At 40.7% G+C, this 115343-nt stretch carries 110 protein-coding genes and 1 tRNA gene (1 of these 111 running past the window's edge); 69 read left to right on the top strand and 42 right to left on the bottom strand.

Annotated elements, in window-relative coordinates; genetic code table 11:
- The 3 genes in view from GLIP_RS21315 to GLIP_RS21310 are tightly spaced (at most 4 nt apart) and all read left to right on the top strand, a layout consistent with a single transcriptional unit that may run on beyond the window.
- Positions 1-8839 carry the 3' portion of a hybrid non-ribosomal peptide synthetase/type I polyketide synthase gene (locus tag GLIP_RS21315; protein WP_008843516.1) on the top strand. Its footprint begins 212 nt before the window's first position, so only the last 8839 of its 9051 coding nucleotides appear in the window; its start codon lies beyond the left edge, outside the window; its stop codon occupies positions 8837-8839.
- 4 nt (positions 8840-8843) lie between these two features.
- Positions 8844-9653, top strand: a complete 810-nt coding sequence (locus GLIP_RS05085) for a serine aminopeptidase domain-containing protein (RefSeq protein WP_008843515.1) — start codon at positions 8844-8846, stop codon at positions 9651-9653.
- Positions 9650-10537, top strand: coding sequence for an alpha/beta fold hydrolase (locus GLIP_RS21310; RefSeq protein WP_008843514.1), 888 nt, complete (start codon positions 9650-9652; stop codon positions 10535-10537). The genes GLIP_RS05085 and GLIP_RS21310 overlap by 4 nt, the downstream gene beginning before the upstream one ends.
- A 5-nt stretch (positions 10538-10542) precedes the next feature.
- On the opposite strand, the gene GLIP_RS05075 is transcribed toward GLIP_RS21310, so the two are convergent.
- The 8 genes from GLIP_RS05075 to GLIP_RS05040 all read right to left on the bottom strand — a co-directional run bounded on the left by GLIP_RS05075 (position 10543) and on the right by GLIP_RS05040 (position 18721).
- A complete protein-coding gene (locus GLIP_RS05075; RefSeq protein ID WP_008843513.1) occupies positions 10543-11238 on the bottom strand; it encodes a 4'-phosphopantetheinyl transferase family protein in 696 nt (231 codons plus the stop codon).
- A gap of 25 nt (positions 11239-11263) precedes the next feature.
- Positions 11264-11995 (bottom strand): thioesterase II family protein, encoded by a 732-nt coding sequence (locus tag GLIP_RS05070; protein ID WP_161602038.1) that lies wholly within the window; start codon positions 11993-11995, stop codon positions 11264-11266.
- 35 nt (positions 11996-12030) lie between these two features.
- Positions 12031-13149: a glycosyltransferase gene (locus GLIP_RS05065; protein ID WP_008843511.1), complete on the bottom strand. Its 1119-nt coding sequence runs from the start codon at positions 13147-13149 to the stop codon at positions 12031-12033.
- 78 nt (positions 13150-13227) lie between these two features.
- Complete coding sequence (locus GLIP_RS05060; protein ID WP_008843510.1) at positions 13228-15069, bottom strand: amidohydrolase family protein; 1842 nt, start codon at positions 15067-15069, stop codon at positions 13228-13230.
- A 23-nt stretch (positions 15070-15092) separates the two neighbouring features.
- Positions 15093-15836, bottom strand: coding sequence for an ABC transporter permease (locus GLIP_RS05055; RefSeq protein ID WP_161602037.1), 744 nt, complete (start codon positions 15834-15836; stop codon positions 15093-15095).
- Positions 15836-16729: an ABC transporter ATP-binding protein gene (locus GLIP_RS05050; protein ID WP_008843508.1), complete on the bottom strand. Its 894-nt coding sequence runs from the start codon at positions 16727-16729 to the stop codon at positions 15836-15838. The genes GLIP_RS05055 and GLIP_RS05050 overlap by 1 nt, the downstream gene beginning before the upstream one ends.
- Positions 16730-16832: 103 nt before the next feature.
- Positions 16833-18008, bottom strand: coding sequence for a dipeptidase (locus GLIP_RS05045; RefSeq protein ID WP_008843507.1), 1176 nt, complete (start codon positions 18006-18008; stop codon positions 16833-16835).
- A gap of 47 nt (positions 18009-18055) precedes the next feature.
- Positions 18056-18721, bottom strand: coding sequence for a glutathione S-transferase family protein (locus tag GLIP_RS05040; protein WP_008843506.1), 666 nt, complete (start codon positions 18719-18721; stop codon positions 18056-18058).
- A 190-nt stretch (positions 18722-18911) separates the two neighbouring features.
- Here GLIP_RS05040 and GLIP_RS05035 point away from each other — a divergent pair, with 190 nt between their 5' ends.
- From GLIP_RS05035 to GLIP_RS04990, 10 genes are all read left to right on the top strand, one after another.
- Entirely contained in the window at positions 18912-19583 is a 672-nt protein-coding gene (locus GLIP_RS05035) for an SOS response-associated peptidase (protein WP_008843505.1), read from the top strand.
- A gap of 116 nt (positions 19584-19699) precedes the next feature.
- Positions 19700-20050 (top strand): DUF4870 family protein, encoded by a 351-nt coding sequence (locus GLIP_RS05030; protein ID WP_008843504.1) that lies wholly within the window; start codon positions 19700-19702, stop codon positions 20048-20050.
- A gap of 140 nt (positions 20051-20190) precedes the next feature.
- Complete coding sequence (locus GLIP_RS05025; RefSeq protein ID WP_008843503.1) at positions 20191-20628, top strand: OsmC family protein; 438 nt, start codon at positions 20191-20193, stop codon at positions 20626-20628.
- A gap of 370 nt (positions 20629-20998) precedes the next feature.
- The gene (locus tag GLIP_RS05020; RefSeq protein WP_008843502.1) at positions 20999-21610 is read left to right on the top strand and encodes a hypothetical protein; all 612 of its coding nucleotides are present in this window, start codon (positions 20999-21001) and stop codon (positions 21608-21610) included.
- A gap of 34 nt (positions 21611-21644) precedes the next feature.
- Positions 21645-22118: a GrpB family protein gene (locus GLIP_RS05015; RefSeq protein ID WP_008843501.1), complete on the top strand. Its 474-nt coding sequence runs from the start codon at positions 21645-21647 to the stop codon at positions 22116-22118.
- Positions 22119-22226: 108 nt separating this feature from the next.
- Positions 22227-22841, top strand: coding sequence for a MarC family protein (locus GLIP_RS05010; protein WP_008843500.1), 615 nt, complete (start codon positions 22227-22229; stop codon positions 22839-22841).
- A gap of 114 nt (positions 22842-22955) precedes the next feature.
- Positions 22956-23396: an SRPBCC family protein gene (locus GLIP_RS05005; protein WP_008843499.1), complete on the top strand. Its 441-nt coding sequence runs from the start codon at positions 22956-22958 to the stop codon at positions 23394-23396.
- 33 nt (positions 23397-23429) lie between these two features.
- Positions 23430-24086 carry an NADPH-dependent FMN reductase gene (locus GLIP_RS05000; RefSeq protein WP_008843498.1) on the top strand — a complete coding sequence of 219 codons (657 nt, stop codon included), beginning with the start codon at positions 23430-23432 and terminating at the stop codon, positions 24084-24086.
- A gap of 63 nt (positions 24087-24149) precedes the next feature.
- Positions 24150-24500, top strand: coding sequence for a hypothetical protein (locus GLIP_RS04995; protein ID WP_008843497.1), 351 nt, complete (start codon positions 24150-24152; stop codon positions 24498-24500).
- A 122-nt stretch (positions 24501-24622) separates the two neighbouring features.
- Positions 24623-25063: a hypothetical protein gene (locus GLIP_RS04990; RefSeq protein WP_008843496.1), complete on the top strand. Its 441-nt coding sequence runs from the start codon at positions 24623-24625 to the stop codon at positions 25061-25063.
- 98 nt (positions 25064-25161) lie between these two features.
- Here the strand turns inward: GLIP_RS04990 and GLIP_RS04985 are convergent, their stop codons facing one another.
- The gene (locus tag GLIP_RS04985) at positions 25162-26055 is read right to left on the bottom strand and encodes a hypothetical protein (protein ID WP_008843495.1); all 894 of its coding nucleotides are present in this window, start codon (positions 26053-26055) and stop codon (positions 25162-25164) included.
- A gap of 193 nt (positions 26056-26248) precedes the next feature.
- Here GLIP_RS04985 and GLIP_RS04980 point away from each other — a divergent pair, with 193 nt between their 5' ends.
- On the top strand, positions 26249-26515 hold the full coding sequence (locus GLIP_RS04980; protein WP_040521971.1) for a YdeI/OmpD-associated family protein: 267 nt from the start codon (positions 26249-26251) through the stop codon (positions 26513-26515).
- Between the two features lie 339 nt (positions 26516-26854).
- Here the strand turns inward: GLIP_RS04980 and GLIP_RS04970 are convergent, their stop codons facing one another.
- The 4 genes from GLIP_RS04970 to GLIP_RS04955 are packed head-to-tail and all read right to left on the bottom strand — an operon-like array spanning position 26855 to position 29156.
- Positions 26855-27319 carry a hypothetical protein gene (locus GLIP_RS04970; RefSeq protein ID WP_008843492.1) on the bottom strand — a complete coding sequence of 155 codons (465 nt, stop codon included), beginning with the start codon at positions 27317-27319 and terminating at the stop codon, positions 26855-26857.
- A 5-nt stretch (positions 27320-27324) separates the two neighbouring features.
- A complete protein-coding gene (locus GLIP_RS04965; protein WP_008843491.1) occupies positions 27325-27939 on the bottom strand; it encodes a hypothetical protein in 615 nt (204 codons plus the stop codon).
- Entirely contained in the window at positions 27932-28492 is a 561-nt protein-coding gene (locus tag GLIP_RS04960; protein ID WP_008843490.1) for a sigma-70 family RNA polymerase sigma factor, read from the bottom strand. Before GLIP_RS04960 ends, GLIP_RS04965 begins: the two co-directional genes overlap by 8 nt.
- Before the next feature lie 28 nt (positions 28493-28520).
- Entirely contained in the window at positions 28521-29156 is a 636-nt protein-coding gene (locus GLIP_RS04955; protein WP_052154930.1) for an energy transducer TonB, read from the bottom strand.
- Positions 29157-29312: 156 nt separating this feature from the next.
- On the opposite strand from GLIP_RS04955, the gene GLIP_RS04950 reads away from it, so the two are divergent.
- The 5 genes from GLIP_RS04950 to GLIP_RS04930 all read left to right on the top strand — a co-directional run bounded on the left by GLIP_RS04950 (position 29313) and on the right by GLIP_RS04930 (position 37578).
- Complete coding sequence (locus tag GLIP_RS04950) at positions 29313-31637, top strand: carbohydrate binding family 9 domain-containing protein (RefSeq protein WP_008843488.1); 2325 nt, start codon at positions 29313-29315, stop codon at positions 31635-31637.
- A gap of 236 nt (positions 31638-31873) precedes the next feature.
- On the top strand, positions 31874-34738 hold the full coding sequence (locus GLIP_RS04945) for a tetratricopeptide repeat protein (protein ID WP_008843487.1): 2865 nt from the start codon (positions 31874-31876) through the stop codon (positions 34736-34738).
- A 38-nt stretch (positions 34739-34776) separates the two neighbouring features.
- Positions 34777-35661 carry a DMT family transporter gene (locus GLIP_RS04940; RefSeq protein WP_008843486.1) on the top strand — a complete coding sequence of 295 codons (885 nt, stop codon included), beginning with the start codon at positions 34777-34779 and terminating at the stop codon, positions 35659-35661.
- A 104-nt stretch (positions 35662-35765) separates the two neighbouring features.
- A complete protein-coding gene (locus GLIP_RS04935) occupies positions 35766-36569 on the top strand; it encodes a hypothetical protein (RefSeq protein ID WP_008843485.1) in 804 nt (267 codons plus the stop codon).
- 79 nt (positions 36570-36648) lie between these two features.
- On the top strand, positions 36649-37578 hold the full coding sequence (locus GLIP_RS04930; protein ID WP_008843484.1) for a surface lipoprotein assembly modifier: 930 nt from the start codon (positions 36649-36651) through the stop codon (positions 37576-37578).
- Between the two features lie 7 nt (positions 37579-37585).
- On the opposite strand, the gene GLIP_RS04925 is transcribed toward GLIP_RS04930, so the two are convergent.
- Positions 37586-38923 carry a S8 family serine peptidase gene (locus tag GLIP_RS04925; protein WP_008843483.1) on the bottom strand — a complete coding sequence of 446 codons (1338 nt, stop codon included), beginning with the start codon at positions 38921-38923 and terminating at the stop codon, positions 37586-37588.
- Between the two features lie 130 nt (positions 38924-39053).
- On the opposite strand from GLIP_RS04925, the gene GLIP_RS04920 reads away from it, so the two are divergent.
- The 6 genes from GLIP_RS04920 (at position 39054) to rplI (ending at position 42183) form a co-directional block, all read left to right on the top strand.
- Positions 39054-39545, top strand: a complete 492-nt coding sequence (locus GLIP_RS04920) for an RNA polymerase sigma factor (protein WP_008843482.1) — start codon at positions 39054-39056, stop codon at positions 39543-39545.
- Entirely contained in the window at positions 39542-40288 is a 747-nt protein-coding gene (locus tag GLIP_RS04915; protein ID WP_008843481.1) for an anti-sigma factor family protein, read from the top strand. The genes GLIP_RS04920 and GLIP_RS04915 overlap by 4 nt, the downstream gene beginning before the upstream one ends.
- A gap of 32 nt (positions 40289-40320) precedes the next feature.
- Positions 40321-40845 (top strand): CC0125/CC1285 family lipoprotein, encoded by a 525-nt coding sequence (locus GLIP_RS04910; RefSeq protein WP_008843480.1) that lies wholly within the window; start codon positions 40321-40323, stop codon positions 40843-40845.
- 195 nt (positions 40846-41040) lie between these two features.
- On the top strand, positions 41041-41463 hold the full coding sequence (rpsF, locus tag GLIP_RS04905; protein WP_008843479.1) for a 30S ribosomal protein S6: 423 nt from the start codon (positions 41041-41043) through the stop codon (positions 41461-41463).
- 11 nt (positions 41464-41474) lie between these two features.
- Positions 41475-41702: a 30S ribosomal protein S18 gene (gene rpsR / locus GLIP_RS04900; protein ID WP_008843478.1), complete on the top strand. Its 228-nt coding sequence runs from the start codon at positions 41475-41477 to the stop codon at positions 41700-41702.
- A gap of 28 nt (positions 41703-41730) precedes the next feature.
- Positions 41731-42183: a 50S ribosomal protein L9 gene (rplI, locus tag GLIP_RS04895; protein WP_008843477.1), complete on the top strand. Its 453-nt coding sequence runs from the start codon at positions 41731-41733 to the stop codon at positions 42181-42183.
- Between the two features lie 131 nt (positions 42184-42314).
- Here the strand turns inward: rplI and GLIP_RS04890 are convergent, their stop codons facing one another.
- Positions 42315-42845 carry a DUF5655 domain-containing protein gene (locus GLIP_RS04890; RefSeq protein WP_008843476.1) on the bottom strand — a complete coding sequence of 177 codons (531 nt, stop codon included), beginning with the start codon at positions 42843-42845 and terminating at the stop codon, positions 42315-42317.
- A gap of 30 nt (positions 42846-42875) precedes the next feature.
- The gene (locus GLIP_RS04885) at positions 42876-43781 is read right to left on the bottom strand and encodes a universal stress protein (RefSeq protein WP_008843475.1); all 906 of its coding nucleotides are present in this window, start codon (positions 43779-43781) and stop codon (positions 42876-42878) included.
- A 288-nt stretch (positions 43782-44069) separates the two neighbouring features.
- On the opposite strand from GLIP_RS04885, the gene GLIP_RS04880 reads away from it, so the two are divergent.
- The 4 genes from GLIP_RS04880 (at position 44070) to dnaB (ending at position 47840) form a co-directional block, all read left to right on the top strand.
- Positions 44070-44636: an RNA polymerase sigma factor gene (locus tag GLIP_RS04880; protein ID WP_008843474.1), complete on the top strand. Its 567-nt coding sequence runs from the start codon at positions 44070-44072 to the stop codon at positions 44634-44636.
- Positions 44629-45138 (top strand): hypothetical protein, encoded by a 510-nt coding sequence (locus GLIP_RS04875; protein ID WP_008843473.1) that lies wholly within the window; start codon positions 44629-44631, stop codon positions 45136-45138. The genes GLIP_RS04880 and GLIP_RS04875 overlap by 8 nt, the downstream gene beginning before the upstream one ends.
- A 90-nt stretch (positions 45139-45228) precedes the next feature.
- On the top strand, positions 45229-46179 hold the full coding sequence (locus GLIP_RS04870; RefSeq protein ID WP_008843472.1) for a DUF4097 family beta strand repeat-containing protein: 951 nt from the start codon (positions 45229-45231) through the stop codon (positions 46177-46179).
- 272 nt (positions 46180-46451) lie between these two features.
- On the top strand, positions 46452-47840 hold the full coding sequence (dnaB, locus tag GLIP_RS04865; RefSeq protein ID WP_008843471.1) for a replicative DNA helicase: 1389 nt from the start codon (positions 46452-46454) through the stop codon (positions 47838-47840).
- Positions 47841-47945: 105 nt separating this feature from the next.
- Here the strand turns inward: dnaB and GLIP_RS04860 are convergent, their stop codons facing one another.
- The 5 genes from GLIP_RS04860 to GLIP_RS04840 all read right to left on the bottom strand — a co-directional run bounded on the left by GLIP_RS04860 (position 47946) and on the right by GLIP_RS04840 (position 51199).
- Positions 47946-49217, bottom strand: coding sequence for an OmpA family protein (locus tag GLIP_RS04860; protein WP_008843470.1), 1272 nt, complete (start codon positions 49215-49217; stop codon positions 47946-47948).
- A gap of 86 nt (positions 49218-49303) precedes the next feature.
- The gene (locus GLIP_RS04855; protein ID WP_040521890.1) at positions 49304-49735 is read right to left on the bottom strand and encodes a secondary thiamine-phosphate synthase enzyme YjbQ; all 432 of its coding nucleotides are present in this window, start codon (positions 49733-49735) and stop codon (positions 49304-49306) included.
- Positions 49736-49742: 7 nt separating this feature from the next.
- On the bottom strand, positions 49743-50207 hold the full coding sequence (locus tag GLIP_RS04850) for a chemotaxis protein CheX (protein WP_008843468.1): 465 nt from the start codon (positions 50205-50207) through the stop codon (positions 49743-49745).
- 78 nt (positions 50208-50285) lie between these two features.
- Positions 50286-50717, bottom strand: a complete 432-nt coding sequence (locus GLIP_RS04845; protein WP_008843467.1) for a transcriptional repressor — start codon at positions 50715-50717, stop codon at positions 50286-50288.
- 20 nt (positions 50718-50737) lie between these two features.
- Positions 50738-51199 carry an Rsd/AlgQ family anti-sigma factor gene (locus GLIP_RS04840; RefSeq protein WP_008843466.1) on the bottom strand — a complete coding sequence of 154 codons (462 nt, stop codon included), beginning with the start codon at positions 51197-51199 and terminating at the stop codon, positions 50738-50740.
- Positions 51200-51419: 220 nt separating this feature from the next.
- Between GLIP_RS04840 and nudC the strand changes: the two genes are divergently transcribed.
- The 3 genes from nudC to GLIP_RS04825 all read left to right on the top strand — a co-directional run bounded on the left by nudC (position 51420) and on the right by GLIP_RS04825 (position 54226).
- A complete protein-coding gene (gene nudC, locus GLIP_RS04835; protein WP_008843465.1) occupies positions 51420-52262 on the top strand; it encodes an NAD(+) diphosphatase in 843 nt (280 codons plus the stop codon).
- Positions 52263-52541: 279 nt separating this feature from the next.
- Positions 52542-53609 carry a uroporphyrinogen decarboxylase gene (hemE, locus tag GLIP_RS04830; protein ID WP_040521887.1) on the top strand — a complete coding sequence of 356 codons (1068 nt, stop codon included), beginning with the start codon at positions 52542-52544 and terminating at the stop codon, positions 53607-53609.
- A 5-nt stretch (positions 53610-53614) separates the two neighbouring features.
- Positions 53615-54226, top strand: a complete 612-nt coding sequence (locus tag GLIP_RS04825) for a hypothetical protein (RefSeq protein WP_008843463.1) — start codon at positions 53615-53617, stop codon at positions 54224-54226.
- Between the two features lie 10 nt (positions 54227-54236).
- On the opposite strand, the gene queG is transcribed toward GLIP_RS04825, so the two are convergent.
- Positions 54237-55385: a tRNA epoxyqueuosine(34) reductase QueG gene (gene queG, locus GLIP_RS04820; protein ID WP_008843462.1), complete on the bottom strand. Its 1149-nt coding sequence runs from the start codon at positions 55383-55385 to the stop codon at positions 54237-54239.
- Here queG and GLIP_RS04815 point away from each other — a divergent pair.
- The 11 genes from GLIP_RS04815 (at position 55379) to GLIP_RS04765 (ending at position 67051) form a co-directional block, all read left to right on the top strand.
- A complete protein-coding gene (locus tag GLIP_RS04815; RefSeq protein WP_040521885.1) occupies positions 55379-56890 on the top strand; it encodes a bifunctional ADP-dependent NAD(P)H-hydrate dehydratase/NAD(P)H-hydrate epimerase in 1512 nt (503 codons plus the stop codon). The two genes, queG and GLIP_RS04815, sit on opposite strands and share 7 nt — an antisense overlap.
- A 2-nt stretch (positions 56891-56892) precedes the next feature.
- On the top strand, positions 56893-57351 hold the full coding sequence (gene tsaE / locus GLIP_RS04810) for a tRNA (adenosine(37)-N6)-threonylcarbamoyltransferase complex ATPase subunit type 1 TsaE (protein ID WP_008843460.1): 459 nt from the start codon (positions 56893-56895) through the stop codon (positions 57349-57351).
- Positions 57352-57404: 53 nt separating this feature from the next.
- A complete protein-coding gene (locus GLIP_RS04805) occupies positions 57405-58694 on the top strand; it encodes an N-acetylmuramoyl-L-alanine amidase (RefSeq protein WP_008843459.1) in 1290 nt (429 codons plus the stop codon).
- Between the two features lie 39 nt (positions 58695-58733).
- Positions 58734-60569 carry a DNA mismatch repair endonuclease MutL gene (gene mutL / locus GLIP_RS21305; RefSeq protein ID WP_008843458.1) on the top strand — a complete coding sequence of 612 codons (1836 nt, stop codon included), beginning with the start codon at positions 58734-58736 and terminating at the stop codon, positions 60567-60569.
- On the top strand, positions 60562-61506 hold the full coding sequence (miaA, locus tag GLIP_RS04795) for a tRNA (adenosine(37)-N6)-dimethylallyltransferase MiaA (protein ID WP_008843457.1): 945 nt from the start codon (positions 60562-60564) through the stop codon (positions 61504-61506). Before mutL ends, miaA begins: the two co-directional genes overlap by 8 nt.
- 86 nt (positions 61507-61592) lie before the next feature.
- Positions 61593-61841 carry an RNA chaperone Hfq gene (gene hfq / locus GLIP_RS04790; protein ID WP_008843456.1) on the top strand — a complete coding sequence of 83 codons (249 nt, stop codon included), beginning with the start codon at positions 61593-61595 and terminating at the stop codon, positions 61839-61841.
- Between the two features lie 19 nt (positions 61842-61860).
- On the top strand, positions 61861-63150 hold the full coding sequence (gene hflX, locus GLIP_RS04785) for a ribosome rescue GTPase HflX (protein WP_008843455.1): 1290 nt from the start codon (positions 61861-61863) through the stop codon (positions 63148-63150).
- Positions 63151-63226: 76 nt separating this feature from the next.
- On the top strand, positions 63227-64381 hold the full coding sequence (hflK, locus tag GLIP_RS04780) for an FtsH protease activity modulator HflK (protein WP_008843454.1): 1155 nt from the start codon (positions 63227-63229) through the stop codon (positions 64379-64381).
- 2 nt (positions 64382-64383) lie between these two features.
- Positions 64384-65268: a protease modulator HflC gene (gene hflC, locus GLIP_RS04775; RefSeq protein WP_008843453.1), complete on the top strand. Its 885-nt coding sequence runs from the start codon at positions 64384-64386 to the stop codon at positions 65266-65268.
- Positions 65269-65341: 73 nt separating this feature from the next.
- On the top strand, positions 65342-65857 hold the full coding sequence (locus GLIP_RS04770) for a GNAT family N-acetyltransferase (RefSeq protein ID WP_008843452.1): 516 nt from the start codon (positions 65342-65344) through the stop codon (positions 65855-65857).
- A gap of 24 nt (positions 65858-65881) precedes the next feature.
- Positions 65882-67051 (top strand): acyl-CoA dehydrogenase, encoded by a 1170-nt coding sequence (locus GLIP_RS04765; RefSeq protein WP_008843451.1) that lies wholly within the window; start codon positions 65882-65884, stop codon positions 67049-67051.
- A 21-nt stretch (positions 67052-67072) separates the two neighbouring features.
- Here GLIP_RS04765 and GLIP_RS04760 read toward each other — a convergent pair whose 3' ends face one another.
- The 4 genes from GLIP_RS04760 to GLIP_RS04745 are packed head-to-tail and all read right to left on the bottom strand — an operon-like array spanning position 67073 to position 72048.
- Positions 67073-69205 (bottom strand): putative bifunctional diguanylate cyclase/phosphodiesterase, encoded by a 2133-nt coding sequence (locus tag GLIP_RS04760; RefSeq protein ID WP_008843450.1) that lies wholly within the window; start codon positions 69203-69205, stop codon positions 67073-67075.
- A 5-nt stretch (positions 69206-69210) separates the two neighbouring features.
- Entirely contained in the window at positions 69211-69702 is a 492-nt protein-coding gene (locus GLIP_RS04755) for a Rab family GTPase (protein WP_008843449.1), read from the bottom strand.
- 20 nt (positions 69703-69722) lie between these two features.
- Positions 69723-71486 (bottom strand): OmpA family protein, encoded by a 1764-nt coding sequence (locus GLIP_RS04750; protein ID WP_008843448.1) that lies wholly within the window; start codon positions 71484-71486, stop codon positions 69723-69725.
- 10 nt (positions 71487-71496) lie between these two features.
- Entirely contained in the window at positions 71497-72048 is a 552-nt protein-coding gene (locus GLIP_RS04745) for a hypothetical protein (protein ID WP_008843447.1), read from the bottom strand.
- A gap of 236 nt (positions 72049-72284) precedes the next feature.
- Here GLIP_RS04745 and GLIP_RS04740 point away from each other — a divergent pair, with 236 nt between their 5' ends.
- The 5 genes from GLIP_RS04740 to GLIP_RS04720 all read left to right on the top strand — a co-directional run bounded on the left by GLIP_RS04740 (position 72285) and on the right by GLIP_RS04720 (position 78240).
- Positions 72285-74300 carry a methyl-accepting chemotaxis protein gene (locus GLIP_RS04740; protein WP_008843446.1) on the top strand — a complete coding sequence of 672 codons (2016 nt, stop codon included), beginning with the start codon at positions 72285-72287 and terminating at the stop codon, positions 74298-74300.
- Between the two features lie 133 nt (positions 74301-74433).
- Complete coding sequence (locus tag GLIP_RS04735; protein ID WP_008843445.1) at positions 74434-76035, top strand: AbgT family transporter; 1602 nt, start codon at positions 74434-74436, stop codon at positions 76033-76035.
- 104 nt (positions 76036-76139) lie between these two features.
- On the top strand, positions 76140-77219 hold the full coding sequence (gene hemH / locus GLIP_RS04730; RefSeq protein ID WP_008843444.1) for a ferrochelatase: 1080 nt from the start codon (positions 76140-76142) through the stop codon (positions 77217-77219).
- Positions 77216-77635, top strand: coding sequence for a DUF4112 domain-containing protein (locus GLIP_RS04725; RefSeq protein ID WP_008843443.1), 420 nt, complete (start codon positions 77216-77218; stop codon positions 77633-77635). The genes hemH and GLIP_RS04725 overlap by 4 nt, the downstream gene beginning before the upstream one ends.
- A complete protein-coding gene (locus GLIP_RS04720) occupies positions 77632-78240 on the top strand; it encodes a glutathione S-transferase family protein (protein WP_008843442.1) in 609 nt (202 codons plus the stop codon). Before GLIP_RS04725 ends, GLIP_RS04720 begins: the two co-directional genes overlap by 4 nt.
- Positions 78241-78260: 20 nt before the next feature.
- Here GLIP_RS04720 and GLIP_RS04715 read toward each other — a convergent pair whose 3' ends face one another.
- From GLIP_RS04715 to GLIP_RS04705, 3 genes are all read right to left on the bottom strand, one after another.
- Positions 78261-79127, bottom strand: a complete 867-nt coding sequence (locus GLIP_RS04715; RefSeq protein WP_008843441.1) for a substrate-binding periplasmic protein — start codon at positions 79125-79127, stop codon at positions 78261-78263.
- A gap of 64 nt (positions 79128-79191) precedes the next feature.
- Positions 79192-80085, bottom strand: coding sequence for a carbon-nitrogen hydrolase (locus tag GLIP_RS04710; RefSeq protein ID WP_008843440.1), 894 nt, complete (start codon positions 80083-80085; stop codon positions 79192-79194).
- Complete coding sequence (locus tag GLIP_RS04705; RefSeq protein ID WP_040521883.1) at positions 80086-81150, bottom strand: agmatine deiminase family protein; 1065 nt, start codon at positions 81148-81150, stop codon at positions 80086-80088.
- A gap of 175 nt (positions 81151-81325) precedes the next feature.
- Between GLIP_RS04705 and GLIP_RS04700 the strand changes: the two genes are divergently transcribed.
- Together GLIP_RS04700 and GLIP_RS04695 are read left to right on the top strand one after the other, a co-directional pair.
- The gene (locus tag GLIP_RS04700) at positions 81326-82075 is read left to right on the top strand and encodes a ferredoxin--NADP reductase (RefSeq protein WP_008843438.1); all 750 of its coding nucleotides are present in this window, start codon (positions 81326-81328) and stop codon (positions 82073-82075) included.
- Positions 82076-82112: 37 nt separating this feature from the next.
- Positions 82113-83300, top strand: a complete 1188-nt coding sequence (locus tag GLIP_RS04695) for a tetratricopeptide repeat protein (RefSeq protein ID WP_008843437.1) — start codon at positions 82113-82115, stop codon at positions 83298-83300.
- Positions 83301-83362: 62 nt separating this feature from the next.
- On the opposite strand, the gene GLIP_RS04690 is transcribed toward GLIP_RS04695, so the two are convergent.
- Complete coding sequence (locus GLIP_RS04690) at positions 83363-83719, bottom strand: hypothetical protein (protein ID WP_008843436.1); 357 nt, start codon at positions 83717-83719, stop codon at positions 83363-83365.
- Positions 83720-83740: 21 nt separating this feature from the next.
- Positions 83741-83932: a hypothetical protein gene (locus GLIP_RS04685; protein WP_008843435.1), complete on the bottom strand. Its 192-nt coding sequence runs from the start codon at positions 83930-83932 to the stop codon at positions 83741-83743.
- A 251-nt stretch (positions 83933-84183) separates the two neighbouring features.
- Between GLIP_RS04685 and GLIP_RS04680 the strand changes: the two genes are divergently transcribed.
- Positions 84184-84822, top strand: coding sequence for a LysE family translocator (locus GLIP_RS04680; RefSeq protein WP_040521880.1), 639 nt, complete (start codon positions 84184-84186; stop codon positions 84820-84822).
- Between the two features lie 95 nt (positions 84823-84917).
- On the opposite strand, the gene GLIP_RS04675 is transcribed toward GLIP_RS04680, so the two are convergent.
- A complete protein-coding gene (locus GLIP_RS04675; RefSeq protein WP_008843432.1) occupies positions 84918-86210 on the bottom strand; it encodes an NAD(P)/FAD-dependent oxidoreductase in 1293 nt (430 codons plus the stop codon).
- A gap of 175 nt (positions 86211-86385) precedes the next feature.
- On the bottom strand, positions 86386-86823 hold the full coding sequence (gene soxR / locus GLIP_RS04670; RefSeq protein ID WP_008843431.1) for a redox-sensitive transcriptional activator SoxR: 438 nt from the start codon (positions 86821-86823) through the stop codon (positions 86386-86388).
- Between the two features lie 246 nt (positions 86824-87069).
- Here soxR and GLIP_RS04665 point away from each other — a divergent pair, with 246 nt between their 5' ends.
- Complete coding sequence (locus GLIP_RS04665; RefSeq protein WP_008843430.1) at positions 87070-87492, top strand: VOC family protein; 423 nt, start codon at positions 87070-87072, stop codon at positions 87490-87492.
- On the opposite strand, the gene gloA2 is transcribed toward GLIP_RS04665, so the two are convergent.
- From gloA2 to GLIP_RS04650, 3 genes are read right to left on the bottom strand one after another with little or no spacing between them, the layout of a single operon-like run.
- Complete coding sequence (gene gloA2 / locus GLIP_RS04660; RefSeq protein ID WP_008843429.1) at positions 87489-87878, bottom strand: SMU1112c/YaeR family gloxylase I-like metalloprotein; 390 nt, start codon at positions 87876-87878, stop codon at positions 87489-87491. The genes GLIP_RS04665 and gloA2 overlap by 4 nt on opposite strands.
- Positions 87879-87890: 12 nt before the next feature.
- Complete coding sequence (locus GLIP_RS04655) at positions 87891-89999, bottom strand: alpha-amylase family glycosyl hydrolase (RefSeq protein WP_008843428.1); 2109 nt, start codon at positions 89997-89999, stop codon at positions 87891-87893.
- Positions 90000-90018: 19 nt separating this feature from the next.
- Complete coding sequence (locus tag GLIP_RS04650) at positions 90019-90990, bottom strand: aldo/keto reductase (RefSeq protein ID WP_040521877.1); 972 nt, start codon at positions 90988-90990, stop codon at positions 90019-90021.
- Between the two features lie 196 nt (positions 90991-91186).
- Here GLIP_RS04650 and GLIP_RS04645 point away from each other — a divergent pair, with 196 nt between their 5' ends.
- Positions 91187-92296 (top strand): serine hydrolase domain-containing protein, encoded by a 1110-nt coding sequence (locus GLIP_RS04645; protein WP_008843426.1) that lies wholly within the window; start codon positions 91187-91189, stop codon positions 92294-92296.
- A gap of 28 nt (positions 92297-92324) precedes the next feature.
- On the opposite strand, the gene cydB is transcribed toward GLIP_RS04645, so the two are convergent.
- The 3 genes from cydB to GLIP_RS04630 all read right to left on the bottom strand — a co-directional run bounded on the left by cydB (position 92325) and on the right by GLIP_RS04630 (position 95327).
- The gene (gene cydB, locus GLIP_RS04640; RefSeq protein WP_008843425.1) at positions 92325-93323 is read right to left on the bottom strand and encodes a cytochrome d ubiquinol oxidase subunit II; all 999 of its coding nucleotides are present in this window, start codon (positions 93321-93323) and stop codon (positions 92325-92327) included.
- Positions 93320-94684: a cytochrome ubiquinol oxidase subunit I gene (locus GLIP_RS04635; protein WP_008843424.1), complete on the bottom strand. Its 1365-nt coding sequence runs from the start codon at positions 94682-94684 to the stop codon at positions 93320-93322. Before GLIP_RS04635 ends, cydB begins: the two co-directional genes overlap by 4 nt.
- A gap of 97 nt (positions 94685-94781) precedes the next feature.
- A complete protein-coding gene (locus GLIP_RS04630; protein WP_008843423.1) occupies positions 94782-95327 on the bottom strand; it encodes a GbsR/MarR family transcriptional regulator in 546 nt (181 codons plus the stop codon).
- 209 nt (positions 95328-95536) lie between these two features.
- Here GLIP_RS04630 and GLIP_RS21300 point away from each other — a divergent pair, with 209 nt between their 5' ends.
- The 5 genes from GLIP_RS21300 (at position 95537) to GLIP_RS04605 (ending at position 98838) form a co-directional block, all read left to right on the top strand.
- Positions 95537-96391 carry an alpha/beta hydrolase family protein gene (locus tag GLIP_RS21300; protein WP_083880062.1) on the top strand — a complete coding sequence of 285 codons (855 nt, stop codon included), beginning with the start codon at positions 95537-95539 and terminating at the stop codon, positions 96389-96391.
- A 71-nt stretch (positions 96392-96462) separates the two neighbouring features.
- Complete coding sequence (locus GLIP_RS04620) at positions 96463-96921, top strand: GNAT family N-acetyltransferase (RefSeq protein ID WP_040521876.1); 459 nt, start codon at positions 96463-96465, stop codon at positions 96919-96921.
- A gap of 112 nt (positions 96922-97033) precedes the next feature.
- On the top strand, positions 97034-97555 hold the full coding sequence (locus GLIP_RS04615) for a lipocalin family protein (protein ID WP_008843420.1): 522 nt from the start codon (positions 97034-97036) through the stop codon (positions 97553-97555).
- Positions 97556-97659: 104 nt separating this feature from the next.
- Positions 97660-98163: a hypothetical protein gene (locus tag GLIP_RS04610; protein WP_008843419.1), complete on the top strand. Its 504-nt coding sequence runs from the start codon at positions 97660-97662 to the stop codon at positions 98161-98163.
- Between the two features lie 111 nt (positions 98164-98274).
- The gene (locus tag GLIP_RS04605; protein ID WP_008843418.1) at positions 98275-98838 is read left to right on the top strand and encodes a PhnA domain-containing protein; all 564 of its coding nucleotides are present in this window, start codon (positions 98275-98277) and stop codon (positions 98836-98838) included.
- A 78-nt stretch (positions 98839-98916) separates the two neighbouring features.
- Here the strand turns inward: GLIP_RS04605 and GLIP_RS04600 are convergent, their stop codons facing one another.
- A complete protein-coding gene (locus GLIP_RS04600; protein WP_008843417.1) occupies positions 98917-100653 on the bottom strand; it encodes a lysophospholipid acyltransferase family protein in 1737 nt (578 codons plus the stop codon).
- Between the two features lie 150 nt (positions 100654-100803).
- Between GLIP_RS04600 and pyrC the strand changes: the two genes are divergently transcribed.
- The 4 genes from pyrC to dbpA are packed head-to-tail and all read left to right on the top strand — an operon-like array spanning position 100804 to position 104757.
- Entirely contained in the window at positions 100804-101841 is a 1038-nt protein-coding gene (gene pyrC, locus GLIP_RS04595) for a dihydroorotase (RefSeq protein ID WP_008843416.1), read from the top strand.
- Positions 101842-101843: 2 nt separating this feature from the next.
- Positions 101844-102641, top strand: a complete 798-nt coding sequence (locus GLIP_RS04590) for a substrate-binding periplasmic protein (protein ID WP_008843415.1) — start codon at positions 101844-101846, stop codon at positions 102639-102641.
- Between the two features lie 13 nt (positions 102642-102654).
- Positions 102655-103344 carry a crotonase/enoyl-CoA hydratase family protein gene (locus tag GLIP_RS04585; protein WP_008843414.1) on the top strand — a complete coding sequence of 230 codons (690 nt, stop codon included), beginning with the start codon at positions 102655-102657 and terminating at the stop codon, positions 103342-103344.
- A gap of 36 nt (positions 103345-103380) precedes the next feature.
- Positions 103381-104757, top strand: a complete 1377-nt coding sequence (gene dbpA / locus GLIP_RS04580) for an ATP-dependent RNA helicase DbpA (RefSeq protein ID WP_008843413.1) — start codon at positions 103381-103383, stop codon at positions 104755-104757.
- Positions 104758-104841: 84 nt separating this feature from the next.
- On the opposite strand, the gene GLIP_RS04575 is transcribed toward dbpA, so the two are convergent.
- A complete protein-coding gene (locus tag GLIP_RS04575; RefSeq protein WP_008843412.1) occupies positions 104842-106920 on the bottom strand; it encodes a M13 family metallopeptidase in 2079 nt (692 codons plus the stop codon).
- A gap of 75 nt (positions 106921-106995) precedes the next feature.
- The gene (locus tag GLIP_RS04570) at positions 106996-107811 is read right to left on the bottom strand and encodes a class I SAM-dependent methyltransferase (protein WP_008843411.1); all 816 of its coding nucleotides are present in this window, start codon (positions 107809-107811) and stop codon (positions 106996-106998) included.
- A gap of 217 nt (positions 107812-108028) precedes the next feature.
- Here GLIP_RS04570 and GLIP_RS04565 point away from each other — a divergent pair, with 217 nt between their 5' ends.
- The 7 genes from GLIP_RS04565 to nusG all read left to right on the top strand — a co-directional run bounded on the left by GLIP_RS04565 (position 108029) and on the right by nusG (position 115265).
- Positions 108029-108445, top strand: coding sequence for an MAPEG family protein (locus GLIP_RS04565; protein WP_008843410.1), 417 nt, complete (start codon positions 108029-108031; stop codon positions 108443-108445).
- Between the two features lie 27 nt (positions 108446-108472).
- Positions 108473-109084: an RraA family protein gene (locus tag GLIP_RS04560; RefSeq protein WP_008843409.1), complete on the top strand. Its 612-nt coding sequence runs from the start codon at positions 108473-108475 to the stop codon at positions 109082-109084.
- Positions 109085-109102: 18 nt separating this feature from the next.
- On the top strand, positions 109103-110944 hold the full coding sequence (locus GLIP_RS04555; protein WP_008843408.1) for an ABC transporter ATP-binding protein: 1842 nt from the start codon (positions 109103-109105) through the stop codon (positions 110942-110944).
- A 570-nt stretch (positions 110945-111514) separates the two neighbouring features.
- Positions 111515-113932 (top strand): S8 family serine peptidase, encoded by a 2418-nt coding sequence (locus GLIP_RS22385; RefSeq protein ID WP_008843407.1) that lies wholly within the window; start codon positions 111515-111517, stop codon positions 113930-113932.
- 251 nt (positions 113933-114183) lie between these two features.
- A tRNA-Trp gene (locus GLIP_RS04545) sits at positions 114184-114260 on the top strand.
- An 87-nt stretch (positions 114261-114347) separates the two neighbouring features.
- Positions 114348-114725, top strand: coding sequence for a preprotein translocase subunit SecE (gene secE / locus GLIP_RS04540; RefSeq protein ID WP_008843406.1), 378 nt, complete (start codon positions 114348-114350; stop codon positions 114723-114725).
- Between the two features lie 3 nt (positions 114726-114728).
- Positions 114729-115265 carry a transcription termination/antitermination protein NusG gene (gene nusG / locus GLIP_RS04535; protein WP_008843405.1) on the top strand — a complete coding sequence of 179 codons (537 nt, stop codon included), beginning with the start codon at positions 114729-114731 and terminating at the stop codon, positions 115263-115265.
- Positions 115266-115343 lie beyond the last annotated feature (78 nt).

The raw sequence follows: 115343 nt of genomic DNA, 5'->3' as shown, positions 1-115343 counted from the left end.
TGTGGATTTTTATAATCAGTTTGACGCGAAGTTTTTTGGTTACACTCCTAGAGAAGCTGGGGTAATGGATCCACAGCAACGCTTGTTTTTAGAGCTTGCTTGGGAAGCTCTGGAAGATGCAGGTTATGCCCCTAATTCCATGCAAGTACCGGTAGGGATTTTTGCCGGAACCAGCACCAACACTTATCTGGAAGCCAACGTTCGCAAAAACCAGAAAGTGCTCGCAGCTATATCTGATTTTCAGGCAAATGTACTCAACCAAAACGACTTCTTATCCACTCGAGCCAGCTACAAATTGGGTTTGAGCGGTCCAAGCTTTACCTTGCAATCTGCTTGTTCAACCTCGCTTGTTGCCACTCATGTTGCTTGCCAGCAACTAATATCAGGATCGTGTGATGTAGCGCTCGCTGGTGGTGTATCTATTACACTGCCAGTGAATTGGGGGTATCAGTATCAAGAAGGTATGATTTATTCCCCTGATGGACATTGCCACGCGTTTGATGAAAACGCCAGTGGCACACTCAAAGGGGACGGTGGCGGAATTGTAGTGCTTAAACGGCTAGCCGACGCCATAGAAGATGGCGATCATATTGAGGCAGTGATTTTAGGCTCGGCAGTAAACAATGACGCTCAGGCCAAAGTAGGTTACACCGCACCTGGATTAGATGGCCAAGTTGAGGTGATTCAAACCGCGATGTTGATGGCTGATGTTGAAGCGGATTCAATTTCTAACATTGAATGCCATGGTACTGGCACTCCTATGGGCGATCCTATTGAAATAGCGGCACTAACAAAAGCCTTTGGTGAAGACGTAGGCAAGCAATATTGTGCGGTTGGCTCAGTTAAAACCAATATTGGTCATCTGGATGCCGGAGCCGGTGTGGCGGGTTTGATTAAAACCGTATTGGCGCTGAAACATAAAACGTTGCCACCTAGTTTGAATTTCAAACGGCCTAACCCAATTATTCAATTTGAGAAAACGCCATTTTATGTAAACGATAAGTGCCAACCTTGGCAAGTGGACGATTTTCCTCGCCGGGGGGCGGTAAGTTCATTTGGTATTGGTGGCACCAATGCGCATATTATCGTAGAAGAGACCCCCGACGACTTAATTCATGAACAAACCTCAAATGACCAAAAATCTTATTTGATAGGTTGGTCTGCGCAGTCAAAAAGCAGTTTAGATGCTTACACTCAGAAGTTAATTGACACTTTCCGAGCCAAAAATGGCCGGGCGTTACAAGATATTGCCTTTACTCTGAATTCTGGTCGGGAAAAATTTGAACACCGTCGCGCGTTTATTTGTAATTCTAAGCAGCACGCATTATCTATCTTAACCGAAGAAAAATCCCCAGAATTAGTTACCGGTAAATGTTCACAAGAGGAGTCGGTGATCACCTTCATGTTTCCGGGTCAGGGTTCACAATATGTGAATATGGGACGTGATTTATATCAAACAGAACCTGTATTTAAACAGCATGTTGATACTTGCGCACAATTGTTACTGCCTCATTTAGAAATTGATATCCGGAAGGTGTTATTCCCAGAACAAATAGAGCAATCTGAGCCGGCTAGAGAACAACTGGTTCAAACAAAAATAACCCAGCCAGCATTGTTTACCGTCGGTTATGCGCTAGCCAAATTGTGGCAATCTAAAGGAATTACAGCCAATACTGTGGTTGGACACAGTATAGGTGAGTTTGCTGCAGCCTGTATCGCGGGTGTATTTAGTTTAGAAGATGCATTACGTTTGGTGACTAAACGTGGTGAACTTATGCAAGCTTTACCTGCTGGAAACATGCTATCAGTGCAATTACCTGTAGTCGATGTGAAACCCTTGCTGAATCAAGAATTATCTATCGCTGCGATAAATTCACCTTCGCTATGCGTGGTATCAGGGCCCACCTCGGCATTGACAGAGTTGGCAAATCGACTGAAAGAAAAGGGCGTCAGTGCTAAAAATTTAAATACATCTCATGCTTTTCATTCTCAAATGATGGAGCCAATCTTGCCTGAGTTTGAACAAGTATTAAGAACGTGTTCGATGCAGGTGCCATCAATAGACATAGTTTCTACTGTTACGGGAGACGTGATTGACTCATCGACCATTACTTCGGTGCAATATTGGCTCGATAATATCCGTCAATCGGTTAATTTTGCTGGGGCAGCTCAAACCTTATTGTCCAATGCACAACGTGTGTATTTAGAATGCGGGCCGGGCAATACTTTGTGTTCGTTGCTACGTTCAAATGCTGAAAAGCCAGCCAATATAAATTGTATCAATAGCTTTAGGCATCCGCTGGAAAACATCAACGACACTTTGTTCTTTAATGCTGCGCATGCCAAATTGTGGACTTGTGGTGTAGATCTATCGTCAGAACTTTTGCCAAGCGTTGGGCGAAGAGTGTCACTGCCAACCTATGCTTTTTCGCGCAAGTTATGTTGGGTTGAACCAGAGGCTGAGATCCAAGTAAAACAAAGTGTCGCAACGACAAAGGGTGTTGCTACCAATAAAATGCCTTTTGAAAATTGGTTTTACAGCCCATCTTGGCAATCTCAACCTCTTTCGGCTTCAAATAGTAGTAGCGTCAAAGATGAGTCTTGGTTGTTGTTAGCTGAAGACGCGGAGCCGTTAAAAATGCTGGTGGCCTGTCTAGAGCAACAAAGTGTTAGTAACATAACTAGCCATTTAATTGCCGAGCCTACTGACGTTAACTTACTAGCCAGTCTGTTAAATGATGCGCCCACAAATAAATTTACAAACGTGGTAGTCATTGGCTCACAGCAAAACGTGTCAGATGAAAATACATCCGTACCCACAGGCAAGCCTTTTAAAAATTTACTTAGCGTACTGCAAATTCTTGTTACTAAGATAGATTTCAGTGAACTTACATTTAACTATCTTTGCCATCATGCTTGTTCTATAAATAGTCAGTACACAACAGCTCCTGAACGACTTATGCCGTTAGGATTGCTGCGTAGTTTACGAGCTGAATATGAAGGCGTGAATTGTAAATTCATTAATATCAACGAATCTCACCCTAACCTTATTCGAATTCTCGACGAATGCCGAACAAATGACGATAGTTTAGTGGTTAATTATGAAATAGGCCGTCGGTGGGTGCAGCAACTACAGGCAGCTCAATTAGCACCTGTTCAAGCTGATAAATCAAAACTCAAAATCGGTGGTACATATCTGATTACCGGTGGTTTGGGAGCGATGGGGTTAGCATTAGCAACCTATATTGCTGAACATTATCAGGCTAACTTAATCTTAGTTAGTCGCGCGGCTCTACCGGAGTCTTCGACGGACGAAAGGGTTAGTCAACAAATTGAAGCCGTTAAAAAACTGCGGGCTAGAGGATCGAAAGTGTTAGTTTTTGCTGGAGATGTGGCAAATCCAGCCGCTATGCAAAAGCTAAAACAAGAAACCCTAACCCAATTTGGTTCGCTCAATGGGATTTTTCATGCCGCAGGTATTCCCGGAGGGGGCATTATTGCCATGTTGCAAGATAGTACCGTTGACGAGGTGTTTTCGTCGAAAGTGCACGGCACTTGGCAGCTTTGCAATACGTTTGCCGATCAGCCCATGGACTTTATCGTATTGTGCTCATCACTTACCTCTTTTATAGACCGACCGGGACGTGCAGAATACGCGGCTGCCAATTATTATTTAGACGGTGTGGCAAATACTGGCGGTTATCTACATCCTGATCTGAACCCTTCTAAGACCCCTATTTTTAGTATCAACTGGGATGCGTGGACTGGCAGTGCTATGAGTCAAGACGCTAAAGCGCCTAGTGCAGATGATCGCATCGATAGCGTACAAGGAGTAGAAGCCTTTTTACGTTGTCTACAATCTGACTGGCCACAAATCGTGGTGTCAACTCGCAACCTCAATCCGTTTCAGCAATTGGTTGAAGAAAACTCTATTGCCAGTGAAATAATAGAGCCAGCACAAGACAACGAACTAGATAGCGAGAAACTTGACCCGTCACTTACTTCCTGTCAGCGCATATTAATGGGTATATGGCAGGATTTACTGGGTGTTGATGAGTTGTCATTACAAGACAATTTCTTTGAGTTGGGAGGGGATTCAATCGTTAGTTTGCAGATGACATCTCGTGCTGCTCAACAAGGTTTGAAAATTACAGCTAGGCAAGTATTTGAAAATCAAACTATAGCCGAGTTAGCGGCTTTGGTTGAAGATCAATTGGGCAATGTGGAGCAAGAGCAACGCGCGAGCACAGAACCGTCTTCACACACTGAGTCTGCGATTGAAGAGCCGCTAAGCGCGGCAGAATTAGTGGTTGGCGAAACCCCATTAACGCCGATTCAAAACTGGTTCTTCGCCAATAATTTTAGTTATCCCAATCAATGGAATCTTTATTATCAGCTGTCAGCACCAGAGCAGATTGATGCCCAGCAGCTTGAACAACTATTACAGGTAATCGTGCTACAACATGATGTACTTCGAACGCATTTTGAGCAGCAGGAAAATGGCTGGCGGCAAATTGTGGAAGGTGAAGAGCATGAGTTAGCGTTCGAGCATATAAAATTCAATGCTGATGATTTTAAACATAAAAACTGGTCGCAACTGCTTGATGAACACGTGGCCAAACAGAGTGCGTCTTTGCAATTGAATGGCGGCAATCTATACCGGTTTGTGTGGTTAAAAGGCGAAAGTGATCAGTCAGTGTTAGTACTGTTAGTACATCATCTGTTGGTAGATATTGTTTCGTTTCATATTCTGGTGGACGATATAAACAGTGCTTGGCAAAATTTACAAGCCAATAAACCGATGCTGCTGCCTCCCAAAACTGCGTCTTTCCAAGCTTATTCAACTGCACTACAGACCTTTGCAAAAAGTGATTTGTGTCAGCAACAAGCCAAGTATTGGCAGCAATATTCCGGCTTGCAACTATTAGGCTTACCGGTTGATTATGATAATGGACGTAATCTGGTGTCTTCAGCAGCAGAGTATCGGGTGACGTTAGATGCATTTACCACCGCGCGTATAACCAAAGATTTAGTCAAGCAAGGGTTACAAGCAAAAGATGTGTTATTGGCCGCTTTAGTATTAACATTAGGAGAGTTCAGCGGGCAATCAAGCATGTTGGTTGAGTTAGAAGAGCACGGTCGGGACAGTGTGGATGAACTCGATGTCAGTCGCACTTTAGGTTGGTTTACCAAAGCATATCCGGCCTTTTTCACCGTTGGTTCGAGTCAGCATCCAATTGCCACTATCCAACAGGTACGCGACACAGCACAACGTGCTAGCGATGCTGGATTAAGTTTTGGGTTAAGTACGCTGCAAACAACGCAAAGTAGATTATCACAAGAAGAGTTTGCACGGCCGCAAGTTGTGTTTTTATATCAAGGTAACGTACTGCAAGGTGAACGCAATGCGGATTTTGCGCCCATCAGTGTTTGCCAGGCAAGCCGTCACTCTGAACAAGAACGCACACATTTACTTGAATTTAATGTTTGGATTGAGCAAGGACAGGCACAAATCAGCGTAGGTTATAGTGCCCATTGTCATCAGCTTGAGTCTATCGAGCATCTATTAGCTCGCTATCAATATTTTGCCAAGCTTTTAGTCGCTCCTCCAGCCCAGCAAACGCAGCCAAAATTGCCTGTTCAAGCAGTGTCTAAACCTGTCTCATCACCAGCAAATACAGTTGCCTTATCGTATGCGCAAGAACGTGTATGGTTTTTGGAGCAAATAGAAGAAAACTCTACTTTACATAACAAGCATTCAATATTGAGTATTGAAGGCAAGTTAGAGCCGCAAAATTTGCACCGGGCAATAAACAATGTAGTGGCAATTCATCAAAGCTTAAGAACCACTTTTGCCAAATCGCATTCAGAGCCGGTACAAGTGATACATGACCAAATGTCGGTAGAAATGCCGATAGATAAGTTATCGAATCTGAATCAAAGTGACATGCGTAAGCAACTTCAGGCGATCTCTGAAAGTGAATTTAATCAACCCTTTGATTTACAAACAGGTCCATTATTGAGACTACGTTTGCTCAAAGTCAGTGACGACAAGCACTTTTTATTGATAACCATTCATCACATCATCACCGATGCATGGTCGATGCAGTTACTCTTCAAACAACTTGATAGCGCTTATCAAGATATATGCGCAGGTCGTACACCATTGGCGGGTTTAAATGTGACCCAGTACGCAGACTTTACGCAGTGGCAACGTGAATATATGCATTCCAACGCCGTTGCCGAAAGTTTGAATTTCTGGACCACCAAACTAACCGCTTTACCGACTCGGTTGGAGTTGCCAACAGATCGCATTCGCCCCGCTTTGCAGACGTTTGTCGGCGATAAGGCCGATATTCACTTGTCAGCCTCGTTAACCGCTAAACTTCGCGGTTTCTGCGCTTCCCAGAGCGTGTCAGTGTATATGACCATGTTGGCAGTATTTAAAATCCTGTTATCTAAATACAGTGGGCAAACAGACATTGTTGTCGGGACGCCAGTGGCTAACCGTCCAAAAGGTGAATTTGAAAGTATCATCGGCCTGCTGGTGAATAACTTAGTGCTACGAAGTGATTTGTCTTCTAATCCAACTTGTGCTGAATTTATCAAGGCAGTTCGCTCAGAGGTATTGGACGCCAATGAACATGCAAACGTGCCGTTTGAAAAAGTGGTGCAAGCGGTAAATCCAGAACGTGATCGTAGTCAATCGCCATTATTTCAGGTGATGATGGTATTTATGAATGCTCCACAGGCAGCGTCTAAGAGTAATCTAGGTAATCAATCTGAGTTAACTATGCATCCTCAAGAAGTGCACAATCGCATTTCAGAATTCGATTTGAGTTTATACGTTTATGAAAAAGGGAATAATGCAAAAGAAGACTCATTAAGTGCTTGGTTTGAGTTCAATACCGCATTATTTGATAGCCATAGAATTCAGGCGATGGCAGAACACTACAGTTACTTGCTCGAGCAACTCCTTGAAGATGCTAGTCAGTCAATTCAAGCTTTGCAGCTTTCGTCCCCGACGCAACAACAGGCATTAATTGAAAAGTGGCAAGGCCCGGCTATGCCGCTTTTGGATAGCCAGCAAAATCCGATTGAATTAGCGCAACTGATTTGCCAGAACTTTACTCGCGATAGTGGGAAAGCCGCATTGAAATGTGGTGATGAAGCTCTTAGTTATGCGCAATTACAACAGGCGACATCAAGTCTTGCACAGCAACTACAATCATTAGGTGTAGGACCAGAAGTACCGGTTGCAATTTATATCGAACGCAGTATTGATATGTTAATCGCTATGTTAGCAGTGCTGCGAGCAGGTGGTTGTTACGTGCCATTAGATCCTAGTTTTCCCAGCGATAGAATTGCTTACATGTTAGGGGATTCGCAAAGTAAATTAATTTTGACGACTGACTCTCTAGCATCGACGTTACCTGAAAATCAGTGTGAGATTTTAAGTCGTCCGCAGTGGAACTTAGAAAAGACATCTGAGCTCATTCCGTCGGCAGTTTCGGCTGACAATTTGGCATATATCATTTATACCTCAGGTTCCACCGGATTACCCAAAGGCGTGCGTGTGGAACGTCACAATGTGAGCAACTTTTTGCTTAGCATGGCACAGCAACCCGGACTACAAACTAGTGATACTTTTGTCGCAGTAACGACTATCAGTTTCGATATCCATGTACTGGAATTGTGGCTTCCTTTGCTAGTGGGTGCTCACTTGGTTATCGCAGACAAACAACAAACGACTGATGGAAATCGATTGTTAAATCTTCTTAAAGAGACGAGTGCCACAGCTATGCAAGCAACACCAGCAACCTGGAGTTTGTTGTTACAGTGTGGTTGGAATGCACCATTGAAGTTGAAAGTACTGTGTGGAGGGGAGCCGTTAACCAATGCGTTGTGTCAAAAACTACTGCCTCTTGTGGATTCACTCTGGAATATGTATGGACCCACCGAAACCTGTGTATGGTCGTCAGTACAACAAATAAATAATGCGGATGCGCAAATTACAATTGGAAAACCGATTCACAATACGCAATTTTATATTGTTGATAAAAATATGAATTTATTGCCACCTGGAATTGTGGGAGAGCTGATAATAGGTGGCACAGGTGTGGTTAGGGATTATTATAAACGTACTGAATTAACCGCCAAGCAGTTCGTTGTTGATCCTATTAATGGAATTAAAACCGGTAAGGTTTATCGTACCGGCGATGCCGCAATGTGGCGAGCAGATGGCAATGTCGTTATCAGTGGTCGCATGGATAATCAAATTAAGCTACGTGGTTATCGCATCGAGCTGGGTGAAATTGAGTCACGTTTGCGAGAACACGCCCTAATTAAAGATGCCGTTGTAGCTGTTCGAGGTGAGGCCGAAAATAAACGCTTAGTCAGTTGGTTAATTGCTGCAGATGAAGAAACACCTAGTAATCAAACTTTACGCGAATTTCTAAACGTCAATTTGCCTGACTACATGTTACCTGCAGCTTATATTTGGTTGCCCGAATATCCGATGACGCCAAACAATAAAATCGACCGAAAGGCCTTGATAGAACCTGTTTTTGAAGAACATTCTGCAGCTCATGATGATGCCCTGCAAAGTGATGCTGAGCGTTTGGTCGCAGGTGTTTTTGCCAGTGTTCTCAACATGACTAGAGTAGGCGCTTACGATAACTTTTTTGACCTCGGTGGTCATTCATTGTTGTCGATGAAGGTAGTAGATAAGATTGAAGCCCAAACAGGTGTGCGTATCCACCCTGGCGAGTTGTTTCAACAAACGGTTGGGCAAATTGCGGGTATGTACGAAAACGCATTTCAAATAAAGAAGAATTAAAATTGTGATTTCCCAAGAGAACAATAACCTACAGCGCTATGTAGAGAACATTCAGCCTCTTTTTATCGGCCTCAACGATAACGCTATTTATGCTTGTCATCATGTTGCAGAAAAAAGTACAGAAACCCAGCAGGTAATGGTGATTTGTCCGCCGTTGGGGCATGAATACGAGCGTTGCCATCGTGCACTTAAGCAATTTGCCAGCATGTTGACTAAGGTAGGCATAGATGTACTGCGTTTTGATTATCGTGGGACGGGTGATTCTGCCGGTGAGTATCATCAACATAGCTTTGCAAGTTGGCAGCAGGATATCCATCAAGCCATCGATTTTATTAAACAGCGAACTGGTGTCAATCAGGTTTCTATCATGGGGCTTAGGTTAGGTGCAACACTGGCACAAAAGGTAGCGATGCAACGAGACGATGTCGACGGGATTTGCATGTGGGAACCTTGTTTGGATGGCAAAGAGCTACTTGATGAATGGACACAGGATCAAAAAGCTCATGAAAAAGCACTGGGGTATACTGCGACAAAAGAACACTTAAGCGAAGTCTTGGGCTTTAGTATCTCACCTGAGTTGATGAAAGATGTACAGGAATTATCGACGTCACCACAGCAACTGATAGCTGTCCCTTGTGACAAAAAATGCGTGGCCGTCGAAGACCTACAATATTGGCAGCAATTATTGGGAGATGAAGTGACCTATATCTCAAGCCAAGGTATTGAGATTTGGCGACAAGAAGCGATGCAGGCTCGCGTACCAATTTCTTTGTTGTCGAGCATTCAAAGTTGGTTAATAGGAAGTGAAAGATGAATGAACAAACGCTTTCAATGGGACCAACTAACAGTTGTGTAGGTATTTTTACCCCGGCTAAACAACGACGCCAGAATAACGCTGGAAGTAAGGTGGCCGTACTACTATTAAATTCTGGTCTGATACATCACGCAGGTCCAGGCAGAGTATATACTAGACTAGCAAGAGCCTTGTCTGATCATGGTCTTTCAGCAGTTAGATTTGATTTGTCTGGAATCGGTGATAGTGCAGCACGACAAGACAATTTGTCCATTTACCAAATTGCAACTCAAGAGCCGATTGAAGTGATGGATTACTTACAAAAGCGTGGATACCATCAGTTTATATTAGCTGGTATTTGTTCTGGTGCTTACTGCTCATTCAAGACAGCCATAAAAGATCAGCGGGTTATTGCTACTGCTCTTATTAACTATCAAGATGACACATCTAATAATGAGCTTGCCAGTCAAGCATGGTCGAAACGATATTGGACTGATTCACTATTTAGACTCGGTGCTTGGAAGAATTTGTTAACTGGAAAAGTTGATTATCAACGCTTATTTTCAACACTAGGGCTAGCTGCTAAAAAGTCAACGAGTGAGAGAACAGTTGAATCTATGGAGCCATCCCATTCGCCGTTACAAAACGCCAGTTTTACCGATGAGATGGACGTTTTGCTTGAAAGGAATTGCAATGTGCTGTTACTGGTTTCTGGATTGGATATTAGTCAGCAATTTTTAAATGTATTGCTTGGTGAGAAGCTTAAAACCTATCAGAAAAATCCACTGATAGATTTTAAAGTCGTTGATGGTGCCGATCATTTGTTTACAAATGTGGCCCATCAGAATCAATTTATGGCGTATTTCTGTGAATGGGCGGCAGAGGTGGCCGAAACTCAAAAATAGAACGTCTATGGCCAGGTAAATTCAAGTATGTTGAGTTTGTTAAGTTTACTTAAACTGACAACGGCCATGGAGAACTCATGTAACAATTCAGGTTGATGGAGTTGCCAATCGAGTTGAGGTTTAGATTCTGGCTGGGAAGTGATTTTTAACGCCTGTAAATCAAACACGATTTGCTTAGGATCAACCGACAGTCCTAATCCGATTGCTTTTAAATAAGCTTCTTTGAGCGTCCAAAATTGATAAAAAGCGCGTTTGCTTACAGTCTCTTCTGACTCCAAAAAATGTTTTAGCTCGGTCTCTGCCAGCACGTTTTTGGCTAACAGGTTCAACTCTTCCAGAGTGTCCTTATGGTATTCAATATCGACTCCCAGCGGCTGATTACTCACGGCTACAAGCCCCACATCCTGTGAATGTGAGGTATTAAAATGGACGTGTGCATCCATTAATTTCGGTTTTTGTTGATCTGCTTCGTCAATGATTAATCGATTAGCATCTTGTGTAGTGTACTTACTCAAAATAAGTTTCAACGCAACTCGGCGGCAAATAAAACGTTGTTTATCTGCATTAAACCTAAACCGCTTTGCTCTTGTCGTTTCAACATGACTTAGCAAATGCTGGTATGGCAATAGTGAACTTGTGTTGTTCAGATTTACCAACCAAACATCAATAAAGTCGCTTTTAATCATATTTCCTTGAGTCATTACTTCTAGCCATTTTATTCAATATTCAAAGCCGATGATTAATTATGGACATTATTTGTTGCTTAGCACTTTGCAAATAGAAATGCGGGCCATTGATTTCTACTATATCGAATGATTGATTGGTGTATCTAGACCACTGCATCATTTGTTGTTCACTGACTGCATGATCTTGCGTTCCGTATAACGCCGTGATGTCAGTATTTAAAGGGATTGTTGAGTGATTGTACTGGGATTCAATTAATCCAAAATCAGCACGTAATGTTGGTAACATTAATTCCAATAGTTCACGCTGGGAAGTAGACGTATCAGCGCCATAGCGTGTAGCTAACGTATCCAAAAACTCATTGTCTGATAGGTGGCTTAATGGCGCATAGCTTGGTAGACAGTGAGGTGGTGATTTTGCAGAAGTAAAGAAATGTTGCGGGGGATTACAGCCTGTTTCAATTAAACGGGAAATTAAAGCATAGCCGATTGTGGCCCCCATGCTGTGCCCAAATACAGCCCAAGGTTGTGCAGAGTAAGGGGAAATGTGCTGTGAGAGTACATCTAACAACTCTGACATTTTACCCATTGGTGGTTCACTAAAACGATTTTCTCTGCCAGGCAGTTGCACTGCAATCACTTGAATGTGTGGCGCTACATCATTTTGCCAGCTTGTGAAAGTGGCGGCTCCTGCGCCGGCAAAAGGGAAACAAAATAATTTTATCGGATTATGATGGTTTGTTTTGCTGAATTTTAGCCATTTGTTTTGCTGCATATCTTGAATCATTTGAGTCTTGTTTGCCGTTATGACTATGTTTTTATCGGACTGATTTGAGCTAAGATGTCGCGCCATTTTTGCTCAGCAGAGGCAAAACTGTGTTGAGATACAATCTCGTTGCGAGCGGTTTCACTCAATTTAATGCGGGCTTGTTCGTCTTCCAATAAGCGCTGTACTGCTAGCACATAATCGTCGATTTGCGCGTCTTGTTCTAGTATGACACCGTTGTGTCCGGTTTGAATCGCAAATTCCATGTCACCACATCGCGCAACAATTGGCACAACACCACAGGCCATGGATTCTAGGCTGGCTAATGAAAGTCCCTCATTGACTGAACACAACAAGAACAGCTTAGACCGCTTAAAAAAATCCGCAACATTGTCGGTTTCAAGCCACTGTAAATTGTTTCTTAAACCTCGTTCTTCTATGCCACGTTCAAACTCATCATGCATTACCCCATCACCGAGCCAGCAGGCTTTTAAGTTTGGGTGTTTCTTTATCAGCTTTGCTAATACATCCAAGGTGAATAGCGGACGTTTACGCTCACGCAATTGTGCGCAAACAATGACATCGATATCTCGTATCTCATCTTCGCGAGGTAAACGATATTTATCTAAATCTGCTGTGCTGTGCAGTATAGAAATACGTTCTTGCTTAACGCCATCGTTTAAAAGTGATTGCTGAGTAACCGAACCGGGAACAAAAACCCGATCGGCGCGAAGAGTAAAAAAATGTGCGATTTTTTCCCACATTTTTGGCCATCGTGTGTTCTCAATTATGCGGTTGTCGGTCACTCTTAAATCGTGCGCAAAATGCAATTCAGCTGGGCCGGCGATAAAGTGCAAAAATACCGGGACGCGTCTGAGTTTTGCGGCAATCACTGCAAATAAACCATGTGGCACTAGACTGTATGCCATGATTAATTTTGTGTCTTTGTGAAAAGCTTCTTTGAGTAACAATAAAAAGCGCGAAAATAATCGACCAAAAATAGTGATTTTACCCTTAGGATAAACCCAGGTTACGCGCTCGTAGTTGTTACCCGCGCGGTCACTTACCACGACCAGCTCAATATCGGGGCAGCTTTGCATCAACGGGGTTAACTTTGCGTGAAACAAGTTATTGTTTAACGTAGTAGTAATAACGATCCGCATATTGCTCCTTGCCAAAAAACTGAATGTGCTTAATATCTGTTCAGTCTACCACTATCCGTTTGTTATCAAAGATAAAATTTACTCCAAACGGACGTTATCCAGAATAAATTCGAATTCACCTAATGTCGAGCCAGCAACAAATGCAAATCCGGATAATTGTGTATGATCTAATCCTTTAAATTCAGATAAAGGCATCTTAACGGTTTGCCATTGGTCGAGAATTTCAAAGTTTTGACTGGGAGGTATACCAGAAGATTTAGCTGAAAACGCCATTACACGATAGCTACCAGATGTGCCTTTTACATCAAAAACAAGGCTCGACAACTCAGATATATCAACACCTTCAATCGGTGGTTCGAAGTCACCTACTGCGGCGCCAGACCAAGGGTAAGGAAAACCGGCATTTACAACGGCTACCACTTTTAAACCTGTACTACCCTCGTTGCCGATTGCGTGTTGAGTCTCCACTGTGGCGATTGAATTGCCTTTAGCGACTCGGTCATCTGTGTGACTCCAATTAAATCCATTGGTTGATAGCAAATTATCGGGCCCTTCGAAATCACCTAATAAGGTTGATTCGATATCCGAACCATCCACGCTTTCGGGTAACTGTTGACGGATCTGAAAGCCGTTTTTGAAGACGTATTCAATATTGAAAATATTGTCTATGTCGACTGTGGGGTCACCACTTATCACTACCATATCGGCGCGTTTTCCAACTTCAATTGAGCCTCTATCGAGTAATCCAAATTTATTCGCAGTTAAACTCGTTGCAGCGCTTAATGCTTCTTTAGGTGATAAGCCAGATTCTGCCAATAGAGTCACTTCATGGTAAGCACTCACTCCATATGCAGTTCCCGCATTTGGCGCATCTGATCCTGCTAGTATAGCAACACCTGCTTGATGAAAACGGAGTACGTTCTGTTTGGCCACAGCAAAGTCAAATCCTCCAGCAGCATAATTAAAACTTGCTTGTAACGTTTGTTTTTGTTGTCCAGAAAGCTTCGAAGAAATACGTTCATCCGCAAGCAGTTGACTATTGCGATTCTGTTGATTTACCGAAGCAATTACCGCTAGTGTTGGAATAATAAAAATGTCTTTTTCTACTGCTAGCGCAACAACTTCATCGGTGACCAATTGATCAGCAAAAATATGCACTAATCCGTCAATATCTGCTTCAATCAAGTCTTTCGCTGCTGCTAAGGTCGAAATATGAGCCAACACTTTAAGACCTTGCTTATGACCCTGTTTGATAACTTCCAACGCGGTTGCTTTATCTAAGCTTGGCATATATTGCTGATTTGGCATGTAAACCAATTTAATATAATCCGCTCCAGACTTTTTACGTTTGGCAATCCAATCTGTAATTTCATCGATGCTACCTATGGTATCTATTGCAAAGCCATATTGGGTACCATGTCCTCCATCAACAGTTGCAAGCGTGCCTGAACTGTATAAATCTGCCTGATCGCTGTAGGTGAGCGATTGACGTTTTTGTTGACTGTCCAATAAACTATTTTCAGCCGTGAACATATCTAAGTGAGTAGTAACACCTAAGCGTAAAGCGTCTTTTAAAGCTTCTCCAAAAGAATGTGTGTGGGCGTCTATAATACCGGGCATCAGAGTTAAGTTTTCACCTTGAATTATACGTGTATTGGGCTGTGCAGATAAATCGCCGATGTCCACGATGATGCCGTCTTTCACTAAGATACTGGTACGCTCAATTAAATGGCTTCCATCAAAAATGCGTAGATTTTTAAATAACACAGAATTTTGATTTTTGTCATCTGTGCCTTGTGCATGCTCGGCGTTTACCGAGCGTTCGCCGGCTGATTTGCTATCAGTTGGCAGAATAAATACTAATGTAATTAGTAACCCTAATACCACTGCGCTGACGACAGCAAAAATGTACTTAATCATAAATATTGTCCTTATTCTTTATTTTAATGGTTACGCTGTTTTGACCAAGCAAACGCAGTGGCTGCCAATAATACGAGGCTCATAATCGCGATAATTAAAATGTGGTAATTTAGGTCTCTTTCACCAGGTGCACCCAACACATATAGCGCAATTTCACTAAGGTGAAAAGTCGGTAAAAAGTGTGCAAAACTTTGCATGCTTTGTGGAAACAGCATGATCGGTATCCATAAGCCGCCAAGCGCGGCGAACGCCAGAAATATCACATTAGAAATTGCAATTGCGGCATTGGCGTTAAATATAAAGCCAATGATCAAGCCAATTAATATGAAAGGGAAGGTTGCTAAAATATGGGTTGTTAATAATAGTGCCCATGTTGGCTGTGGCAGCACGACTCCAGCAGCAAAACCGGCAACCAAATAAATGATCACCAGCGACAAGCTGGAAAAAAGTAGTGTGCTACATACTTTTGCGGCTATGTAACTAAAACCTAAACTTGGTGCTGCTAATTTGAGATCTAACCAGCCTTTGTCGCGTTCGTTAGCGACACTGATACCAAACCCAAAAATAGCAGGGCCCATAACTGCAAACACGCCATATGTCGCCAGCAGATAATCTGGATTGTTACTACTACCGGGTATCATAATGGCGAACAGTGAATAAAATGCCACCGGCATACCAAGTGTAGGAAAAATAAACTCTGGTGCCCGTAATGCTTTGAGAAGTTCGGCGCCTGTTTCCAAAACAAATGAGTGAAGTATTCTGCTCATCATTTAACTCCTTGGCTTAGACGACCAAATACGTCTTCTAATTTGGGTTGGTTGACGGTTAAATCCTTTAGATTAGGATCGAGACTTAACATTTCACTTAGAGACTGGTTTACGTCTGTACTGTGAATTTCACTAAATCTGCCGGAAATTGATACCGAGGAGACTCCGGTCAGTTTTTGTAGTACCTCATAAGAAGTGCTTGTTTCACAACGAATGACCGAGCCTTTACTTTGTTTTTGAATTTCACTGGGGGAAGCATCTGCTACAATTATTCCAGAATTCATAATCATGATTCGGTCGGCCAAATTCTCGGCCTCTTCCAAATAATGCGTCGTCAATACAATTGTTTTTCCTTGTTTGGCAAAATCGCGTATTACCGCCCACAGATTTCGTCTAGCTTCGATATCCAAACCAGTTGTGGGCTCATCTAAAAAGATAAGTTGGGGATTGCCAACAATCGCTAACGCGAACTGAGCACGACGTTTTTGTCCGCCTGATAATTTTTTGTAGCGTTTATCAGCAAAGTCTTCCAGTGCGCACATTTCGATGGTTTTTTCGACGCTAAAAGGTGTGGGGTAATAGCTTGCAAATAAGGTGATTTGCTCTTTAACCGTCAATAAATCAGGTAAATCAGAGTCTTGCAATATCACCCCAATTTGACGTTTTGCTTGAAGTGTACCTGGCGCGCTTCCGATAACTTGCAAGGTACCAGAAGTGATCTTTTCTAATCCTAATGCACATTTTATGAGCGAGGTTTTCCCTGCGCCATTTTGACCTAAAATAGCGTATACGCCGGAACCTTGAATATTCAAATTGATGCCTTTTATGGCTTCTACTGTTCCGTAAGATTTTTTAAGGTTACTTGCATATAATATTGATGGTGACTGCTGCATTTAAACATCCTGCTTAATAATCAGTCACTAAATGCTATCTGTTTTGATTAACTTAACAAGTGACTAAAGTCACATTATTCAGTTTGTCTTTACAAAAATATTGTCACTGGGCAGGTAAATTGTTTTGTAAAAAAGTAAGCATATTGCCACCCATTACTTTTGCAACCGTCTGTTTAGATACGTTTTTTTGCAGTAATATTTGCGTGATAATTGCGAGCTGACTGGTGTCAAATTCAGTTGCTACTGCACCATCAAAATCTGAGCCTAAAGCTATATGATTTTCGCCAACTAAATTAATGCCGTAAATAATCGCATCGGCAATATCACTGGGACGTGTGCTACAAATTGCGCCATCCCAATAACCAACCGCGATAAGCCCTTCAGCGGCAGCAATTTGCTGCATCAGGCTATCAGAAATATTACGTTTTGAATCACAATGCCCCTTCAACCCTGTATGACTAACTACTAACGGGGCTTTGCTCATCGCTAATACATCTCTAACCGTTTGCTCGGAAGAGTGAGAAATATCGACAATAATCCCGAGCGCTTGCATTTTTTCCACTGCTTTACTGCCAAAAGACGTTAAACCAGATTGACTGGTTCCGTGTAGTGAACCGCCCAGTTTATTGTCGAAAAAGTGTTGCAAACTCATCATTCTAAAGCCTTTGTCGTACAGCACCTGTATATTTTCTAGCTCACCATCTAACGCGTGAGAACCTTCAGTGCCCAGTAGTCCAGCCACTAGAGTTGGGTTGCTTTCACGTTTTTTCAAAAAAGAAGATAGAGTTGCTTGAGATGTAACCAGCATAAGCTCGTTAGGATGATCGTTAGCTTGCTGCAACAACTTTTCGGCTTGATGAATTGCCCGAGCTGTCAAACTTGTCCAAGTGGCAATAGGCCAACCTTGCGCTAATGATAATCGCGTAATGTTGTCGGCCGCATCTGTCGCATTTTTCTCATAATTTAATCCAGCCGGAGACTTGGTTACGGTGGTAAACATCTGTAATGCGACATTGCCTTGTTGCAAGCGCGGAATGTCTACGTGACCTACGTCGCTTTGATCTGAAATATCTCTATTCCACAATAAGGTGTCGGCATGCCAATCGCCGACGATTAGCGAATTATGAAATCGAATCGTTTCCTCATCGATTGTTACCGGCTCTGCATTTACAACTTGATTCATTTTCTTTTCTAACATGCCAGGGACAATAGTTCGAACGCCTACATAACCCAAAAAAATTGTCGCCATTACAACTACGGCAATGTTAGATTTTTTCATGGAAATTTTCCTAATTATTGATTCAACTAATAAATAGTCAGTCTAGCCTATTTTTGAAATGCTTTTTGTAAATAGGCATTAAATGCAGGTGTCGCTTCTTTGCGCGCTTCGGCTATGGCTTTTGCTTCCGGCATGTCATTTAATTTAGCAAGCAGCTCTTTTGCACCAGGCGCTTCGGCTAATAAGTCTATATCAAATAGCTTTGTGGCAACTTTTGCGGCGAGGTCAGCTGAATAGAGAAAGAAAATATCCGCCGCAGTGAGGTTTTCTCCCGCAATATATGGTGAAAAAGATGCCGCACGCGAAATTGCCTGCATACCATTTAATAACGCTCGTTTTACTTCTTTTTTGGTAATGTCTTCGCCACGAATGCCCCAAAAAGCTTCGGCATGACATCGCCTTGCAGGAAGTTCCACGTACAGTTCAATCATCTTAACCAGCTCTTTGACACGTGCTTTTTGATAGGCATCGGCAGGATATAAAGTTATGCCAGAATAATTTTCATCTAAATATTCTAATATAACGTTGGTTTCAATTAAAACGCCATCATCAGTTTGCAACGCGGGAACTTTACCGGTTGGTGAAATTGCCAGATATTCGGGGGTTTGATTTGGATAAGTGATGACATCTTCACAGTCAATTTGTTTCAGTGCAATTGCCATTTTAACCATGTTGAAATAATTGCTAACCGAAAAACCATATAATTTAAGCATAACTTTCTCCCAGCCTGAAAATAGAAATCCTAATTTGGCTGCTTGTTGGCTTCAACGCAACATATCAATATTTATTGATATTAATAAACGATTCAATAGTGATACATATGAGATGGCAACTTTTCATCATCGCAACCATTTGCCATACTAATGTTTTAAATAAGCACAAATCGTTTAACGAGTAACAATAATGTGTGGCAGATACGCAAATCACGTGGGGGCAATGCACGGTTGGGCAGATATACTCGCTGACTGGCCAGCTCAAGCTGAGCTTGGGTTTAACGTTGCGCCAACACAGATGGCACCTATCGTTACGCCTGACGGATGTGAAGTCTTTCGATGGGGATTGTTACCAAGCTGGGTGAAAACCGCTAATACAGAATTTTCGACGTTTAATGCACGACTCAAAACGCTCGCTGAAAAACCGTCCTTCCGACAGGCTTGGAAAAGTGGTCAACGCTGCATAGTACCGGCTCTTGGTTATTATGAATGGCGACAAGAGAACGGCCATAAGCAAGCCTATTTTGTCTGTCGTAAAGACGGCAATCCAATATTATTTGGTGGTTTGTATGAATCTCCGCGACAGGATGCCCCGGGTTCTTTCACTATTATTACGCGTCCATCAGAAGGTGAGTTGCAACCATTACATCATGCTATGCCTTTGATGTTTGACCGGCAATTAGCTAAACAATGGTTTGATGCTGATGTAAGCCAAAGCGAAGATATTGCTTGGTTGCCCTATGCTGATGATTACAAATATTATCCTGTATCCAGCAAGGTAAACAAAGTGACTAATCAAGGGCCTGAGCTTATTCAAGAAACTGAACCTGAGAGTCAAATTCAACAGGGTTTTGGATTTTAATAGTTGAAATTTTTTAGTCTGTACAGTGAGTTACAACTTATGCTAAAAGTAAAACAGAGATTTAATTTGCGTTTATTTTTAGAATTTTAAATTCGTCACAATAATGGAGAAAAAAGATGAATGAAGTTATCGAGCCAAGTCAAAACACGCAAGGCACAGCCAAAATCGTTTATATACTTTATTTGGTTGGGTTAGTGTTTGGTATCACTGGAATTATTGGCGTGATCATCGCCTATATCAATAAAAATGACGCACCCGATTGGTTGCAAACACATTATCGCTTTCAAATTAGAACGTTTTGGATAGGTGCGCTTTATATCGTTATTGGTTCGATATTGTCTTTGATCCTTATTGGTTGGCTAGTTATTTTATTTTGGATAATTTGGCTAATCATTCGCTGCGCTCAAGGTATTAAAGCGTTAGATGCAAATAGAGCGATTGAGAACCCAACCAGTTGGTTTTTCTAACCCTTAAATTTTTAAGGAAAGAGTAACGGTTGGCTATTGCGAATATCCACTCAATAGCCAATCGCTAAAAATTAGCCAAGGGTAAGAAACCGGCATATATTGTAAATCAGTAATTAATCGCATTTTCGGAGGCGAGATAAATGCAAGACTTTCCCCATATGTACAAAGTAACCGCAGAAGGTAATATTTCAGGAAATCTAAATTCAAAATGTGAAAATTTAGCGGATATCGAAATTGCACCGCCTATTCAATTTGGTGGGCCGGGGGATAAATGGTCTCCAGAAGACTTATTTATGGCGTCTATCGCCAATTGTTTTGTTTTGTCTTTTCGAGCTATTGCCAGAGCTTCTAAACTAGAGTGGCTTTCGATTGAATGCGAATCTCAAGGCGAGTTAGACAAATTAGATGGTAAGATTCAATTTACGTCAGTGAAGTCAAATATACGTTTGCATATACCTGCTTCTGAAAGTATTCAAAATGCGGAGAGGCTGTTATTTAAAGCAGATGAAAAATGTTTAATCCGCAATTCAATAGCCTGTAAAACTAGTATCGATTGTGAAATAGTCATAGGCGAATAAGTCACCTTGAAAGGGCTTTGTATCGACACTTTGGAAGACAGTTATTTGCCTACAAATTTTTTGGGGTTTTCCTATCGTTAGTTTTTAAATGTGTAAGGCCGATACACTTTTATTGACTAAATAATAGGTTGTCTTTTACCAATAATCTTTACAACATATGACACCTTCATTGTAAATCTACTATATAATCCTAAATTATCCGATTTTGTAATATTACTCATAACCTTAGTGTTATCAGTTTTTTAGTTTATTCCTTTCTACAGGTATTGTTTTTGTTGCAACTTACTGTGGCAAAAGGAAACATAATAATTCACTACATAGCCCCTTTATTCTCAAGCAGATTGGGGTGTTTCAAAGTAAAAGGAAATATATGAGAAGTCTTGTATTAGGTTTTTGTTTATTGACGTTGGTAGGGTGCGTAGCCACTGATAAAGTAGAGGAAAGCGCTTCAGTAACAGAAGCAAAACCTGAACTAACTGAATCCAAAGACAAGCAAATTGAAACAGTAACAGAATCAAAACCCGAACTAATTGAATCCAAAGACGAGCAAATTGTTGAAGTAACTGAATTAAAGCCTGAAATATCTGAAACTAAGGTCGAGCAAAGAATCATGATGTTAGGCAGATGGTATGGTGATACGCCCACTAAAGAAGGTGGTCGTAAACAATGGATTATTGACCGCGCAGAAAATGGTACTTATACCATTGACTTCTTGGTGACCAAAGCCAACAAAACCAAACAACAGTTTTCTGAAAAGGGCATTTGGGGTGTTGCAGGTAACATCTATTTTTCAATATACCAAGGTGCAACTCATCAAGGTGAGTTTCACCCATCTGACCCGAGCGATCCGTATAATTACGATGCTTACCACATAATCAATATAACGAGTGTGTCATTTGAATATCAAAATATAGATTCACAAAACAAGTACATGGTGAGCAAAGTACCCGCTTCTTTTGTGTTGGGAAAGAGTGAGTTATAGCGAAGCTTTCAACTCTTTGTCCGAAGTTTAAATAATGTATTTATTTCCGCCCAACAGCCAATGGCAGGTAGATTTTGAAATAGAAAAAAACGCTTTAGAATTGAACTTTTTAGGTGAAATCGAAATATTTCATGTAGGTTCAACCGCAGTCAAAGGATTATGGGCAAAGGACTGTATTGATCTATTGGGGGTGGTAAAAGAATTATCTAAAGTACAAATCTTGTCACTAAACTTCGGTAATTTGGGTTATATATATAAGGGAGAATATGGAATTCAAGGAAGGGCATATTTTACTAAACAGTATCGAAAGGCACATTTACATATTTTTCAGCAAGGTGATGAAAATATTGAAAAGCATCTAAAATTTGTTAACTTAATGCGAGATAATTCAGACCTGATTAGCGAATTTAACACTTTAAAACAGGAGTTACATACACGATATCCAAAGGACAAAGCGTCTTACCAAAATGCCAAAGCATTTTTTTATAATCGCATAAACAATCTGTAACTATCCATTATTCAATCTGACTAAGCTATTTTTTTCCATTGGTATTTCGCCATTTTTAACCAGCAGTTTCTAGTCTCAACGTGAGGCTAATCAAAAATTAAGGTGCACATGATAGATAACATACTAAATAACTTTCTAATTATATGGGCAACCGTTGATCCAATAGGCACAATGGCTCTTTTCGCAGGCTTAACGGCTAGCATGACAGCAAAACAGCGGCGAAAAACGGCGTTAAAAACTATCATCTATGCAGCGCTTATTTTAATTGGTGCAATCGTGGTGGGACAACTTTTACTTGGAGCGATGGGTATTAGTCTATTGTCATTTCAAGTTGCCGGGGGCGTGATCCTTTTTCTATTCGGATTGCAGATGATTTTTTCAAATTCTTCAACTAATGAGACTGGCGAACCTCGTCATGATATCTCGGTATTTCCGTTAGCCATTCCAGCCACAGCTTCGCCTGGGGCCATTCTTGCTGTCATTTTGATTACTGATAATCATGTATATTCTATCGAAGAACAAATGATAACCACGGCTACCATGTTGGTTGTTCTATTGATAACACTTATTTTGATGCTTTTTTCTGGCGGTATTATCAGGTTGATTGGTATCGGTGGTGCGTCACTTCTTACTCGCATAATGGGGATGATATTAGCTGCTTTGTCGGTGGAATTTATCATGGAGGCTTTAGGTGTCGGCAAATGGGTGAATGGAATGGCTTAACAGCGAAACTATTCTGGCGGTTCTTAATAAGCTCGACTAACATCATAAACTAAAATTTGGCGATAGTTTTTAGCAAAGGTCAGAGCGCCATCAATAGTCTAGTTGGGGAAAATTATGTATGCAATCAATCACAGAGTAGGCATTCAGGCTCCGTCAGAACAAGTTTATGAGGCGTTAACCACTAACGATGGTTTGATGAAGTGGTGGACTAATGATGTGTCAGGGGCTGGCGATGTTGGAGCTGTAATAAAATTTCGTTTTAATGGTTCAGGCCCAGACTTTAAAGTGGCGAAATTAGTGGCCAATAATACCGTTGTCTGGCAGCATTCTGGTAATGTTCCTGAAGCATGGAAGGGGACTGAAATTAGTTTCCAGCTTAGCTCTGATGGGCAACAAACATTTGTTAATTTTTCACATTCAAATTGGCAGCAAGCGACTGACTTTATGGCTCACTGCAATACTAAGTGGACCGTATTCATGCTCAGCCTCAAAGAGGCTCTTGAAAGTGGCCAAGGTAAACCATTTCCCAACGACATATCTATCGACCACTCTTAAATCACATCTATAAAAATAAATGGAGTGTTGCACATGAAGTTGTTAGTTTTTTTAGGTACAGCACGGGATAGCACGCCACCTAAACCCGCTCGCTTGGGTGAGAGAGTTGCAAAAGCTTGCATACACTTTTTACAAGATCGCTTTGATGAACATGAAATTGAGCTAGTGGATGTGCTGGATTATCCATTGGAAGCGGTTTTTAAGCCGCATTTTGCTTATGCAAAAAGTAAAGCTCCACCCATTTTAAGCCAATTGGCAGATAAAATTCAGTCTAGTGATGGCTACATAATGATAAGCCCTGAATACAATCACTCTATGAGTCCTGCTTTGGCCAACCTGCTGAATCATTTTGGCAGCACGCTATTTTCTTATAAACCTAGCGCCATAGTGACCTACTCTGCAGGCCAATGGGGCGGCATGCGCGCTGCGATAGGAATGCGTACGTTTCTTTCTGAGCTGGGATGTATTCCCGTTTCGGCAATGATTCACGTTCCTAAAGCACAACAGGCTTTTTCAGACCAAGGCGTTGCGTTAACCGAAGAGAATGCTTGGCTCGATTATTTTTCCCGCTCGTTTAATCAACTAATTTGGTGGGCACAAGCGGCGAAAGAGCATAAAGCCGTCGTTGACCCACATTCTATATTGAAAGGGTTCAATAACCACCCAGCCCAACGTAATGCCCCGCAATAAATTCAAAATGTACGAGTTACTTATATAATATTTAATGACACTTTTTGGTAAGCGAGATTTAACATGGCATTTGGAGTAAAGAAAACAGAGCATAATGGTGCAAAGAAAGGTCGAGGAGCTTATTGGGGGAAAAAACGATTTGCTAAATTTGAAAGCAATCGAAGACGTCGATTAGACGGCAAATCTATGCTAGTTAGCGACAAAGGTGATTGTATGCAAAGCTCGACAATTGATAAGTACAGTTATCACGAAGCCTTGGACCGAACTTGGATACTGTTGAATAACCTTGAATCGTCTCTAGGAGAACATCCGGTGATTAAAGGCAATCCACAAACCACAGAGCTGTATGAAAAAGCGGTAGAGAATCTGGCGCAACTTTATCAAAAACTGGGTGAGATTAGTGTAGAAAGTTAAGCTGTCTAAGCTTTTTTATCTTCTGCAAATAGTGTTGGTGAAAGCATCGCTTAAACTACAATCTTTAATGAATATCGATTATGGTCAATATAAACGCACACTTTTAAGGGGTTCTAAATAGGATGAATGGTAGTTATCAGCTAATTATCGCTGCTGCACTGAGCTTCACCGCTGGTATGTTGCATATTGCCACAATTATCGGTGGTGCAACTTGGTATCGTGTTTTAGGTGCAGGAGAAGGCATGGCAAAGTTGGCAGAGTCAGGCAGTGTACAACCTACTTTGATAACATCTGCCATAGCCGCTATGTTATTTGTTTGGGGGCTATATGCTCTCTCTGGCGCAGGTGTAATCGTTAAACTTCCATTGTTAAAGCTAGCTTTGATATTGATTACCGTCATATATCTAGTAAGGGGAATTGCTGGCTTAATATTACCTTTTGTATCAAGTCATCCAGCGATAACACAAAATTCAGTGACTTTTTGGATAATCAGCTCGGTCATTTGTAGCGCTTTTGGGATAGCTCATTTGTTAGGCGTTATAAATAGATGGGAGCAGTTATGACTTTCATTATGGGCCACTAAATGACTATCCAAGCGCGTAAGTGCAGCCCGAGTTACCATGAATGGTCAGGCAAACTCGGTACTTTAGTGCAAGCAACGCTATATTTTACATTTTAGTTGATTTCTCAAAACGGAAATCCAGTGTTCGTCTTCAGCAAAATCGTTTGCTAATCCATCCGGATTTTCTTTGGTCAGTTTGCGAACGCCATGCTCAACCATATATTCTGGCACATAGTTTGGTTTTCCCAATGATTGAAGGAATGTACAAGCTGCTTGCATACTTTCTGGGGTATCAATAAACGTCGTTAGTTTTTGTTGAAATTTGTCTTGCTCCAACGCAGTAAGAGACCAAATAGAATGCTTTTGAATAATATTAATCGCTTGGTGTGAAGTGGTATCTACCACTCGTTGAGCGTCATACATCCCATATGCACTGGCTAGAAAATAGTTGTAGATAGCCTGTTGTGCCTTTCCATCTAAAATACACTGCATAATCGAAGGATATAAATCGACAGGGCTTAGGTTTTGATTCAGTGAATTTTTATCAATACAGACAGCCGTCTGATTTGGGGCTAAATAACTAGGAATCGTTTCTACTTCAGGCTCTTTTTCACTAGGAGTACATGAAAGAATGGGTTCTTCTCTTAGTAGCTTGACTTCCCAATCGTCCACCAGATTATTATCATGTTGGGCAGTAACCACATAGCGCATACATTCTTTGGCATCTACAGGAAACATGCGTGGTTCATACACTTTACTTCTGAGGTTTTTAGTTGTGACAACATTGATATAGTGGAATCCGGGTTTGACGTTTTTGACTTGTGTGCCCACTTCCATCTTTCCGTCAATTGACACGATAGTGATGTCATAGTTGTCTAAATCTGAGGCTTTACTTCGCGTTCCGTCGATAATGGCGTAAGGTCTGGCGACACATCCACTAAGTACAATAACTGAGACTAATATACACCACATATTAATACGTAAATACTTCACTTTTCATCCTTAAACTTATTGATGTCCATACATTTTTTCCGGAACTTAACTTGGGTTTCTATTGAGTAAAATGTTAACTTATTGTTGATTTTTTCTCGATTAAATTAAACTATATCATCATATGCTAGCATTAAGTCAATTCACTTTTAGGCTATGCTCGCAAGATCAAGCGGATGAATTTGGAATGGCGGAAATGTCTAAAGTTGAACTTGCTAGTGGTGTTGTACATACCGTTCCTGATGATTTAGCACACTCTCTAATGTGCGATGATATGGCTCTAGGTTATTGGAAAGAAATCACGCCACTTGCGAGAAACGAATGGATTTGTTGGATTATTGATGCTAAAAAAGCAGATACTCGACAGCGGCGAATTGAAAGAATGTGTAATGATCTTAAACAAGGAAAAAGACGTCCTTGTTGTTGGCCAGGCTGCTCTCACCGAGAAAAAAACGGCAATTAGAATTGCTATACACTCAAGCAGGTTCGTTGATACTTTCAAATATTTTCTTAAAAATAAATACGTAAGTTTTATGGGGTGTTCGTAGTGAATATCAATGCTACATTGTTTGCAGAGCTAATTTTGGTTTTTGCTGCCTCGGTCGGCATTATTTGCTTTTTTCTGGCAAAACAAAAAGGGCAAAACCCATTTTTGTCAGCAGTAATAGGGTTTACAGGAACATTCCTGCCAATAATTGCCTTTATTTATCTGATTGTCTTGCTGAATAAACCCAATCTATCCCCACAACAATATAGCAATTAAACAACTGTCATTATTAATTGTTAAACCGCGGAGGATGGCTTATTTGGGGGCGAAAAATGCAATTCGTTCGGTTTGAAACGTAAGTGCTAACTCATCACCATAGACGATATTGGGAATATACGGAGCTAGAATTTCGATAAGATTTTGCTGTTGGAAATGTTGTGTTTTGGTTTCTGGGTGAGGGTAGTAAACCCACCCAGAATATTGATTTCCTTGGTATTCAACTTGGCATTTAACAAACGAAAATGTTTCTTGATTAAATCCTTCAATCCAAGTGACATTTTCAAAACAAAAGTCAGGGTTGAGAATTTTGAAGGATTCACAGGGTAACCATACATTTAATGTACCCTCAAATAGGTTGCTTAAATCTAAACCTAACTTTTTGAAAAACGGCTTTTGCAAATATATCGTACCGGCGGGATAAGGGGATTGAACTCCCTTTCCTGACGCAACCTGATGGCCTTGTATCAAAACACCTTTTAGCTGAATTTGATTTGTCGCCATATTTATCAACATTTCAACATGGTTTTATTAGGATTGATGCCAACAATTAAACCAGACACATTAAACACCACTTCGACACTATCACCACTTTTAAAATGACCATTTATTAAATTCATTTGTTGAAGTGTGGCAACCAGCTCTTTGGATATTTTTACCAATTCCTGGTTGCAGGTTCTAAGCTCCCAACCATTTTCAAATTGAGTCAAAATAGCCGATTTTTGATGATGGCTGGCTAATAATGCTTGTTGTTGCAAGTAGTCTTGGTAGTGTTGCTGATAACGCTGACTCAATTGCGTGTAATCTTGCGATTGATGATCATCAATATTGTGAAGCTCTACTGAAGTGTAGACTAGCCTATTGGGGGATTGCCGAAACTCGTAGGATTGCAAAGCGACTAAACTTAATAGCAATAGTGTACCAGCGGCAAACGCAATACGCTGGAAACTGCGGAACCATCCGTGCGGGGCAGGTTCAGATTCAGCGCGCTGCAATATTTGACGTTTCATGCTCGCAGTGGATTTCGTCTTAGATTTACGTTGTTGATAAAGATCGGAAATGCGAGTTTCAAAATGTGCATTGTGTTTTGACGACCCGTGTTCTTGTTCATTGGGCTTAGTCATGATATTTCTCTAATTGTTCGCGAAGCGAATTCTTCGCGTATCTAATTCTACTTTTCACCGTCTCAACGCCACTACGGGTGATATTGGCGATTTCTTGTAAGCCAAATCCTTCTTGTTGCAGGCAAAATGCTTCGCGTTGTTCAAACGGCAATGTCATTAAACTTGTATTAAACACATCTTCAATTGTATCTGTGTATGCAAAGGGTATTTTTTGTTTATTTTGAATATCATCGGTCATAGATTGCCAACGATTAGTGCGTCTAAATTCATCAAGCAATTTGTTACGAGCGATTGTAAAAAGCCACGCACTGAAACGGCCTGACTCGCGATATAATTGAGGTTTTTCAAATACGGTTAACCATGTTTTTTGGCTTATATCTTTAGCTAGATGTATATCTGATTGAGTCACCAAAAAATGATATAGGTCATCTGCACAGTTATCGTAAAGTAACTCAAATAGCTTTTTATCACCTGTTTGAGCAAATTTCACAACCAGCCATTCATTTGAATGACCGTTTGTGAATAAAGATCTAATCGCTAATGTTAAACTCACTAAACGTCCTTTTTAACAGTGAAATAGTTTAGGTATCTAATTTGAAGTCTAACACAACTTCTAAACCTGTTTTTTCCACTGGTTTTCCATCCACAATTTGAGGTTTGTATTTCCATTTTTTAAGTGCCTTACGTGCCTCTCGATCAAAAGTCCGTTTGGGTTGCGCATCGATGACTTCAATATCTTTTACCGCACCGCTTACATCAATACTAAATTTTAGCTTTACCCAACCTTGAATGCCATCACGGGCTGCATGCACGGGATACTTAGGCGAAATTCGGATCATAGGCGTGGTTTCCGCATCCTCAATGGCTAAAAATTGATTCTCTTTAACAATTTCCTGGGTGGGCACTTTCACTGTGAAATTTGAGATAACATCAGAATCATTGGGTTCAAATTCAATTTTAGGTTGGATTGTTTTTGGCATTGCGGGTGGCGGCACAATCGGTTTTATTTTTGTTTGTTCAATTGTTTTACTATCTTGGCTGTTAAACACCGGATCAATAAACACTCCAGTTTCAGGCGGCGCGATATAATCGCTATCCTGAGCAATCAGCTTTTGCATCATGACAAATAAAGCAAAGGTCATTAAAGCCGCTAAAATGATGGAGGTTCCAATTTTATGAAAGTCGTTTTGAGCTGGCTGTATCATAACATTTTGCATAGTCCTTACCTCTTTTTATGGTTTTGTTAATGACTAAACGCAGCTAAACGGAGAACAGGGTTAAAATAATTGTTTAATTGCTAGATTATTGACAGTGCTCTATTCTCAATGGGTCCTAAAAGGAACTTTGCTAAGATTAAATTAAGGTGACTTCCGTTGCAGATTTGTTTGGGTAGGTTATGTAAACGCATTTTTTACGTTAGCTTTTTACAGATCCGTCTAATCGCTGTGTGCATTGCTCAAATCCCTCCTCCGGGCATCGCCCCAAAACCGACACCTATCATTATTCCAAATGTGAAAGGAGCAATCGTTTTAGATGGCGCACTAAATGAAAGCCAATGGCAATCAGCAAAAGTTTTTAGTCTAAATTATATTACCCGGCCTCATGAAAACACAGCTCCTCCGGTCACGACCGAAGTGCGTGTATTTGAGGATGATAGAACTTTATACATCGGCTTTATTGCCCATGACCCTAATCCTCAGAATATTCGCGCTTACTATCGTGATCGGGACAAAATTTGGAGTGATGATTTAGTCGGGTTGAAGCTTGATACCTTTAATGATAGCCGTTTGGCGTATCAGTTTTTTTCTAATCCACTGGGAGTGCAAGCTGATTCAATCCAAAATGAAATGACCGGCAGAGAAAGTGACAGTTGGAATGGAGTCTGGGATGCGGTTGGACAAATAACAGAAACGGGATATCAAGTTGAGATGGCCATTCCTCTACGAATATTAAACTTCAGGGAAGGAACAGAAAATAAAATTTGGGGAGCGGAGTTTGTGCGTTTCTATCCCCGCGATGAAAGATTAAGAATTTCAAACATTCCTACCAATCGTAATAACGCATGCTCGCTTTGCCAATTGGGTGACGTGAGTGGTTTTAAAGCAGCCAGCCAAGGACGAAATTTTGCTGTTATACCCACGGTTGTAGCAAGTAAAAGTCGAGAACGAGAACTGACTGAATCGAATCAATGGAATGATTTTAATAATCAAGAAATAGGCTTAGATTTAACTTGGGGAGTCACCCCAGAGGTTTCTTTACAGGCTACCCTGAATCCAGATTTTTCACAGGTAGAGTCAGATATCGCGCAGCTAAGTATCAACAATACAAATGCATTGTTTTTTGGCGAAAGACGCCCGTTCTTTTTAGAAAATATCGATTACTTTAGTAGTAATTTTAATTTGGTACATACTCGCAACATCAATGCACCGGACTATGGACTGAAAGTGACCGGAAGAGTGGATAAACATTCTTTAGGATTATTTATGGCAGATGATCAAACGACGACTTTTCTGGTTCCTGGAAATTTGGGGTCTGATGTGGCTGAACTGTCTGAAAAATCCAACAATTTAGCCTTGCGCTATCGTTTCGATTACTCACCAACAATATCATTTGGCGTGGTCTCAACTGCGCGTGAGTCGGATAGTTATCATAATTATGTTGTTGCACTAGACACCAAATATCAAATAACCGAACAAGATACGTTTAGAGTGCAACTAGTTAGTTCAGAAACCCAATATCCTTTTGGACTGTCCGATAAGTTTAGTGATGAAGCGCAAATAAGGTTAAGTAACAAAAACGCGTTTAGAGGTAATGCATTTAAACTTAACTATCGCCACAACCAACGAGACTGGAGTGTCAGAGCGGATCATATTCGTAACAGTCGAGACTTTAGAGCAGATTTAGGATTTGAAAGAGCAATTGATGTCACTAAAACCGTTGTTGGTGGAGAATATCGCTGGTTTAACGAAAATAGCTGGTGGAATCGGATTGCTGTTTTTGGAGATTGGGATACAACCCACAGCCAAGCAGGTGAGTTGCTAGAAAAAGAGGCGGAAATTCATGCCAGTATTCGTGCTCGATACCAAACCTATATGGAGTTTACCCTGCAAACGCGCGAAAGGGTTGGCTTGAGACAAGATAGCAGCCGTTTACAAATTGAAAATAACACCACCCTGTTTCAAGAGGATTCCGCAAGTCTATATTTTGATATGCGGCCTTCTTCTGCACTTTATTTTAGTTTTTATGGTCAGTATGGTGATCAAATTGATTTTACTAATAACCGACTTGGTAAGCAGCTAAATTTACGCCCTAGAATGAACCTTAGCATAGGCAAGCATTTGCAATTTAATGTGCGACACACCTACCGAACACTAGACGTGCAGGGAAGCAAACTATTTACCGCAAACTTAACCGATGCGCGCCTGACTTATCAATTTAATCAACGACAATTTATTCGTTTAATTTTTTTGTACTCTGATATCGAGAGAAACCTAGATAATTATACGGTTAATACCAATGACATTTTAAGTGTAGAACGTGGGCTAAGTACGCAACTTTTATATTCGTATAAGTTGAATCCATTGACCAAGTTATTTATAGGTTATTCAGACAATTCAATACAAAATGACAACGTTCAAGCGCGCACCGTTTCAGAACAATCGATATTCTTGAAATTTAGTTATGCTTGGCTGAATTAATATTTTTTGTAATTAATATTTGCAGGTTTTTAGTACAATTTAATAATGCGAAAATTAACAATAGATGATAACTTATTGTTTTTTAGTGGATGAAAATACTTTTTGCCTAGGGCTAGAAGAATCGGCACGTTCGGCAACATTATCCACAAGGGGTAAAAGGAACTTATGGTTTTGCCATAAAGTGAGTTTTAGCGAAGCATGAAGCTGCAAAATTTTGCTAAATTAGGAAGTGGATTTTGGAATCAAGTTACCGAAAAATTGATAACCCTTTTGTCGGGTTGTATGCGTTTGAAACAGAACATGCTGCGAACTTTCAAGGAAGAGAAGATGTTATTGAAAATGCACTTTCTAAGCTTCAAAATAAAGCCAACGCTGCACAACCTTTTTTACTCTTATTGGGAAAAAGCGGTGCTGGTAAGTCTAGTTTATTGCAAGCAGGCATTTTACCTAAATTAAATCAGCTTTCCTTTCCCGATCAAAACACATCTTTTCGTTTTAGTGTTATTTCATCTTGCAATCTGTGTATTGATCCTTTTACTTCGCTTATTTTAGCCATCTCGGAAATATCAGGCGGTAAAATCATATCTAATCAGGAAGTTAATTCCGTCGTAAAGATGTGCAAACAACAGCCCGACAAATTTCTATTGATGATAAAGCAAAGAATGGAATTTTGGCCGCAAGAACAAAAATTAGCGATTGGTATTGCTGAGCTTGAAAGTTTGTTTCTCACTGAAAGCTTAGGGTATACCGAACGAAGATATTTCACTGATATTCTTGCTGGAATTGTCGTGCAATGTGGAATCTTTGTTATCGCAACTCTGCGAAGCGATTTTTACCAAAGTCTTTCAGACTACCCGGCATTGCTTAGATTGAAGCAAAATGGCGGTCAAATGGATGTGTTACCTCCTTCTTTAAGTCAACTTAAGAAAATGGTAAATCCGAAAATCACTAATCAGCTCGATTTTGAGCAAGCAAATGGTGACACGCCCAGCCTCGATGAATATATCGCTCAGCGTGCGTTTGAGTTTCCAGAGAGCTTGCCATTGATGCAGTTTGTGATGTGGCACTTATACCAAAATCGATCACAAACTGGCCGTATAAACTTTTCTACTTATCGTAATTTAGGGGGACTTGAGCGCGCGATAGCAAAAATCACCGAGCAAACTTATGATTCTTTAGACCGCTCTACCAAAAAGCATTTTAATCGAATAGTTAATCGCCTTGCTGTTTTAACAGATCAAGGGAATTACGAACGTTTGTGGGTCAAGTCTAGCGATTTGTTCAAGAGCAATCGCGCAAAAGAACTGATCGATGCTTTTGAAAACATTGGCATCATGCAAACAAAAACTGGCGTCGACGGTAATCAATACATTAGTTTAAGTCATGATTGTTTATTTGCTAACTGGCCAAGACTAAGTGAAACCTTAGAAAATCATCAAAAACTACTTGCCGTTAAAAACAAACTTGAAGCGCAGGCTGCAGAGTGGAAAAGTGCAACTAGACCTTCAGCTTATTTGTTGTCCCCCGGTAAACCGTTAGACGAAGGCAAAATGGTGCTCAAGCACGGCGGCACGATTAGCAATACATTAAAATCCATGATTAATGCATCGAATAAACGGGACAGTTTAAAGTATCGGGTAATTTTTGGCTGTGTTGTTGTGTTAATGATGCTATTTGGTTTCATGATAAAGAACGCTTATGACGCAAAAGTAGGCCAGAAAGTGGCTGAGGCCAAATTAGCGGAGAGCCATGATTTAATAGAGTTTTTAATTGAAGAAGGTGCCCAATTAGAAAGTATTGGACGCTTAGACTTGGTACAGGAAAGCTCAGAGCGTTCATTGGAATATTTAAGCTCGGTCGGACCTAAAGATGACTCAACAGCCTCAAAGTTAAGCCGCAGCCAAACATTTTTTAAAATCGGTAAAGTGTATTTAGAAAATAGAGAATTCAAAGGCGCATTAGATGCGTTCAATAAAACTCTTGAGCTAGATAATGAATTGGTCGAGATTCATCCCAATGGATTTACCTATGTTTTAGAATTGGCGCATGCCAACTACTGGATAGCGATGACTCATCTGCGTGCAGGCGATGAACAAAAAGCCGAACAATACTTTTTGTTTTATCAGGCCAACGCATTTGATTTAGTCGAATTGCAGCCTGATAGTCCTGTTGCCAAAGTCGAGCTATCCCGTGCGTACGCTAATTTGGCAAAAATAGCAGCACAAAGAGGGCAACTCGAAAGTGCAATGCAAAATTACTTTGAGGCTGTGAAGTTTGCGGAAAAAGGTAAATCAGTTGCGGAGATTACTGACTTGGTGGAAGCGGCAGATGCTTATACCTGGTTAGCAAATAAATATTTTTCGGAACTAAAAATCGCTGAGTCATTAGAAATGCATAAAGGTGAACAACGATTGCGCGTGCTCATCAATAAAAAAGAAAACAAAGAAGCCAATCAGATGGCCGCAGCCTATGCTCTGTGGAAGTTAGCTAACGCCCACCTGTTAGTCGGTCAATATAAACAAGCGGAATCAGCCCTACAGGACCTTAAGGTTGCCAGTAGTTCAGGGTTGAGTGCCCAAAATGAAGATCTTCAATGGCAATATTTAAGTGCGTTTAGTGATGCTGGTTTGGCACAAATTGCGATGCTATTGGGTAATCAAGAACAAGCTAAAGAATTGTTTGAGGCTAGCTATCAGCAAGTTGGCGAAGTGAGAAGTGAATTAATGGCGCACTGGGAAGATGCGTTTTATGAGCGTCAATATTGGTTGGCAAGACTTTACAATCAGCAAGGCGATCAAAATGCATTTCAATCCGCTAGTCAGATTATTATTAATGCATCACAAGGCGAAGCGACTAAATGGAAAGTTCGTTTAGCTAACCTTAACCGTAACCAAATAAATTTTGAATTTGTAGAAAGTGATAAGCTTTTAAAACCAAAAGTACTTATTGCCGCGCTGGAATATTACAGTTTTCAAGATCAAATTGAAAAACTACAAGGATTATGGGAGCAAGTTCCCCAAGAAATGTGGTTAAATAAGGATCTTGAACGATTACGTGATTCGGTTCGCAAACAAATTCGGGAATTCACGTCACAACCCTAATTAATTTTAAGTTTATTCAGTATTAAAAGATTCCAATAATGATGATAGGTGAGATAGCTGCTCTTAGCACAGCTTTGTGCTGGGCTATTGCGGCTCGTATGTTTCGAATTTTAGGCAGTAACTTTTCGCCATTGGCGCTAAATTTGTGGAAAGGTTTAGCTGCAATTGGCATTTTGTTGGTTATCACTGAGTTTTTTGTTCCCCAAGTCTCAGTTTCAACTAATACCATGTTATGGCTGTTATTCAGCGGTGTAATAGGTATTGGTTTAGGCGATACTTTCTTTTTTCAGGCCCTGAATAAAATTGGTGATAGCCAATCAATTTTGATTGCAGAAACCCTCGCACCCATTTTTACCGCTTTATTAGCCATGGCTTGGATAGCAGAGTGGTTGACTTGGCAACAGTGGTGCGGAATCGCGCTTGTGCTGTTTTCAGTGGATATGATTATTAAAATCCAAAAACGCTCTAGCTTCGATAAGTTTGAATTGAGCGGTTATGTCTATGCAGGTTTAGCGGCATTGTGCCAAGCTGTCGGTGCAGTTATTAGTCGAGACATGCTTACTTCAACTGGAATAGATGCGTTTAATGCTAGTCAGATTCGCTTAATCGGTGGTTTAGTTATTATTGTTATTTTGATGCTACTAACCAAACAAAAATGGCTTCCTACTTCCAACAACGCTAAACGAACTTGGTTATTTTTTGTCGGAGCAACGGTTATAGGCACATTTGCTGCGTTATATTTGCAAATGGTGGCATTTACCTACACTAAAGCTGCGGTGGTGCAAACGCTGTTCGCAATGAGCGTGATTCTGTCTTTAGTTGTCGCTAAAGTATTAGGTGAAAAGGTAAGTGGGAGAACCACAATCTGGTCATTAATCGCGTTAATTGGTGTCGGAATATTAGTCGGTTTAGAACATCTGTAAGTAGCATTATGATTAAATTTTAATAATTTATTTAGTTTTTATGGAATAAATTCATTTTCCATTCGTTATCCAAGTGTCATTTCAATAAACATGAGGAAACGAAGATGACTAAGCTAAATAAAATTGTAAACATAATGGTAATCGCTGGTATGGCTCAGGTTAGTAGTGCTGCTCTTGCGGCCAGTGTACAAGTAAGCCAAGACATTCAGTTATCCAATCAAAACCAAGTATCACAACAAGTTAATGCAGACGAAGGAACTGTCGACGCTTCTGCAAGTAGCGATTTTTCGGCACAGAGCAACACTGATGCACAAGTAAACACGGACACAACGTCTGAACAATCTCAAACTGAGTCAACAATCACGGAAGGTGAAGAGCAAAGTCAGGACCTAGCGACTAACTCAATGTCAGATGTGACTAGTTCATTATCTGGGACAGTTGATGGCGTAGGCGCTAATGTCGCCAATACGGGTTCATTAGCTGTGACGAATACTCTGACAACCGTTACCCAAACCAATCTACTTAGTGGTTCAGAAGTGGAATCTGCTGATAGCATTGATGCAAGCGAATCAACACAACTGTTAGACGCCAACGATTTGCTATCTGATTCGGCTGTAGACAGCGCACTTGATGTAAATAGTGCTTCTGAGCTTGCCAACAACATCACTTCAAGCATAGAGCAAGATACTGCGTTAAATGTGGCCTCTCAGGCATCACAAGTCATCCAACAATCCGTAAACACAACTATTGCAGATTCAATTACGAGTAATACTCAAAGCGCGATTTCACAAACTCTCAATAGCCAAATTGATACTGTAGTAGCAGATCAAATCAATGGTGAATTAGCCTCTGCGACTACCTCTGAAGTCGTTAACAGCATTACCGGTGATTTAGACTTAGGTCTGTAATCTGTCTACTTATCCCGATAGCGCTGACACTCTGTCAGCGCTTTTTAGGTATTTATTTTCAGCACTATTGGTGGTCAATATGAAATTATTAATTTGTAATATTACGTGTGTTTTGGCTTGTACTTCTAGCGCGCTGGTTTGGGCCGACAATCAATCAGAATTTGTATTTAGCGGAGAGTTAGGTGCAGGCGTCGTGCACAATTCTGCATTAAGTGTAGATGAGCTAGACGATGTGTCTAAACAAAGTGATAGCGGACAACAATTGAAAGGTACTATCCAGGGGCAGTGGAATATCAATCAACAAGCCAAATTATCTAGCGGCTATAGTTATTCTCAACAAAATTATAATCAATATTCGCAATATGATTTAGCCTTACATCAATTGAATGCCGATGCGAGTTATAAGTTTAGCCAAATTGAACTAGGTATGCGTTTTGACGCTGCAAATGCTAGGTTAGCTGGTGACACTTTCTTAGACTTTCAACAAGTGAGTGTGTATCTAGGTAAATTTCTTCAACCTAATACTTTTTTAAGAACCAGTGTTAAAAGCAAAGACAAGTCGTTTACTAACTTAACTGAACGTGATGCTCGAGGTGTAGGTGCATCAGCGGATCTGTTTCATTTTGTAAATGGTGCACAAACCATGTTGATGTTGGGATTAAGCACCGAAAAAGAAAATGCACAAGATAATCAGTTTGATTATTGGGCTGCCGGGATAAACAGTAAAGTCACACATAAATTCAATGTATTTGGTCTTGATTCTAAAGTTGGGTTGAGTTGGCGATATTTAAAAAAAGACTATGATACCGTGCAAGTGACTGGACTTCAGGGAACGAATGAAATAGAACGGGATGAAAATAGAAAAGTATTGCAGGTCAATTGGGAGGTGACTCTACTTGAAGGTTTGTCGGTTAAAACCGAGTTTGAACATGGCGATTATCAATCGCAAATCGAGTCCCTAACTTACCAACAAAATGTTGCTAGCCTAGGGGTGAACTATACTTTTTAAGTTTTTACTATTTACGTTGAATTGCCCCAATTCCAAACACAGGATCTCTCCCTTTGGGACCTAAATCTACAGATTGTTTAGTAAGGGAGAGCAGCACATTTTCAATATCCTGCTTTGATAGTGTTGATTGCTTTGACACTAAACATGCGAGTGCCGCGGAAATAACTGGCGCCGCCATCGAGGTGCCAGATTCTTTGCCTAATCCCCCCAACGCCTGAGCTGTAATCACGTTTACACCCAACGCAGAATAATCTATATAATCGCCTCGATTCGACCAGCGATATGGTTTTAAACTATTGTCGAACGCACTAACGGCTATGACTTCTTCATATCCAGCAGGATAAACTGCTTGGGCAGCAGGTCCTTCATTTCCTGCAGCAGCAACGATAATGGTTCCTTGCTGGATAGCTGCTGTAATCATTCGATTTAAAATTCGGTTATCTGGGCCAGCCAAACTCATGTTGATTACTGTAACCTTTTCCTCTACTAACCAGTTTAATGCTTCAATCATGGCGCTTAATGTTGCACCCTGGGAGTAGTCGGATTGCCGATAAAACACTTCTGCAGAGTATAAATGCGCTTGCGGTAATAATGGGGTCAGGGTGTTGAAATCTCCTATTAACACCCCTGCGACCGCGGTGCCGTGAAGGGCTGGAGAATTTAGGTTATTGGTTAAAAAAGACTTGGCAGTTATGTTCGCTTTCGTAAACGCAGGGTGCGTTCGAGCGACTGCGCTATCGATCATGCCGATTCGCGCAGTCGTTTTACACATTGGTTGGTCTATTTGCTTTTCTGCAGAATCAAAAGCGGTTTGCGGTGTCTGGGATTGCGCCACATAAATATGATTTCTATCTAAGGTTACAAAAGCGTCTTGAGTTAAATGTTTAGCTAATGCGGACTTTGAGTCTAAATGGGACGGAATTGTAAATCGCAAAACAGACAGTCCTAATCCCGAGTATGTTGAATCCGAATTAATCACAGCACCTAAACCGATTAAAGTCTGTTTAGTTTGTTCGTCTGCAATAATCATCCATTGGTTTTGAACCGCTCTCCATCCATCTTCCAATTCGACTTCTATAAAAGCCGGATTGCTTAGGTCAACGCCTATCGCCAAAGTTTTCGGTAATGTTGTTAATGGCTCCGTTATTACGCTTTCTATCGCTGGCAACTCACTGAGCGCAAAGGGCTCTTTTAATTCTTCAGCGATTATTCTTTGCTCTAAACGGTCGATCGTTTTTTCAATATTTTCAACTTGCTTAACAATGCCTTGAGTATTAATTAATTGTGCCGAAGACATCTGACTAAATGCCAACAAACTGAATATCGTAATTTTGATTCGCGTCATGTTTACCTCTTGTGTTAATACTAAACTTGATTAGTAAACGTTTCAGCTAAAAATAAATTTCATTTTATTTGGAATAAAATTTTAGTTCATTCGTTAACTTAATAAAGATACTGAAAAAAGAGTAAAAACCATGACTGACACCTTCGAAAAAATCATACCTATGTTGAGGCGATTTGCGTTTTCGTTGACTGGTAGCGCAGCTGATGCAGATGATTTAGTTCAAGCTACGTTTGAGAAAATATTGAAAAAAGGCGCGCCAGAGGATGTTGAGATCCTTAAGTGGGCGTTCAAAGTGTGCCGCAATGTCTGGATTGATGAATATCGTTCACGCAAGGTACGGCTTAATGCGACGCAATCTCCCGAATTACAAGAGCAGGCGTCAAATGAACAAGAGCCTCAGCATGAAGCGCAGGCAATGTTAACTCAAGTGAACCAGGCTATGGACTCACTACCCAGTGATCAGCGTTCAATCTTGTCGTTAGTGGCGTTGCAAGGCATGTCATATAAAGATGTGGCTGCCACGATGGAAGTTCCGGTAGGCACTGTTATGAGTCGCTTATCCAGAGCTAGAATGACGTTGCTGAACATGGTAAATCCACTGTCACATGGAGAAAAAGCATGAATATTACCGATGAGATGTTGAGCGCATTTTTAGATGCAGAGTTGTCGGCAGAAGAAATGGAGCAGGTGCGTGTGGCGCTAGAGTTAGATGATAGCTTAGTCATGCGAATGGCGGATTTGTCTCAAGTTGACCAGTGGGTTATCGACAATGCTAAGCAAATGGACAATATCGATGTTCCACAAAAATTACTGTTTTTAGCCCAACAAATTGATGCAGGTACGAATAACAACGCTGCTCTAACTACCAATAATGTGGTGCCTTTGACGGCGGCTAAAAAGTCCCGTTCAGAAGGCTTCAAGTTGCCGTACTCTCTTGCAGCAGGCGTGGCAATAGTCGCAGTGGTTGGCATGTTGACGTTTAGTTCGACAACGCCAGATTCTATGGTAAATCCCAATATTGCTGCTGTGTTAGATAGCACTTTGAGTGGAGAAGTTAAACAAACTTCAGATGGTACCAGTATCAAATCACAACTCAGTTTTGTTAACCAAAGTGGTGAAATGTGCCGACAGTATCAATTAGCAAACAATCACACTAGCAGTATCAATATTGCGTGTAAGCAAGTAAATGGGTGGCATAAAAAGGCCCAATCAGGTGAGCAAGCAGGAGCAATATCTCAAGATTATCAAACAGCATCTAACCAGCAGAATTTAGATAAAGTGATTGATCAAATGATTGTTGGTGCGCCGCTGGATAGGGCTCAAGAGCAACAAGCAATCGACGAAAATTGGCAAGTACAAAACTAATTTAGCGTACAAGCAAAATAAAGAGGTGAAATATGAAAACTATCATGATGTGTTTATCTATCGTTCTATTTGTTACAGGTTGTGCTTCAAAACCTGACTATCGCCCAGCGAAAAATGGCTCAGTGGGCTATAGCGAACAAAAAATTACTGATGATCGTTATCGAGTTCAGTTTAAAACGTATTCTAAAAGTGTCGCTGATGCTGCAGACTTTGCTCTACTAAGGTCTGCACAATTAACCCAGCAGCAAGGTTTCGATTGGTTTGTGGTAACCAGCAAAGAAACATTTGTTGAGTCACAAAAACTGCAACCTGCTTCTTCTGTTAGCGCAAGCCAACAAAGACAGGTAGTTCGCCACTGCGGATTATTAACTTGCGATACTTATGAGCGTCCATCAACAGAGATTGGAGCTAACATTAATATGGGACACAGCAACTCTCGCAAGGAAGTACACAGCATTTTAGATATTCGCATGGGGAAAGGACCTAAACCGAATCAAGAAAGTTACGGTGCTCAAGATGTTATTGACAATTTAAGCGGTAAAGCAAGCACTGACTGAGTGAGGAGTTAAACTAGTAGTATTCAAATACTAAAAAAGGTGGCTTTAGCCGCCTTTTGTTTTAAATGAAATAAATGTTGCCTTAAGTGCGGGCTTTATATACAATTCGCGCCCTTAAATCAGCTATCACCTTTAGTTCCTTGTCTCAATACAGTTTGGCTGAGCTGTAAGAGGCTACAACCGTAAGGAGCAACAATGCGTCATTACGAAATCGTGTTTATGGTCCACCCTGACCAGAGCGAACAAGTTCCAGGTATGATCGAACGTTATACCGGAATCATCACAAACGACGGCGGAACTATCCATCGTCTAGAAGATTGGGGTCGCCGTCAACTGGCTTATCCAATCGAAAAGTTACACAAAGCACATTACGTGTTAATCAATGCTGAAGCGACTGCCGAAGCAATTGAAGAGCTAGAAACTGCTTTCCGTTTTAACGATATTATTCTTCGCAATCTTGTAATGCGTACCAAAGGTGCTGTTACTGAACAGTCTCCAATGGCGAAAGAAGAACGCCGTGATGACCGTCGCGATGACCGTCGTTCAGAGCGTACTGAAAAGCAAGAAGAAGCACCTGCTGCAGCTGAAGAGTCTGCTAGCACCGAAGATCAAGAATAAGGAGACAGATAATGGCTCGTTTTTTTAGACGTCGTAAATTTTGCCGTTTCTCAGCTGAAGGTGTTGTCCAGATCGATTATAAAGACATCGCTTTGCTGAAAAACTATATCACTGAAAGTGGTAAAATCGTACCAAGCCGTATCACTGGAACTAGCGCTAAATATCAGCGTCAGTTGTCAACTGCTATCAAGCGCGCGCGCTTCCTAGCATTGCTTCCATATACTGATTCTCACAAGTAATCGTTGGCGTAATTAAGAGGTAGCAAAGATGGAAATCATTCTACTAGACAAGATCGCCAACCTGGGCGGCTTGGGTGACACTGTCACTGTAAAATCAGGATATGCACGTAACTTCCTTTTTCCTCAGAAAAAAGCAGTTCCTGCAACTAAAGCAAACGTAGAAAAGTTTGAAGCACAACGTGCTGAACTTGAAGCAAACATCGCAGCAGCATTGGCTACAGCTGAAGCTCGTGCAGCTAAAATTGCTGAACTTGGTGAAGTGACTATCGCTGCACCAGCTGGCGACGAAGGTAAGCTTTTCGGTTCAATCGGTACTCGTGATATTGCTGAAGCAATCACGGCTGCTGGCGTTGAAATTGCTAAGTCTGAAGTTAAATTGCCTACTGGTACATTGCGTGAAACAGGTGAATTTGAAATTGACCTACAGTTACACTCAGATGTAATGACCACTGTTAAATTGGTTATCATCCAAGAAGCATAATTTCAGATTATGTAGATATTAAAAACCTCGCTTCGGCGAGGTTTTTTTATGGGTTTGAGAAAACTGTAGCAGGGGCTTTAGCCGCTGGACATTGCATTGGAATTCTATCGGGATAAATCCCGGCCTTCGGGTTATTTTGCTTGTTCGTATGCCATTTTGATCCAATCTAAAACTTGTTCGTCGACTTGACTGGCGTCGGTCAATTGCACTCTGTGACTGCACATGCTACCAAATGGTCCAGAGGTCTCCAATCGACCTTCATGGGGAGTATCATTTAGCTTCAGTCCTAAATCTATTCTGGTTTTTGTGGAAGGTTGTACCAACGCAAACTGCCTTTTTACCCGATAACTGACAGCAGCTTTCTTTGGTGCGACTTCTACATCCGCTCCAAGGTTCTTAATTTTTTCATCTAACAAGGTATAAATCGGTTTTAAAGCTTCTTTACCTTTATATTGATTCTCGACCAAATCATCCGCATCCACTGAGCCTGCGTCGGCTTCGCGAAACTTCAGAGTGATAAAGTTTGCAAATCCATGGGTAATACCATGTTCACCCTTAAGGAAAGACATATATTCGCCATGCTTCTCGAATGGTTGAGCCGCCAATAGCGTTTTCCATTCAGCCAAGGTTTTACCGGTTTTTTCTTTGAGATTTTCTTCCATCTAACAAGCCTTTTCGTTATTCGTTAAACCTTATTCAGGTTTCAAAACCAATATATCGCATGGCATGGCCTCGGCTAACGCCATTGCAGTATCTCCAAACATTTTGTCCATAAAATGTTTATCTTCATTATTACCAATAACAGCAACTTCGGCATTTAAGCTCGCTGCTTTGTCTGGCACTGCTTCATCAGGCAAGCCCTCTACAGAATGCAGAACATCATTAGACAGAGCATATTCCTTTATATACAACTCTAACTTTTCTATGTGTTTTTGCTGAATTGTCGCCTCGCGTTTAAAACCACGCTTATTATTGTAATCGATATGCATCGTGCCAATTTCACCGTCATAGCAATCAATTACATGCATTTGCGCATTGATGGATTGTGAAAGTTTGTCACTGACGGCTAGGATCTTTCGGTTCAACACGTGATTATCAAAGTCATCATCACTGATATCTACACATGCTAAAACTTCGAGCTGCTTGTCCCAAAGTCTCGGTTTAACCATCCATATGGGTAAGGGGCAGTCAGAAACAAAATAATGATCTAATCCACTACGAAATAGGCGTTTGAACTCGCTTTGCTGGAAAGGCGCTTTTAGAACCAAATTGAATGATTTCGACTCAATAAACTTGGCTATAGCTAAAGATGGTTTTTGTTGCCAAGACAAAACAATATCTTCTACAAACTCACTTGCATTCCATTTTTCCAAGGTGTTGCTAATTGTATTTTTCTGACTCGTAACTATTTCATGCAAATCATCCGAAACAGCTAGATCCGCTTTTGGATAAAATAGTCGATGAAGTGACACAAACACAGTCATCTTGCCTGAGAATGCTTTACACAATCTAGTTGCTCTTGCCAGTGGGATAGATGGGTCCTCATCTGCCTGCAACACAACTAAAATGTGGTCAAATGGGGTGATTTCCATGTTCATTATTGATTTACCTTTATGCCCTAGCTAATAGAACTAAAATTGTAGACGACTATCTTTGCAATAGTTAGAAAATAAACGTATATACGACAATTACCTATGAAATATTGCAGACTCTACCTAAGAAGTGAATAGTTACCACTTGAAGTGTTATCTATTCATAAAATTAAACTTTTTTCCACAGCCGAAAATCATTAGGTCAAAGTTTAAAAATTAATTTTTTGGCGATTTAAACCATTCTGTTTTACCCTGCGACTAATCATTCAACACACTAATAAAACGATAAACACATTGAATATACAAGGAAATGTTGTTTCTGCACAAAGCGCTTTTGCAGACAAGTCTGAACGTGACTTGATAAGTGCGGTACAACAAGGCGATAAAAAAGCATATCAAACTCTCTATCAGACTTATATTGGTCAGGTATATGGTTTGTGCTATCGCTTGACCAGTGATAAGTCACTCGCAGAGGATGCCTCGCAAGAAGTATTTATTCAATTATGGCGAAAAATAGGTAATTACAAAGGTGATAGTAAGTTTTCAACTTGGCTGCATACTGTGACATCAAACATTACGATTTCTTACTTGCGCAAGCAGAGAGGGTGGGTGAAGCGAATGTTCAATATCGAAGATACAGAGGCGAATTATTATGCTGCGGATCAAGCCACGGATTTAAGTGAATTGGAACGTCATGTATCAAGATTGCCCGAACGCGCTCGAATCGTGTTTGTATTACATGCAATAGAAGGGTATCGCCACGAAGATATTGCAAGCATGATGAATATGGCAGTTGGCTCTAGCAAAGCACAATTTCACCGTGCTAAACAGTTGTTAAAGGAGTGGATGGGCTATGAGTAATAGAAATTTTGAATCTGATCTACGTGCACAACTGGACTCCCTTAATAAGGAAAAACTACCAGAACGCGATCTGTGGGCTGGAATAGAAATAGCATTAGCTGAGGAAGCTGCACCTAACCAACAGGCACAAAAACGTCGCACTAATTCAACTGCACCTAAGGTTGTTGCGATGGCTGCGTCTTTTGCCTTGGTGGCAGTCATTAGCTGGTTTTCCTTAAATCCATCGACGCAACAAATGACACAACAAGATCTGGTCAGTGCACTTAGCAGTCAACATCAGATGCAAAAGAATGCTTTATTGGTCAAATTTCAAGATCAGCCAGCATTGACCGAAAATTGGCAAAAACAATTGGCTGAATTGGATGAGGCAGCAGAAGCAATAAAAGCTGCTTTGAAACATGATGAAAATAATATGGCACTGTTGAAAATGCTGCAAAACGTGCATCAACAACAGATTGACCTGATAGAGCGGGTTCACTCGCCTAAATGGCGACAAATTTAATGGAAATGCAATTTATTATGAGCTGTAACGATTTGTATTTCCTAGCGTTTTATCACTGCACAGCAGTGAATGTAAAATAAGGGTATTAAAATGAAAAAGATATTATTGAGTGTCGGTTTTTGCTTGCTAAGCACGCTTGCTTTAGCGGGTGAAAAGGTAGACAAAACCTTAAAGGCCGATAAAAGCGGTTATGTGCAAATTGAGCACCTAGGAGGCTACGCAAATATTAAGGGCTGGTCGAAAAATGAGGTACGCGTAGTTGGAGAGCTGGGTGATAGAACCGAAAAGTTCATTTTTGAGCGCGATGGAAACGAAGTTATTATTAAAGTGAGAGTGAAAAATCATCGAGGTAGTTGGGGCTGGAATTCTGATGATGGTGATGAACTTGAAATTTATGTGCCATATGAAAGCCACGTAAACTATACCTCAACTAACGCAAATGTAGATGTATCTGATATTCGTGGTAGCGCAGATATCGACACGGTAAATGGCAATATAGAAGTGTCTAATTTAACAGGGCGTTTGCGTATTGAGGCCGTTAATGGGGATATTGAAGCCAGTTCATTGCAGGGAAATATTAAAATCCAAACGGTCAATGGCGATATCAAAGACCGAGATTCGAAAGCAAATGAAGCCACTTATGAATCCGTCAATGGGGATATTAATGTAGTCGTATTAAGCTTAGAAGTTAAGGCAGAAACGGTAAATGGAGATATCGATCTGAATTTAGGAAAAATAGAACATTTAAACCTAAATACCGTTAACGGGAATGTCGACGCGAAAATGGAGTTAGCCACTCAAGGAGACGTGAGAGCTAGTAGCGTTGGTGGTAATGTAAATCTGTATTTTCAATCTGATGTTTCTGCTCGGTTCGATTTACAAGGCCATGCAGGTGGAAGAATCGTTAATAAAATTACAGGCGACAAAGAACAAAAAGCCAAATATGGACCGAGTCGCTGGTTAGAGTTTTCCCACAATGGTGGTAACGGCCAAGTAAAGGTATCAACCGTAAGCGGCAGAATTAAAGTAGATAAACATTAAGGATAATCTGTATTTTTCCCCGAGATAAATCCCTGTAGTAGGGGCTTCAGCCCCTAGCAAGGATCTTAGCTTTCCACCGGGATAAATCCCAACCAACGAAATGTAGTAGGGGCTTTAGCCCCTAGCAAAGGATTTTAGCTTTCCACCTTGATAATCCCTAGCCTACGGATTTAACGATCCCTATAAACTCCAACATAAAATTTCAGATTCACTTTGAGTCGCCGCTAAACTTAGCGCATAATACTCGGCCCAAAGTTGGAAGATTTAATGTTGTGAAAGCCGTTTTGAATAAAAACAAAGACGATAAAATTGAGAAATTGAAAATACCGCCACACTCTATGGAAGCGGAACAATCAGTTCTTGGTAGTATGCTAATTGCCCCAGATTCGTGGGATAAAGTAGCAGAAGTCGTCGTGGAGGAAGACTTTTACAATCGTTCCCACCGTACAATTTTTCGCGCCATTGTTAGATTACTATCTGCCAATCAACCTGTAGATATAATTACCGTTTCTGAAGAACTTGAAAATCATGACGAATTGGAAGAAGCAGGTGGTTTTACCTATCTGGGGGAGTTGGCGCAAAATACCCCTAGTGCTGCCAACGTAGTTGCCTATGCTGAAATTATTAAAGAGCGTGCAATTACGCGAGAGTTGATTGGAGTAGCACATCATATCGCTGATGTAGGTTATAACCCGGAAGGGCGAGACAGTAGTGAGATTCTTGATCTCGCCGAAACTAAAGTCTTCGAAATTGCCGAAAAACGCACCGGTAGCAACGAAGGGCCAAAAGATGTTGAGTCGGTTTTAGGCAAAACCATCGACCGCCTTGAAGCATTGATTAAGACCAATAAAGAAGTCACAGGTGTATCCACGGGGTATACCGATCTGGATAAAAAAACCAGTGGCTTGCAGGGCTCCGATTTGATAATTGTAGCGGCTCGTCCTTCAATGGGTAAAACAACATTTGCTATGAATTTATGCGAAAACGCCATGTTGCTGGAAGAAAAACCGGTATTGGTATTTTCGTTGGAAATGCCGGCAGAGCAGATCATGATGCGTATGTTGGCGTCATTGAGTCGAGTGGATCAGACCAAAATTCGAACTGCGCAGTTGGATGACGAAGATTGGGCGCGCATTTCCAATACAATGGCGATGTTGAAAGACAAGGATAATTTGTTTGTCGATGACTCCTCCGGATTAACACCCATGGAAGTGCGGACTCGCGCGCGTAAGCTCGCCCGTGAGCGTGGTGGTATCAGCATGATCATGATCGATTATTTGCAGTTAATGCGTGTTCCATCATTGAGTGACAATCGAACCTTGGAGATTGCTGAAATTTCTCGCTCACTCAAAGCGTTAGCAAAAGAATTAGAGGTGCCAGTCGTTGCGTTGTCACAGTTAAACCGTAGCTTGGAGCAACGTGCCGACAAACGACCTGTAAACTCAGACTTGCGTGAATCAGGATCGATAGAGCAAGACGCCGATTTGATCATGTTTATTTATCGCGATGAAGTTTATAACGAGAACACAGATCTAAAAGGTATTTCCGAAATCATTTTGGGTAAACAACGTAACGGGCCAATCGGTACAGTACGCCTTACATTCCAAGGTCAATTCTCACGTTTTGATAATTATGCAGGGCCTGCGTATTCAGACGAATAACGTCTGGCTTAATCAATCATAATACTTGCTCTTAAGCGTTCTATTTTTCATTTTGAACATAAAAAAAGCGGCTAAAAAGCCGCTTTTTGAATGGTGTATTCGTTATTAACGTAATACTTTTTCTTTCTTAGATGCTGTTACTACAGCTTCAATACGACGATTCACTTTATGTGCTTCTGCTGTATTGCTGGTATCCAACAATTTAGTCTCACCAAAACCTTCAGCACTTAATCTGCTAGCATCGATACCGTAGTTGTCGATTAGCAATTGTCTTACAGCTCTGGCGCGTTTAAGAGAAAGAGACATATTGTAATCTGCACGACCTGGCGCAGATGCATGTCCTTCAATTGCTGTATGAGTATCAGGGAAACGATTCAAGAAATCAGCGAATTCTTGGAATTTCGGATCCTTTGGATTCTCAATAACACTACTGTTGTTAGCAAAAGTTACTTTAAGCGTTTCACGAACTTCTACTTCTTCAAAAATACTACAACCAGTCGCATTCACTTTATCAGTTAAAGGTGTGTCGGCACACTCGTCAACATTGTCTAGCACACCATCTTGGTCGCTATCAATTTCTAAACTACAACCTTTCGCACCAACTACCGTTCCTTTTGGTGTATCTGGGCATTTGTCGATGTCATTAGCAACGCCATCCATGTCTTTATCCCAGTTACAACCTGTTGAATCAACGCGAGTTCCAGCAGGCGTGTTTGGACACATATCAACACCGTTTAATACGCCATCACCGTCTAAATCAACATTACAACCTGAACTATCTACTCGTGCGCCAATAGCCGTATTAGGGCACTGATCAAGATTGTCGTTAACACCATCTTGGTCGGCATCACCAGGTGCTTTAGGTGCTGTAGCACCGAACGTATAGGCTAAACCTAATTTTGCGCTTATATCGTTATAAGCTTGTCCAAAATCATGATAAGCCGCAACTTCTGTTACCAACTTAACTTTGTCTGATAAATCCCAGTGCTTACCTAGACCAACGTTCGCCATGCTTCCAGATTGAACCATGTCGATATGTTTAAGACCACCAAAAATGTACATTAGGTCATCTTCCAAGAAGTACATAGCATCAATACCGAAACGAGTCGCTGTATCTTCTAGAAGGTTTGCGTCGCTCTCTAAGCTAACTTTAGCCACTTCTAAACGGCCACCCCAATGCTCACTTTCTCTTACACCAACTTCAGCACCAAAACCTAGTCCAGCATCAAACGATGTAAAATCGAAGAATTTATCTTCATCTGGCTTATATATTTCAGTAAACCCACCGATCCAGTATTTGTCGGTTGTATCGTCAGCAGCGAATGCGTTGCTAGAAATTGCAGCTAAAAGACTTACTGCGATTAATGATTTTTTCATGTTTCCATCCCATGTGTAGTGGTTATCTAAATTAAAAATAGTTTAAATTCAATTATTGTCATTTTTACAAAAGCAATTTGTTTTTTTTACACGTCTTTATCAAGTCCTTGTAGTGTTGCCACTATGTTTCTTTGGGTTCCATGGTCGCGGTGCTCACCGAGGTATATTCCTTGCCATGTACCCAATGCCAGCTTGCCAGAGCTTAACGGAATGCTTACGCTGCTTCCAAAAATACTGGCTTTAATATGTGCTGGCATATCATCGTCACCCTCGTAGTTATGCAAGTAGTATTCCGAACTTTCAGGGATCATACGATTAATGTGAGATTCGAGATCAATTCTTACCGTTGGATCTGCATTTTCATTGATTGTGAGGCTTGCGCTTGTATGTTGAATGAATAAATTCAGCATACCTACCTGTATTTCCCTGATTTCAGGTAGGTTTCGAAGAATTTCTTGAGTGATTAAATGAAATCCTCTTGCCTTGGCATTTATGGTAATTACTTTTTGTATCCACATAGCGACACTATTTGTTGAAACAAATTTCCAAGTAAGCTTTTCCAGCCGTACTAACAAAAGGCATGATGAGTTTGGGACCATCTACCTGATGATTAATCGTATGATTGCGACCAGACACTACTATGGGAGTAGCCATGCCAAAGTCATGTCCTTTTTCGGCTAAAATATTTTTTGCTCCGCCGCACACCATGTTGACAACTTCGCCGACCATGTCCTGAACTTCGTCATCTAAACTCGTTGGCTTTTCGCCAACCATTTTGTACATAAGTTCGATGGCCAACGATTCGTCAAATGTGATCGACAAAGAGCCTTTTAAATCATTCCCAACCATACCAATTAAACCTGAAACATCACCTTGCGCTTTGGAGTCTCGTTTTTTTTGCGGCTTCCCAGGTTTCAATTCAGTTTGTGCCATCGTCAGTAGCACGTTTCTAAGAGAAGAAATAAACGGATTGATGAATTCCACATTCATAGAATATTAAGATCCTTCTAATGCACTGATAAAAATACAATGGTGTCAAACGTGTCCATTGCAATTATAAATTCGAAGCTATTGGCATTGAGCACATATACCATGTGCTTCAATAGTTTGTTTAGAGACTTTAAAACCAACAGAGTTAGCTTGTTTGTCTAAGGTTTCTTTTAACCCTTCTGATTGTATTTCTTTGACCAATCCACACGTATCGCAAATCAAAAATTGCACAGGATGGTTACAATCAAAGTGATGACAAGCTACAAATGCATTGGTTGATTCCAGTCTATGAATCAAACCAAATTCAAGTAAAAAGTCCAAAGTGCGATAAACAGTGGCTGGCTTTGCGCCACTTTCAGTGACCTTAAGCTCATCCAGTAGTTCGTATGCGCCCACTGAACTACTCTTGTTTAATAGTAATTCATACACTTTTTCTCTAAGGCTTGTGAATCTGGCACCTTTAGCTTCACAGTATTCTTTTGCTTTACATAGTTGCGCTTCAGTATTCATTATAGCTACTTATATCCTTTTTAGCCCTGCTTATTCAGGGATTGAAGCAAATGATCTTCCAATTCAAAGCGGGCTTCTAACTGTTGCCCTAGAAATGAAAGCTTGTCGTCAAAGTTCACCAAATCTTTGTCAGATGACGCTTCGGCGAATGCATCATTAAACGCAAGTGCTTCTTCTGTGGTCTCTGAAATGCGGGGATAAATTGAATTTTCAAGGTTTTGTTCAACATTTTGGGATTTAGGATCAGATGCTAATTTGTCGTAAACTTCAAAATGCCCAGTGGAAACGTAATCAACTAAGTTTTCGCAGAAATCCCGTATTTTATCGGTTTCAGGTAAGCCAGATTTTGCTTTTTCAAATGGAGGAAGCCCGGCTAACTGACAATATTGTACTAATAACTTCTGACGTTCTTGTAACCATATATCCACTGATTTATGGTAGCCACTCCACTTTTGTTTAGCGATTTCGACTCTGTCTAGCATTACAAATCCTCACAAGAGAACGTCTTTAATGACCAATAGTATATCACTGGCAATAAAGTAACTAAACTATGCTTTAGTTTATTCGTAAAAATCATTTAGTCACACCATGCTTTTATGTCATAACCTAAATCGTGTTAATATAATTCGATTAAACAGGCTTCAAATTTGCAGTAGATAATTCTTTTATCTGTGTATCTTATAAGAGACATAAGCGTGAGTTATGCTAATAAATATTGATGAAATCGGCGTTAACAGTGAAGTTCATTGGATTATTTTTATGGGGGATAGGGTTGTCGCAAATAAGCAACAACAGGCGTTGCTTAAATCTACATGGCAAGATCTTCCTATCGTCCATCACTATAATGATCAGATTATTTCTTTAGGTGAATACCAAGGAGCTCCTTGTTTGGCTATCGACGTGGGTAACGAGCAACTCGAATTAGAAGAGTTTGAAACCATCAGCCTGCGCGGTATCTATTTAAGTGAAAATTTTCCATTATTTCAAACGGTAGCTCGCGCTTGGCAATGGATTTTGTTTCGCAGAACACACCGTTTTTGTGGGCAATGTGGAAGCACAATGCAGCAAGTTGATTGGGAAATGGCAACACAGTGTTTTAATTGTCATCATCGTTGTTATCCGCGTGTGTCACCGTGCATCATAGTGTCTATCCGTAAAGGCGATAAAATTTTACTTGCCCAAGGAAAGGCACAACGAGAAAGAAAAATATTTTCGACTCTTGCCGGCTTTGTAGAAAGTGGAGAAAGCCTCGAACAAGCGGTGCACCGTGAAGTGTTTGAAGAGGTTGGAATTAAAATAAAGAATATTGAATATTTTGATAGCCAGCCATGGCCATTCCCTCATTCGTTGATGATGGGCTTCATTGCGGAACATGACAGTGGCGAGATAGAAGTTGATGGTGATGAAATTTTAGAAGCGCATTGGTATGAGGCCGACAAATTACCTCTGACACCGCCAACGATTTCAATAGCTGGTCAATTGATTAAAGAAACCCTTAGCAGAATCGCTAATTTACCTACCAGTGAGTTTGATAATAAGACATAAAAAACCCTGCCGAAGCAGGGTTAGAATTTTTAGCGTGAAGGGCTCGTTGTCCGAGCTTCTTAATTGTTATTATTCTTAAAACAGTAGTTTTATACCAAACACTAATAACATAAAGCAAGAATTAATTTTAATATTTGTTATAAAAAAACAAATAAACCGATAAATATACCAAGCAGAGCGCTTTTTTACTAAACTATGCCGCAATTTTGATAATGGCCCATTGCTTACTCGTTAATGGTAAATGGCGCTATTTCAGCTCAACACTTTTAAAACGGATAAATCATGCAGTTAAAAAACGATCGCTATATTCGCGCTTTGCTACGTCAACCTGTCGACACAACACCAGTTTGGATGATGCGACAAGCAGGGCGCTATTTGCCAGAGTATAAAGCAACGCGAGCTGAAGCGGGCGATTTTATGTCACTGTGTAAAAATGCTGAACTGGCCTGTGAAGTCACTTTACAACCGTTAAGACGTTTTGATTTAGATGCCGCAATTTTGTTTTCAGATATATTAACAATTCCAGATGCGATGGGCCTAGGCTTGTATTTTGAAACAGGTGAGGGACCCAAATTTAAACATGCGCTGTCATCGAAAGCACAAATAGAGGCATTGCCAATTCCTGATCCGGAAGATGAATTGGGTTACGTAATGAATGCGGTGCGTACCATTCGTCGCAATTTAAAAGGTGAAGTACCACTAATCGGATTCTCCGGTAGCCCTTGGACTTTGGCCACCTATATGGTTGAAGGTGGCGCGAGTAAAGCATTTACCAAAATTAAAAAGATGGCTTATGCAGATCCTAACGCATTACATTTATTACTCGATAAACTTGCTGATTCTGTTATCGCTTATCTGAATGCACAAATTAAGGCTGGTGCACAATCAGTGATGGTATTTGATACTTGGGGAGGCGTGCTTACGCCAAGAGATTATCAATTATTTTCGTTGCAATACATGCATAAAATTGTAGATGGTCTGATTCGCGAACATGACGGTCAAAGAGTTCCTGTGACACTGTTTACCAAAAACGGTGGCGCTTGGTTAGAAAAAATCGCGGATACCGGATGTGACGGCGTTGGACTTGATTGGACCATCGATATCGCTGAAGCGAAACGTCGAGTGGGTGACCGTGTTGCGCTGCAAGGTAATATGGATCCTTCCATTTTGTATGCACCTGCGGCAAGAATTGAAGACGAAGTCAAAACAATACTTGCGGGATTTGGTAACGGAACAGGACATGTATTTAATCTAGGTCACGGCATTCATCTTGATGTTCCACCTGAAAATGCAGGTGTGTTTGTCGAAGCTGTGCATAAATTCAGTAAACAATATCACCAAGAATAAGTATCGTGAAAAGTCCTTTGCTTCTCATTGTTAGTGCAGTTTTATTTTTTGCCGCTGGTTACTGGTTTGGTAGTTATCAAACTGATGATAGCCCCACAAAAGAAATCTCTAAGTTGATTATTGAAGTGGATAGCGATGAAAAACTGCCAGCTTTGCCTGATGTTTCTGAAAATGCAGAAACATCGCAAGACATTGAAATAGAGATTGTCTCGACAAAGGACCTTTCAGAAGAAACCTTGTCTGATCTGAATAAAACGCACCCACTTGCTGAGCTAGGTGATGCTTTTCAACAGTCGAAACATGCTAGAACTCAAACAGACAAGAAAAAACGAGAGTTTGAACAGAGTTTCTCTGCTAACGATGCTAATTTAACCGCACAGAATCAAATCAGCGATTTTTTAGCACTACATAAAAATGCAGATCTTATCGAACTTCACCAACTTGATTGTGACAATAGCCGTTGCCAACTGATTGGTGAGTATGCAGGTGAACATCAAGAGTGGGGTAAAGTAATTTCAGCTATGCGTGAAATGGACTGGTGGGATTACTCAGGTACGTCTTCGTCATCTACCAGTAAAAACGGGAAAACCTATTTCCATGTATTTTTGGATCAATAGTGGCCTGTAATTAGGCGTCTCGAGGAAGCCCTTTTTCGACACTTCTAATTAGGCGTTTAGTTAGCCTTTGTTCATTATTTGGGGGCGTATTCAACTGTTTATTTAGTTGTTGTTCAATCGCCCATTGAATGTGTTCTGCAACCATTTCGCTGGTGTTTTGCAATTTGGATTTCAACGTACTTAAAATGTTGGTATCAAAGTCAGCGTTGCCTAACGCAATAGCGATATTTCTTTGCCACTTCTGATAGCCAATTCGTCTGATAGCTGAACCTTCAGTATTTGCCAGAAATTCATTCTCATCCCAAGCAAACAGCACGAGCAAGTCTTGACTCTTAATTGCCACTCTTGCATAGAAATCCTTTTCTTGGGTTAAATGTGCGTAACGGTTCCAAGGGCAAATGAGCTGGCAATCATCACAACCATAAATGCGATTTCCCATCGCTGTCCTGAATTGTTCAGGAATGACGCCATCATGTTCGATGGTTAAATAAGAAATACATCGTCTAGCGTCAACAACATAAGGTTCAACAATAGCCTGAGTTGGACAAATGGTTAAACAAGCTGTGCAACTGCCACAATCATTTTGAATGGGTTGGTCTATTGGTAACGGGATATTGACGAACAACTCACCTAAGAAGAACCAGGATCCAGCCTCCTTATTCAAGGTTAGAGAATGCTTTCCGGTCCAGCCGATTCCCGCTTTTTCGGCCACAGCGTGTTCTAATACTGGCGCTGAGTCGACAAAAGGTCGAAATTCTAATTCGGCAAAATGTTGCTGAATTTTCTCTCCTAATTTTTTCAGTCTATTGCGCAACAATTTATGATAATCACGACCCACCGCATAACGACTGATGTAAGCTGTACCTGATTGCTTTAGATCGCGCGCGAAACTTGCGTCTGGTGGCAAATAATCCATTCTGACACTGATTAGACGCAGCGTACCGGGTAGCAATTGCGCCGGATCTGCACGCTTTTCTTGATTCCGTTCAAAAAACTGCATATTGCCGTTGTAACCCTTTTCAAGCCAACTTTTTAGGTACTTCTGATGTTGCGATAAATCGGTGTCTGCTATACCTACTTGCTGAAAACCTAGCGCTTTGCCCCACTCCTTGATATTTTTAGCCAATTCGTCCAGAAAAAGTGGAGATAATTGTGTCACGACGGTCCTTAAAAGCAGAATTGTTGGAGCAAAGGTTATCACAAAATCTGTTTACAGCGCAGTGTGTTAAAGAGGGGGAAGCAGAAGCGGCCAAACAGCTTTCTATTCCTTTGTTTGATGTGATGCAACTTGCTGGGAAAAAGCTGTTTCAATGGGTAACCGAGCACTTTGAGCATACAGCCAATATTTTAGTGGCAGTCGGTACGGGTAATAATGGTGGTGATGGATACATTGCAGCCCGATTGCTTTTAGAGCATGGCTATAACGTGCGTCTGGCATCCATCGATCCAACTCGCACGTTAAACGGTGACGCGGCACAGGCCCTTTCCATGTGGATATCAGCTGGCGGTGAAGTGGCGACATTGAAATTGTCTGAGTTAAATCAGGCTGATTTAATCGTTGACGGATTATTGGGAACTGGCCTCAAGGGGCCCGTTAAGTCAAGCTATGGTTCAATAATCAAAACCATTAATCAAACTAGCGCACATGTCTTAAGCATTGATATTCCATCGGGGTTAGACGCAGATTCCGGTGCCATCCTCGACGTATGTATCGAAGCTGATACGACTATTACTTTTGTAGGTATAAAAACAGGATTAGTGACAGGGTTTGGCAGGCAAATAAGTGGGGAGCTGATTTTTGAGCCACTGAATATAGGGGAAAGATTTAACCAAATAACGGAACCAGCGGCACGCTTAATCGCTCATGCTGACTTTGCTCCGCTTTTGCAAAGAGCGCAAAATAGTCACAAAGGTAACAATGGAAAGTTACTTTGTATCGGTGGAAATAACGGCATGGCAGGCGCGATTCGTCTATGTGCAGAAGCTGCTTTACGAAGCGGGACCGGATTAGTCAAAGTCTTTTGTCATCCCAATTCAACTGCGGCAATAATGCACGGTAGAGCAGAGCTGATGGTGACGAGTGAAGATTTATCACAATTGTTAGAATGGGCTGATTGTGTTGTTTTTGGTCCCGGAGTTGGGCAAGACTCCTGGAGCCTAGAAATATTTAGTCAGTTATTTACTTACATCAGCCATCACGATAAACCATTGATAATTGATGCAGATGGATTAAATTTATTAAGTAAACAACCGCGTAAATTAGCATTATCGTTTTTAATAATGTCTCCACATAGTGCAGAAGCGGCCAGATTGTTAAACACCGATGTTGATTCGGTGGAAAGAGATCGTTATGCAGCAGCATCAGCTTTAGCGGAGACTTATGCTGCAAGTTGCATTTTAAAAGGAGCAGGTAGTATCGTGCATAATTCTCAAGGTGCTTTTGTGTGTGCGAACGGTAATCCGGGGATGTCTACAGCAGGAATGGGAGATGTGTTAACTGGTATTTTGGGTTCGTTGGCTGCACAAGGGATGTCAGCCGCTGATACCAGTTTGTATGGTACTTGTGTGCATTCGGCTGCAGCCGATTTAGTGGCAGAAAACTATGGTCAACGTGGTATGATCGCCAGCGATTTATTTGACTATTTAAGACGACTTGTTAACTAACCATGAAATATACTCAGTTTTTGCCTGATGAGGCAGCTACATTAAGTATTGCAGCTCAAATTGCAAAATTAACTACACAAAATTTAGTCATTTACCTTGAAGGTGATCTTGGCGCCGGAAAAACCTCATTTAGCCGCGGTTTTTTGCAGGGTTTAGGACATGTTGGCAATGTGAAAAGCCCTACCTACACCTTAGTTGAACCCTATGAAGTGTCACCGTGGCGAATTTTTCATTTTGATTTATATCGGTTATCTGATCCTGAAGAATTAGAATACATGGGGATCAGAGATTATTTTGCAGACGACTGTATTTGCTTAATTGAATGGCCCGATAAAGGCGCTGGCCTATTGGCAACAGCTGATTTAGAGATTAGTATAGAATTTGAAACTAGTGGAAGGCGCATCCACATTGTCCCGCTTAGTGACATTGGGCGGCAAATTGTTGAGATATTACAAAAATAATAATGATGAATAGTGTATCAAGGCTTCTGGTTCAATTATGGTGTGGCATCGCGATGCTGCTCGTGAGCCATTTTTGTCTCGCACAAAATGCGATTGAAGCACTACGCTTATGGCCTTCTCCAGATAATACTCGGGTGGTTTTAGATCTCACCGATGAGCCAGAGTATTCATATTTCACTCTTTCAAACCCAGAACGTTTGGTAATCGATCTAGCCAATACAAAAGGTGAAATAGACTTTTCAAAATTCGTAAAACCCACAGATTTAGTCAAAAAAGTACGTTATAGCACGGCAAAAAGTGATTCTTCAGTGCGTGTGGTGTTAGAACTCAGCCGTAAATTAAATGCAGAGATTTTTGCATTGCCGCCAACTCCACCTTATAAAAACCGTTTAGTTATCGATTTAAGTGATAAATCAGAATCGACTCAACAAGTCATAATGAGTTCAGAAAACTCAACGCGTGACAGAGATATCATTATCGCTATCGATGCAGGACATGGTGGCGAAGATCCCGGCTCCATAGGACGCGGTGGTACTTACGAAAAAAATATCACACTAAGTGTGAGTAGCCGTCTGGCTAAACTGATTAATGCAGAGCCAGGCTTACGTGCAATTATGACTCGTACCGGTGATTATTATATATCGCCTAACAACCGGCCTGACATTGCCCGTAAGAATAAAGCAGATTTGTTTATTTCGATTCACGCAGATGCGTTTACCACACCTCAGCCCAAAGGGGCATCGGTATGGGTTTTGTCCATGGGCAGAGCAAATTCTGAATTAGGACGTTGGATGGAACGAACTGAACGTCATTCTGAGTTATTAGGTGGGGCAGCAGAGGTCATTCAGGATACGGCCAGTGAACGCTATTTGGCGAAAGCGCTATTGGATATGTCCATGGATCATTCTTTAACTACCAGTTATGACATTAGTAAAATGGTAATTTCTGAATTGAAACAAGTAACCAGTTTACATAAAAAATTACCTCAGGCAGCGAGCTTGGCAGTTTTGACCTCACCTGATATCCCTTCAATCTTGGTGGAAGTTGGCTTTATTTCTAACCCCAATGAAGAAAAAAACCTCAATTGGAGTAAACATCGTCAAAAATTAGCGGCTTCGGTATTTTCCGCTATAAAACAGCATTTTCGAAAACTCCCGCCAGATGGTACGCTATGGGCAAATAATGCGCGGTCTGAAAAACGCACTCACAAAGTTAGAAGCGGTGAATCTCTGTCGTTGCTAGCTCAACGCTATAATGTGCGGATTAGTGCTATAAAAGAAGCGAATAATATGCGCAGCGATACCGTCAGAATAGGACAAGTGTTAACGATTCCGAGTACCTGAATCAGGCTTTTTCCTGCCCAAATTTATTAAAGGTTATTTGTGCCAATTCAAATTCTATCCCCCCAACTTGCTAACCAGATAGCTGCTGGTGAAGTAGTAGAAAGGCCCGCATCTGTGGTCAAAGAGCTAGTTGAAAACTGCCTAGATGCCGATGCCAACACCATCGACATTGAGATTGAAAAAGGCGGGCATAAACGAATTTATATTCGCGATAATGGCAAAGGAATTCATCATCAAGAATTAGAACTGGCATTGAGTCGTCACGCGACCAGCAAAATATCTAAACTAGATGATTTGGAAAATATTTGCAGCCTCGGGTTTCGAGGTGAAGCTCTCGCGAGTATCAGTTCTGTGTCACGATTAACCCTTACCTCAAAACCCGCTTCTCAGCAGCAAGCTTGGCAGGCTTGTGCAGAAGGACGGGATATGCAGGTAACAATACAACCCAGCGCACACCCAGACGGCACCAGTATCGATGTACTCGACCTATTTTTTAATACGCCGGCAAGACGAAAATTTCTACGTGCAGAAAAAACCGAATTTAGTCATATTGATGAAGTGATAAGACGCATCGCTTTGAGCCGCTTTGACGTCACTATTAATCTTAAACACAACAGTAAAGGGGTGCGAAAATACCCAGCTATAAAAGACAGTCAATCGCAAATTAAGCGTATTGCTGCCGTTTGCGGTCATGAATTTGCGGATAAAGCCATCGCAATTAATAGCGAATATGAAGGTATTCAATTGACCGGTTGGCTAAGCCCTGCCGGTGAAGGGCGCGGGCAAAATGACTTACAATATGTGTATGTTAATGGCCGAGTCATGAAAGATAAGTTAATTAACCACGCGATAAGACAAGCTTACGAAGGTTTGATTGAAACTAATTCACATCCCGCGTTTGTTCTCTTTTTAACGATGGACCCCATGCAGGTCGATGTTAACGTTCATCCAGCCAAACATGAAGTGAGATTTCATCAAGCACGTTTAGTACATGATGTGATATTTCGCTCGGTATCAAAGGCGTTATCAGAATCTTTCAGCGAATACGCAGAAGATACAGCGCAAGTAGAGCAAACACGCTTACAAGAAGTTGAACCTAGCCATCAATATATTCGCCCATTGACGACGAATGTCAGCCCACAATCTCAACAAACACCACAGGCTTATTCCACCACAACTGGCAGAGAGAGTCAGCGTGAAAAAGCCTTTAACTATACAGCGCCTCGCCCCTCGAAAACGGGGGCACAAAACTATACACACTTGATGTCTACGAAAAAAACAGAAGTTGGTAGTCAAGATGGAGTTAGCATTGTTCAGATAAATGCAAATCGTGTTCTAATTAGATATGCCGATGAGTTTTTTTATTGTAATTCAGTCAGTTTAGCGGCTAAAAAACTGCAAACTGAACGTGCATTAAACCAATCGGTGATGCAGCCTTTGTTAATGCCTATTTCGCTTTCGTTCGAACAGGTAAAACTCAAAATCGATGACTTGCTGTTAACTACAATGCGTTCGTGCTTGATTGAATTGGCGGTGGTCAATCAACGTTTATTGCTAAAACAAGTGCCTTCTGGCACACGTGCAATGGATTGGACTAGTATCCTTCTGGCATTTTTTGATGAATTGGCTATCGATATCGCTAAGCAATCAAGTAAAACGTTAGAAAATACACTCAGTGACAATCGAAAGCGGGAAATATGCGATTTGTTCTATTTTGTATTGGCTAAACATCAAATTAGTCGGGTTGAAGACCAAGATTCTGGACTAAATTATCTGTCCCAATGGCTTCACGAACAAAATAATATAGAAGATGTACTAAACTCTTGTGGAACATCTGTTCCTCTCTCTAGTTGGCTGACACAATTTGATGAATAAACAACACCCAGAAAACTTACCTCCAGCCATCTTTTTGATGGGGCCAACTGCTTCCGGTAAGACTGATTTGGCATTAGAAATAAGTAAAAAGCTGCCTTGCGAAATAATTAGTGTCGATTCTGCACTCATTTATCGGGGGATGGATATTGGTACTGCGAAACCAAGTGTCGAAGAATTAAGCCAAGTTCCCCATCGACTTATTGATATTATCGACCCCATCGAGTCCTATTCTGTGGCGAATTTTCGGGTCGATGCGTTAAAAGCAATGCAAGAAATTACGCAAAATGGAAAGATTCCTTTACTAGTTGGCGGCACGATGTTGTATTTTAAAAGCTTAGTTGATGGACTTTCAAACCTGCCTGCCGCTAATAGTGAAGTAAGAGAAAAATTACAAAATGAAGCGGTAAACATTGGCTGGAGTGAGCTACATAAGCGACTCGAAGAGGTGGATCCAGTCTCCGCTGCTCGAATACATCCTAATGATCCACAACGACTCTTGCGAGCTTTGGAAGTATTTGAAATAAGTGGAAAAACTATGACCGAATTAACAGCAGAGAAAACAAATTCTCTACCTTATTCGGTAAAAGAATTTGCCCTAATGCCTAGTGATCGGGGTATACTGCATAAACGCATTGAACAGCGTTTTTTGCGTATGCTTGATAATGGGTTTCAGCACGAAGTAGAAGGTTTAAAAGCGCGAGGTGACTTGCATCTTGACTTGCCTTCTATGCGCTGTGTCGGTTATCGTCAAATGTGGCAGTATTTGGATGGCGAATTTGGTTACGACGAGATGGTATTTAAAGGCATCGCCGCAACCAGACAGCTGGCAAAAAGACAAATTACGTGGCTACGAGGTTGGAAAAACGTAACATTTTTAGATGGTCTTGAAAAAGACAATTTGACTACCATATTGAATGTCAGCAATACTGTGAGTTAATAGGCAGCTATACAGCCCCACGTTTTACTGTATAATTTGTATCTAAGATGAAAATCATAATAAAAAGAAAAGGATAAGGAATAGTGATGGCAAAGGGGCAATCTTTACAAGACCCGTTTTTGAATGCGTTAAGAAAGGAACGTATTCCTGTCTCAATTTATTTAGTCAACGGAATTAAATTACAAGGTCAGGTGGAATCGTTTGACCAGTTTGTAATTCTGTTAAAAAACACTGTTAGTCAGATGGTATACAAGCATGCCATTTCAACTGTTGTGCCTTCTCGGGCCATTAATATGTCAACCGGCGCACAACCTGACTCTGATAACGGTGAATAAAACCTTATAGGAGAAAAGCTTGTTTGACCGTTACGAAGCAGGCGAGCAGGCTGTTTTAGTTCATATCGATTTTTCTGATGATTCGAGCAAAGAAGATCTGCAAGAATTGCAAATGCTAGTTTCATCTGCCGGTGTTAATGCTGTGGAAGTTATAACGGCTTCTCGTCAAGCGCCACATCCAAAATATTTTACCGGAAGTGGAAAAGCAGAAGAAATTGCTAACGCTGTGCGTACTTGCAACGCAGACGTTGTTATATTCAATCATCCACTGTCACCTTCCCAAGAGCGAAACCTAGAAGCATTGTGTAAATGCCGAGTGCTAGATCGCACAGGATTAATTCTGGATATCTTTGCGCAACGCGCACGAACTCACGAAGGGAAATTACAGGTTGAGCTGGCTCAATTGCGGCATATATCCACACGATTGATTCGCGGCTGGACTCACCTAGAAAGACAAAAAGGCGGCATTGGTTTGCGCGGACCAGGTGAAACCCAGTTGGAAACCGATAGACGGTTATTACGGGTCCGAATCAAAAGTATTCTCAGACGTCTAGAAAAAGTCCAGAAGCAACGTGAACAAGGGCGCCGAGCGCGTAAACGCGCGGAAATGCCAACAATTTCATTGGTCGGTTATACGAATGCTGGCAAATCAACTCTGTTTAACACTATCACTGATGCTGGCGTGTACGCTGCTGACCAATTGTTCGCAACACTAGACCCTACTTTAAGAAAGATTCAATTGCAGGATGTAGGGCAAGCCATTTTGGCTGACACCGTAGGCTTTATTCGACATTTACCACACGATTTGGTGGCTGCTTTTAAAGCGACGTTACAAGAAACTCAGGAAGCGGATTTGCTGTTGCACGTTGTGGATTATTCGGATGAGCAATATATGGATAACATCGACCAAGTAAATGATGTTTTAGAAGAGATAGATGCGTCTGAAATCCAACAATTAATGATTTGTAACAAAATTGACAGAATGGAAGGTGTAGAGCCACGAATTGACCGCGACGAAGAAGGCGTTCCTATTCGTGTATGGATCTCTGCGCAGCAAAACCAAGGCATTGATTTATTATTTAATGCCCTCACTGAATGTTTATCACAAAGCATTGTGCAATTTACATTACGCATTCCGCCTAAAGAAGGTAAACTGCGAGGCGCACTATTTCGTATGAATTGTATTTCAGCTGAATCCTATGCTGAAGATGGTGATTGGCTGGTAGATGTCAGAATGCCAACGAGCGATTGGAACCGACTGGAAAAGAGATCAGAAATTGATTTGTCTAGTCTGGTAGTAAAACACTAATAAATATAAATAAGCTAACATTTGATGGAAGTATCAGGTTGGCGTAGTTTTAGACTTAACCTAACGGAGAGTGAAGATGGCTTGGAATGAGCCCGGTGGAAAGAACAACGACCCCTGGAAAAACAAAGGGGGACGTGATCAAGGTCCACCTGATTTGGATGATATATTTAAAAACCTATTTGGCAAATTTAGCAAAGGTGGCGGTGGTGACGGTTCGTCTGGTGGTAAAAGCCTAGGCGGAATGGGCATAACTGTTATTCTCGTATTGTTAGCTGTCGTTTGGGTTATTAGTGGTTTCTATACCATTCGAGAAGCTGAGCGTGGGGTGGTATTACGTTTTGGTGAATTTAGTCAATTTGTTGAGCCAGGGTTACGCTGGAAGCCAACTTTTGTAGATGAAGTTATTCCCGTTGATGTGCAGTCCATTTCATCTATGTCATCAGAAGGCAGTATGCTAACTGAAGATGAAAACGTCGTGAGCGTTGAGATGGAAGTACAGTATCGAATCGTTGAACCATACAAGTACCGTTTTGCTGTTACTAATCCTGAACAAAGTTTAAGTCAGGCGTTAAATAGTGCAATTCGCTATGTAGTAGGGCACTCCAAGATGGATGACATATTGACTCGTGGTCGTGAAGCTGCCCGTCAACAAGTATGGCAGGAGCTTGAAGGAATCATCAATCCTTATGATATGGGTATTTCAATAGTTGATATTAACTTTAAAGATGCTCGTCCACCGGATGCCGTGCGTGCAGCATTTGATGATGCAATCGCAGCTCAAGAAGATGAACAACGTTTTATTCGTGAAGCAGAAGCCTATTCTCGTGAAATTGAACCGCGCGCACGTGGTCAGGTGAATAGAATGGCCGAAGAAGCACAAGCGTATAAAGAACGAGTAACTTTAGAAGCACGAGGTGAAATCGCGCGCTTTGAGGAATTATTGCCACAATACAATGCAGCACCAGAAGTGACTCGCCAACGTATTTATTTAGAAACTATGGAACAAGTCTATCAAAACACCACTAAGATCATGATAGATAATAAAGGATCGGGCAATATGATGTATTTGCCTCTAGATAAAATTCTAGAGAACCAAAGTAATCAATTACCAAGAGCTAACTCACGCAGCACGTTAGAAGGATTACAACAAAACAATATTTCTACTTCGCAGAGCAATAACTCTACACCTTCTACCTTGCGTAGCGACAGAAACAGACAGGGGAGAAACTAATCATGAAGAATTTAAGTATTGGTGTTGTTGTACTTGTCATCATTGCAGTTTTTCTGTCTTTGTTTGTCGTACCTGAAGGTGAAAAAGCGATAAAGATTCAATTTGGTAAAGTTGAACGTGATTCAGCAGGCGAAACCGTTGTATTTAGCCCTGGTTTACACTTCAAAATTCCACTAATTGATAGAGTCGTTAAGTTAGATGCGAGAATTCAGACTTTAGATGATCCTGCGGGAAGATTTGTTACTTCTGAGAAAAAGGATCTGATCGTTGATTCATATGTTAAGTGGCGAATTAAAGATTTTGCGACTTACTATTTGTCTACAGGTGCCAATAAGTTGCAAGCGGAATCTCTGTTAAAACAAAAAGTTAACAATGGATTGCGTTCGGAATTTGGTACTCGTACGATTTCTCAAATTGTATCAGGCGAGCGCTCTGAATTAATGGACGAAGCAATGAAGCAAGCGTCTACCAGTTCAGATGAGCTAGGCATTGAAATTGTTGATGTAAGAGTCAAACAAATCAATTTGCCACCGGAAGTAAGTAGCTCTATATTCCAGCGTATGCGTGCGGAACGTGAAGCTGTTGCTAAGGAGCATCGTTCTGAAGGTCGTGAGCAAGCAGAAATTATTAAAGCTAATATCGATGCTAAAGTAACCGTTATGTTGGCAGATGCGGAAAGAAACTTGCGTAAGATTAAAGGTGAAGGTGAAGCACAAGCTGCACAGATTTATGCTGAAACTTACTCAAAAAGTCCTGAATTCTATGCCTTCTTGCGTAGTATGGATGCGTATCGAGCAAGCTTTGACAGCAAACAAGACGTTTTAGTTGTTGAACCAGACAGTGATTTCTTTAAATATATGAAAGATATTTCTGGTACTAAAAACTAATATGCAATGATAATGAAAGCGCCGTTAAGGCGCTTTTTTGTTTAAGGCTTAATTTTTAGTGGTGGTAGATCTCATGGCTGAGTTTCAAATTAGAGATACAACACGAAATGATTTTGTCTCGATCAAACGCTTAAATGATGATTTTGTAAAATTCACTAGCCCAATGGATCTGGCGCGAATTGAACAATTGCATAATCTCAGTGCTTACCATCGAGTTATAGAACAAGTTAATCAGCAATCATCAGAAAAAAGCATTGTCGGTTTTTTATTAGCAATGCGTCCAGCAACAGAATATCTCAGTGATAATTATCAATGGTTCGACTTACGCTATAAGAATTTTCTGTACATAGATCGCGTTGTCATTGCTGCTTCAATGCACGGAATTGGTCTGGGGCGGCGTCTCTATGACGACATTTTTGCATTTGCCAGATCGCAAAAAATTGGTCATCTTTGCTGTGAATATAATCTAATACCTGCAAATCCGGTTTCTGCTGCTTTTCATCAAAGTTATGATTTTCATCAAGTTGGTCGTTTACACTCAGACGATCAATCAAAGATAGTTTCAATGCAAATTGCAAACGCTATGTAATTAACCACCTGCGAGAAACACAGTATGACTCAATTCGCTTGGCAAGATCCTCTCAACTTGAATTCACTATTAAATGAAGAAGAGGGTATTTTACGAGATACGGCACACCAATATTGCCAACAGAAATTGATGCCACGGATTTTGCTGGCAAACCGCAACGAACATTTCGATCCTGAAGTTATGGCAGAAATGGGCGCACTAGGTTTATTGGGAGCCACGTTACCTGAAGAGTACGGTTGTTCTAATATTAATTATGTTTCTTATGGTTTAATTGCTCGTGAGGTTGAGCGTGTGGATAGCGGCTATCGCAGTGCAATGAGCGTTCAGTCTTCATTGGTTATGCATCCAATTTATGCTTACGGAAATGAAAATCAACGTCATAAGTACCTTCCTAAGCTGGCAAGTGGTGAGTGGATAGGTTGCTTCGGATTAACCGAACCAGATTCTGGTTCTGATCCTGCAAGTATGCGCAGCCATGCTAAAAAAGTAGATGATGGCTATTTGCTAAATGGTAGCAAAATGTGGATCACGAATTCCCCCATTGCCCATGTATTTGTGGTGTGGGCTAAGCTCGATGGCGTTATTCGTGGCTTTATTTTGGAAAAAGGCATGCATGGCCTAAGCGCGCCGAAAATTGAAGGGAAATTTGCATTACGTGCATCAATAACCGGTGAAATTGTAATGGAGAATGTATTCGTACCAGAAGCTAACTTGCTGCCTAATGTATCAGGCTTAAAAGGGCCTTTTGGTTGTTTAAATAAGGCACGTTATGGGATAGCGTGGGGAGCTTTGGGAGCTGCCGAGTTTTGTTGGCATGCAGCGCGTCAGTATTGTTTAGACCGTGAACAGTTCGGTAAACCTTTAGCTGCAAATCAACTGATACAAAAAAAGCTAGCCGATATGCAAACAGATATTTCGTTAGGGTTGTTGGGATGTTTACAAGCTGGACGTTTAATGGATGCAGAACAACTCGCTCCTGAAGCGATATCGTTAATAAAGCGAAACTCATGCGGAAAAGCCCTTGATATAGCAAGAGTAGCGCGAGATATGCATGGGGGTAACGGTATTGCAGACGAATATCACGTAATTCGGCATGTTATGAATTTGGAAGCTGTAAACACCTATGAAGGTACACACGACGTGCATGCATTAATTTTAGGAAGGGCGCAAACCGGTTTACAGGCCTTTACCTAGTTAATTGCCGAGCGCATTTTGTTAGGTTTTTTTTGCATGCTTCTGTGCAATTAGTAAATCGCAGAACTGTTCAAAAGGAAGCGGTTTACTGAATAAATACCCTTGTGCAATATCGCATTTATTATCCAGTAAAAAGTCAGCTTGATATTGATTTTCAACACCTTCAGCGATAACCCCTAATTTTAAACTACGTGCCATGGCTATCACAGCAAGTACAATGGCTTTATCATTTTCATTTTGTTCCAAGTCATATACAAAAGAGCGGTCTATTTTTAAATTATCTATCGGCAGCTTTTGTAAGTATGAAAGTGAACTATAGCCGGTGCCAAAATCGTCAATTGATGTGGAAATACCAATATCGCGTACTTGTTCGAGTAGCTTCTTTACCCGGTCATAACTGTCAATCAGAACCCCTTCGGTTAGCTCTAACTCGATATTTTGTGCAGGTATACCGCTGTGATCTATTACTTTGGAAACAAATTCAAATAATTGTCGGTCAGCAATTTGGCGAGGTGAAATATTCACAGAAACTTTTAGATCTGGCTGGTGTTGTAAAACAACCTTTACCATTTCAACTGCTCGACTTAACACCCATTTGCCGATAGGTATTATCAGCCCTGTTTGTTCTGCTAGCGGAATAAACTGGTCTGGACTTGTATAAGAGCCATCAGGCATGCGCCAACGAATCAAAGCTTCGGCTTTCGTAATTACGCCTGTGGCTAAATTCATTATTGGCTGCAAAAATAATTCAAATTGATTTTCGTCTATGGCTTTCCTCAATGCATTCTCTAATTCGAGACGTCGCATTGATTCTTCTTTAAGTGCTTTAGAATAAAATCGAAGTTTGCTTTTTGAGCCTTTTTTGGCGGAAAACATGGCCAAATCAGCAAACTTCATCAATTCTTCAGAATCTGATGCATCGCTTGGGAAGTGGGCAGCCCCTAAACTCAAACTTACCTGCACTTTTTGTTTTGAGTCGGTATAAAGCGGTAATTCAGCAGATTCAATCAGTCTTTGCACCAAATCACTGCATATGGTTTGATCATTTGTGCCAGATATAATCATGCCAAATTCGTTTCCACCAATCCGAGCGCACAAATCCGACTCGCTTAAACACTGCTGTATTCGATTAGCAAGTTCGACTAGAATTTGATCCCCTGCCTGGTGACCATGCAATTCATTAATTTGCTTAAATTGCTTAACATCCAAATACACCACAAAGAATGGCTTTTCTTGTTCTATTTGCTTTTCTAGTTTCTGCCAGAAAAACTGGCGATTGGGTAAACTGGTGACATTGTCATAGAGGCTTAGTTTTTCATTGCGTTGCATCAGATATTTTATCCGACTGACATCACTGAAAATGAAAATCCAATTACACACTTTTTCATTTGCATCTTTTACTGGATACAAAGCTAATTTTAACCATTTACTGGAATAAGGTGGTTTGTGCCAAAACAGTTCTCCGTGCCAGCGACTCGCGGTATCAAATACTCGTTCGTATTCAGCACATTGATGTTTAAACAACTTAATCATTATCTCAAATGGCGTTTCTTCAAACTCATTGTCTGTGGTTTCTAACAATAAGTAGGCATTTGGATTTTGATTTATAGGTGTAATACTCGCATCCGTAATTATCACCCCAAATTCTGCGTTTTCAATCACCCGTTTTATCGGTTCATGGAGTGACTGAAGTGTTTGATTTTGTCGTAATACTTGGTCCAATCGTTCGTGAATATATTCGTGCTGAGCAAGCATTTTATCATTGGAAATAAGCAGTTCGCGTGCTACTTGCAAGGTATTTTGTTGTCTTTCGTATTCAACTTCTAGGTTATTAATTATTAAATATGACTCACCTTTGGCTACAGCTGCTATCGCTTCTAAGCGCAATAACCTATCTTTAGATTGTTCTGTCCAAATGCCAGATTGAATTTGCCCATCATTACCAATTTGCCAAAAGTCTTCAGCGTCAATAAAAAAGTCTTCTAAGAAAGGTGAATTTCCTGCAAATTCAAACGTTTCGTGTCCAATGGCTTCTGGAGCTAATGCATAAAACCACTGTTCGTTACAGTGTAAAAGTTGGAATTGTCGATTAGATTCTCTTTTTAGAATCGTGCAATCTATAATCCCCAACGCTTGAATAAGTGATTGTTGCATGGCGATTACTTCAAGGTTAATTGAGCGATAAATTTAAACATTTCTTCCACCTGAGCCCCTGTTTTAGCGCTGGTTGAAAAGCTACGAACAAACTCTTTACTGTAACCATTTAGTTCGTTTTCGGTCCAATGCCATGCGACGTCTAAGTCACTTTTATTGACAACTAAAATAGCGGGGATATCACTTATTTCGCGGACCATGCGATGAATTTCCATGCCTTCAACGAGACTTTGAGAACGTGTTTGATCGGTTATAATGGCATAGGCTGAAGCGCCTCTGAGGTATTTGGGCTGAAATCCGCAGTATCGATCTATACCTTCCAGGTCCCAAATCATCAGTTGTACTTGTTCGATCGTTAAATCTATGACTTTTTTATCAATTTTGACACCAATGGTGGTGAGGTATTTTTCAGAAAAAATACCCTCTACAAATTGTTTGACCAAACTGGTTTTCCCTACGCCTGACGGGCCAAGTAGGCAAATCTTCTTTTGGATCATGGTGTCGTTAATGTCCTTTTTTATTCGTTTTTAAAATCAATAACATTGAAAATGACTTTTCGTAAGCCTGCGCCAGTTGCTTTGATTTCAATCACCCCTAAGCCAATAGCATTTAAATACTCTGGCTCAATTCCCTGTTCTATCAGATATTGACGTGCAGCGAATGCGCGTTTTTGACTCAATGCTTGATTAAATTGTTTGGAGCCAGTTGAATCACTAGCACCCATAATAATCAATCCTACATTTAACTCCAGCTTTTTAGCCAGTTCTATTGTCGCCTTTAAAGTACTTGATAAGGTTAGCAACTGATCTTTTGCTTCGTTGCTCAGTTCACTTTGGCCTTGAGCAAACTCAATCTGGGTGCTATCAATTTTTGCTGAGTTTATTTCAAAAAGTGCCATTAGTATTTCTGGGCTATCGTCGCTAATCGTATCAAGCTCTTTTGTAACGACTCCAGAAAGTAGTTCTTCAGCATAAGGTAAACCGGGAATAGCGTTAATTTCACGTGCTAAAGAAAGGCGTTGCACATTTGGTAATACACCAGATAATGTGGGAATTTCGTTTTGCCAATCTATACTGACTTCCGGAAATTGTTTTAATAGTTTATTTAATCGATTTTTAACAAGTGGTGCTTCTAAAGACAGATACTGCTTTTCGGATAAACTTATCTTTGTCGTGTCTAACTGCTGTGAAGACATCCAATCTTCAACAGAAATGGCTTCAGGATCTCGCATTATTTCTAGTTTAATGTTTTGCCACCCTGACTTTTCTATATTGCTAACAATTATGCCAGGTTGATGTGCAATGTCGCTGACCTGTTCTAAAAACTGATTATGTTGATAACTTTTTAACCCTAAAAAACTGAATCCGAGAATGAGTAAGGTAAATAAACCAATCGCCAGAATGGGTTTTCTTTGTTTTTGTGCTTCAGGACGCAGTTCCGCAACTAAACAGTCACTCAATTGTTGGGCAGCTGGTTCAAACACAACAGTATCACCATTAAAATTGGCAATTTCTTTTGCGTATAATTTATGGATATATTCGTTGGTAATTTGGAACTTGGTCGAAATGTTTTGCGGGATATTACCAGTAACAGCGGCAACTAAAAGTAATTGAGGCCCTCTTTTGATGACTAAGGAAAAATCTTCCGTTTTGATAACTTCTAAATTTTGTTCTGAGGTATTTTTTTGCGAACCGAACGAGTCTGAAACAAAGTCATTAATTGCTGTTAACATAGCAGAAATCAGATCGCCATCTGTCGAGTCGCTGACGGATTGTGAAACTGAATTGAGTAGTATTCCTGTTTCTCTATGAATTAGTAAGACTTGCTCAACTTTGAATACAAACGTTTGGCTCGCTACATATTGGGAAAAGCTTACGCCCGATTGCCACGCTTTAATTCGCCAAGTTATGCCTTTAAAAGTAAGGCTATTCTCAATAACTTCGTTGGTTTTCTCTACGAATTCACTTAAAAAAGCAGTCACCGACTTGCGTACTAAACGGCCCACTAACGGATAAAGGTAACCGACAAACTGTTCACTTTGATTTTTGACGGATTTTTCAACAGATTGCTGAACCACAGGGGTCAAAACAGTGGTGAATTCTTGGTTTAATTTTTGTCTATCATGAATTGCTTCTATTACGACATCACCGACAATTTCTCTCGCATTGTCTTTTAATACTTGCTTAACATGTTGCCTGTTTTTACCCAATATTATGTCGCGAAGCTCACGCATGGCCGCTTCGTCATCGGGTACATTTTTGGCGTCTGGGTTGTTTGCCATAAAAGTGGCTTTAATCTTCGTCGGTTTCTAAATTAATCGCCATGGTTGCGAGTAGTTTCGCCAATGTTTTCCGATCGGTTTTGGTTGAACTAAGCTCTTTCGTTACTTGATCTAATCTCTCTAACGCTTCTGCAAATCGAGCATCGTATTTTTCGGTTAGTAAGGCGACTTCTTTGTCTACTCTTGAATGAAGTTCATCAGTTTCTTGGCGGCCGTTGGTATCTGACATTTCTAATTCGGAAGAAAGTTTGTCTGCATAGGCGTGTAATTCAGCTGTTTTATCTTCGTATTGCTTGTCAACTGAGTTGACTTTGTTTTGCATGTCTTCGAAACCATTTTGCATGACGGTGTTTAATTCTTTAACGTGCTCAGCCAGTTTCTGATCCGACTGTTGAAAGCGTTCAAGCATTTTATTCTCTAAAACTGAAAGTCTATTTTCAATATCCGCTTGGGCTGCACCAAAAACAATTTGGCGCAATGTCGCCAATTCAGAGCTAGTTTCATCACTTTTATTAACAGCTTCTTCGACTATGTCTTTGTTGTCAGATTTTTTACTCGCCATTTTCACTTCCTTCTGTATAAACACCGATGATCAATCATAGCCTAAAAAAAACACTATATGCACGGGATATTATTGATATTAATCGCTTTTTCTTAAATGTGGGGTTGAACTCGTGTTTCTATTGCGGATAATTTGCTAATTCTTGTCCAATTAGTGTGTTTATTAGGCTAATCTCATACACTCAAAAAAGCAAAAAGCCCTCAAACATTTTTAATTTTTCGCAAAAAGGATAAATCGTGAATTCAACTGCAAGCGGCTTTGTACATCGTTTTAGCATTATCAAAATTACTTTGATTAGCTTAGTTATTTTTTCAACATTAGTTATTTTATTGGCATTTTTTAGTTTACGCAGTGCATGGCTATTAGTAGAGCAAAGCGATGCTGATAAACGAATGTTAGTGTTATTAGATAGTTTGGAAAAGGTTGCTCATCATCATGCGGTCGAACGCGGTCTGAGCGCTGGCTTTTTAGGGTCTGGCAGTTCTGATATTTACAAGTCGTTGACCCAACAACGTATTAATGCGGATCAAGCCGTATCAACATTGAATAAGCTAATTAATCAGCCATGGCCAGAAACGGTTAAAATTCAGCAATTTTCACAAATACTGACGGAACATTTAAAGCAAAAACATGCGGTAAGAGCCAAAATTGATACACAATCAGCACCTGAGGCTTTTGCTTATTATAGTTTGTTAAATCAGTATGCATTGAATACCGCAGAAAACTTATACGTTTATGTCAACAACAAAAAAGTGCTTCAAGGTCTAAAAGGGGCATTGGCGCTGGCTTGGTTGAAGGAGTATTCCGGTCAAGCTCGAGGGAAAATAAATGGCGTTATTGCACGTAAAAACATCAGCGAAGTAGCTAAGTCTGAAATATCAGAATATGTAGATGGATTCGAAACCACTTCAAAATACCTTCCACTTTTTCTAGAACAAGACCAGAAAGACAAGGTGAATAGCATTTTCACTTCAAGTTCTTATAGAAATATGCTGCAAATTCGCGATGCAGTGACAAGCGCATCAGGTCCATTACTCGCATTTGCATACACTCCTCAACAATGGTTTTCCCTCGCGACTGAACAAATTGGTGAAATTAAAAAGGTATTAGATCAGCAGTGGGTACTACAACACCAAGAGTCTGAACAGAATCGCAGTAATGCCGTATTGTTGCTGATAATTGAAGCCGCTTTATTAAGCCTTTTATTAGTGTTACTCGCTCTTCTCAACATACATTTAATGCGCTCCTTAAAAAGTCGCTTAAATCAATTAACTATTCACTTAAAAACTATCGCAGAGAATGGAGATTTAACAGTAGATGTTAGATTGGCTGGCCGTGACGAATTGAGTGTAATTTCCCATGCAATCCAACATACCTTCAATGCTTTTAAAAATCTTGTGGTTGGTTTAGTTACAACTATAGATTCAGGCAAAAAGCTGGGAATGGAATTGAGTGAATCGACTAAGAAAGTGGTTAAGAATGCAGATCAGAATCATTTATTAGCGAGTAATATTGCGACATCACTGGAAGAAATGGCTCAAACCAGTGAGGAAATCGCACGGTCCGCAACCAGTACATTCAATTCTAGTGATAAATTGAAGGAAAAAACAAATCAAAGTATTAAAGTGAATTTGGCCAATAGCGATGCTTTGAAAATGATGTCTGAAAACATGTCAGTGGTGAAACAAAAAGCCAACAATATGGAAGAGCAGGTGACTTCAATTAGCAGCATTTTAGATACTATCAATTCATTAGCGGAACAAACAAATTTGTTAGCGCTCAACGCTGCTATCGAAGCGGCTAGGGCGGGTGAAGCAGGAAGAGGTTTTGCAGTTGTCGCTGATGAAGTACGAACGTTAGCAAAAGGAAGTAAGGCGAGCTCGGATTCAATATCTAATTTATTGCAGGATTTACAAGATGCTAGCAATGATGTTGTCGCGTCTGTGGAAAATAATGTGTCTACTGCACAGGAATCGTTACACAGAGCAGCTGATGTTGAAGCGCTTTCTACCGAATTAGTCGGTCAGGTGAAAGAGTTAGAACAGCTTTCTACAACTGTTGCTGCTGCATCTGAACAGCAAGCAATCACTATCAAACAAATTGCCCAAGATACCCATAATGTGCTTGAGACCTCTACTTCTGGGCTTTCTATTGCAAAAAATCTTGAGTTGATTTTTGCCAATCTGGCAACCAATGATAAGGCACTGCAAAGTATGATTGATAACTTTGTCGTCACTCGTTCAGGACCTTAAAAATATACATCAACCCTAATTATCACCAAGAACTGCACTTTATCGTGTTAATTCGCTATCATATGCAAAAAAATAATAAGGACTTGCAACGGACGAAGTTGATAACAAGATCCGACACGACAGAGGAATAGTTTTGATCTCAAATCAAACAGACAAACAGTCGCCTAATGAACAAAATTCAGGGTGGTTTTCACGTTTTCTTGTAACTGTTGAGTGGCTAGGTAATTTACTACCACATCCAATTACATTATTTGCACTTCTTGCTCTTTTCATAGTTATTCTGAGCGGCATTTTAGGATATTTTGATATTGCTGTTGCTGATCCACGTCCTCTAGGGGCCAAAGGACGCGATGCTGACGGCATGATAGAGGTTATATCGTTATTTAATGCGGAAGGCTTACAACGAATTGTCACCGGATTGGTAACCAACTTTACTGGTTTTGCACCCCTAGGTACCGTATTGGTTGCATTGTTAGGTGTATCGGTTGCAGAACATTCAGGGTTACTTTCAACTGCCATGCGGGCGATGGTTATGAATGCCTCCAGACGTATGGTAACAGTAACAGTGGTTCTGGCTGGAATTTTGTCTAACACTGCTTCTGAATTGGGTTACGTCGTTTTAATTCCCTTAGCCGCAATGATTTTCCACTCCCTTGGTCGACATCCTTTGGCTGGCTTGGCTGCCGCGTTTGCTGGTGTATCAGGCGGATATAGCGCGAATTTACTGTTGGGTACAGTAGATCCTTTGTTGTCAGGTATTACAGAATCTGCTGCTCACATGATTTCTCCAGAATATGTCGTTGGCCCTGAGGTTAACTGGTATTTCATGATTGTTAGTACATTTGTTGTGGCTGCAATGGGGGCGCTTGTAACAGAGAAAATCGTCGAACCCAGGCTGGGGACCTATGATCCAAGTGAAGCATCTGTAGAGCTTGAAAAGCAAGAGATGACAGCGCCAACCGACAAAGAAAAGTTCGCATTGAAAATGGCGGGTGTGTCTTTTGTTGCTGTATGTATTTTGTTAGCTCTAACCATTGTGCCCGAAAATGGAATTTTACGTCATCCTGAAACAGGCGCTGTAGCAGGTTCTCCGTTTTTGAAAGGTATCGTCGCCTTTATTTTTGTCACTTTTGCTGTCCCGGGTTTTGTATACGGAAGAATCACCGGCACAATGAAAAACGATAAAGATATAATTAACGCAATGTCTAAAAGTATGGGCTCCATGGGGCTGTATATTACATTAGTATTTTTTGCTGCTCAGTTTGTGGCATTTTTTAAATGGACAAATTTAGGGACTGTTCTAGCGGTCAAGGGCGCGTCTTTATTAACTGCGCTAGGGTTAGATGGACCAGAAGTATTTATATTATTCATCCTCATGTGCGGAGTAGTAAACTTATCTCTAGGCAGCGCATCTGCACAGTGGGCTGTTACTGCACCGATTTTCGTACCTATGTTGATGTTGATAGGTTATTCTCCAGAGGTTATTCAAGCGGCTTATCGTATTGGTGATTCGGTGACCAATGTCATATCGCCAATGATGAGTTATTTTGGATTGATTCTAGCGATAGCAGCACGTTATAAAAAAGATTTGGGGATGGGGACGCTGATTGCGACTATGTTACCTTACTCAATTACTTTCTTTATTGGCTGGACGTTATTATTTTATATTTGGGTGTTTTTATTGGGACTGCCTGTAGGACCAGAATCACCTACATTTTATAATGCAGGTTCTTAATAGAACTTAAAATAATGTACAGCATACCTGTTATTATTGATCTTACGGCTAATCCAATAATTGGGTTAGCCCGTAGAACTTAAAAACTTGAGACCAAACGATTCATGAAATATACAGGTAGCCCAAACTTTAAACATAATCAGGAAGATAAAATAGGCGTACTTATCACTAATTTAGGGACGCCAGATGCACCCACTAAAAAGGCACTTAGAAGCTATCTTAAAGAATTTTTATCTGACCCGCGTGTAGTCGAGGTTCCACGGGTTTTGTGGTGGTTGATTCTTAATTTGGTCATCTTAAACTTCCGACCGAAACGCTCCGCAAAAGCCTATTCAACAGTGTGGCAGGAAGAAGGGTCGCCTTTGATGCTCTACACTGCTAAACAAGCTGAAGCATTAAAACAAAAAATGCGGGCCAGTCACGGTGACAAGGTGGTTGTTGATTTTGCAATGCGATATGGGCAGCCAAGTATATCCAAAACGTTAGATACAATGTTGCAACAAGGTGCTCGTAAAATTGTTGTATTGCCTTTATATCCGCAATATTGCGCATCCACTTCTGCTTCTACTTTTGATGCTGTAGCAGCAGAGTTCCAACAACGACGTTGGATCCCTGATCTTCGTTTTATTTCGCAATATTGCGATCATCCAAAGTATATCCAAGCTGTGGCAGATAAAATTCGCCTACATTGGCAAAATCACCCACAAGCTGACAAACTCATATTCTCGTATCACGGAATTCCTGCAAGATACTTAACCAACGGTGATCCGTACTTTTGTCAATGCCACAAAACATCACGTTTAATAGCCGAAAATTTGGGCTTAAATCAAAACCAGTACTTAGTGTGTTTCCAATCTCGATTTGGACGCGAGGAATGGTTGAAGCCCTATACTGATCATACACTACAGAGTCTTCCTGCCAGTGGAGTTGAGTCAGTGCAAGTAGTGTGTCCGGGATTTTCGGCGGATTGTCTGGAAACGATAGAAGAAATTGGCATTGAAAATCGTGATTACTTTTTAGAAGCCGGAGGAAAACGCTATGAGTATATTCCTGCGCTGAACGATGACCCAGCACATATTGATATGATGGCGGCTATCATCGAAACAAACCTTCATGGTTGGAAAGAGGACGCGGATAGTGCAAATCGAGACATGCTAGCCAAGTCTTTAGGAGCAAATGAATGAGTACTGAAGCTACAGTTGAAGCACCTAAATCATTGTTAGTGGCACAAAAATTAGCTAATTTGTCTGATACAGCGGTGCGTATTCCCTTCACTGAGGTTAAATTTGGTTTAGACTTTTTAATTGGACTTATTCCAGGAATCGGTGACGGGATAATGTTAATTGTTGGCGCAATAATCATTGTTATGGGTAAAAGTATGGGTTTGCCAACGCCGCTTATCATAAAAATGCTTAGAAATAGCCTGATTGATTTTTTGTTAGGTTTAATCCCACTAATAGGTGATGTCGCAGATATTTTTTACAAATCTAATCAAGCAAATGTGCGTATTATGGAACGCTGGTGGGTAAGCCAAAATAAAGCGGCTATTGACGCCCAAACCCAAGAAAAATTGACTAAATGGCAGGAGTCAGAAAAATGAAAATCTATGATACTCATACCGCACCGACACCAAGACGTGTACGAATTTTTCTAGCTGAAAAAGGCATAGATATGGAATATGTGCAGGTCGATTTGCAAAAAGGCGAAAATATCAGTCCAGACATGCGTTTAAAAAATCCAATTGGTAAAGTCCCTATTTTGGAACTTGACGATGGAACGTGTATTAGTGAATCTGTCGCTATCTGTCGTTATTTTGAAGCCCTTCATCCTGAACCGCCACTTATGGGAACTACAGCCCTTGAACAAGCACAAATTGAAATGTGGCAACGCCAAGTTGAATTTGCTTTGTTTATGCAAGTTGGCATGTGTTTTCAGCATACGACTGGTTATTTTAAAGATCGTATGACTCCGGTACCTGAGTATGGTGAAGTCGCAGGTATCAATGCGAGTAAATATCTTAACGTGTTGGAAAAACGCCTAAAAGACAATGAATTTATTGCTAACAATAGCTTTTCTATTGCTGACATCACAGCGCTTTGCGCCATCGATTTTGCCAGAGTGGTTAAAATTAAAATCAAAGATGATCAAGTGAATTTGCAACGTTGGTATAATGCTGTGAGTGCTCGTCCAAGCGCTAGTGCATAGTTGATAGCATGAATGACTCTTCAGTCAGGGATGCGTTCAATATCTAACCAAAGCGATTTATTTTGAATGGGAGTTGATTCTGGCATCAACGGATTATCAATTCTAAACACCGTTCGATTACGCAGAGTTAGTCCCTTCAGAGCTTTGGCGTGACCTGAATAAGAATAGAAATGTTGGTCAAACGAGCCATCTTTAATGGCGGCATTTAAACCATATTCAATTCGTTGCGCTAGAGCGGTGTTCTTTTTGGAAACGAAAAAGTAAATTGCACTGGGATAAACTAGCATATGATGAGGGTTAATCATCAAGGTATCATCAGCATTACGCTCCATTTCCTCAACAACTTCTAATAAAGAGCGTGGAAAATAATCGACATTATTGTTGGCGAGTAATTTGTACATAGAGCTATGAGAGTTAAATTTTTCTACTTTTAATCCAGCATTTTCTAAAATGGCAACATCGGGCCAATCATGACTTTGAATTGCAGATAGTACGGAAAGTTGTACCAAAGAACTTATTTGCTTGAATTCAGGTTCTCTGTCTTTTTTAATGACAAAAACACGGTGGCCAATGAGGCCTTTTAACAAAGGAATGCGAATGGCCAGTGCTTCTTGTTCGCGCTGGGTAGATGTAACAGTCCACATTAAGTCAATCAGGCCAGAGTCGATACTCTTAAACAGTCTATGCTGTTGCATAGTGACAGGTACTCCTTGCGTTTCAAAGTCACCGTATTGGCTTTTGGATTTTTCTAAGGCAAGTTTTAATAAGCTGATGAAATAGACACCGTGTTTGTCTACAGAGTCTGTATTATCAATGTACTTAATTGGTGCAGCGCAAATATACACAGGGCTAAAAAATAACCATAGTAGTGTGACATATTTGGCCATCTGGTATGTGCCTCTGTGAACCATTAGCTTAGTAGCATCTTAACTATCCACTTTGATTGGTCGTCTAATCGCGCCAACGACAAGTTATATCTTGGTATTCATCAATTCGTCTGTCTCTAAAGTAAGGCCAGATTCGTTTTACTTTTTCAGTACGGGCCAGATCCAGTTCTACCGACAAAGTTTGTTCGTCTTCACAACTAGCTTGAGCAAGAATTTCGCCTTGAGGACCGGTGATGAAGCTTTGCCCCCAAAATTGGATACCGGGATCGCCAGCCACTGGTGACGCTTCAAAGCCTGTCCGATTGGCCACAATAACCGGAACTGAATTCGCTACTGAATGTGAGCGTTGTATGGTTTGCCAAGCATTAAACTGACGACTTCTTTCCTCTGCAGTATCGGTTTTATCCCAACCAATAGCGGTAGGGTAGAATAACATATCTGCCCCGCGCATTGCCATTAATCGAGCGGCCTCTGGATACCATTGATCCCAACATACTAAAACGCCTAGTTTACCTACACTGGTATCTATAGGTTCAAAGCCGAGGTCACCTGGCGTGAAATAAAATTTTTCGTAAAAACCAGGATCGTCAGGAATGTGCATCTTTCGATACATGCCTACCATTCCAGTCTGTCTGTCAAATACCACGGCTGTATTATGGTATAGCCCAGAGCCGCGCTTTTCGAATAGGGAAGTGACAAGTACAATATTGTGTTTAGCAGCCAAATCCGCAAAAAAGTCAGTCGCTGGCCCAGGAATTGTTTCCGCTAAATCAAAATAATCAGTATTTTCTTCCTGGCAGAAATACAGCGTACTGTGAAGCTCTTGCAATAACACAAGTTCACAACCTTCTGATGCTAATTGTGCAACTTGTTTAGCGCTCTTGTTCCAGTTTTGTAGTTTGTCATTAGATTCAACAGATTGTTGAACTAAACCTACTTTTAACGTTTCTTTTTTCATTTATTCCTCACCTGCAAACGTGTTCAAGCCATCAATGAACTGTTTGACAACGTTAGTTTTCAGCGTTCCCACCGGAACTTGCATACTAAGACAATGTACACTGCCAAATTGTTGCACCAAAGGCAAACTGTCAATAGGGATAATTTGGTAGTCTGGGTAAGCTTCGCCAATAATCGTTAACGCAAGTTCATCTTCCGGTTGACGATAAATAGGACAAAGCACTTGTTGATTATTAATTAAATAGTTTGCATAAGAAGCAGGTAAGCGCTCACCAACTTTGTTATGTATGCATGGCAAAGGTAATTCAAATATTTGATGCGCTGGGAATAGTGCTTTTACTTCATCTACTAAGCTATTTAAACCTTCGAAGTGGCTATCATCTGGACGATTAAAACAGCTTTGGATGACCACACCATTATTTGGAGTAAATCGAACTAAGGTATCAATGTGACCATCAGTGTCATCTCCCTCTAAATGTCCATTTTCAAGGATGCTTATTTGGCTTGCACCTAAATGTTGTGCAAATGCAGACTTATATGCAGCTAATGTCATGTCACCATTACGTTCTGGGTTTTGTAGACACAGAGCTGTTGAAAGTAAGTGGCCGTGTTGATCAATTTCAAGTGCACCACCTTCCGCCACTAAATCTACGCTTAGAATAGGTAATTTACATAGTTCAGCCAGCACACTTTGGTTAATCTTGTTGTCATTATTTGCATTGAATTTATTACCCCAACCGTTAAATGTAAACTCGATGGGTTGTAATTTCTGTCCAACCGAACCGGTTAAAAAACAGTAATCTCTACACCAAGTATCGTTGTAGTTGGCACTTACTAACAATATATTGTTGCAGCCCTGAAGATGTTCCTTTGCAACAGCGAGTTGGGTTTCTCTAACCAATAAAATCACACCTGTATTGTTGCTGGTTATCGCTTGAATAAGCTGCCTGTACGTTTGTCTAACGTCGTCTAACCAAGGTTTCCAATCGGTGTTTTCATCTGGCCAAGCTAATATTATGGCTTCTTGCGAATGCCATTCAGGTAACAATCTTAAGTTCGTTTTCATTCAGTCAAATGGGTAATTAAAGGTTTCCGGAATTATAGCGGTTAAGCATAATGTTGCAGCACATTTTTACATTTGTTTTCAACAGCATGTGAATTGACTTCACTACTATTAAGCGTATGCACTTTATAGAAGAGCATGTTAAGTTATTGGCAACGTTAGCGATTGGGAGAGGAATATGGCGCAGTGGCATGAAGGCACAGTTGTAAATCGTATTGATTGGACTGATCACCTTTTCAGTCTTCAGATTGCCTGCTCTGAGTTTCCTGCATTTAAAGCAGGACAGTTTACTAAAATTGGAATAGAACAATCAGACAATAGCGTTCTTTCGCGTCCCTATTCTTTGGTCAATTCGCCTGAGCAAGATTGTCTGGAAATTATCGCCGTGCCGGTTGAAGAAGGAAGTTTATCGCCAAAATTACATGCATTGGAAAAAGGAGACAGTGTGAAGGTTATGTCTCCTGCCACGGGCTTTTTGGTTTTAGACGAAGTTCCGAGCAGCGACGTCTTATTTCTCATTGCGACTGGCACCGGTGTAGGGCCATTTCTATCAATTTTAGATGGACTAGATATTTGGACAAGCTACAAACATGTGGTACTCGTGTATGGTGTAAGGCACCTAAATGATTTGGCTTATTTAGAAAAAATTAATGGCTGGTTAGATACTAAGTCTGAGCAATTTTCCTTCGTGCCCATTGTAAGCCGAGAGAAAGGGGACAATGTTTTAACTGGCAGAATACCGCAACTCATAAAAGATGGTGAAATCCAACGAACATGCGGCTTTGAGTTTGACCCGACGAATTGTCAGGTAATGTTATGTGGTAATCCCGACATGATTAAAGACACATTAGCGTTATTAGAATCATTTGGATTGAAAAAACACCTTCGTCGTTCACCAGGACAAATTAGTTTAGAACGCTATTGGTAAAACTAGCACAAAACAAGCAATGAAAAAGGACCTGTAAATGGTAGTAAACGCAGTGGTTAGGTTGGCAATTGTAATTTGTTTAATAGGCGGAGTTTTGGGTTGCCAATTACATAGCAACGCCTCTAACAACCTTCCTAGTTCACAAACAGCCGTAGCCAAATTGGACTGGCAATCATCGCAGTTTAAGCAAGAAAAAGTGGCCACTATCGAAGATATATTTCAACTTACAGAACAACAGAAACTACATTTTCTTAATTACTATAATGGCGAAAACAACGCCCATGTTGAAGGTCACGAGCGGCTTTATAACTATCTTGATATGATCCTTTATGGGTTTGACTATCGAGGCGATACTTACACGGCGTCGGTCGCTTTGTCATCGCAAAGCGGCAATTGCCTTTCTTTGGCGATTTTAACCACAGCCTTGGCAAATTTAGTTAATTTAGAAATTCGCTATCAACGTGTAAATGCCGCACCTATTTATCAACGATTTCACAATGTCATGACGCTGTCTTCACACGTGAGAACCCATGTATTTGCGCCCGAGAAAGAAGTTGATAAAGATGTCATTGTCGTAACTAGAAAAAAGATGATCATCGATTATTTTCCTGAAAAAGGAAATGTCACTGGAGATTTTATTGATAAATCACAATTTTTATCGATGTTTTATCAAAATTTAGCTGGCGATAGCATTGTGGCTAAAGAACATGATTTAGCTTATTCCTTATTGTCGCAAGCGATGGAGATTGACAGTCAAAATCCTGAAACGCTAAACACCCTCGCCGTGTTGTACAAAAACCTTGGTGATGTGGATGTTGCGGAACGCATTTACCAATATGCGATTGAACACACGGCGGGTTCAGTTAACATTTTGAGTAATTATGTCATGCTTTTGGAGCGTCAAGGCCGTGATGGTGAATTAACTGAATTGAAAAAAAACTTGCCTAACATTGATGACGACAATCCTTATCGTTGGTTTGACTTAGCGAACTACCATTTGGCCAAAAATGACCTGTTCTTTGCGTTGCGATATTTTAAGCGTTCTGTAGAGGCTGCTCCGTATTTGCATGAAGGGTATTTCGGTTTGGCCAAAACTTACTATCAAATGGGGCGAATGGAACTAGCAAAGGAGTCAATGGATAAAGCGATAGCATTGGCATATGTTCCGCAGGAAAAAGGGTTGTATCAAGCTAAATTAAAGGTTTTGGCGAAAGAAGAATTGTAGTCGTAGCTTTAGCCGCGTGTTTTTTTATGTTTAACCGGAATAAATTCCGCTCTACATAGGCTTTAACTAAATTGCTTTTTGAGTAACTGGCCATTACGTTCAATGATATCTACCAACGGTATAAAGCCGGCAGGCGTCGAAAGGTTTGCGAAACCATTGGCCATTTCTACCAAAACATCTCCAAATTTAGAACGTCTACTTGGCTTAGGTGCGAAATCGACCGACATGTTATCCACATTAACCCAAGCAGTGGGCCCACCGGAGGCGGCAAATGCAATATCAAGTTCTGAATGTTTAACTCGAGTGGCTAAATGGTATAAATGAATATTCTCGATAACGGTGGCTAACAACGCTCGTTCATTTTCCACTTCAGCCAGCGTATCCATTAGTTGGTCTTGCGCGTGAAAAATATAAATCATGACTAGCTCCGATATCGATCTCTATCCAACTACAATCACATTTTTTTCGTTATCAACGCCGTTGGCTATAATAAATTCGAAACTAGAAGCGCATTTTTGGCAGCGCATTGTTTGTGTTTTATTCATCACCAATTTATGGCGGGTATCAAGACTATTTGCAGACATACAAATAGGGCATAAACATTCCAATTTTCTAGTAGCTGTTTTTAACATGACATTTCCTTTTGTCTGGTTAGTTTATACTTGAGTAGTTAAATTAAACTAACACGGCGCTTATTTTGAAGATTTTTAAGTTTGATGCAAGTTTTTTTCGCCCAAATTATGTCCACAAAGGGTAAATAAAGGTGACATTCGTTGAGTTAATTTAAGGTTGTATTAATTTGCAGACTTTGAGTGGCGTTACTTTCATACTTTGAAGATTGTGATAGGCTGCTAAAGCCTATTAAATATTAGGGGCTCCCAACATGCCATCTATCGAAACATTAATCGCTTTTTCAATAGCGGCGGCGATAATGAGTATTTCGCCAGGTCCTTCAAATTTATATATTTTAGCTCGGACCATGTCGGACGGCCACAGATCAGGTGTCGCCGCTGCCGGTGGCATGGCAATTGGTTCATTAATTTATGTGTTATTGACAGCATTGGGATTAGCGGCGATATTCCGCTATTCGCCCACTGCTTATACTGTACTGAAGCTATGCGGTGCAGCGTATTTGATTTTTCTGGGCATCCAGACGATTAGAGCTTCAGGGGCTGGCAACACTAGTAAGCCTAAAGTTCGCATAATGGGAATGTCTAAAGTATTCAAACAAAGTATCGTGGTGGAATTGACCAATCCCAAAACTGCATTGTTTTTCTTAGCATTTTTACCGCAGTTTGTTGACCCTCAGTTAGGTCAGGTTGCATTGCAGTTGGTAATTCTAGGACTGCTTTACGCAATTCTGGCGTTTAGCAGTGATTTGTTAGTGGTGTTACTTTCTCATAATTTAGGCAAGTGGCTATCGTCACATCCATTATTTATTCGCTGGCAAGATCGGGTGGCAGGGGCGATACTCATAGGGTTAGGTAGCTATATCGCATGGCAAGAATTTATACAGAAATAATCATTAAGCTGAATTAAAAATAACGGTATTTAACAGCTTTATTAGCCTGCTAAATACGCGTTATCAAATACTAATGATGATTTCTATAGCGGACCTTAATGCAGCTTTAACTTAGGTCCGACAATATTGCTAACTTTTCGACTTAATAAAACCAGTATTGCTTTGAACCAGCCATGAACCGCGAATTGGTGCATATTATAAAGTGATATATAGACAAATTTGGCAAGCCTGCCTTCTATAAACATACTACTACTGGCTAGGCTTCCCATTAAACTGCCAACGGTACTGTACTTGCTCAAATGAACCAGCGAACCGTAATCGACATATTTATAATCTTTCATAGTGCCACCACGAACAATACTTGTAATGTTTGCAGCAACCGTACTCGCCATCTGATGTGCTGACTGAGCTCGTGGTGGAACCCACTTACCATTCTCTTGCATAAAGCCGCAACAATCTCCTAATACAAAGATAGTTTCACAAGTCGTGCTTTGGAGGTGACTGTTGACTAAAATTTGTTGCGCTCTATTAGTTTCAAATACATTTAGCTCTTGAATAAAGTCTGGTGCTTTTACGCCGGCGGCCCATACTAACAGATCGGCCTCAATCGGCTTATCTTCGGAGGTGATAAATGCACCCTTTTGAGCGCTGGAGATCCGTGTTCTTTCGAGCACTTCAATGCCTAATTTTGTTAAAGCCGAACGTGCAGAAACGGCAATTCTCTCAGGTAGCGCAGGTAGAATTCTATCTCCTGCTTCTATGATACTTACCTGTAATCGCGACGCTGACATTTCTGGCATCCCATAGTGTTTTGCCAGATTAGCTACATGGTGTAACTGTGCAGCCAGTTCTGTGCCAGTAGCACCACCACCAACAATCGCAATTTTCAAGTTGTCTGCATCTGATTCTTGCGAATTAATACGGATAAGCTGATTTAAAAGCGCTTTATGGAAACGTTCAGCTTGTGGCAATGAATCTAAGAAAAAGCTGTGCTGCGCCACTCCCGGTGTTCCAAAGTCATTGCTCACACTGCCGACTGCTAGTACTAAATAGTCATAGCTAATGCTTCGCTCATCGAGTAACAATTCGCCAGAATCGTCATAAAGTGCATCTAAATGAATGGTTTTCTTTTCGGCATCAACACTGTTCATGGTTCCCAATTGAAAGGAGTAACCAAAACGAGCCGCATGCATGCGATAATCTACACCATCAGAATTTTTATCAATGACTCCTGCCGCTACTTCATGCAATAGCGGTTTCCATAAATGAGTTCGGTTGCGATCCACTAGGGTTATTTGGGCTAACCCTTTTTTTCCTAGCTTTTTACTTAATTTACTTACCAGCTCAAGCCCACCAGCGCCTCCACCGACTACTACGATTTTTAACATGTTGATTCCTAAATGAAGTTTGAAAAAGGGTGGCAAAGAATAAAAACGGTAAATTCGAAAAAAGAAGAGTGCTGAAAGATAACATAAATGAGCTGGTTTACCGCGTGCGTGCCGTAGTCAAATCATGCCAAAAATTGAGCTATTTGTCCATCTGAAATCCCGCTTATAGACGTCGTTACCTTTCTAGAATTACAGGTCCAGGGCCCTCAGGCGCTAGTTCATCATTTGGATTGTATATTGGACAAGATTTCATGGAAAGACAGCCACAACCAATACAGCCATCCAGAGAATCTCTGAGATTTTGCATCCGTTGAATACGCGTATCGAGCTGTTGTTTCCATTGACGAGAAAGAGCTGCCCAATCCTGTTTGTTGGGTGTCCGCGACTGCGGCAAAGACGCGAAAGCTAATTTGATGTCTTGCAAACTTATTCCCAACTTTTGGGCAGCTTTGATTACTGACACACGGCGTAAAACATCGGCTTTATAGCGCCGTTGATTGCCGCTGTTACGCCAGCTTTTAATCAGTTCTTTTTGTTCATAAAAGTGCAGCGTAGAAACCTTTACCCCACAGCGCTTGGCTACAAATCCAACACTTAGTTCTCTTTCAGGCATACATAATTCCTCAATTTTTTTAAGAATATGCAAAAAAGTGCTTTACCTCAAGTTAACTTGAGGAATTACTCTTGCTCTTGAGTTAAATCAATCTATAAAGGAATAAATCATGAAACACACACAAGCCATTGAGCAACCATACACGAATCCACCCGAAATCGTGTTTCCAAAAAGACAAAAATTGGAACTAAAGGGAAGGTTCTTTCGTTTATTCAATAACACTATGAACTTGAAGTGAGGTGCAAGATGATACGATTAGAGCATATCAATATCGTGGTTAAAGACCTGCAAGACACATTGCGCTTCTACTCCGCTGCTTTTCCACATTGGACTATTCGTCAGCAAGGAAACGCAGATTGGTATGGCATAGAACGTGATTGGCTGCATTTTGGAGATGAATATAATTACCTGACTTTTAATGCTAGTGGAAGTGGCACCAATAGAGACCTTAAAGGCAACCAGTTGGGACTGGCGCATTTCGCTTTTGAGGTAAGTAATTTACAGTCAGTAATAACTCGCTTAAGAAAAGCGGGCTTTACTCCTCACAATCTTGGTGCGAATAATCAGTACCGAATGAATACCTACTTTATTGATCCGAGTGGATTTGAAGTTGAGTTTGTCGAGTACTTGTCTGATCTACCTGAGAGCAGAAATAATGCTGAGGATTAATCTTGATAAACCTCAAGCGGTAACTTGTCAGGATCGGCAAAGAAAGTGAATTCTCGACCAGTATATTCATCTACACGAATAGGTTCGGGCGTGATGTCTTTGGTTTTTAAATATTTACAAAATTCGCTCACTGAATCGACTTTAAACGCCAGATGCCGCAAGCCTTGAGCTTCAGGGCGAGAGGGTCTCTGAGGCGTATTGGGAAACGAAAACAGTTCAATTTGGCTGCCGTCGGGCAAAGCGAGATCGAGTTTGTAGGAACTCCGTTCAACTCGATAATTCTCTGCTAAGACAGTAAACCCTAACACCTCAGTGTAAAAGGCTTTCGAGCGAGCATAGTCACTACAGATTATGGCTACATGATGAAAGCCTTTTAATTTTGTCATTTTATTACTCTTCTAATCGATTGAAATTTTTGTTTTTTCAGTTGAAGCGTTTGTACTCAACGCAAACGTTTGTTCTACGCTTTTTCCTTGCCAGTCACTGATCGTTACTCGAATATCCGTGGGTGAATAACGGATAAATACGTCATTATCAATGATTGCTGAGTACGGAGGCGTATTATCTTTTGCTATGAGTGTATATGCACCCTGTTCATCTTTGATTTCAGTTGTCACTTCAAATAATGGGATTGGATGACTAATCTCTGCAGATAACCGATAGTCAAAACGCACTGTTCTCCCTTGTTTTTCATGGCCCAAGAAATCTAATGCTAATACGTTAGACATTTCCACTGGCGTACTTGCTTTCAATATAGTGTAGCTAAGTGCAGGTATTGTCACTTCCAATTGTCCATTTACTATAGAGAACGAGTCGCTTCCGTCAATTAATTGATAGTTGTCAGCTGTGCTTTCTAAGGAAATGGTTTGGCTTTCTGTTGACGGATTAAAAGCGAGTAAATATTCTAAAGCGTCTTCTTTAGCGACTCTGGAAATAGCAAATGCTGGTTGGTTTTTCTGGAAATACCGATTGAAGGTCAATCCTCGGCGGAGAGTCGGATGGTCCATTCGCAACTGGGCCAGTTTTTGTAACCCTCGGTAGATTGGATGACTCGGATCAAAGTTATCGTCTGCAGGCGTGGCTTCAGTGCCTAGTAACTTAGTTTTATTATACTCTTTTACTTGGGATGCAAACATATCTTCTCTGGCACCTACATCGCCCCCTAAACCGGTAAATCCTTGTTCGTCACCGTAATATATTACTGGTACGCCGCGAGAGAAGTACATAAAAGCGTGAGCGAGGATATCACGCTGCAGTTTTTCTTGTTCACTTGCGTTAGGCAGACTGTCATTCAGAAAAAATCCCGCTCTGCCCATATCGTGGTTGCCCAGAAAATTCATTAATAAATCCGCTTGGCTGTCATGGTCATTATAAAAATCATCGTTTTCAAAAAGCTGTGAAATCTCTTGTGGCGATTTTTTCCTGAAAAACACATTTGCAACCGCGCTTTGAAAGCCAAAATCAAGCACAGCAGGCATTTTGCCAAGCGTAGTGTAACTGCTCAATTCAATAGGGTCGGCACTATAAACCTCACCAAAAACATGAAAGTTGGGGATACCTTGTTGTTTAGCGTGGGCCAAAATTGCCGGACTAAACTGTGACCAAAAAATCATGTCAACGTGTTTGACGGTATCAATGCGAAAGCCATCTGGTTTAAATTCACTGATAATGTTTTTGTAGATATCTATCATTCCCGAGATCACTTGCGGATCTTTGGTATTGAGGTCGTCCAATCCAACAAAGTCGCCATTGATAGCACTTTCACCCTGCCAAATACTGTCACCTTGATTGTTATAAAATTTTGGATCATTTAACCAAGCTGGGACTTTTACGTTTTCATCGCCTTTGGGCACAAATGGCGTGTATTTATCCCCTTCAGCTAACTGCAAACTAGATTTGAATGGACAAGTATTCTCGTCGATAAAGCTACCATCCTGATTGTGGCACTCCTCGTATTTAATAACATCAGCGGTATGGTTGGTTATAATATCAAAAAAGATTTTTATGCCTTTTTTATGGGCAGCCTCAATGAGGTTTTTCAGATCTTGGTTGCTGCCAAAATGCGGGTCAATTTGTGTAAAATCGAGAATCCAATACCCATGATGCCCGTATCCATCTGATTGAATCGCTTTATTGCGCAGAATAGGTGTCATCCAGATGGCACTAACCCCTAAGTTTTTCAAATAATCTAACTTTTGTTCTACCCCTTGTATATCGCCGCCATGAAAGCCTCTGACATCATTAATGACAAAACCACCCTTGGATTGTTTAATGGTCTTTGAGCCTAAATCGTTGTTTGGATTGCCGTTGTAAAATCGATCTGGCATTACGAAATAAAAAATATCATCTCGAATATCCCGATTCAGATAGTCATCGTAAATTGCCGGGTATGACAACTCTATTGGTTCTAACTTCGGACTTTTTGATTGCGAGTGGTTTTGTTCACTACAAGCGACTAGTGTGGATGCAGCGATAGTGATTAAAAAAAATCTATGTAGTAATTTCATTGATTGACTCTCTATCCCTTTAAGGTAATTCAAAACCACGAGCAGCGATGTAAAGTGAATACCAGTGCTCTCTTGATAAGTTAATGTTCTTAGCCTGTACACTCGCTTTAATTCGTGCCGGATTGGTTGTTCCTATAATAGGTTGAATTGCTGCAGGATGGCGCATTAAAAACGCAAGTAAGATTGCTTCAGCAGAGGTTTGGTAATCAGCCGCTAATTTGCTGACTAAGTCGGCAGTTTGTTGGATATGCAGAGGTTGTTCGAATACGCTTTTACCTGATAATACTCCCTGACATAAACTTCCCCATGCTTGAATTTGTACATTATTAAGCTGGCAGTATTCCACTGTCCCACTAGTAAAAGTGACGTCTTTCGCTTGTGCATTATTTGCTAAAACAATGTCGTCTAAGAAGTCTAAACGCATCAGATGTAATTCAATTTGGTTGGCGACCAATGGCATATCCATAGAGCGTTGCAACATCGTCATTTGATGTAGATTTTGGTTGGATACGCCAAAATGCTTTACTTTACCGCTGGCGTTTAAAATTGAAAAAGCTTCGGCAACTTCGTCTGGTTCCATTAATGGATCTGGTCGGTGTAATAGAAATACGTCTAAATATTCGGTTTTAAGTCGATTTAAAATGCCATCTACCGATTTCAATATGTAATCTTTTGAAAAGTCGAAACGTTTTGGTCCTTTGTCATCTTCAAATACGATCCCACATTTTGATTGCAAAATCATCTGCTTGCGTAATTCTGGACGAGCCTTTAACACTTCCCCAAATACCTGTTCGGCTTTCCCCATCGTGTAAATGTCTGCATGATCAAAAAAGTTAATGCCGGCATCTAAAGCTGCATCAATTACTTCATGTGCTTGTCTAACCTGTTCAGAAGAATACGGATCTTTACTCCATGAACCTCCCAGTCCCATGCATCCTAAAGCGATAGGTTGCATACTTGGGAAATACGAACTCAACGGTAATTTTTTCATTTTAAGGTCTTCGTACTAGAATCAATGTCTACATTCTAAATAGTTTACACAAAGTTTACATTGAATACGTATGCGATAAATCAGTTTGCCCTTCGATACAGGGTTTTGCTTGCATTGCTAACACTGCTAACGGTGGAAAGTATGGACGTGTATATTGGCCTAAAATGACTAAATGAAAATCACTTCAAGGATTGTTATGCGTGAATATATATTATGCTTATTATTTGGATTTTTAAGTATCAGTGTGTCTGCAAAATCTATATCACAGAGCAACAAACACAACGCGTCAACTGTCGCGGAATTCGTCAATAAATTGGAGGTACTTCGTCTTCAAAATCGTATTCCGGGCTTGTCTTTTGCGGTAATCAAAGACCAGCAGATAGTGGTTGCTGGTGGTCTCGGAATGGCGGATGTAGAACAGCAAGCACCTGCAACAGCAGATACGTTATTTAATATTGCATCGGTAACAAAGCCTATTTCCGCTGTTGTGATAATGGCGTTGGTGGAACAAGGGAAGCTAAATCTTGACGAACCATTAACTAATTACAGTAAATGGGATGAATTTTGTCATGCGTTTCAACAACAGCCATCTATTTTCGCTAAGAATCTGAAATGTGAACCCGCTAATCACACGCTTAGACATTTGTTAACGCATACTGCGACAGGCTCCCCAGGCAGCTACTTTTCTTATAATCCCATTTTGTATTCATGGGCCTCTCGGCCAGTAATGGCGGCAATGAATACTAGTTTTTCTACATTGGTAGCAAAACATGTTTTCCAACCCGCTAACATGTCGCGTTCGGCTCGAATTCATCGAAGTTTGGCGCTACCTGAAACGTTACGAAAACTTAGCGCTCGGCCATATATGATTGATGACAACAACCTTGTTGTGCCTTCACCGCCTTTGTCAGAGCAAGGGGATGGCGCGGCTGGTGGAGTTATTTCTTCGGTCTTAGATTTGGCAAAATTTGATATCGCACTTGAGCAAAATGAATTAATTTCTTCTTCGTCGAAAAAGCAAATGATGAAAGCCTTCACAAGAGAAGATGGAGCAAGCTTAGAATATGGTTTGGGGTGGTTTATCCAACAACACAACGGCAAGAAGTTAGTTTGGCACTCGGGGTGGTGGGAAAATGCCTTCTCTAGTTTATATTTAAAAATACCAGACGAAAAACTCACCTTTATAATTTTGGCAAATAGCGAAGGCATATGGTGGCACAACCCTCTGGATAAAGCACAAGTGCATAACTCTGCTTTTGCACAAGCATTTTTGAACTCTTTTGCTTTGCCGACAAGCGCAAATTAAGCTTATTGCATAACGGAATACCACTAAATTAGTGGTATTCCAAATCCCTTACTTTGCCCCAAAATACTCGGTAGGAAAAAAGTGTGTAAGCAAATATGCAAGGGATAACAATGAGTGCACCGTACAATATAACCCTTAACGATTCAGGCGCACTGGCGGCTTGCCAAACGTCCAATTGGCCTGGTACCACAAATGGATAAAAGCTAAACGCTAAGCCCACAAAGCTTGATGTGAAGATCGCAGTGCACAATACAAATGGCAACCAACAGCCATTGTCATTTTCTGCTGGAAGTCGTTGTAGAGTGAAATATCCAATAGCGAAAAAAGCGAAACACAATATGGGGACAAATGCGATAAGATACGCCATAGGCGGTTGCGTCCAGCGGTCGAATACAAAGGAGTTAATTAACGGATTAATTATACACACCGCTAAAATACCCACTAAACATATTTTTCCAGCATTTTTAGCCCAATTAATGGCTCTTAATTGCAGCTCTTCTTCGGTTTTCATGATTAACCAGCACGCGCCAATTAATGCGTAAGCCATGGCAACGCCAGCGGCACTCAATAAACTAAACGCGACTGAACTAAAATCAACCTCAAACCCCATCACAAACATACCTAGCATGTAGCCTTGAGAAGCTGCGGCAATGAACGATCCCAATTTGAAAAACTTATCCCATCGGGTTTTCTTTTGAGCATTAACTTTCGCTCTGAAATCAAATGAAACACCACGAATAATTAACCCTATTATCAACATTGCTGTGGGCAAATAGAGTGCTTTTAGGATGATATTGTGAGCACTAGGGAACGCCACAAGTAGCAGTCCTACCGCCAATACTAACCAAGTTTCATTTGCGTCCCAAAACGGACCAATTGAGGCAATCATTTTGTCGCGTTGTTGTTCATTGTCCATTGGTAACAACAAGCCTACACCTAGGTCATATCCATCTAAAATGGCATACACTAAAATTGAGAACGCCATCAACCCTGCAAAAATAATCGGTAACTGATGATCTACAATCATTGACTGTCCTCCGAAGAGCCTGTGGTGCGAGCAGGGGTATATTCCTCTGCATCATATTCTTCTATTTCGACTGATTTTCGTGCCATATAAAATAGTGTTTTAACATAAGCAAACAGTAAAAATGCATACAGGGACAGATACGCAGCTAAGCTAATGCCCACATTTTCTGGCGCTATGTCTGTCACCGCATCTGCGGTAGTTAACACGCCACTAACCAAATAGGGCTGTCTGCCAATTTCAGTCACATACCAACCTGCTAGTGTTGCCACCCATCCGGAGAACGTCATCGCTATGAAAAATTTTAACATCCACTTGGAAAGTGATTTTTTTCGCCACAAATAGAAACTCGCTAACCAACTGCTCAGTAGCATTAGCATTCCTAGGCCAACCATTACTCTAAACCCATAAAATACGGGTTTAACCGGTGGGTGTTCGCCTTTAAATTCGTTGAGCCCTCTAATTTGGCCTTGAGGATCATGGGTAAGAATAACGCTTGCCATGTTAGGTATGGCTATTTCTAAGTGATTTGTGCGTTGTTGTTCATCTGGAACCGCGAATAGGAGCAGTGGTGCGCCTTGTGTGGTATCCCAAACCCCCTCCATTGCCGCCACTTTTTGCGGTTGATGTTCAAAGGTATTAAGGCCATGTAAGTCGCCCATCACCACTTGCAATGGAGTAAGTATGGCGGCTAAAAAGATGGAGGTACGAAGCGCTAACGTTGGCGCTTTCTTATTATCTCCACGGTAAATCCGATATGCCGAAATACCCGCGATCAAAAAGCACACGGTTAAACCAGAGGCAAGTAGCATATGCCCTAAACGATAAGGAAAAGAGGGGTTAAAAACAATTGCCATCCAATCGACCGCGTAGGCAACACCGTCACGCATTTCAAATCCAGCCGGCGTATGCATCCAGGAGTTTAACGCCAAAATCCAAAACGCTGATAAGGACGTGCCAACAGCCACAATAAATGTTGATAAGGTGTGCAACCATGGGGGGACACGATTAATCCCGAATAACATGACACCTAAAAATGTCGCTTCTAAGAAAAACGCAGTCATGATTTCGTATGCCAATAACGGGCCGGCAATATTGCCCACTGTCGCCATAAATCCAGGCCAATTCGTTCCAAACTGAAATGACATGGTAATACCGCTAACTACACCCATAGCAAAGGTAAGCGCGAATACTTTTACCCAAAATCGATAAATTCGCATCCATACCGGATGTTTTGAAATTTGGAAACGTACTTTGAAGTAAAATAATAACCAGCACAGAGCGATAGTTATGGCTGGAAATAAAATATGAAAACTAATGTTTGCTGCAAATTGAATGCGTGAAAGTAGCATTACGTCTGCCATTAAAAACCCCTAGCGGCGCTGATGTTAGCCGTCTTTTGTCAAACCAAAATTAAAAACTGAACCCTGATTACGGCGATTATCTGCTGAAAATATTGCGCTAATTGTGACTTAAAAATTTATCTTTCATGTCTAATACTTTACCTACTCCTGAACCCAATTTCATCAAAGTCGCCATGTTTTCTGGGCTCAATCTCTGTAATTCTTCACTCCATTTTGTGAAGTTTTCTAGAAGATCATGAATTTCTTTTAATTGCTGCTGTGCGTACACTTCTTGCGCGTTTGCAGGAGATGCGAGTAATGTATCCCTTAATACCGTCATGGTCGGTTCAATTTCTCGCTTTCGACGTTCCTCAAAGACTTTATTTGCCATGTCCCAAATGCTGCCTAAAGATTTAAAATAGTCTTTTCGATCTCCGGGTATATGTTGTACTTGAACTAATCGCCAGGCTTGCAACTCTTTTAATCCCATGCTGACATTTCCACGAGATATATTTAATGCGTCCGCAATATCGTTAGCACTTAATGGCTCTTCATTAACAACTAATAACGCGTACATTTGGCCAACAGTACGGTTAAACCCCCATCGGCTACCCATTTCGCCGAAATGCATTACGAATGTTTCTATCATGGGGGTCATCTTCATATAATTCTCTTTTCTGAAGTTTCAGTAATTTCTGAAAATTATAAACATTTATTGGTGGAGATCAAACTATTTTGATTTTTTTGTTCACCGAGCGGCCAGACATTGCATTGGTTTGATTAGATTAAGAAAAGCTTGCTGAGCTTAGGTTGTTTATTTTATTTACTTATTATGTTCAACTTTTAGCGAAGAAAATAACAGGAAGCAATCCAATGAATAGGTTGAAAATGTGGGCTTTATTGTGTTGCATCGTCGTGACGAAGTCGCACAGTATGGAAAGTAAACTAATGTTGGATAATGGTGAATATCAAGTCCCTGCGATTTTTTCAACACCTGAAATTGAACAAGCATATCCAGCAATTATTCTTTTGCACGGAACCGCTTCGCATAAAAACGAAGTGGGGGATTTGTACGTAAGATTAGCGCAGATGTTGTTAGCCAAAAATATTGCATCGATTCGAATCGATTTTGCCGGAACAGGTGATAGTCAGGTGGATTATTCGAAATATACTTTAGAAAGTGCAGTTCGTGACGCTGGCGTCGCTTTAGACTACTTGAAAAAGCAACCACAAATAGCGCAGAACCGTATCGCCGTATTAGGATTTAGCCAAGGTGGTTTAATAGCTCAGATGTTGGCAACCAAGGAATCAGATATTGCAGCTTTAGTGACTTGGTCTTCGGTAGCTGGCAACGGTAAAGGACCATTTAAAACCGTTTTTGACGATTATTACTTAGCAGCAAAAAGAGATGGCGTGGCTGAACTAACTTTTGAGTGGCGTACACCGTTAAAGTTAAGTTTAGATTGGTTTAAACAAGTTGAGCTACAGGCGTCACTAAGCGACTTAAATGAATTTACCAAGCCTATACTGGCAGTTGCTGGCGAAGCAGACAGACTGGTAAACCCGTTATCGTCATTAAAGTTAATTCAAGCGAGCGGCTCAGACGACGCTCAAGTGGTTATTTTAAAAGGGGCTAATCACATATTTAACGTATTGTCTCCAGACGCGAAACAAGATGAAACGTTACTGAAAACGACGGTGCAATGGTTGCAAGAAAAGTTACATTAATTCTTAATATGAACTAACTTCAATACGGATTCACATCTAAACAATTAAGGTGACATAGACAGTTGGATAATATGAAAATCAGACAGGCAACATTGGCCGATAAAATTGAATTATTAGAGTTAGAACAAAGACAAATAGACGCTGAGCGCCCATTTAATACAGCGATAAAACAACAAGATGCAATCTATTACGACTTAAACACTTTATTGAGTAGTGCAAAATCCTACGTGGCAGTGGCTGAAATCGAAAATAAAATTATTGGTATTGGCTATGCTCAAATTCGAGATTCTAAGCAAGCGTTTGTTCATGACCAGCATATATATTTAGGGTTTATGTATGTAGCCCCGGAATACCGAGGACGGAGAATAAATAAATTAATCATTGAAACACTCGTATCCTGGGGTAAAGAAAAGGGAATTAGTGATTTTTATTTGGATGTTTATTCCGAAAACGATGCCGCTATAAATGCTTACAAAAAGGCCGGTTTCACTGAATCTATTATTGAAATGAAATTAAGCCTCAGCAGTTGAACAGTATAAATTTTACACAGATTCTCTGTTTCGATAGATTAAGTGATACAAAATCGAGTTTGATACGTTTAAACCAATATTACTTAATATTCGATCTAGGGTCATAGAGTTTATGTTTTACAAATATGGGTTACTTTTCATTCTTAGTTTGTTTTTAATATCCTGTACTTCTGTTCCTAAGGGCATTGAGCCAGTTAAAAACTTTAAAATCGATAATTATTTGGGAACCTGGTACGAAATAGCACGCTTTGATCATAGTTTTGAGGAGGGGTTAAATAACGTATCTGCACATTATTCTCTTCGAGATGACGGTGGCGTTGATGTGGTTAACCGTGGATACAATGCGCAAAATAAGGAATGGGAAGAAGCGAAGGGTAAAGCTTATTTTGTTGATGACGAAAGCCTTGGTCATTTAAAGGTTTCTTTTTTTGGACCGTTTTATTCTAGTTATGTAGTGTTTTATCTCGACCATTCAAATTATCAATATGCACTTGTTAGTGGTCCCAGTCGCGATTATTTGTGGTTGCTCAGCAGACAAAAAACCTTGCCCCAATCAGTATTAAAATTGCTAATCCGCGAAGCGAGTGCAGCAGGGTTTGACACTTCTAAATTGATTTTTGTTGAACAAGACTAATCTTAGATGGATCGTAATTTTCATTTAACTGAAATTATTATTTATGAATGAAGGTCTTAGCTAAAAAGTAAACGTCGAATTTAGGAAAACAAGAAGGGAGCCTCATGCTTGATAGTCAGCTTGAAGTCGCGCGCCAAGCCAAACATTATTTAAATCAGATTGATGACTCTGAATACCAAGAGATTGCCAAACCGTACTTGTCCGGAAGTGCGGGTATGCATATGCGTCATATAATCGATCACTATCTGGCTTTGCAGCGGGGTGTTGAACTTGGCTTAGTTGATTATAATAAACGTAATCGTTATTCCAATATTGAAAAAAGTACTGAAGTTGCATTCACAGAATGGTTGAAAATAGAACAATGGTTAACGTCTATTTGCGACTCAGATTTAAATGCACCGGTGCTTGTCATCAGTGAAGTAAGTCTACACAAAACGCAAACTGTGCAAGTGCTATCCTCTTTAGCACGTGAACTCGTTTTTGTATCCAGCCACGCAATACATCACTTTTCGTTGCTCAGTGTTATGCAATCCATTAAAGGTAAGACATCGCCTGAAAATTTTGGGGTAGCGCCAGCTACAGTAACTTTTCAACGAGCACAGGCATAGAATTTTAGGTTTTCGTCACAAATCGAGCAGGTAAAATTGTAAAACCATAGAAACTATGTGGATTTTATGCATAATAGCGCCGCTTAATCTTAAAACTCATAAGGTTCTTACATGTCCATTGAACAAACTTTATTGTCGCGTAGTAATCAAGCCTGCGAACTGTGCGGCTCCACAGAATCGCTGGTGGTTTATGAAGTTCCTCCCGAAGAAACGCATGCTGACAAATGTATTTTGGTTTGTGGCACATGTCAGTCACAATTGAGCCAAGAAGAAGCTTTCGACATTACCCACTGGCGTTGTTTGAACGATAGTATGTGGAGCCAAGTGCCAGCCGTGCAAGTTGTCTCATGGCGGATGTTGAAAAAGTTGTCTTCTGAAGGCTGGGCGCAAGACTTGTTGGATATGCTATATCTAGACGACGATATGCTCAAGTGGGCTGAATCTGGATTAGTTGAGCATAGCGATGAGCCTACTTTGGATTGTAATGGGACCGCATTGCAAGCAGGAGATACCGTTACATTAATAAAAGATCTTAATGTGAAAGGTGCAAATTTTACTGCAAAGCGTGGCACAGCAGTTCGGGGTATTGGCCTGAGCAATAACCCAGAACATATAGAAGGCAAAGTGAACGGTCAACGTATCGTTATCATCAGTGCCTACACTAAGAAGTCTTAAATAGTCGGGTGTGTGAACCAGGCATTCATTGAGCTGAGGCTCTTTGAATTCGCGCTTTTAAAGCCACGGTTTTAAGTTTTACTGATTAGTATGGGTAACATAACCTTGCCAAGCATCCCCTAAATACAACTTCAATAGTTTTTCCGGCGCGTCTGGCAAGTCCACACTTAACAGTAATCCCGGTGTATCGTTAAAGTTCTTATCAATCCCTAGACAATGAAACTTGGCTCCAAGCTTTTGATAATGCTTAGCTAGAATAGGAATATCTTTGCCATCAGGCTCCACTGAAGCTAACAGAGCTGAGAGATGAGTTGGTAGGTTGTATTGTTTGCTGAAATCGATCACCTCTGGGTGCAATGGAAATGAAAATTCATTATGTGCTGTTACTTGATTTGTAGGTGTGATCAAGGCTTGCTTAATTAATGAGACAGAACGCGGACTGTACATCTTGCTCAAAGACACCGTGCCGTATAACGTTCGATAATGTGGGAATTTACAAACAAATGCGCCTATTCCGCGCCACAATAGGAATAATCCTTGAAAACTCTTTTGATATTCCGGAATTAAAAACGAACGGCCTAATTCCAAACAAGGTTGCTGTTGGTTTATAAAGTCATTGTTAAAATTAAACATCCGCGATAAATAGAGTTGCGACAGATCATTTTGCTCAAGCAGTCTGTCGGTTTGCCCCATCCGATATGCTCCGACAATTTTTTCCTGCTGATTATTCACCACAAATAACTGTGTATAAGTGGCATCAAAATCGTCGGTGTCTATTGGTTCGCCACTACCTTCATTGTGCTCCCGAAATACCTGCTCACGTAGTCGTGCTATTTCGAATACGGTGCCGGGAAGTTGATGTTGATATCCGTAATAAACTGAAAATTGTTTATGGGTAAGCAAGCATTGCTCAACTGGTAGGGAAGCCAATTCCGAGGCAATATCTGGCCACGAAACAGGGGCAGCCAAAGGCGCTTGTTCTAGCACTTTGTCTTGCGGCCAATGCATATTCCATAAAGGGTCTTGGCAATAACTCTGTATTCGACAAAGTGCGGCATGTTGATGCATATTTTCAACTTTGTAAGCTGTTGATTTTACCGCAGATCCGCAACTGACTCTGACTTGAGTATTCTGTTTATTTAATAATTCTCTAGCCAACATAAATAGTCTAAATCGAAAATATATACGACCTAGAAGATAAAATAATTCACTATTTTGACCACTAACAAACACCGGTAAAAATTGCGCCTGAGAAACAGTAATCAGCTTACTGATGACGCGATTCCAAACGTGCTCGCTTATCCGTTTCTTATCTTTTTGATAATAGGACACTCGTCCTGCGGGAAAAACCAGTAAAGCGCCACCGTCTTTCACATGTTGTAAACTTTTTCGAATAGAAGGCGCATTTTTTGGGTCACGTTCAGACAGTGGATTGGTAAAAATGAAATAGTCGTTAAGCTCAGGAAAAAGTTTAAGTCCTTGATTTGCCATTACTTGCAGGTCGGGACGGATTTGACCTATCAATAAACATAAAATGACGCCTTCGATACCGCCAAATGGGTGATTGCTGGCAATCACCAATGGCCCTGATTCAGGAACATTTCGTTGCAGAGAATCGCCACCTAATACCTCAATATTAAGAATACTTAATAGTTTCTTAGCAAATAGCTCTTTGGAAAGATCCTGCATGTTGTGCAATTTATACAGAGCATCCATTTTTTTCACGCCGACTAAGCGATCTAAAATTTTAAGTGCAATTGTTAGCGGTGCACTTTTTCTTTCTACTAGGTTGGTAAGACTGATAGATGTTGGCATTTAGTACTGCATATTTCCGGTGATATTCAAGATTAATAATAACGAGTAACTTATAGCAGATGCTATTTATGCAATGCAAAAGATTATTTTTGCTGATTTTCGGGCATAATAGGGTTAAACGTTTAGCTTAAACTATCAGAAAGGCCATTGATGAAAAAAATTACAATTACCGCTCCAGATGACTGGCATTTACACTTTCGTGATCATGATATGTTAGGGGAAACTGTTCCGGCTACTGCTAGATGCTTTAATCGGGCTATCGCCATGCCGAATCTGGTGCCACCGATTATTAATGCACAAATGGCATTGGATTATAAAGCGCGCATTTTAGCAGCAAAGCCAGAAAACAGTGATTTTGAACCATTAATGGTTTTATATCTGACGAATCAAACAACGATCCAAGACATTAAAGATGCAAAAGCAGCGGGAATTGTAGCCGCTAAATTATATCCTGCTGGAGCAACGACTAATTCAGATGCAGCCGTCGCTGGCATAGAAGCGCTTTACCCTGTGTTTGAAGAGATGGCCAAACAAAATTTATTGTTATTAATTCATGGTGAAGTTACAGAGAGTCATATAGATATTTTCGATAGAGAGAAAATCTTTATCGATAAGCATTTAACCAAAATAGTCGATGCGTTTCCGCAACTTAAAGTTGTTTTCGAGCATATTACAACCTCCGAAGCCGCAGACTTTGTGATGCAAAGCTCCGAATTAGTTGCTGCGACTATTACTCCTCAACATTTATTACTTAACCGTAATGATTTATTGGTTGGTGGAGTGCGCCCGCACAACTATTGTCTTCCGGTGCTTAAGCGTAATACCCATCAACAAGCATTAAGGAAAGCCGTGGCTAGTGGTTCAAACAAGTTCTTCTTGGGCACGGATTCTGCGCCGCATGAGCAACATCGCAAAGAGTCAGCTTGCGGTTGCGCGGGTTGCTATAGCGCTTGGAGTGCGTTGGAGTTGTATGCACAAGTGTTTGATGAACTGGGGGCGCTCGACAAGCTTGAAGGCTTTAGCAGTATTTATGGAGCGGATTTTTATGGGCTACCACGTAATAGTCAAACGGTTACATTAATAAAACAAGAATGGCAGATTCCAGAACAAATTATATTGCCAAATGGTAATCCGATTGTACCGTTTTTTGCAGGGCAAACGGTCAATTGGAAGATTGAAAGCCTTTAGTTATGAAGTGGTTGTGGGCTGTTTTTATTGTGGTGTTGAGCCAACCGCTAAATGCGCAGGATTCAGGCGATTTCTGGGTGTTGACCCACCCAGAAGAACCGTTTGTAGTGATGGACGACAAAGGTGTGCTTCATGGTTTATTAGTTGATGAAGTGAATGGCATATTAGCCAGTGCCGGCATTCACCAAAAGATACTTTCTGCACCTTGGGAACGAGTTGAGCGTGAGGCGAGAATAAAATCTAATGTTCTTGCTTTTGCTTTAACTCGTACTCCAGAGAGGGAGCATGTTTACCATTGGATTACACCATTAACTGCTAATATGTACTCGGTATATAGTGCGAAACAGCTTAGCCAACCCATTGCTAATATTGAACAACTCAATACATTTGATTCTATTGCTGTGCTAGAAAATGACGTACGTCATCAAATATTACTAAAGCAAGGCGCAAAAAATATTCACGTTTACTCGACTTGGTCTGATGCTATAGAGGGATTGGCAAGTGGGCGCTCAAGTGCAATTTTCTTTTCGGATGTAGGAATGCGTTATTATTGCAAAGTTCAAGGAAAAGATTGCAATCAATTCCATCGCGTGTTTCTGTATGAAAAAACAATCAGCTATCTTACATTGTCGAAAAATGGTACAGATACTAAATTAGCTAATAAGTTAAAAAGTGCGGCTGAAAACTATAAAAAAACGGCTAAATTTAAAGAAATTACTGAATATTGGCTTAAGCAATACGAAACATTACCCATTCCCATGCATATGGAAGATGGCGTATTAAATTTGTGGATTAAATAAATCGGACCGAACCATGAGTAAACTTGTTAGTTATCACGATCAAGATAAATATGCGCTTATCACCATCGACAACGGCAAAGCAAATGCGTTGTCCCATGAAGTGATAGATCAAATCAATTTGTGTTTAGATAAAGCAGAAAAAAAACAAAAAGTAGTAGTGTTAACCGGCAAAGCCGGAATGTTTTCTGCAGGCTATGACTTAAGCACTATGAAAAAAAGCATGGAATCTGCCATGCAACTTGTTGAAAAAGGTTCTACTTTGTCAAAACGACTCTTGTCGTTTCCCACACCTGTGATAGCTGCCTGCTCTGGTCACGCCGTGGCTAAAGGCGCGTTCTTATTGTTGTCTGTGGATTACCGGATAGGTGTAGATGGAGACTATAAAATCGGTCTAAATGAGGTGGCTATTGGCATGACAATGCACCAAGCTGGCATCGAGTTGGCGCACGAAAGACTCGCAAAATCGTTTTTTAATCGTTCGGTAATAAATGCAGAGATTTTTAGCCCAGCACATGCTTTAGATGCTGGTTTTTTTGATTTAGTGGTTAAATCCAAAAAATTTGAAAAAGCAGTGAGTAAAGTCGCGACTGCGATGTCATCACTCGATGTAGAAGCTCATCGAGCTACAAAATTAAAAGCACGAGCAGGGCTGTTAGAGAGTTTGCAAAAAGCAATTGAAATCGATCGTGGCGGTTCATTGTAAATATCATTTACATCATAATTTAAAGAGATAAACCTAGTGACTCAATTTTCTACTTTACCATTAAAACCTGAACTAATTAGTAACTTAGAGACGCTAGGGTTCGAAGGCATGACAGAGATTCAGCAACAAAGTCTTCCCAAAATACTTGCGGGCAAAGATGTCGTTGCTAAAGCAAAAACCGGCAGCGGTAAAACTGTCGCGTTTGCTTTAGGACTGTTAAATCGATTGGATGTCGAACGCTTTAGAATTCAGGCTTTAGTGATGTGCCCAACTCGCGAATTGGCTGAACAAGTAGCTGAAGAAATTCGTCGAGTAGGCCGAATGATTGAAAATATGAAAGTTTTAACCTTGTGCGGCGGCACACCTATGGGTCCGCAAATAGGTTCTTTGTCCCATGGTGCACACATTATTGTGGGAACCCCCGGTCGAATTATGGACCACTTGTTTAGGCAACGTTTGAACTTAAAAGAAGTCAATACTTTGGTTCTTGATGAAGCCGATAGAATGTTGGATATGGGATTTGAAGATGAAATGGAAGCGGTAATCAAAGCCGTGCCTACAGATCGTCAAACTTTACTTTTTTCGGCTACTTACCCTGATCAAATTAAGCAAATTAGTTTAAAGGTTCAACGTAATCCTATCGAAATTACCGTGGAATCGACGCATGATACCGCCAAGATAAAGCAAATATTTTTTGAAGTGGATGACGTACATCGGATTAAAGCTACCGCTGCGTTATTGACAGAGTTTCAACCCGAATCGGCAATTATCTTTTGTAATACTAAAATCGCTTGTAATGAATTACTTGAAGCACTTCACGAGATGGGCTTTTCGGTGGCGGCCTTGCATGGCGATCTAGAACAAAAAGATCGAAATCAAGTATTGGTGCGATTTGAAAGTAAAAGTGTATCAGTACTGATTGCCACTGATGTTGCGTCTAGAGGGCTGGATGTGAAAGGCGTAGGGGCTGTTATTAATTATCAAATTACTCCAGATCCCGAAGTTCACATACACCGTATAGGGCGCACTGGGCGAGCTGATGCTGAAGGTTTAGCATTAACCTTGTGTGCTGCCAATGAAATTGCTCGCGCAAATGCCATAGAAGATTATCAACAACGAAAAGTTGAATGGAAAGCCATCCAAGCAATCCGTTTTCATGCCAATCGCATTGTTCAGCCAGAATTTCAAACAATCTGTATTGATGGTGGTAAAAAGGCCAAATTACGCCCGGGTGATATTCTCGGGGCTTTAACTAAAGACGCTGATGTGCCTAGCGAAGACATAGGTAAGATAAAAGTCATTGCGACTCATAGCTACGTTGCAGTAAAAATCCGTAGTGTTAAACGCAGCTTAAAACAATTTAATGAAGGTAAAATGAAAGGTCGGAAATTTAAAGCTAGAAAACTCACATAATGTAAATCCACGTGAGCTTCGTCAGTATTAAAAAAAGAGTGCCTAGGCACTCTTTTTTCTGGTTATTAATTTAAGTTAAATCCACTACCAAATCTTAACTCTATCTTCTGGCGCTAGATACATAGCATCACCTTCTTTTACATCAAATGCTTGATAAAATTCAGGAACATTCGGTAACGCACCATTTACTCTGTATTCAGCTGGCGAATGCGGGTCAGTACTAATTTGATTGCGTAACGTTTCGTCGCGCATCACAGTTGCCCATACTTGCGCATAACCCAAGAAAATACGCTGTCTTGCAGTATAACCGTCAAGCACAGGAGCTTCTTTACCATCTAAAGCTAATTCATAGGCTTTAAGGGCAATACTAATTCCGCCTAAATCACCTATATTTTCACCTAAAGTAAACTCACCATTTACGTTTAAATCTTCTAAAGGCTGAAATTTGTTGTATTGGTCTACTAACTGCTGAGTACGCTTTTTAAACTCTTCTTTATCTTTTTCAGTCCACCAGTTGCGTAACACACCATCACCATCAAAGGTACTACCTGCATCATCAAAACCATGACCAATTTCGTGTCCAATAATCGCACCTATGCCGCCATAATTAACCGCATCCTCGGCTTCCATATTGAAAAATGGTGGTTGCAATATTCCAGCTGGAAATACAATTTCATTAGCTGGTGGATTGTAATATGCGTTAACCGTTTGTGGTGTCATATTCCATTCATGCTTTTGCACTGGACCCGGTTGCTTTTCTAAAACTTGCTGCCATTGCAATTCATTTGAGCGCTTAATGTTACCAATTAAGTCAGACTCTGAAATATTTAATTGGGAATAATCTTTCCATTTATCAGGATAGCCAATTTTGGGCGTAAATTTGGATAGCTTGTCTAACGCTTCTTTTTTGGTTTCATCTGACATCCACGTAAGTTCTTTTATGCTGATCTCATATGCTTTTAATAGGTTATCCACTAATTCCAACATGCGTTCTTTAGCCGCTGGTGGGAAATGCTCCTTGACATAAACTTCACCAATAACTTCGCCTAAATGCTGGTTTACTAAATTTACACCTCTACGCCATCTTGGACGTTGTTCTTCGACACCATACAAAACTTTGCTGAAAAACTCGAAATTGGCATTATCTAGTTCTGTCGTTAATAAAGTTGCACCTTGATGGATTGCCATCCATTTAAGATAGATCTTCCACGTGTCTAAAGGGGTATCCGCAATTACGTCGTCCAGATTACGCATATAATCCATTTGCGTCACCACTACGCCGTCTAAACCTGTTAGCTCTAATTCTTGCAATAGAGCAGTCCAGTTAAATTTGGGCATAAGTTCAGATAATTCAGCAACGGGTACTTTGTTGTATAACGCAACCATGTCGCGCGTTTTTTCTTTTTTCATGTGATAAGACGCAAGTTCGGTCTCCAAATCCAAAATGATTTCTGCACTTTTTTCGGGATTTTCTATTCCTGTCAGGGTGAGCATCTTGGCTACGTGTTTTTGGTATTTCTCTCTTATTTCCTGATAAGAACCTTCATCGCTGGTGTAATACTCCCTATCTGGCAAAGCTAACCCCGCTTGCCAAGAGTAAATCATGTACGATTCAGGATTTTTAAAATCAACAAACTGGGCTAATGCGAATGGGGTACCTAAACTGTGCTTTATGGCATAGGCAAAATAGCGTGCCAATTGTTCCTGATTTTGGATTGCGTCGATTTTCTCTAATTCTGGCACAAGAGGCTCTATTCCGGCTTTATCACGAGCTTCCATATTGGTGTAAGCGTTGTATAAGTCACCCACTTTTTGTTCATTGCTTCCTTTTTTAAAATCGCCTTCCGCTGAGTTTTTGATGATAGCCATGACGTTTTCTTGAGCTTCATCATGGAGTATTTGAAACGATCCTAAACTTGCTTTATCTTCGGGAATTTCTACGGTATCTAACCACTTACCATTAGCATACTTAAAAAAGTCATCACCCGGTTTCACACTCGTATCTATATGCTCCAGAATTATTCCAGAGCCTAGTGGTTTATCTTCAACCACAGGATCTGCTTCTACTGGGATTTCAACTTTTTTTGGTTCATCTTTTTTAGTTGTGTCCACAGGAGGTGACTCGCTGCATCCAAAAAGTAAAACCGTGGCAGCAAATGACATACAATAAAACTTCATATAATCCTCTTACTAAATTTGGCATGCTTCCATGCGCTTTAAACTTATCAGCAGTATAAATTACTTACTGAACTTATAAATAAATCGATCTGTTTTACCCCTAATTGATGGGTCGAATACCATTACTTTTAAATCATCTTCTGGATTTTGCAAGTAAAACGCTTGTTCGATTAATGTAAAGCCAGCTTCAGTAAACTGGTGTTTAACAATATTGGCATCAATTCGATGCAAAGTATTTGCAGCGTTATAACCTGAACCTGCTAACGCATTATGGTCAATAACGATTACCGAACCCTCATCTTTAAGTATGCGTTTTATGTTCGCCAACGCTTTGTGATGGTCGACAACGTCATCGCGAATTTTAACAATCTTTCCGTCACGTGCGGTTTCAGTAAAAAATAAATCATGATAAGCCAACGCAATAATAACTATATCTACTGAGTTGTCAGCTACGTCGATATCGGCAATGGCGACATTATCTAATCTAACTACATTTTGTAATCGATTATCCGCGGTACGTTTTTCTATTTCTTTTTCAGCAAACTTCCAATATACGTCGTCATTTTGCAAATAAACTTTCCCTTCGTTACCTACTGCTTTAGAAAATAACTCTGTATACCAGCCACTGCCTCCTAGAAGGTCGAGAACTGTATCCCCAGAAGCGACTCCTGAAAAACCTAATACTTTTTGAGGACGTCGAGCCGCATCGCGCTGAGCATCTTCTGATGGTCTATCAGGTGAATCAATTATCGCCTGAATTTGTTGATTGGTAAGTTGATGATTGGCTGCTTGAGCACTGACACTAAGTAAAGTAATAAAGATGGTAACAACAATTTTGTGAGCATACTTATGAGTTAAAAAGCATAATTTCATCATTATCGGTGTCCAATTTGTAGGTAAAGCCTAAGAATAGCCCCAAAGGTGAGTTTTGGGCACAAAAAACTGTAACAGAACAATTCATATTTCTATTTCGATAATATTTGGGTTACCGTTAGTTATCTGCAGACATTAAACACTTGCAATAAGCTTCTTCTCTGTGGAGTGGTTAGTTTCAGTCGTTTAACGGTTTAGATAAACTCCATAAGGATAGAATATGAATGCTACTATCATCGCGTTGCTTGGCTATATAACCTGGACTTTACTGCTACTGATTGCATTGGCGGCTTATCGAACTGTTTTAGTCAGTCAAAAGCAACGGTTACCTAATCAATTTAAAGCTGACGGTTCTGATTCTCCTGATTTTGGGCAAAGGTTGACCCGAGCTCACCTAAATTGTGCAGAAAGTTTCGTGATTATTGGCGGAATAATGCTGCTGGCCTTAGCCACAAACGCTTCAATAATAACTGACTCTTTGGCGTATTTTTTGCTCGCAGCAAGAATATGCCAATCAGTTGTTCATCTTATATCAACATCCGTTTTTGCTGTGCAGATAAGATTTTTCTTTTTTCTGATTCAAGTTGGTATTTGTGGGATCTGGTTGTTTAAACTTTTTACAAAATTTATCTATTAACCACTTTAAAATTATCGGTGATAATCTATGTTAGATATGAACTTGTTCAAACAAATCTCTCCTTGTGAATATGCAGATGCACTCCCTAGAGAACAATTTATCGATTATCAGATTTCGAGCTTGTGGCCACAACCTCCACGAATAGCAGGTCCCGCTTTTACGGTTTTCTGTGAAGACGGTGATCATTTGATGATGCATGCTGCCATTTATGAAGCATCTCCAGGTGATATAATTGTGGTTAAATCAGACCCGCAATTTGCCTGTGCAGGCGGTAATGTTTGCGCCATAGCAAAAAAAAGGGGAATAGCCGGTTTTGTTATCGATGGGGTAGTGCGCGATTTGGCAGAAACCCGCGATATTCAGTTTCCGGTTTTTGCGCGAGGTGTGATTCCGTATCCAGCAGCCAAGAAAGCGTATTCTCCACTAAACCAAACTATTCAGTGTGGCGGAGTTACTGTGAACCCCGGCGATATAGTGATTGCCGATGAAGAAGGGATTGCAGTCGTGCCCAGAGAGCAAGCACAATCCGCTTACGAAATTGCTAGAGCGCGCACAGACAAAGATGAGCAAATGACATTAGAACAGTGGCAAGACGAACATAAACGTAAAATTGATAGTATCATTGCAAAACAAACGTAACTATAAACTGGACTGTGCATGTTTTCATTTTTCGAACGGTTAACCAAACCGTTCCCTGTTGAGCACCCAACGCAACCACCTAAAACCCTCGTCGCTTTTTGTCGCCACTATACCCAAGGTATGTGGCCAGCAATATTTACGGTATCTATTCTAGCGGCTTCTGTGGCTGCCCTTGAGGTGTCCTTGTTTAGTTATGTTGGGCAACTCGTCGATTGGTTGTCAGAACGCAATCCAGATACCTTTATCGAAGAAGAGATCACGAGTTTAATTTGGATGGGAGCAGTCATTTTAGTGATCCTGCCAAGCCTAGTTATTTTTCAATCGCTATTAACGCATCAAACCCTATTGGGTAATTACCCCATGAAAATTCGGTGGCAAGCGCATCGCTATTTAATGGGGCAAAGTATTGGTTTCTTCCAGAATGAGTTTGCAGGGCGTGTAGCCACCAAAGTAATGCAAACCGCTTTATCGGTACGTGAAGCGGTAATGAAGTTACTGGATATTCTGGTTTATGTCAGCGTTTACTTTATCAGTATTGTTGTACTTGTTTTTTCTATCGATTGGCGACTCAGTGTGCCTCTATTGATATGGTTGCTGGCGTACTTTGTAATTCTGCGTACCTTTATTCCGCGTTTAAAAAAGGTTTCCCAAAAACAAGCGGATGCGCGTTCTATCATGACTGGCAGAATCGTCGATAGTTATACCAATATTATGACGGTCAAACTATTTTCCCACAGTCAGCGAGAATCAGAATACGCTAAAGAAGGAATGAGCGGTTTCTTGCATACAGTCTATCCGCAAATGCGTTTAGTCACGACCTTATATGGTTTTGTTTGGTTCTCAAATGCGCTGTTGGTGTTTAGTATAAGCGCGTTGTCTATTTATTTGTGGCTTAATCATTTAGTCACGCCGGGAGACTTGGCAGTGGCTATCAGCTTGTGTCTTCGACTCAATGGCATGGCTCAGTGGATAATGTGGGAAGTTTCTGCGTTATTTGAAAACATCGGTACAGTGCAAGATGGCATTAATACGTTGGCGAATGATGTAGCGGTACAAGATAGCTCCGATGCGACTGAGCTAAATGTGAGTGGTGGTGCGATAGAGTTTAAAGATGTCGATTTTGGTTATGCAGGACCCGAGGGCAATCCAATCGACGTTTTCAAGAAACTCAACCTTACCATCAAGCCAGGTGAAAAAGTGGGTTTGGTCGGCCGTTCAGGCGCTGGTAAATCCACTTTGGTTAACCTTTTGTTGCGCTTTTATGATGTACAAAGTGGCAAGATATTAATTGATGGGCAAGACTTAAGGCAGGTTCAACAAGAAAGCTTGCGAGCCAATATCAGTATGGTGACGCAAGATACTTCCTTGCTACACCGTTCGGTGCGCGAAAATATTGTTTACGGTAGGGCGTCGGCAACAGAAGAAGAAATGATAACCGCAGCTAAACAAGCTGAAGCGGATGAGTTTATCCAACAACTCTCGGATTTAAACGGGAACGTGGGTTATGACGCTCAGGTTGGCGAGCGTGGTGTTAAACTTTTTGGTGGCCAACGACAGCGCATAGCCATTGCGAGAGTTATGTTAAAAGATGCGCCTATTTTAATTTTAGATGAAGCAACATCTGCTTTAGATTCTGAAGTTGAAGCCGCAATTCAACAATGCTTAAACAAAGTCATGGTTGATAAAACGGTATTGGCTATCGCCCATAGGTTATCCACGATTGCTCAGATGGACCGCTTGTTAGTGTTAGAGCAGGGCGTCATCGTCGAATCAGGGAGTCATAGTGAGCTGTTAGCCTTAAATGGTATTTACGCTAAACTTTGGTCTCATCAGACAGGTGGATTTATTGGAGTGGATTAATATTTCACGTCAATAGTCCACATTGCCACGACACTATTTTTAAACCACTATTAGATTGGTGCTTCAATCGTATTTTGGTTTTTCTCCTACAAATGTCTCATTCTAATGTTTATAACGCCATTAAAAAGTCAATTTCCGGACTAAATTAGCTCCGTGATTTTATTTGATTTTTCATAGTTAGGGTAAAATAAATACCATTTTATGGTAAAAAAAGGTTGCAATAGCTTGACCATATGGTTAGTTTTAACATTAAGTTAACAATTGTTCGTGGAATGCACATTTCTGAACTTTTCAATTGAGCCTTAAAATAATAACAAGATATAGGAACTCAAACTTTATGAAAAATCTAAACAACTGCTCATTTTATTTCCGTAATTTGCATTCTTTGGCATTCAAAACTTAATAATTTTACCTTTCCCTTCTGATTATAAACATCTTTCCCCTAGCGCTTAAGGCGCTGGGAGAATTTGGTATTTTCTAATTTAAGGAGAAATCTATGTAACTAACTAAATCTGTACCTACGTAAATAAAACAATAAATAAAATAACTATAAAAATAGGAAAATTGGGAATGAATAATAAGAAATTGCTTATTAGTGCTGTGAGTTTGGCAGTAATGAGCGCAACTCCAGCAATAGCTGCACAGCCTTCAACCAATCTAGCTTTTGCAAACTGGTTGGAGTCGCAAAACCCGGAATTAAAAAACAACCAAACGGATCGAATTGTGGTTGAGTTTAAGAGTCAGGCTACTTTGCATGAACTCGAAAACCCCGGTTCAAATTTAACTTCCGAAAACCTGACAGGCAACGGCTTCTTTGTTGCTCCAGGGCAAAGTTCAAGTGGTAATAAAGTATTAGATAAACTGATTAGTAAAACCGGACACAAGTTACGGTTTCTGAAAAAGAATAAACAAGGTAGAGCAATACTAAAGCTTGAAAAACGTTTATCAAAAACCAAGATGCAAACCTTAATTTCACAATTGCAGCAAGATCCTTTGATTGAATCTGCAGAAGCAGACCCAATTCGATATTTGATGGCACAATCGCAACCATGGGGAATCGCCAATGTTCAGGCGGATCAGCTCACAGATACTAGTGCGGGTGCTAAAACTGTGTGCATTATTGATTCCGGTTACGACATCAATAATCCCGATCTTAGCGGCAATGCTGTAACAGGTACTAACAACTCAGGTACGGGTAATTGGTACGTGCCGGGTGGTTCTCACGGTACCCATGTTGCCGGCACGATTGCTGGAATCAATAATGATGAAGGGATTGTGGGTGTGTTGCCGAATCAAAACATTAATCTACATATCATAAAAGTGTTTAATGAATCAGGGTGGGGATATTCGAGTGATTTGGCTGATGCGGTTGAAACCTGCGAAGCGAATGGTGCGGATGTGGTTAATATGTCACTTGGCGGTTCCGGTTCTTCAACTAGCGAAAATAACCGTTTAACGGCTGTTGCAAATAATGGCGTATTGCTGGTGGCAGCAGCTGGTAATGCCGGTGATTCAAGTCACTCATATCCTGCATCTTATAGCTCAGTAATATCTGTCGGGGCAGTGGATGAAACCGGTATCCGCGCAGAATTCTCTCAGTATACAAATCAAGTAGAGTTGTCTGCCCCCGGTGAAGCAATTCTATCTACGGTGGGAATAAATGATGGTCGCCAAGGCTATATCACGTTTAACGGATCTACTGTTGGAGATGATCGAGTCTTGCCACCGTCGCGTTATGTGGCTAGCGGTGGTAACTACGCTATAAGCAATGTCAATGGCACGGTTTCTGGTGTAATAGGTGCGTGCAGTACTAGCTCTAATGGTAGTTTTAGTTGTTCAAGCATGAGTAATAAAATTTGTGTTGTTGAGCGAGCTGATAATCAAGCTGGAAGTTCTTATCCCGAAATTGACGCAGCCTTAGCGTGCGATAATGCAGGGGCTGCGGGCATTGTTGTTTACAGTAACAGCGATCGCCCTGGTTTACAGAATCCATTTCTAGTTGATGATAATGGTCAAATCACAGTACCGGTCGTATCAGTGAACCGGACTCTTGGTCAGCAACTAGTGGCTGCAACTGGAAGCTCTGCTACTCTACAAGTCGCAGGCAATACTGATTATGCCTATTACAATGGTACTTCTATGGCGAGTCCTCACGTCGCTGGTGTCGCAGCATTAGTGTGGGCAAATAATCCCACCTGTAGTGCCTCTCAAGTACGTAATGCGTTAACTTCAACCGCGTTCGACTTGGAAACAGCAGGGAGAGACAACCAAACTGGGTATGGCTTAGTTCAAGCGAAAGCGGCGTCAGATTTCTTAGCGGCAAATTGTAGTGGCAATGGCGGCGGCGATCCTGGCGGCAACGTGTTAACTAATGGTATAGCAGTAACTGGTTTATCTGGTGCCGCGAACTCTGAGTTGGTCTACACACTTGAGGTACCTGAAGGGGCGACTGATTTAAGTTTCTCAATGTCTGGCGGATCAGGAGATGCAGATTTATACGTAAAATTTGCTAGTGAGCCTACAAGCAATAGTTATGATTGCCGACCGTACCTAGGGGGGAATAATGAAACTTGTAATATTAGTACCGCTCAGGCAGGTACATATTACGTTAAAATAATTGGCTATAGTGCGTACTCTGGCGTTTCACTGCAAGCTGATTATACTGACGCTGGTAGCGGCAATAACGGGTCATTGACTGTCATTGAGAACATCTCTGCATCACGTCGTAATTGGGTTTACTACACAGTTGATGTTCCTGCGGGATCATCAGGGCTAACTATCTCAACTGACGGTGGAAGTGGCGACGCGGATTTATATGTGCGTTATGGTAGCAACCCAACCACTGGCAGTTACGATTGCAGACCTTATCAAAACGGTAATACAGAAACATGTTCGTTTAGTTCACCACAATCCGGTACTTGGCATGTGGGAATTCGTGCATATAGCACTTTTTCGGGGTTAGCGTTAACCATGGAAGTCCAACCCTAGTTTTTAATTAACTTCTACGTTGCCGTCCACATGGGCGGCATTTAAATTGTTGGGGTGAAGAATGTTGACCGTCGGTTTTCTTTTATCCACCCCACTAATACTTTAAATTACTCAAATTTACACATTTGTGGCTTCAATTTTACTTGTATCAGTTCCCTCAATGAGTATAATACGCCTCCCTCCTTGTGTGACTCCAAATTTTCCACTAGAAAATTGTTTAATTCACAAGGTTGGTGTAACCGAAATTTGTTAGGGGTGTAGTTCCAATTGGTAGAACAGCGGTCTCCAAAACCGATGGTTGGGGGTTCGAATCCCTCCACCCCTGCCAACTTTCGTCAAAACACATAAATTTGAATTTAAACATACTGGTTTGCCTGAGAAATAAGTAATCAGTATTTATTACGGAAATAAGATTATGAGCGAAAAAACAGAATCACCATCCAATTCATTGGATATGCTCAAATGGTTGGTTGTTGTCTTGATTTTAGGTGGTGTTATTGCTGCCAATACTTATTATCAAGAAATTTCTGTACTTTATCGTGCGCTTGGTGCGGTTGCGCTTGTAGTGATTGCCGGTTTTATCGCAAGTAGCACTGTAAAAGGAAGTTCGTTCTTAACTTTTGCAAAAGAATCGCGAGTTGAAGTACGCAAGGTTGTGTGGCCTACAAGACAAGAGGCAACGACAACTACCCTAATCGTATTGGCCGCTACAGCATTTATGTCACTGGTCCTTTATCTATTGGATATGGGAATTGTCCAGGTCGTGTCTTTTGTTACCGGTTTAGGAGTGTAAATCATGTCTGATAAAAAATGGTATGTTGTACAAGCATTTTCTGGTTACGAAGGGCGTGTTCAAAAAACGTTAATTGAACATATTAAAATGCACAGCATGGAAGACTATTTCGGTGAGATTTTAGTACCCACTGAAGAAGTTGTGGAAATGCGAGCAGGTCAAAAACGTAAAAGTGAACGTAAGTTTTTTCCTGGCTATGTATTAGTTGAAATGGAAATGAACGAAGACTCATGGCACTTAGTGAAAAGTGTTCCACGAGTGTTAGGCTTCATTGGTGGAACGTCAGATCGTCCAATGCCAATATCTAAGAAAGAAGCTGATGCAATTTTGAACCGTTTAGAAGAATCGGTAGACAAGCCAAAACCAAAAACATTGTTCGAACCAGGCGAAGTGGTCCGCGTTACCGATGGCCCATTTGCAGATTTCAACGGTGTTGTAGAAGAAGTGGATTACGAAAAAAGCCGCTTGAAAGTATCTGTACTTATTTTTGGTCGTTCAACTCCAGTAGAACTAGAGTTTGGTCAAGTCGAAAAAGGGTAAATTAGGCTGCTTTTAGCTTCGTAGAAATTTAAAAAAAGATGTCTTAATAGACATCTTTTTTTTGTCGCGGCTAAAGCC

It is taken from the genome of Aliiglaciecola lipolytica E3 (genome assembly GCF_000314975.1).
Classification (GTDB): Bacteria; Pseudomonadota; Gammaproteobacteria; order Enterobacterales; family Alteromonadaceae; genus Aliiglaciecola; species Aliiglaciecola lipolytica.
The sequence above is the reverse complement of the archived record's forward strand: the minus strand, read 5'-3'. Positions and strand labels throughout refer to the sequence as shown.

What these genes read in the sequence shown, in the direction of transcription:
- GLIP_RS21310 (WP_008843514.1), top strand. Translation starts at nt 9,650, where the DNA reads ATGAATGAACAAACGCTTTCAATGGGACCAACTAACAGTTGTGTAGGT.
- GLIP_RS05075 (WP_008843513.1), bottom strand. Translation starts at nt 11,238, where the DNA reads ATGACTCAAGGAAATATGATTAAAAGCGACTTTATTGATGTTTGGTTG.
- GLIP_RS05070 (WP_161602038.1), bottom strand. Translation starts at nt 11,995, where the DNA reads ATGCAGCAAAACAAATGGCTAAAATTCAGCAAAACAAACCATCATAAT.
- GLIP_RS05065 (WP_008843511.1), bottom strand. Translation starts at nt 13,149, where the DNA reads ATGCGGATCGTTATTACTACTACGTTAAACAATAACTTGTTTCACGCA.
- GLIP_RS05060 (WP_008843510.1), bottom strand. Translation starts at nt 15,069, where the DNA reads ATGATTAAGTACATTTTTGCTGTCGTCAGCGCAGTGGTATTAGGGTTA.
- GLIP_RS05055 (WP_161602037.1), bottom strand. Translation starts at nt 15,836, where the DNA reads ATGAGCAGAATACTTCACTCATTTGTTTTGGAAACAGGCGCCGAACTT.
- GLIP_RS05050 (WP_008843508.1), bottom strand. Translation starts at nt 16,729, where the DNA reads ATGCAGCAGTCACCATCAATATTATATGCAAGTAACCTTAAAAAATCT.
- GLIP_RS05045 (WP_008843507.1), bottom strand. Translation starts at nt 18,008, where the DNA reads ATGAAAAAATCTAACATTGCCGTAGTTGTAATGGCGACAATTTTTTTG.
- GLIP_RS05040 (WP_008843506.1), bottom strand. Translation starts at nt 18,721, where the DNA reads ATGCTTAAATTATATGGTTTTTCGGTTAGCAATTATTTCAACATGGTT.
- GLIP_RS05035 (WP_008843505.1), top strand. Translation starts at nt 18,912, where the DNA reads ATGTGTGGCAGATACGCAAATCACGTGGGGGCAATGCACGGTTGGGCA.
- GLIP_RS05030 (WP_008843504.1), top strand. Translation starts at nt 19,700, where the DNA reads ATGAATGAAGTTATCGAGCCAAGTCAAAACACGCAAGGCACAGCCAAA.
- GLIP_RS05025 (WP_008843503.1), top strand. Translation starts at nt 20,191, where the DNA reads ATGCAAGACTTTCCCCATATGTACAAAGTAACCGCAGAAGGTAATATT.
- GLIP_RS05020 (WP_008843502.1), top strand. Translation starts at nt 20,999, where the DNA reads ATGAGAAGTCTTGTATTAGGTTTTTGTTTATTGACGTTGGTAGGGTGC.
- GLIP_RS05015 (WP_008843501.1), top strand. Translation starts at nt 21,645, where the DNA reads ATGTATTTATTTCCGCCCAACAGCCAATGGCAGGTAGATTTTGAAATA.
- GLIP_RS05010 (WP_008843500.1), top strand. Translation starts at nt 22,227, where the DNA reads ATGATAGATAACATACTAAATAACTTTCTAATTATATGGGCAACCGTT.
- GLIP_RS05005 (WP_008843499.1), top strand. Translation starts at nt 22,956, where the DNA reads ATGTATGCAATCAATCACAGAGTAGGCATTCAGGCTCCGTCAGAACAA.
- GLIP_RS05000 (WP_008843498.1), top strand. Translation starts at nt 23,430, where the DNA reads ATGAAGTTGTTAGTTTTTTTAGGTACAGCACGGGATAGCACGCCACCT.
- GLIP_RS04995 (WP_008843497.1), top strand. Translation starts at nt 24,150, where the DNA reads ATGGCATTTGGAGTAAAGAAAACAGAGCATAATGGTGCAAAGAAAGGT.
- GLIP_RS04990 (WP_008843496.1), top strand. Translation starts at nt 24,623, where the DNA reads ATGAATGGTAGTTATCAGCTAATTATCGCTGCTGCACTGAGCTTCACC.
- GLIP_RS04980 (WP_040521971.1), top strand. Translation starts at nt 26,249, where the DNA reads ATGTCTAAAGTTGAACTTGCTAGTGGTGTTGTACATACCGTTCCTGAT.
- GLIP_RS04970 (WP_008843492.1), bottom strand. Translation starts at nt 27,319, where the DNA reads ATGGCGACAAATCAAATTCAGCTAAAAGGTGTTTTGATACAAGGCCAT.
- GLIP_RS04965 (WP_008843491.1), bottom strand. Translation starts at nt 27,939, where the DNA reads ATGACTAAGCCCAATGAACAAGAACACGGGTCGTCAAAACACAATGCA.
- GLIP_RS04955 (WP_052154930.1), bottom strand. Translation starts at nt 29,156, where the DNA reads ATGCAAAATGTTATGATACAGCCAGCTCAAAACGACTTTCATAAAATT.
- GLIP_RS04940 (WP_008843486.1), top strand. Translation starts at nt 34,777, where the DNA reads ATGATGATAGGTGAGATAGCTGCTCTTAGCACAGCTTTGTGCTGGGCT.
- GLIP_RS04935 (WP_008843485.1), top strand. Translation starts at nt 35,766, where the DNA reads ATGACTAAGCTAAATAAAATTGTAAACATAATGGTAATCGCTGGTATG.
- GLIP_RS04930 (WP_008843484.1), top strand. Translation starts at nt 36,649, where the DNA reads ATGAAATTATTAATTTGTAATATTACGTGTGTTTTGGCTTGTACTTCT.
- GLIP_RS04925 (WP_008843483.1), bottom strand. Translation starts at nt 38,923, where the DNA reads ATGACGCGAATCAAAATTACGATATTCAGTTTGTTGGCATTTAGTCAG.
- GLIP_RS04920 (WP_008843482.1), top strand. Translation starts at nt 39,054, where the DNA reads ATGACTGACACCTTCGAAAAAATCATACCTATGTTGAGGCGATTTGCG.
- GLIP_RS04915 (WP_008843481.1), top strand. Translation starts at nt 39,542, where the DNA reads ATGAATATTACCGATGAGATGTTGAGCGCATTTTTAGATGCAGAGTTG.
- GLIP_RS04910 (WP_008843480.1), top strand. Translation starts at nt 40,321, where the DNA reads ATGAAAACTATCATGATGTGTTTATCTATCGTTCTATTTGTTACAGGT.
- rpsF (WP_008843479.1), top strand. Translation starts at nt 41,041, where the DNA reads ATGCGTCATTACGAAATCGTGTTTATGGTCCACCCTGACCAGAGCGAA.
- rpsR (WP_008843478.1), top strand. Translation starts at nt 41,475, where the DNA reads ATGGCTCGTTTTTTTAGACGTCGTAAATTTTGCCGTTTCTCAGCTGAA.
- rplI (WP_008843477.1), top strand. Translation starts at nt 41,731, where the DNA reads ATGGAAATCATTCTACTAGACAAGATCGCCAACCTGGGCGGCTTGGGT.
- GLIP_RS04890 (WP_008843476.1), bottom strand. Translation starts at nt 42,845, where the DNA reads ATGGAAGAAAATCTCAAAGAAAAAACCGGTAAAACCTTGGCTGAATGG.
- GLIP_RS04885 (WP_008843475.1), bottom strand. Translation starts at nt 43,781, where the DNA reads ATGAACATGGAAATCACCCCATTTGACCACATTTTAGTTGTGTTGCAG.
- GLIP_RS04875 (WP_008843473.1), top strand. Translation starts at nt 44,629, where the DNA reads ATGAGTAATAGAAATTTTGAATCTGATCTACGTGCACAACTGGACTCC.
- GLIP_RS04870 (WP_008843472.1), top strand. Translation starts at nt 45,229, where the DNA reads ATGAAAAAGATATTATTGAGTGTCGGTTTTTGCTTGCTAAGCACGCTT.
- GLIP_RS04860 (WP_008843470.1), bottom strand. Translation starts at nt 49,217, where the DNA reads ATGAAAAAATCATTAATCGCAGTAAGTCTTTTAGCTGCAATTTCTAGC.
- GLIP_RS04855 (WP_040521890.1), bottom strand. Translation starts at nt 49,735, where the DNA reads ATGTGGATACAAAAAGTAATTACCATAAATGCCAAGGCAAGAGGATTT.
- GLIP_RS04850 (WP_008843468.1), bottom strand. Translation starts at nt 50,207, where the DNA reads ATGAATGTGGAATTCATCAATCCGTTTATTTCTTCTCTTAGAAACGTG.
- GLIP_RS04845 (WP_008843467.1), bottom strand. Translation starts at nt 50,717, where the DNA reads ATGAATACTGAAGCGCAACTATGTAAAGCAAAAGAATACTGTGAAGCT.
- GLIP_RS04840 (WP_008843466.1), bottom strand. Translation starts at nt 51,199, where the DNA reads ATGCTAGACAGAGTCGAAATCGCTAAACAAAAGTGGAGTGGCTACCAT.
- nudC (WP_008843465.1), top strand. Translation starts at nt 51,420, where the DNA reads ATGCTAATAAATATTGATGAAATCGGCGTTAACAGTGAAGTTCATTGG.
- tsaE (WP_008843460.1), top strand. Translation starts at nt 56,893, where the DNA reads ATGAAATATACTCAGTTTTTGCCTGATGAGGCAGCTACATTAAGTATT.
- GLIP_RS04805 (WP_008843459.1), top strand. Translation starts at nt 57,405, where the DNA reads ATGCTGCTCGTGAGCCATTTTTGTCTCGCACAAAATGCGATTGAAGCA.
- miaA (WP_008843457.1), top strand. Translation starts at nt 60,562, where the DNA reads ATGAATAAACAACACCCAGAAAACTTACCTCCAGCCATCTTTTTGATG.
- hfq (WP_008843456.1), top strand. Translation starts at nt 61,593, where the DNA reads ATGGCAAAGGGGCAATCTTTACAAGACCCGTTTTTGAATGCGTTAAGA.
- hflK (WP_008843454.1), top strand. Translation starts at nt 63,227, where the DNA reads ATGGCTTGGAATGAGCCCGGTGGAAAGAACAACGACCCCTGGAAAAAC.
- hflC (WP_008843453.1), top strand. Translation starts at nt 64,384, where the DNA reads ATGAAGAATTTAAGTATTGGTGTTGTTGTACTTGTCATCATTGCAGTT.
- GLIP_RS04770 (WP_008843452.1), top strand. Translation starts at nt 65,342, where the DNA reads ATGGCTGAGTTTCAAATTAGAGATACAACACGAAATGATTTTGTCTCG.
- GLIP_RS04765 (WP_008843451.1), top strand. Translation starts at nt 65,882, where the DNA reads ATGACTCAATTCGCTTGGCAAGATCCTCTCAACTTGAATTCACTATTA.
- GLIP_RS04760 (WP_008843450.1), bottom strand. Translation starts at nt 69,205, where the DNA reads ATGCAACAATCACTTATTCAAGCGTTGGGGATTATAGATTGCACGATT.
- GLIP_RS04755 (WP_008843449.1), bottom strand. Translation starts at nt 69,702, where the DNA reads ATGATCCAAAAGAAGATTTGCCTACTTGGCCCGTCAGGCGTAGGGAAA.
- GLIP_RS04750 (WP_008843448.1), bottom strand. Translation starts at nt 71,486, where the DNA reads ATGGCAAACAACCCAGACGCCAAAAATGTACCCGATGACGAAGCGGCC.
- GLIP_RS04745 (WP_008843447.1), bottom strand. Translation starts at nt 72,048, where the DNA reads ATGGCGAGTAAAAAATCTGACAACAAAGACATAGTCGAAGAAGCTGTT.
- hemH (WP_008843444.1), top strand. Translation starts at nt 76,140, where the DNA reads ATGAAATATACAGGTAGCCCAAACTTTAAACATAATCAGGAAGATAAA.
- GLIP_RS04725 (WP_008843443.1), top strand. Translation starts at nt 77,216, where the DNA reads ATGAGTACTGAAGCTACAGTTGAAGCACCTAAATCATTGTTAGTGGCA.
- GLIP_RS04720 (WP_008843442.1), top strand. Translation starts at nt 77,632, where the DNA reads ATGAAAATCTATGATACTCATACCGCACCGACACCAAGACGTGTACGA.
- GLIP_RS04715 (WP_008843441.1), bottom strand. Translation starts at nt 79,127, where the DNA reads ATGGCCAAATATGTCACACTACTATGGTTATTTTTTAGCCCTGTGTAT.
- GLIP_RS04710 (WP_008843440.1), bottom strand. Translation starts at nt 80,085, where the DNA reads ATGAAAAAAGAAACGTTAAAAGTAGGTTTAGTTCAACAATCTGTTGAA.
- GLIP_RS04705 (WP_040521883.1), bottom strand. Translation starts at nt 81,150, where the DNA reads ATGAAAACGAACTTAAGATTGTTACCTGAATGGCATTCGCAAGAAGCC.
- GLIP_RS04700 (WP_008843438.1), top strand. Translation starts at nt 81,326, where the DNA reads ATGGCGCAGTGGCATGAAGGCACAGTTGTAAATCGTATTGATTGGACT.
- GLIP_RS04695 (WP_008843437.1), top strand. Translation starts at nt 82,113, where the DNA reads ATGGTAGTAAACGCAGTGGTTAGGTTGGCAATTGTAATTTGTTTAATA.
- GLIP_RS04690 (WP_008843436.1), bottom strand. Translation starts at nt 83,719, where the DNA reads ATGATTTATATTTTTCACGCGCAAGACCAACTAATGGATACGCTGGCT.
- GLIP_RS04685 (WP_008843435.1), bottom strand. Translation starts at nt 83,932, where the DNA reads ATGTTAAAAACAGCTACTAGAAAATTGGAATGTTTATGCCCTATTTGT.
- GLIP_RS04680 (WP_040521880.1), top strand. Translation starts at nt 84,184, where the DNA reads ATGCCATCTATCGAAACATTAATCGCTTTTTCAATAGCGGCGGCGATA.
- GLIP_RS04675 (WP_008843432.1), bottom strand. Translation starts at nt 86,210, where the DNA reads ATGTTAAAAATCGTAGTAGTCGGTGGAGGCGCTGGTGGGCTTGAGCTG.
- soxR (WP_008843431.1), bottom strand. Translation starts at nt 86,823, where the DNA reads ATGCCTGAAAGAGAACTAAGTGTTGGATTTGTAGCCAAGCGCTGTGGG.
- GLIP_RS04665 (WP_008843430.1), top strand. Translation starts at nt 87,070, where the DNA reads ATGATACGATTAGAGCATATCAATATCGTGGTTAAAGACCTGCAAGAC.
- gloA2 (WP_008843429.1), bottom strand. Translation starts at nt 87,878, where the DNA reads ATGACAAAATTAAAAGGCTTTCATCATGTAGCCATAATCTGTAGTGAC.
- GLIP_RS04655 (WP_008843428.1), bottom strand. Translation starts at nt 89,999, where the DNA reads ATGAAATTACTACATAGATTTTTTTTAATCACTATCGCTGCATCCACA.
- GLIP_RS04650 (WP_040521877.1), bottom strand. Translation starts at nt 90,990, where the DNA reads ATGAAAAAATTACCGTTGAGTTCGTATTTCCCAAGTATGCAACCTATC.
- GLIP_RS04645 (WP_008843426.1), top strand. Translation starts at nt 91,187, where the DNA reads ATGCGTGAATATATATTATGCTTATTATTTGGATTTTTAAGTATCAGT.
- cydB (WP_008843425.1), bottom strand. Translation starts at nt 93,323, where the DNA reads ATGATTGTAGATCATCAGTTACCGATTATTTTTGCAGGGTTGATGGCG.
- GLIP_RS04635 (WP_008843424.1), bottom strand. Translation starts at nt 94,684, where the DNA reads ATGGCAGACGTAATGCTACTTTCACGCATTCAATTTGCAGCAAACATT.
- GLIP_RS04630 (WP_008843423.1), bottom strand. Translation starts at nt 95,327, where the DNA reads ATGAAGATGACCCCCATGATAGAAACATTCGTAATGCATTTCGGCGAA.
- GLIP_RS21300 (WP_083880062.1), top strand. Translation starts at nt 95,537, where the DNA reads ATGAATAGGTTGAAAATGTGGGCTTTATTGTGTTGCATCGTCGTGACG.
- GLIP_RS04620 (WP_040521876.1), top strand. Translation starts at nt 96,463, where the DNA reads ATGAAAATCAGACAGGCAACATTGGCCGATAAAATTGAATTATTAGAG.
- GLIP_RS04615 (WP_008843420.1), top strand. Translation starts at nt 97,034, where the DNA reads ATGTTTTACAAATATGGGTTACTTTTCATTCTTAGTTTGTTTTTAATA.
- GLIP_RS04610 (WP_008843419.1), top strand. Translation starts at nt 97,660, where the DNA reads ATGCTTGATAGTCAGCTTGAAGTCGCGCGCCAAGCCAAACATTATTTA.
- GLIP_RS04605 (WP_008843418.1), top strand. Translation starts at nt 98,275, where the DNA reads ATGTCCATTGAACAAACTTTATTGTCGCGTAGTAATCAAGCCTGCGAA.
- GLIP_RS04600 (WP_008843417.1), bottom strand. Translation starts at nt 100,653, where the DNA reads ATGCCAACATCTATCAGTCTTACCAACCTAGTAGAAAGAAAAAGTGCA.
- pyrC (WP_008843416.1), top strand. Translation starts at nt 100,804, where the DNA reads ATGAAAAAAATTACAATTACCGCTCCAGATGACTGGCATTTACACTTT.
- GLIP_RS04590 (WP_008843415.1), top strand. Translation starts at nt 101,844, where the DNA reads ATGAAGTGGTTGTGGGCTGTTTTTATTGTGGTGTTGAGCCAACCGCTA.
- GLIP_RS04585 (WP_008843414.1), top strand. Translation starts at nt 102,655, where the DNA reads ATGAGTAAACTTGTTAGTTATCACGATCAAGATAAATATGCGCTTATC.
- GLIP_RS04575 (WP_008843412.1), bottom strand. Translation starts at nt 106,920, where the DNA reads ATGTCATTTGCTGCCACGGTTTTACTTTTTGGATGCAGCGAGTCACCT.
- GLIP_RS04570 (WP_008843411.1), bottom strand. Translation starts at nt 107,811, where the DNA reads ATGATGAAATTATGCTTTTTAACTCATAAGTATGCTCACAAAATTGTT.
- GLIP_RS04565 (WP_008843410.1), top strand. Translation starts at nt 108,029, where the DNA reads ATGAATGCTACTATCATCGCGTTGCTTGGCTATATAACCTGGACTTTA.
- GLIP_RS04560 (WP_008843409.1), top strand. Translation starts at nt 108,473, where the DNA reads ATGTTAGATATGAACTTGTTCAAACAAATCTCTCCTTGTGAATATGCA.
- GLIP_RS04555 (WP_008843408.1), top strand. Translation starts at nt 109,103, where the DNA reads ATGTTTTCATTTTTCGAACGGTTAACCAAACCGTTCCCTGTTGAGCAC.
- GLIP_RS22385 (WP_008843407.1), top strand. Translation starts at nt 111,515, where the DNA reads ATGAATAATAAGAAATTGCTTATTAGTGCTGTGAGTTTGGCAGTAATG.
- secE (WP_008843406.1), top strand. Translation starts at nt 114,348, where the DNA reads ATGAGCGAAAAAACAGAATCACCATCCAATTCATTGGATATGCTCAAA.
- nusG (WP_008843405.1), top strand. Translation starts at nt 114,729, where the DNA reads ATGTCTGATAAAAAATGGTATGTTGTACAAGCATTTTCTGGTTACGAA.